Here is a 115,343-nt window from a genome sequence, read left to right as displayed (position 1 = left end):
CGCGCGGGCAGTGGCGGGAGCTCTGGTTCACCCACCGGCCGGCGCTGGGCCCGGTCCCCGACGAGCCGGTTCTCGCCGACCTCGAGGCCGCGATCGCCCTGGGCTGGGCGGAGGGCGGCGAGATGACGTTCGGCTTCAACGACGACAACCTGGCGGACGGGGCGCGGACGATGCGGGCCTACGGCATCACCCAGGCGGGGCTCCGCGCGAGGACGGCCGCCTACCCCGCTTCCCGGCTGGGTGAGGGCTGAACGGGGGAGACCCGCCGCGCCTGGAGGACTGGATCACGGGTGCGCTGCGCTTGCCGCCGCAGCGGGTTCCGCAGGCCTGGCGCGAACAGCGGGCACAGCCCCCACGGAGATCTGCGCGCGGGGGCAACGGGCCCGCCATCCCTACCGTCGCCGGCAGGGGGCGGCTACCTTCCGGCCATGCGCTCAGCCCGCCCCTCGATGCCGCCATGTCGCCTTTCCGCGGACCCGTGCGGCAGCCCCCCTACCCGGCCGTTCCGGGAGGGAGCCTGGGCCAGGGGGGCCCGCTCCTCCGATCTATGGCACGGGCTGCGCGGGAGCACGGGGGTGTCCTGCTCCCGGTCTTACTCCCGGTCTGGCCGGCCTTCCTGCCCGCCGCCGGGGTTCCCCGCATGACCGCGCCCGCCGAGACGGACTTCGACGACTGGATCATCGCCACGCACCGTGAGGCGGGCGACTTCACCGTGCTCTTCGTGCTGATGCGGATCACGGACACCACGGTGGAACCCCTGCGGTCGGCCTGGCTGCACGTGGTGGGCGACGAGACGCGCTGGCCGGAGATGGCCGGGCTCCTCTCCGGCGCGGGGGTGGCCTGGGACGCGGCCGTGTTCTTCCGCGCCGGACGGGAAGGGCTGGTGCCGGATGCGGAGGCCAGGGCGCGGCTGCAGTCGCTGACCCGCAAGCTGCACGAGGACCGTTCCCTGATCCGGGAGGGCGAGTTCTTCAACGCGGAAGGGTTGCGGCTCCGGCTCGAGGAGGCGAAGCCGCACTGATCCTCCAGGCAGGCCCTCTAGGCCGGGCGGGGCACGGCCTGCCGCGCTAGCAGCTTCCAGCCGCCGGCCTGCCTCTGGAAGACCAGCAGCACCCCGATCCGCACCGTGCCGGGCCGGCCGCCATCGGCCGTTTCGGCGGAGAGGATGTGGCGCACCAGGGCGACGTCGCCGGAGGTGGCGACGGTCTGCTCCGTCAGGGCGATGCTGCGGAACACGCTCCGCCCCTCCACGATGGCGGCGACGAACTGCTCCTTGTTCTCCACGCGGCCGGAGGAGTGGCCGTAGCTCAGGCCTTCGGCGGCGACGGCCTCCAGCCTGGCGCGGTCGGCGGAGAGCATGGCCTGGCGCAGCGCCTCCACGGCCTCGGCGACGCCGGCCGCATCGCTCGTCTGGGCTGCCGCCGGGGCCAGGGGCGCGGTGGCCAGCAGGGCGGCGCCGATCGCGGCGCCGAATCCGATCCTGCGGCGGGACTGGGACATGGGCGTATTCCTCCTGTGCTCTCCGGCACGGCCGAAGGCTAGGAGGAAGTCGCGCGCCCCGCTACCGCCCGGGCGTCAGCAGGCGGCGCGCGGGCGCAGCGGCGCGCCGATCGGGTCCAGCCCGCGGGCGGTCGGCGGCTGCCAGGTGGCGGAATCGCGCGAGGCGCCCGCGGGGTTGTTGCCGATGTAGGAACCGCCCGTGCCGCCGCTCCAGCCCGTGGAGCCGGCGCTGCCCGGGGCGGTGCCGTCGCGCGCCGCCGGGGCCGGGCCCGTGGCCTCCTCGGCCTTGCCGCCCGCGTTGCACTCCGCCCCGGCCGTGCTCTGGCTGGAGGGGGGCTGGCCCGGCCGGGTCGCAGCGTTCGCGGCCGCATTCGCGACCGAGTTGGGAGCCGCGTTCGGCGCGTTCTGGGCGCCGGCGGGGGCCGCCAGGGCCAGCCCGGCCAGCACCGCGATCATTCCTGCCCCGAACCGCATCATGCCGCTCCCGTCCTTCATGCCAGCAGCAACGCGCGAGGGCGCGTCAGGTCACCACCACGCGCGGTAGGCCGGCCTCGGCGGTGCCGATCCGGCGGGCCAGGGGATAGCCCGCGGCCCCGATGCGGGCCAGCACGGCATCGGCCGCCTCCGGCGCGCAGGCGACGAGAAGGCCGCCGGAGGTCTGGGGGTCGGTCAGCAGCGCGCGGCGCCAGTCAGGCAGTCCGTCCGGCAGCTCCACCTCGGCGCCGTAGCTGTCCCAGTTGCGGTGGGAGGCGCCGGTGACGTGCCCGGCCTGCGCCAGTTCCGAGGCGCGGGAGAGCAGGGGGACGGAATCCGCCCCGATCCGCAGCGCCACGCCCGATCCCCGCGCCATCTCCAGCCCGTGGCCGAGCACGCCGAAGCCCGTCACGTCCGTGATGCCGTGCACCGCCGGGTCTTCCGCCAGCTCCGCCCCCACGCGGTTCAGCAGGGTGGTGGAGGCGATCATCTCGTCGTAGGCGCCGTCGGGCAGCACGCCCTTCTTGATCGCGGCGGAGTAGATGCCGACGCCGATGCCCTTGGTGAGGATCAGCGCGTCCCCCGCCCGCGCGCCCGTGTTCCGGCGCACCTTGGAGGGGTGGATGATGCCGATGACGGCGAGGCCGTAGACGGGCTCCGGGCAGTCGATGGAGTGCCCGCCGGCGACGGGGATGCCCGCCTCCGCGCAGACGGAGGCGCCGCCCGCCAAAATTTCCCGCACCACGGCCGGGTCCAGCTTGTTCACGGGGATGCCGAGGATGGCCAGCGCCATCACCGGCTTGCCGCCCATGGCGTAGACGTCGGAGATGGCGTTGGTGGCGGCGATGCGGCCGAAATCCCGCGCGTCGTCCACCATCGGCATGAAGAAGTCCGTGGTGGCGACGATCGCGATCTCGTCGTTCACCTGCCACACCGCCGCGTCGTCGGAGCTTTCCGTCCCGACGAGGAGCTGACTGAACGGCGTGGCCATGGCCTGGCCGGACAAAAGGTTCTGCAGCACCGAGGGCGCGAGCTTGCAGCCGCAGCCGCCCCCGTGCGCGAGTTCCGTGAGGCGGATTTGCGGGGCGGCGTCCATGGCGTCCTCCAGTCCTGGCATGACGAAAGGGGTTCTACGCCGCCGGGCGGGTCTCCTCCAAATTCTCCGCCCGAGCCTTCTTCCCGCGCCGCTTCGAGAGGCGGTCCAGCAGCTCCGTCGCGGCCGCCAGTTGCCCGGCGGCATCCTTGCTCTCGCGCGGCAGCACGATCCGGTCTCCCCGGCGTTCCAGCGGCGCATCGGCCGCGGGCGGCTCGCCGCGGAAGGCGGCGGCGGCGGCGCTGGGGCCCACCTTCAGCTCCGCGATCCCCAGGCGGCGGCAGCGCAGGCGCAGCCCGGCCAGGGCGAGGAGGTTGGCCAGAGCCTCCGGCGGCGCGCCGAAGCGGTCCTCCACCTCTTCGGCGAAGTCGCCCAGGGCCACGGCGTCGCCGCGGCGGAGGATGGAGGCCAGCCGGGCGTGCAGCTCCACCCGCACCGCCTCCTCCTCCACGTGCTCGCGCGGGATGGCGGCGTGGACGCCGATTGAGAGCTGGGGCGTCCAGTCGTCCGCCACCGTCTCCCCGCGTGCCTCCCGGAGGGCGCGGTCCAGCAGGTGCTGGTAGAGATCCAGCCCGATGAGCTTCACGTGGCCCGCCTGCTCCTCGCCCAGCAGGTCGCCGGCGCCGCGCAGGTCCATGTCACGCGCGCTGATGGCGAAGCCAGCGCCCACGCGGTCATGTGCCTCCAGCGCCTTCAGCCGCTTGAGGGTGAGGGGAGAGGGCGGGTCGGCGGCATCGGTCATCAGCACGATGCTGCCCCGCACCCGCCCGCGTCCGACGCGGCCGCGCAACTGGTGAAGCTGGGCGATGCCGAAGCGGTCCGCGCGGTGGACCAGCATCGTGTTGGCGCGCGGCACGTCCAGCCCCGTCTCCACGATGTTGGTGGAGAGCAGCACGTCGCCGTCCCCCTCCGCGAAGCGCACCAGGGCGGTGTCCACCTCCTCCGCCGGCAGCTCGCCATGGGCCTCGATGATGGAGAGTTCGGGCAGCAGCTCCTCCACGCGCTTCCGCATCTCCGGCAGGTCCTCGATGCGGGAGAGCACGACGAAGCTCTGCCCGCCCCGCCGCTTCTCCCGCATTAGCGCCTGGCGCAGCACGGCGTCGTCCATCGGCACGTGCACGGTGTGGATGGGCTGGCGCCGGCCCGGGGGCGTTGCGATGACGGAGAGCTCCTGCAGCCCCACCAGCGCGGATTGCAGGGTGCGCGGGATGGGGGTGGCCGTCATGGAGAGCAGGTGCGTGCTCGCGCCCAGTTCCCGGGCGGCGGCCTTCTGCTTGGCGCCGAAGCGCTGCTCCTCGTCGATGACGAGAAGGCCGAGATCGGCGAACTCCACGCCCTTCGCCGTCAGCGCCTGCGTGCCGATCACGATATGGACGCTGCCGTCCTTCAGCGCGGCCTTCACCGCCTTCGCCTCGGCGGGCTTGGAAAGGCGGGAGAGCTGCTCGATGCGGATGGTCTTCCCGTTCACCTTCATGCCCGCGAAGCGGCGGCGGAAGGTGGTGAGGTGCTGGCGCACCAGCACGGTGGTGGGCGCCATCACCGCCACCTGCTTCCCGGCCAAGGCCGCCACGGCCGCGGCGCGCAGCGCCACCTCCGTCTTGCCGAAGCCGACATCGCCGCAGACCAGCCGGTCCATCGGATGGCCGGAGGCGAGGTCTGCCAGCACGGCGTCGATCCCCTCCTCCTGATCGGGCGTCAGCGCGTAGGGGAAGCGCGCGGCGAAGCGGGCATAGGCGCCGCCGCGCGGGCGCAGCGCGGGGGCTGTGCGGGCGGCGCGCTCCCGCGTCATCGCTTCCAGCGCGCGGGCCGTGGCGGCGACCTGCTCCTCCACCTGCGCCCGGCGCTTCGGCCAGGATTCGCCGCCGAGATGGTCCAGCGAGACGCCCTCCGCCTCCGCGCCGTAGCGCCAGAGGCGGTCCATCTCGTCCAGGGGCACGAGCTGCTTCGTGCCGCCGAAGTACTCCAGCACCAGCGTGTCCAGCGCGGCCCCGCCCGCCTCCACCGTCTCCACCCCGCGCAGGGCGCCCAGCCCGTGCTCCAGGTGGATCACGGCGTCGCCGGGCTGCAGGGCCGTGCCCATCAGGCCGAGCGCCGCCTGCCTCTCCGCCTCGCTCTTGCGGGCGGCGGCGGGGCGCACGTCGCCGGGGGCGACGACGGCGATGCCCTCCGCCTCGAAGCCGGCCTCCAGCATCCCGTCCAGCGTGCCGAAGCGGCCGGGCGGCGTGGCGCGCAGGGCGGCCCAATCGGGGAAGCGGTCCGGTTCCCAGCCCAGGCGATCGCGGACCAGGCGGGACAGGGCCCGGCCGCGGCGGCTCTCGCGCCCGGCCAGGGCCACGCGGCCGCCCCCGGCCACGCGCTCCTCCAGGAAGGAGAGGAAGGCCTCCTCCGGCTCCTCCCCCTCGACGAAGCGGGGCGTGCTGCCCTCCGGCTCCTCGGGGGGCGCCTCCAGTGCCATCAGCTCACGACCATCCATCGCCTCCGTCCAGGCGGCGTCGTCGAGGTAGAGGCGGGCGGGGTCGGAGGGGCTGCGCGCGCCCTCCTCCAGCGGCGCGAGGGTGATGCGGGCGCGGTGCGCGTCCGTCACCTCCTCCCAGCGCCCGGGACGCAGCTCCTCCACCTCGGGGTCGAGGGAGACGGGGGCGCCGGGCAGCAGGGCGAAGGGGGTAACGAGGTCGGGGACGATCTCCGCCAGGGCGTGCTCCAGCCCGGGCGCGTGCCGCTCCTCGGAGCCCTCGGGCCAGACCACCTCCGAGGCGGGCCCGAGGGTGACGGATTCAACCGTGTCATCCAGGCTGCGCTGCGTCAGCGGGTCGTAGTGGCGGATGGAGGCGATCCGCCCTTCCTCGTGCTCGACGCGGCAGGGAAGGGCCTCGCCACCGGGCGGATAGATGTCCAGCACGCTGCCGTGCAGCGCCGCCTCGCCGGGCTCGTCCACCCGCTCGTCCAGAACGTAGCCCAGGCGCTCCAGCGCGGCTTCCAGCGCGGGGATGTCCAGCGGCTCGCCCCGTCGCAGGATGAGCGCGTCGAGGCTTTCCGGCGTGGGGAGGCGCTGGGTGATCGCCTCGATGCCCGCGATCAGCAGCACGGGGCGGTCCCCCCGCTCCGCCATGGCGCGCAGCACCGCCATGCGCCCGCCCATGGACTGGCGGGAGGGCGAGGCGCGGTCATAGGGAAGGCAGTCCCAGCCCGGCAGGTGCAGCACGGCCAGGGCGGGCGCCAGCGCCGCGGCGGCGCGGGCCAGGCGGGCGGCGCGGGCCTCGCTGCGGGCCACGTGGATCATCGCGCCCGCGCCCTCGGCGCGCTCCACCAGCCCGGCGGCCAGAAGGCCCTCCGGTTCCGCCGCCAGCGCTGCCATGCGTGCTCCCCCTGGTCGTCCTTTAATGGGGAGCAGAACGCCGGAGGAGCACGAAGGGTATCAGGCCTAATCCCACACCCGGCGCGCATCGGCCGCCGCCCCGCGGCCCCAAGGGATTCCGTGGAACGAGCCAGGGAGGGGCGGCGAAAAACCGTGCCCCGGAGAGCCTTCCCCCCGAGGGGCGCTAATCCGAGCGGACGCCGTATTTCTGCGCCAGCTCTGCGAGCCGCACGCCCGTTTCCCGCAGATCGCGCTCGTACTCCTGCGCCGAGGCGATGCGGGGCACCAGGCCGAGGCTGCGCATGCGCTGCACTGTCCCGGGATCGCGCACGATGTCCTGCACCGCCGCGGTGAGTTGAGACCGCAAGCCGCCCGGCATCCCCTTCCAGCCGAAGGCGCCGGAAACGGGATCCAGCTGCAACTCCGGAAGCCCCGCCTCCTTCGCCGTCGGCACGTCCGGCCATGCGGGAGAGCGAACCGAAGGGGTCACCGCGAGGAGGCGCAGCTTACCTTCTTGTACCAGCGGGGCCAGGGTAATGAGGGGCTGGACAGCCAGGTCGACCCGCCCGGCCGCCGTGTCGAGGGCGGCCGCTCCCGTCGTGCGGTAGTTGATGAACACCGCGTCCAGTTTGTTGACCTGCAGGTAGGCGTTGGTCAGCAGGTTGGTGCCGCCCGGCGCCGAACACCAGGTGTAGGTGCCGGGCCGCGCCCGCATGCGCTCGAACACCTCGGGCAGCGTCGCCGCCGGGAAGTCCGGCCTCACGGCGTAGGCGAGGAAGTCTGTCGCCACCGGCGCAACCGTCACGAGGTCCGACCAGGGATCGTAAGGGAGGCGGGGGATGAGCACGGGCGTGGTCGTGACCGTGCCGGCATTGGTGAAGAACAGCGCCGTCCCCGGTGCCGCCTGAACAAAGGCCTGGGCTGCGATGCTCCCCTCCGCGCCCGGGCGCGTATCCACCGGGAAAGGTACCTGGTAGCGCCGTGACAGGCCCTCGCTCAGCAGCCGCACCATGACGTCGGTCGAGCCGCCCGGGCTGGCGGGCGTGATGAAGCGGATCGGTCCCGCGGGCCATGGGGACTGGGCGCCGGCCTGACGCGGCAGTAGCAGCGCCGGCGCTCCCAGAACAAGGCGCCGCGAGAGAACGCCCAGGCCAGTTCCGGTCTTCGACATCGCTGATCCGTTCTCCATCTGAGCGGCCCCAATCCGAACACGCCATCGCCGCGACAGGCCGCGCATAGCCCGGAACCGTGGGCGTGTGCCGCGGCCGCGTCCGGAGGCGGCACCGTCCTCCCGCTGCATCTGGCGTGCCGAGGGGCCGACCGAGTGAAATTCGCCGCGTTCTCCCCCGTTAGTCGAGGGAGACGAGCTCCGCCCCGTCCTCGACCAGCTCTCCAGGGGTGCAGAGGATTGCGGAGACGGTGCCCTCGGCGGGCGCGGTGATGCGCATCTGCACCTTCATCGCCTCCATCACCAGCAGCACCGCCCCGCGCGCGACGGCCTGGCCCTCGGAGACGAGCACCTCCAGCACGCGGCCGGGCATGGGGGCGAGGATGCGGCCGGCGGCGGGGCCTTCCCCGCCCGCGGGGGCCAGGGGGTCGATCACGCGCAGCGCGTGGGCGGCGCCGGGCAGGAAGAGCGTCAGCCGGTCCTCGATCCGCAGCACGCGGGCGGAGAGGGCGCGGCCGTCCACCCGCAGGGTGAGGCGGCCATCCTGGCCCCTGGTGGCTGAGACCTCCGCCGGGCCGTCCGGCAGGTCCAGGCGGAAGCCGTCCTCCCGCAGGTGGGCGCGAATGAGGTGGGTCGCCTCGCCGTCGCCGAGGGTGAAGTCCTGGTAGCCGTCGCCGTTCAGGCGCCAGGCGGTGGCGGCGCCCCAGGGCGAGTGGGGATCGGCCGCGTCGGCCGGCACGGCGGCGGCGCGGTCCAGCAGCAGGTGGGCGACGGCCGCGGCCAGCGCGGCGCGGGGGGCCGGGCCCGCGGGGGCGAGAAGGGTATCGGCGTGGCGGGCGATGAAGCCCGTGTCCAGCGCGCCCTCCCGGAAGTCCGGCTGGGCGAGGATGGCGCGCAGCAGGCCGAGATTGGTGGCCGGCCCCGCCAGTTCCGTCGCCGCCAGCGCGCGGGCGAGGCGGGCCACCGCCGCCGCCCGGTCCGGGCCGTGGGCGATGATCTTGGCGATCATGGGGTCGTAGTGGATCGTCACGGCATCGCCCTCGCGGATGCCGGTATCGATGCGGATGCCCTCGCCATCGGGGAAGCGCAGGTGATCCACCCGGCCGATGGAGGGCGCGAAGTCGCGCGCCGGGTCCTCGGCGTAGAGCCGCACCTCCATTGCGTGGCCGTGGATGCGCAGCTCCTCCTGGCGTAGCGGCAGGGGCTGGCCAGCGGCGACCCGCAGCTGCCACTCGACCAGATCCAGCCCGGTGATCGCCTCCGTCACGGGGTGTTCCACCTGCAGGCGGGTGTTCATCTCCATGAAGGCGAAGGTCTCGCCTTCGGCAATGAACTCCACCGTGCCCGCGCCGACATAGCCGATGGCGCGGGCGGCATCGCAGGCGGCGCGGCCCATGGCCTCGCGCCGGGCCGGATCCATGCCGGGGGCGGGGGCCTCCTCCACCACCTTCTGGTGGCGGCGCTGGATGGAGCAGTCGCGCTCGAACAGCGAGACGGTGTTGCCCCCGGTGTCCGCGAAGACCTGGATCTCGATGTGCCGGGGGCGGGTGAGGTAGCGCTCCAGCAGCACGTGGTCGTCGCCGAAGGCCGCGCGCGCCTCGCCCTTGGCCAGCGACAGCGCCTCCTCCAGCCCGGCGGCGGTCTCCACCACCTTCATCCCCTTGCCGCCGCCGCCCGCGCTGGCCTTGATGAGCAGCGGGTAGCCGATGCGGTCGGCCTCGGCCCGCAGCGTGGCCGGGGACTGGTCATCGCCGTGGTAGCCGGGCACCAGCGGCACGCCCGCGCGCTCCATCAGCGCCTTGGCGGCGGATTTGGAGCCCATGGCGCGGATGGCCGAGGGCGGCGGGCCGATGAAGGCGATGCCGGCCGCGGCGCAGGCCTCCGCGAACTCCGCGTTCTCCGAGAGGAAGCCGTAGCCGGGGTGGATCGCCTCTGCGCCCGTGGCGCGCGCGGCGTCGATGATGGCGTCGATCCGCAGGTAGCTCTCCCGCGCCGGGGCGGGGCCGATCAGGCGCGCCTCGTCGGCCATGGCGACGTGCAGGGCGCCCGCATCGGCCTCCGAGAAGACGGCGACGGTGCGGAGCCCGAGGCGCCGGGCGGTGCGGATGACGCGGCAGGCGATCTCGCCGCGGTTGGCGATGAGGATGGTGTCGAACATCATCGTCCCCTGGGCCATCACATCCGGAACAGGCCGAAGCCCGGCGCGCGGTCCGCCCAGCGCGGGACCGGGGCGTTCAGCGAGGCGGAGATGGCGAGCGCCAGCACCGTGCGCGTGTCCGCCGGGTCGATGATGCCGTCGTCCCAGAGGCGCGCGGTGGCGTAGTAGGGGTGGCCCTGCGTCTCGTACTGCTCCCGCAGCGGCGCCTTGAACCGCTCCTCCTCCTCGGCCGGCCAGGTGCCGCCTTTCGCCTCGATCCCGTCGCGCCGGATGGTGGAGAGGACGGAGGCCGCCTGCTCCCCGCCCATGACGGAGATGCGGGCGTTCGGCCACATGAAGAGGAAGCGCGGCGAGTAGGCGCGGCCGCACATGCCGTAGTTGCCCGCGCCGAAGCTGCCACCGATCACCACCGTGAACTTCGGCACGGTGGCGGTGGCGACCGCGGTGACGAGCTTGGCGCCGTCCTTGGCGATGCCGCCGCTCTCGTACTTGCGGCCGACCATGAAGCCCGTGATGTTCTGCAGGAAGACCAGCGGGATGCCGCGCTGGCAGCACAGCTCGATGAAGTGCGCGCCCTTCTGCGCGCTCTCCCCGAACAGCACGCCGTTGTTGGCGAGGATGCCCACGGGGTAGCCGTGGAGGCGCGCGAAGCCGGTGACGAGGGTGGGGCCGTAGAGCGGCTTGAACTCGTCGAACTCCGAGCCGTCCACCACCCGCGCGATCACCTCCCGCACGTCGTAGGGCTGGCGCAGGTCGGCGGGGATCAGGCCGTGGATGCCCTGCGGGTCGTGCAGGGGCGGGCGGGGCGGGGCGAGGTCGAGCGAGGCGGGCTTGCGGCTGTTCAGCCCGGCCACGATGCGGCGGGCGATGCCGAGCGCGTGCGCGTCGCTCTCCGCGATGTGGTCCGTCACGCCGGAGATGCGGGAATGGACCTCGGCGCCGCCGAGGTCCTCGGCGGAGACCACCTCGCCCGTCGCGGCCTTCACCAGGGGCGGGCCTGCGAGGAAGATGGTGCCCTGGTTGCGCACGATCACGCTCTGGTCCGACATGGCCGGCACGTAGGCGCCGCCCGCGGTGCAACTGCCCATCACCACCGCGATCTGCGGGATGCCCTTGGCGGACATGTTCGCCTGGTTGAAGAAGATGCGGCCGAAATGGTCGCGATCGGGGAAGACCTCGTCCTGGTTCGGCAGGTTGGCGCCGCCGGAATCCACCAGGTAGAGGCAGGGCAGGCGGTTCGCCTCCGCGATCTCCTGCGCGCGCAGGTGCTTCTTGACGGTGAGCGGGAAGTAGGTGCCGCCTTTCACGGTGGCGTCGTTCGCCACGATCATGCACTCGCGGCCCTCCACCCGGCCGATGCCGGTGATCAGCCCGGCCGAGGGCACCTCGCCGCCGTAGAGGCCGTGGCCGGCGAGCTGCCCGACCTCGAGGAAGGGCGAGGCGGGGTCGAGCAGCGCCCGCACCCGGTCCCGCGGCAGGAGCTTCCCGCGCGCGAGATGCTTCTCCCGCGCCGCAACGCCGCCGCCCTCGCGCACCCGCTCGGCCTGCGCGCGCAGGTCGTCCACCAGAGCGCGCATGCGCGCGGCGTTCTCCGCGAAATCGGCCGAGCGCGGGTCAACGACGGTTTGCAGCACCGGCATCAGGCAGCCCCCATCAGGCGATCCTGGCGCGCCGGGCGCTCTGGACGTTCATGCTTCCCCCTCCTGCCCGATCCGGCGCGGCGAGCGGCCCATCCCTGGGCCGGAGGCGGAGCGCGGGTCCGGCAACCATTCCCTTGCGGGAGTCTTGTTCCGCTGTGCTGCCCGAAGCGCGGGGACCGCGCAAGCGGCGGACGTTTCCATGCGTCACCTTGCCGGCGGAACGATCACAGGCTCGTGATTGGCGCCCTTGGGAAGCACTCCATCTACTCCAGGGAACGGGACGGGACGCTTTTTATGTCTATGACGGGTGCTGGGCGCAGGTTGGGCGTCGCAGTGGTGGGACTCGGCGGCGCCGTCGCGACCACGGCGGTGGCGGGGATCGAGGTGATCCGGCGCGGTGCGAACCGCCTGGAGGGTCTGCCACTGGCGGATGTGTCCGTTCCCGGTCTCGTCGACTACCGCGACATGACCTTCGGCGGCTGGGACCTGGACGGGTCTGATCTGGCCGCCGCCGCGAGCCATCACCGCGTGCTGAACGACGCGCAGATCGCCGAGACGGGCGAGGCGCTCTCCGCCATCAAGCCCTGGCCCGCGGTCGGCAGCGGTGCCTTCTGCCGCGGCGTGGACGGCGCGAACAAGCACGAGGCCGCCGGCCACCGCGCCGCCATCAAGGCGATCTCCGACGACCTGCGCCGGTTCCGCGAGCGGAGCGAGGCGGACGGCATCGTGATGATCAACCTCGCCTCAACCGAGCGCACGCCGGGCGACGACGAGGCGCTGAACTCGCTGGACGCCTTCGAGCGCGCGCTGGACAGCAACGACCCCTCCATCGGCCCGGCGATGCTTTACGCCTACGCGGCCATCGAGAGCGGCGTGCCGTACGGAAACTTTACGCCCTCCCTCGCGGCGGACGCGCCGGCGCTAAAGCAGTTCGCGAAGCAGCGCAATGTTCCCATCGCGGGCAAGGACGGCAAGACCGGCCAGACCATGATGAAGACGGTGCTGGCCCCCGCGCTGCGGTCGCGCGCGCTGCACGTGGATGGCTGGTTCAGCACGAACATCCTCGGTAACCGCGACGGCGAGGCGCTGCGCGATCCCGGCAGCCTGGCCTCCAAGCTGGACACCAAGGGAAACGTGCTGGACAGCATCCTCGGCTACCACGTCGAGGACCATGTGGTGGACATCCGCTACTACCGGCCGCGCGGCGACGACAAGGAGGCCTGGGACAACATCGATGTCTCCGGCTTCCTCGGCCACAAGATGCAGATCAAGGTGAACTTCCTCTGCAAGGACAGCGTGCTCGCGGCGCCGCTGGCGCTGGAGATCGCCCGCGTGCTGGACCTGGCGCAGCAGCGCGGCGACGGCGGCGTGCAGGAGCAGCTCTCGATCTTCTTCAAGGCGCCGATGGTCGCCAACGGCCACGCGCCGGAGCACGCCTTCCACGCGCAGGAGACGATGCTGATGGACTGGCTGGGGGCGCCGCAGGGCTTCAACCAGTGAATGACGGGATCGCGCCGGGGGCGGAAACGCCGCCGGCGCGGCTCCTCGGACCGTTCCGCGAACTCGGTGAGCTGAAGCGCATCCGCTCCGCCGCGCATGAGGGCTCGATCGCTGAGCGCCTCTTCGCCTCCGCCTGGGGTGCGCTGGTGGCGGAGCAGGAGGTGGGGGCCGTGATGCGGGCCACCACCGCGGCCGCGCTGGCGGCCACGCGGCTGGGCGACATCGACCGCGGCGTGCTCTCCGCGATCGGAGTGGAGGGCGCCGAGGCGCAGGCCATCATCGACCGCGCGGTGGACGAGGCGGCCGAGGAACTGCCGACGGCCGCCCTGGCCGGGCTGCGCGGCGCGCCGGTTCTCGCGGCCGGCACGGCGCCGCCCTTCGTGGCGAGGCTGGCCCGGCAGCCCCGCGCGGGCGTGACCTGCCCGGGCAAGCCGCGCCTGCTGCTGGAGCCGCCGGAGAACCACGCGGAGCACTGCCTCGTCACGGCCGTGTACGGCGTGATCCTCTCGCCCCACTACGGCGCGCGGGCAGAGGAGGTGTTCCTGGCCTCCCTGGCGCACCATCTGCACAACGCGCTGATCCCGGATTCCGGCTTCGCGGGAGAGGTCCTGCTGGGCGAGCACCTGGAGCCCGCCTTCGCGCGCGCGACGGACATTGCACTGGCGGAGCTGCCGCCCAGCCTCGCCGAGACGGTGCGAGAGGCCCGCGCCATCCTGCCCGACGCGGAGACGCCGGAAGGCCGCAGCTTCCACGCCGCCGACACGCTGGACCGCGTGCTGCAGATCGAGCAGCACCTGCGCGCGGGCAAGGCGACGATGCACTACGTGCTGCACGACATGGAGCTGGTCCATGCCGGGCCCGTGCGGGGCTTCCAGGACCGGCTGCTGGCTGGGGTCGGGCTCCTCGCGTGACGCCGGACACGGCCCATTCGCTGCGCGACGCGGCGGGCCGGCGCTGGCCGGTGATCGACGGCATCGCCTTTGCCCGCGCCTCCCGCCCCGAACTCGCCGAGGAGGCGCTGGCGCGGCTTGATGCGGGTGACCGGGACGGTGCGCTGGTACTGTTGCTGGCCGATCAGGACGATTGGTGGCGCGGGCCGACGGCGGACGAGGCCGCGCTACGCGCGCTGGTGCAGGACCGTTCGCGGCTGAGCCTGCGCGAGGCGATGGCGCATCTCGCCTGGGGGCCGGTGGGCGACTACTTCGCGCATCGCTGGAGCGACCCGACCTTCTTGGCCGGCCTCGCGCTGATGGAAGCGCACTGGACGGCCCCGCGCACGGCCTTCGAACTCGCCTGCGGCATCGGGCAGTACCTGCGCGCCCTGTCGCAGCGCGGTGTGGCGGCCGCCGGGGCGGACGTGGTCTTCGCCAAGCTCTGGGTGGCGCGCCACTGGGTGGCGCCGGAGGCGGAGCTGGTTTGCCTGGACGCCTCCGTCTCGCCCTGGCCGCTGGCAGACGAGCGCCGCTTCGACCTCGTGGCCTGCCACGACGCCTTCTACTTCCTGGAACCCAAGGGACCGATCCTGAAGCGGCTGCGGCGCCTGGCGGGCGATGGCTGGCTGGCGGTCGGGCACATCCACAATCGCGAGTGGCCGAACCTCTCCGCCGGTTCGGCGGTGACGGCGGAGGAACTCGCCGCGCTTTTCCCCGACGGGACCGTTTACGACGACGCGGAGCTGACGCGCGCCGCCGTGGAGCGCCGCGCACCGCACGCGGCCCCGCCGGGCGCGCTGACCGGCGTGGAAGCCTTCTCGGTCGTCGCCGGCCCCGGCCTGGCGCCGGTGCGCCCGATCAGCGGTGCCCTCGCCCTGCCGCCGGACGGGGCGGCGCTGCGCCGGAACCCTCTCTACCGCGGCGATGCCATCGCCTGGCCGTCCGAGCGCTACGAGCGCGAGTACGGGCCGCGCGCCACCTACCCCGCCCGCCCGACAGCACCGGAGAACGCGATCTCCGGTGCGACCACGGCCGAGTGGGCGATGCGGCGGGAACTGCTCGACCTGCCGGAGCGCTGGTGATGCCGGAGGCGCCGCTTCCCGCCCGAAGCATCGGCTGGGGCATCGTCGGCTACGGCTGGGTGGCGCGGGACTACGCCGCGCCCGCCATCCTCGCCGCCGGCCATGCGGTGCGCGCGGTCTGCGATCCCACCCCGGCCGCGCGGGATGCAGCGCGGACCGCGCATCCCGCCGCCGCCCTGCATGAAGGCCTGGCCACGATGCTGGCCGAACCGGAGGTGGAAGCGATCTACGTCGCCACGCCGAACCACCTGCACCGCGCGGCGGTAGAGGCCATCGCCGCCGCCGGCAAGGCAGTGCTGTGCGAGAAGCCGATGGCCGCGACGCTGGAGGACGCCGAGGCGATGGTCGCGGCGGTCGAGGGCGCGGGCATCCTCTACGGCACCGCCTTCGACCAGCGCCACCATCCCGCGCACGGGGCGGTTCGCGCGGCGTTGCGGGGCGGCCTGATTGGCACGCCCACCGCCATCCGCATCGCCTACGCCTGCTGGCTGGGCGCGGACTGGACGGTGACGGGGGAGGGCGACAACTGGCGCGCCGATCCCGCCCGCGCCGGGGGCGGAGCGCTGATGGATCTGGCGCCACACGGGCTGGACCTGGCGGAGTACCTGCTGGGCGAGCCGATCGAGACCATCGCGGCGCTGACCCAGCGCCGCGTGCAATCCTACGCGGTGGACGACGGCGCGCTGCTGATCGGCCGCACCTCGGGCGGCGTGCTGGTGCAGCTGCACGTCGCCTACAACTGCCCGGACGCGCTGCCGCGCCGCCGGCTGGAGGTGCTGGGCAGCGCGGGCCAGATCCTGGCGGAGAACACGATGGGCCAGGATGCCGGGGGACGCGTGACGCACACGGACGCGGCGGGGCGCAGCGCGCCGTTGGAGGTGCCGGAGGCGGATGCCTCGCCCTTCGCGCGCCAGATGGCCGCCTTCGGCCGCGCGCTCTCCACCGGCGACCGCGCGGAATTCAGCGCGGCGCGCGACCTGCACACGATGCGCCTGCTGCACCGGGCCTATGCAGAGGATCCGGCATGCCGCTGACACCCTGGGCCTGCGCCAATTGCGGTTTTTGGCAGAAGCACTTCGAGCCGCGCGGCTGCCCGGTCTGCGAGGACACGCGCAACGACCTGCCGCATGACGGCTGGCAGTTCCTGCGAGAGGAGGAGGTTGCGGCGCGCCTCACCGGCTCCTGGAAACGCCTGGACCGCGACATGGTGGCCTTCAACACCAGCCCGGGCTTCGGGCTGAACGGTACGGGCTGGCTGCTGCTGCACGAGGACGGGAACACCGCCTTCGAGGCCGCGCCCTACTACACCCCGGACATGCTGGAGGAGATCCGCCGCCTGGGCGGCATCCGCTATCTCGCGGCCAGCCACTGCCACGGCTACGGCGCGCTGTGGCAGTTGCAGGACGTGTTCCAGCCGGAGGTGATGGCCATCCAGAAGGACGACCTGCGGATGACCAAGGCCTTCCGCGTCACCTGGCCCTACGACGAGGCGCTGGAGCTGCGGCCGGGCCAGGTGCTGATGCATGTGGGCGGGCACTACGAGGGCCAAGCGGTGCTGCACGACGCGGCGCGCAACACGCTGTTCTGCGGCGACGCCTTCAAGGTGGATCAGGGCGCGGATGGCGAGAACCTCGCCGTCTCCACCCACAAGGCCTTCCACAAGGATATCCCGCTCTCCCCGGGCGAGGTGCGGAAGTACCGCGACGTGATCGGGGCGGTGGAGTTCGACACGGTCTGCACGCCCTTCGAGCACGCGCGCGGCATCACGCGCGAGATCGCGCTGGCCGTGCTGGACGACCAGCTGCGCGGGCCGCCCGGCGTGCGCCATATCCCAATGGAAGAACTCCGCCGGCGTGCGGGGGAGAGGACTGCATGAGCGACGAGCTGCGCCGGGTCGCGGACGCCTTCCGCGCGACCATGCCGAAAGGCGCGAACATCACGATCTTCCGCATCGACCACCTGGACCGCACCGGCATCCCCGTGGTGCAGGCCAACCTGATCCTGGACAACGAGCCGGCCACCACGGGCTACGGCTACGGCTTCACCGAGGTGGAGGCGGAGGTCGGCGCGTTGGGCGAGCTCTGCGAGGAGGTGCACTGCGGCGCGGCGATCAAGGCGCTGCCGCGCGTGACCGGCAGCTACGCCGAGCTCTCCCGCACCCGCGCCGTGGCCGATCCGCTCACCCTCTGCCTGCCCGCCGGCTGCGACTACACGCCGGAGACGGAGCTGGCCTGGGTGGAGGCGCAGCGCTGGCCTTCGGGCGAGACGGTGCTGGTGCCGCGCGAGTGGGTGGCCGCCTACCCCTACCAGCTCGGCGAGGCGCCGCGGCTGATCACGCCCATCACCAACGGCCTGGGCGCGGGCTTCGACATGGAGCACGCCATCGCCCACGGCATCATGGAGGCGCTGCAGCGCGACGGGAACGTCGTCTCCTACCGCGCGCTGGACCAGGGCGCTGTGGTGGAGATGGACACGGTGCCGGACGCGCCGGTGCAGGGGCTGCTGGACCACCTGAAGTCGCTCGGTATCGACGTCATGGTGAAGCTGGCGGCCACCGATTTCGGCATGGCGAACCTCTACGTGGTGGGCGACGACCGCGGGCAGCCGGTCGCGCCCATCCAGATCACCTCCTGCGGCGAGGCGGTGAGCCCGGATCGCGAGCGGACGCTGCGCAAGGCATTGCTGGAGTTCTGCGGCTCCCGCGCCCGCAAGGCGGCCACCCACGGCCCCATCCCCCTGCTGCGCCAGGCCCTGCCCGCCGACTACGTGGAGCGGCAGATCGGCGTGGCGGTGTACGAGGAGGAGGAGAACCGCGCCCTGGAGGCGATGGTGGAGTGGATGGACAAGGACGCCTCCGTTCTGCGCGCGCGGTTGGCAAACAGCGTCCTTTCCGCCCGCAGCCACCGCCCCTTCTCCTCCCTGCCCACCGTGCCGGCCTCGGCGGTGGCGAACTCGAAGGACCGGCTGGCGCTGCTGACCGATCGCCTCGCGGCGGAGGGGCTGGAGGCGCTGGTCGTCGATCTCTCCCCGCCCGACCACGCGATCCGCGTGGCGAAGGTGATCGTGCCGGGGCTCGAGAGCGAGACGATGAGCTATCACCGCATCGGTTGGCGCGGCGTGCGCCGGCTGCGGGACCGGCAGGACCCGCTGGTCCTCGACGCGCCGCGCGAGGGCGCGAAGCGCGTGCTGCTGCGGCCTGAGGACGAGGCGCGCGCCGGTGGGCCCGCCTGGTTCAACGCGACCCTGGCGGATGAGATCGTCGGCACGCTCTACCCGTTGTATCGGGAGAGCGGGACCTTCTCCGCCCAGCTCGCCCTCGCGGCGCGGCGGGGAGAGGCGGTGCCGGCATGACGCTCCGCTTCGCCTACAACACCAATGGCGCAGCCAACCATCGCCTGGCGGATGCCATCGCGATCATCGCCGATGCCGGCTACGACGGCGTGGCGCTGACGCTGGACCACCACCACCTCGACCCGATGGAGGAGGGGTGGGAGCGGCGCGCGGAGGCGCTGGCGCGCGACCTCTCCGCCCGAAAGCTCGGCTGCGTGATCGAGACGGGGGCGCGCTACCTGCTGGACCCGCGCGCGAAGCATGAGCCGACGCTGCTGACGCCTTCGCAGGAGGGCCGGGACCGCCGCGTGGCCTTCCTGAACCGCGCGACCGATATCGGCGCCATCCTGGGGGCTGAGGCGGTCTCCTTCTGGGCCGGCGTGCCGCGCCCGGGCGTGGAGCGGGAGCAGGCGAAGGCTTGGCTGCGCGAGGGCGTGGCGCGGATGCTGGAGCACGCCCAATCCCGCGGCGTGACGGCGGCGCTGGAGCCGGAGCCGGGGATGTTGGTGGAGACGGTGGATGACTGGTCCGCCCTGGACCTTCCCGGCCTGACGCTGGCGCTGGACCTCGGCCACTTGCTGGTGACGGGGGAGCGCGATCCGGCGGCCGCCGTGCGGGAGTTCGCCCCGCATATCGGCACCGTGGCGATCGAGGACATGGCGCGCGGCGTCCATATCCACCTGCCCTTCGGGGAAGGCGACATGGACATCCCGGCCTGCCTGGATGCGCTGGATGGGATCGGGTTCCGGCGCCTCGTCTGCGTGGAGCTCTCCCGCGAGAGCCACCGGGCGGACACGATGATCCCGCAATCCCTGGGGTGGCTGCGGAACGCCCGTGGCGCGAGGGCCGCGTGAGGGTCCTCTTCCTCTCCCGCCGATTCTTTCCGGCGATATCGGGAATGAGCGTCTACGCCGTGAACCTGCTGCGCGAGCTCGTCGCGGCGGGGCACGACGTGACGATGGTCAGCCAGTACCGCGGCGATCCCGCGGGCACGAAGGTCTATGGCGGCGGCCCGCCGCCGGAGGTGCCGGGCGTGCGCGTGATCGGCCGCCGCTCCCTCGGCGAGGAGGCCTTCGCCGAACCCGGCGGCGCGGATTTCGAGCGCGACGTGGACGACATGGTTCAGACGATCCTGGCCGAGCACGCGCGAGAGCCCTTCGACGTGCTGCACGCGCAGTACGGCTATCCCAATGGCTGGTCCGTGCTGCTGGCGGCGCAGAAGATCGGCGTGCCCACCGTGGTCTCCATCCAAGGCGGCGACGGGCACTGGGTCGGCTCCTGCTGCGAAACGCACCGGCAGGCGATGCTGCGCGTGCTGAACCACGCCGACCGGCTGCTGATCGGCTGCGACAGCTTCGCGCAGGAGGTGGTGGAGCGCCTGGGCGTCTCGCGCGACCGCTTCACCATCGTGCCCGGCGCGGTGGAGGTGGAGCGCTTCCATCCCGCCCCGGGCTACGTGCCGGGGGTGGCCGCCGATCCCGTACGCCTGTTCTATCACGGCCGCGTGGATCGCCGGAAAGGCGCGCTCGACTTCCTGGACGCGCTGGCAATGCTGCGCGAGCAGGGCGTGCCCTTCGCCGCAACGATCAGCGGCATCGGCCCCGATCTCGACGCCTGCGTGGCGCGGGACGCGGAGCTGGGGCTGGGCACGCGCTTCTCCGGCTACGCCGATTACGATGCAGCCCCGGCGCTGTACCGGGAGGCGGACGTCTTCGTCTCTCCCACCTATGCCGAGGGCTTTTCCAACACCGTGCTGGAGGCGATGGCGAGCGGGCTCGCCAGCGTTTCCTGCGATGCGGTCGGCGTGCGGGACTGCCTGCGGCATGAGGAGAACGGCCTCCTCTCCCAGCCCGGCGACGTGCCGGCCCTGGCGGAGAACCTGCGGCGCATCATCACGGACGCGCCCCTCCGCGCGCGCCTGGCGGGGAATGCGCTGGAGGAGTGCCGCCGCACCTATTCCTGGGATGCCGTCGGCCGGCAGATCATGGGGATCTACGAGGAGGTGCGGGGCACCGCGCCCGACACCGCCTTCGATCCCGTCCTGCCAGTGGCCGAGTGCCGCTTCCGCGCGGCGCCGCACCTGCTCTGATGCCTCTCGCCCTCGCCCTCTCCCCGCACCTGGACGACGCGGCCTTCTCGGCCGGCGGCGTTCTGGCGCGGATGGCGGGGGAGGGGTGGGATGTGGTGGTGGCCACGATCTTCACTGCCACGGTGGCGAACCCGCAAGGCTTCGCCCTGGCCTGCCAAACCGACAAGGGCCTGCCGCCCGAGGCCGACTACATGGCGATCCGCCGGGCGGAGGACCTAGACGCTTGCGCCGCGCTCGGCGCCCGCGCCGTCCACCTGCCGCTCTCCGAGGCGCCGCACCGCGGCTATCACGCCGCCGCCGAGCTCTTCGCCGCCCCGCGCTCCGACGACATGGCGCATCTCCAGGCCCATGACGCCATCGCGCCCCTGCTGCGGGAGATGAGGCCGGACCTGATCCTCGCGCCCCAGGCGATCGGCGGGCATGTGGACCACGTGCTGACCGTGCGCGCGATCCAGCTGCTCGACCCGCGCGCGCCGATCCTGTGGTGGCGGGACTTTCCCTACATCACCCGCGCCGACACGCCGCGCCGTCCGTTCGAGGCGATGATGGCCGGCTTCCCCGAGACCGACCTGCCCACCGATCCCGCCGCCAAGCACGCGGCCTGCGCGGCCTACGCCACCCAGCTCGGCTACCAGTTCGGCGGCCCGGACGGGCTGGCCCGCGCCCTGGCCGCGACGGATGGCCGGGAGCGCGCGCGCCTCCAGGGTGAGGCGCCGGTGCTGGTGAGGGCCGCGTGATGGCTGCCGGGCGGCGCGGCCCCCATGCGGGCGCCCTCTCCAATCCTGTGGAACTCGCCGCGCGCCATGCCCTGCTGCGCGATGCCCCGCACACCGCCCCCATCCGCGCCCTGGCCGAGCGCATCCGCGAGGCCACCGGCCGCCCCGTGCCGGAGCCCGACCCGCTGGACGGCGGCGCGGAGGCGCGGCTTCTCCTCCTGCTCGAGACCCCCGGCCCGCGCCTCTCGCACGAGAACGCCATCGTCTCCCGCGACAAGTCCGGCGGTACCGGCGCGAACCTGCGCCGCTTCCTGGATGCCGCACGGATCGACCGGCAGGACATGCTGATCTGGAACGCCGTGCCCTGGATCATCCACGAGCCGGGCGCCCTGAACCGTGCCCCCCGCGCGGCGGAGCTGCGCGCCGGGCTGGAATGGGTGCCGCCGCTGCTGGAGACGATGCCGAGGCTGCGCGTCGCGGTCCTGGCCGGGCGCTTCGCGGCGGCCGCCGAGCCCGTGCTGCGCGCCGCCCGCCCGGACCTGCCCGTGCTGACCATGCCGCATCCCAGCCCCACCTATGTCTGCACCAGCCCCGCCGTGCCCGCGCGCATCGCGGAGACGCTGGAGGCCGCGGCGGCGCTGCTGGGCGGGGGGCGCGCATGACGGCCGTGCTCGTCACCGGCGGGGCCGGCTATATCGGCAGCCAGGCCGTCCTCGCGCTGCAGGATTCCGGCTACGCCCCGGTGGTGCTGGACGACCTCTCCACCGGGTTGCGGGACGCGGTGCCGCCCGGCGTGCCCCTGGTGGTGGGGAGCGTGGCGGATGCCGATCTCGTCGCCCGCACCCTGCGCGCGCACCGGGCGGAGGCGGTGATGCATTTCGCCGCCTCCCTGGTGGTGCCGGAGAGCGTGGCGCAGCCCCTGGCCTACTGGCGCAACAACCTCGCCGGCACGCTGGGCCTGCTGGAGGGCTGCGTGGAGGCCGGGGTGCGGCGCCTCGTCTTCTCCTCCACCGCCGCGGTGTACGGCATCCCCGACGCGCTGCCGGTGCAGGAGGACGCGCCCTGCCGCCCTATCAACCCCTACGGCGCGAGCAAGCTGGCGGCGGAGCGGCTGGTCGCGGACGCGGCGGCGGCGCACGGCATCGCCTACGTCGCGCTGCGCTACTTCAACGTGGCGGGGGCCGATCCCGCCGGGCGCACGGGCCGCCGCCGCCCCGGCGCCACGCACCTGATCGCGGTGGCCTGCGACGCGGCCCTGGGCCGGCGCGAGGCCGTGACGGTGTTCGGGAACGACTACGACACGCCCGATGGCACGGGGGTGCGGGACTACGTCCACGTCGCCGATCTCGCCACCGCGCATGTCGCGGCGCTGCGGTACCTGGTGGATGGCGGGGAGAGCCTGACGCTGAACTGCGGCTATGGCCGCGGCCACTCCGTGCTGGCCGTGCTGCGCGCGGTGGAGCGCGCGGCCGGGCGCCCCGTGCCGCACCGCATCGCCCCGCGCCGCCCCGGCGACCCGCCGGCCGTGGTCGCGGTGGCAGAGGGGGTGCGCCGGATCCTGGGCTGGCGCCCCCTGCACGACAGCCTGGACCGGATCGTCGCCGACGCCCTGGCCTGGGAAGGGCGCCCCGCCGCCCCGCGCCAGCGCGCGGCGCGCGCCCACGCGTGAGAATGGAGCCTTGAGCGCGCGGCACGAGGCCGCCCGGCACGCCGCCCGGCGACGGCGCCGCATGGTCTTCGCCGGCCTCGCGGTCGGCATCGCCGCGGTCCTGCTCTCGCTCGGGATCGGCGTGCTGGCCCCGGGTGGATGGTCGGTGTGGGAGGTGCTGCTCCTCGCCTGCCTCGTCGCGAACCTGCCCTGGATCGCCCTGGCCGCGGCTACCGGCACGGTCGGCCTGATCGTCCGGCTGGGCGGCGGGGCGGCACCGGAGCCCGAGGGGCCGGTCACGCTTCGCACCGTCATCGCCGTCTGCGTGCGCGACGAGGCGATGGAGGAGGTCCTGCCGCCCCTCACGCGGCTGATGGACGGGCTGGCGCCATGGGGTGACCGCTTTGCCCTCGCATTCCTCTCCGACACCACGGACCCTGCCCATGCCGCGGCGGAGGAGGCGGCGGTGGCGTCCTTCGCCGCCGGCCGGCCGGAGGGCGCCGTGCTCTACCGCCGCCGTGCGGAGAACACGGGCTACAAGGCCGGCAACGTGATGGACTTCCTGGACCACCACGCCGAGGGCTTCGACCTGATGGTGCTGCTGGACGCGGATTCCGAGATGTCGCCGGATTCCGTCCTGCGCCTGGTGCGCGCGATGCAGGCGGAGCCGCGGCTGGGCCTGCTGCAATCCCCCATCGCCGGCCGCCCGGCCGCCGCCCCCTTCGGCCGTCTGTTCAACGCCGGCCACCGCGCGGGCGGGCAGACCTGGACGCTCGGCCAGGGCTGGTGGCAGGGCGACGAGGGGCCGTTCTGGGGCCACAACGCCGCCATCCGCATCCGGCCCTTCCGCACCCATTGCCGCCTCGGGCCGCTGCCGGACGGGTCCCACATCCTCTCCCACGATCATGTGGAGGCGGCGCGGCTGCACGCGGCGGGCTGGGGCGTGCGCGTGCTGCCGGACATCAGGGACGGGGCAGGAGGATCGCTGGAATCCGCCCCGCCGCACCTCCTCGCCTTCCTCGTGCGGGACCAGCGCTGGGCGGCGGGGAACCTGCAGTACCGGCACCTGCTGCGGGACCGCTCGCTGAGCCGGGTGGGGCGGTTCCAGATGTTCCAGGCGATCCTGCACTACCTCCTCGCCCCGCTCTGGTTCGCCATGCTGCCGCTCGCCGCGCTGAACGCGGCCTTCGACGCGGGGGGGACGCCGCGCGGGCCGCTGGTGGCGCTGCTCCTCCTCGGCTACGCGGCGCTGCACACGCCGCGGCTGGCCGGGCACGTCGCGGCGCTGCTGCGCGCGGCGCCCGGGGGGCGCCTGGCCTATCTCCGCCTCGCGGTGTCGGAGAGCCTCTTCCTCCTGCTCTTCGACCCGATCATCGCCTTCCACAACACGGCCGTCGTCCTCTCCCACGCCCTCGGCCTCTCGCGGGCGGGCTGGCCGGCACAGAGCCGGGCGGAGCGGCGCATTCCCTGGCGGGAAGCCGCCGCCTTCCTCTGGCCGCACACCCTGACGGGGCTGGTGATCCTCGGGCTGCTGCTCGCATCGGGTTCCCCCTTCGCCGTGCTGGTCGGGCTTCCCGTCGTGGCCGGGCTGGTGCTGTCCATTCCCTTCTGCGTGCTGACTGCCAGGCCGGATGAGGGCTGAAGCAGGCCCCGGTTCGCCGACCGGTTCGCCGACCGGGCCGCTGATCGCCGCGCCGGGCTGGCGCTACGCCCTCATCGCCGCGCTCTACGCGCATCAGGGGCTGGTGGCGGGCTTCGCGCTGACGGCGGTGCCCAACCACTTCGCCTCCCTGGGTGCCACCACCGGGGAGATCGGCGCCCATGTCGCCACGGTCGGGCTGCCCTGGATCCTGCAGCCCCTCTGGGGGCCGGTGGTGGACCGCTATGGCGGCTCTGCCATGGGCCGGCGGCGCTTCTGGGTGCTGGCAGCGCTCACCGCCTCGCTCCTGGCGCTGTCGCGGCTGCTGCTGGTGGAGGAGGCAGGGGCGGCGGCGCTGCCCGCCATCAGCGCCGTCTTCCTGCTGCAGGGCGCCCTCGCCGCGCTGAACGACACGGCGACGGACGGCATGATCATCGACAACGTGCCGCCGGAAAGGCTGGGCACGGCCAATGCCGTGACCCGCACGGGGTTCGTGACCGGCGGGGCCGCCGGGGCGGCGCTCTTCGCCTGGATGCTGCCCGCGCACGGGCTGCACGCCTCGGCCCTCGTGCTGCTCGGCTTCGGCGGGCTGGTGCTCGCCCTCCAGTTCCTCGTGAGGGAGGGCGCGGGCGATGCACGGCTCTCCCTGCGCCGCGATCCCGCGCGGGCGGCGGCGGGGGAGGGGTTCGGAACCCTTTTGCGCCGCCTCCTCGCCAGCCTGCGGGGCGGCGCCACGCCGCTGCTGCTGGCCTTCTGCTTCGCCACCGACTTCGCCGCCGCGATCTTCCGCCTGCCGCTGGGCGTGGAGCTGATCCAGGCCCGGGGATGGGAGGCGGAGGCGCTCTCGCGCTTCCAGGCCGGGATGGGACTCGTCACCGGCACGGTCGGGGCGCTGGCCATCGGCTGGTGGACGGACCGGGCAGGGCCGAAGCGGGCGCTGGCGGCGCTGCTCGGCCTCTGCGGCGGCGCCCATCTCCTCGCGGGCGCGCTGCTGCTGGTACCGGAGCCGCGCTGGGCGGCCCTGGCCGGGCCGCTCGCCCTCGGCCTCTCCACCGTGCTGCCGGCCCTGCTCTTCGTCGCCCTCGCCCCCGCCGTGATGCGGGCCAGCCTCGGCCCTGCCGCCGCCACGCGCTTCGCCCTGTTCATGGCGGCGCTGAACATGGGGGATGTGGCGGGATCGGCGGTCGCGGGGGATGCCGTGGCCTGGATCGGCCTGCCGCCGGTCGGCCTGGCCGCCGGGTCGCTCTTCGTCCTCCTCGCCCTCTTCTCGGCCACCGGCGGGCTGCGGCGCCTTGGGGTGAGCTGAACCTTTCGCGCCCCCGCCCGATGGCCCCCTCCGAATCGTATTCCTGTTTTGTTCTTGTTTGGCTTAAGCTCCTCTTCATGAGCCACCTTCACGACACCACCGCCCCGTCCCTCGACATGGACGTGCTGGCCGCGCGCTCGGCCGGCCAGCGCTACCATGCCCTGGTGGAACGCGGGGTTTCCAAGGTGCAGGCCTGGGACGAGGCCGTCGCCGTCTTCGTGGGCCACCACCCGCACTGGCCGTCGCCGATGGCCGAGCGGGAGGCGGCACGGACCGTCGGCGCCCTGATCCTCAACCGGCTGGCCTGCGACCGGGCGGTGCCCGCGCTGCCGGCCGGCAGGATCCCGCTCGACCTGCTCATCGACCTGAACACGCCCGAGACGCCGGAGAGCATGCGGGCCGCGGGGCGGGCCGCCGGGCGCAGCATGGGGATGCCCAAGGGACTGACTACGGGCCTTTCCGGTGGCCAGGGCAGGGGCGGCACCGCCCTGTTCCAGCGGACGGGGATGACGGTCTGGCCCGCCCGCCCGGCCCGCCTTCCCCTGCGGCTCCGTCGCGGCGCCGTCGAGCGCGCGCACCCGGTCGCGCCGGCCTTCTCCGGCCCATTGCAGGCCGGGCAGTAGGCTGGGCTTGGCCCCTATCCCCCGTGCCTTCTTCGCCCGCCCTGCCGCCGAGGTGGCGCGGGACCTGATCGGCGTCACGCTGCTGGTGGATGGCGCCGGCGGGCCCGTTGTCGAGACGGAGGCCTACGACCACGAGGACCCGGCATCGCACAGCTATGCCGGGAGGACGGCGCGCAACGCCGCGATGTTCGAGCCGCCCGGCCACGCCTACGTCTACCGGTCCTACGGCCTGCACTGGTGCCTCAACCTCGTCTGCGGCACGGAGCCGCGCGGCAGCGCGGTCCTCATCCGGGCGTTGGAGCCGGCCGCCGGCATCGAGGCGATGGAACGGCGGCGGGGCATGGCGGCGCCGCGGCTGCTGTGCAGCGGCCCGGGCCGCCTGTGCCAGGCCCTCGGCGTGACGGGCGCCCTGGACGGCCTTCCGCTGGACGCCCCGCCCTTCTCGGTCCTCGCCCGGGGCGAGAGTGTCCCCGTCGTGAGCGGCCCGCGCATCGGGATCACGCGGGGCGTGGAGACGCCGTGGCGCTTCGGCCTGCGCGGCTCCGCCTTCCTCAGCCGGCGCTTTCCCGGTTCCCCGTAACGGGGGATGGCGCTGACCCGGTCCTGGCAGGTCCCGGCCGATCCTGTGCCGCATCCCGTCCGAGGGGGCCGGCTCCGGCGGGAGCAGCCCCGCGCGGTCGGTTGACGGGCCGGGGCGGCAGGGGCGTCTAGATCGGGCTGCGTACGCGCATCAGGCCCTGGTGCGGCGCCACCAGGCGCGGGATGCCGGCGCTCGACATGATCCAGGGGCGGCCGTCATTTCCGAAGGGGCTTGCATCCCGGAGGCGCTGCACGATCGCGTCCAGGTCGACGGAGAAGAACTTGGACCGGGTGGCGGAGAAGCCGATATCCACCCCGAAGGAGAGCCCGGGGATGTCCATCACCACGATCGCCTTCTCCTTCATGCTGCTGAGGTTCTTGTAGCTCTCGTAGACGGAGCCTCCGAGGTTAATCAGGTCGGAAGCCTTCCCGCCGGCCTCGACCGCGATCTTGATCAGCTTCCCCAGCCCCTTCGTGTTGGCGACCGCGAAGTTGAAGGCCGCCTCGTCGGTCGGGCCGGAGACGTGGCCGTGCATCGCCCCGACATTCGGGAAGCCGGTGGCGAGGATGCCGACGAGCCCGCAGCTGATGGCGCCGGATGTGGGAACCGCTGCGAGCGCGCCCGACAGGCCTTCCAGGACCTTCACCACCCCGCTGCCGGCGCCGTTGGCCTTCGCCCAGGCGATCACCTGCGGCAGGCTCAGCGGCAGCGCCCCGCTGCGCTGGGTAACCCCGAACAACCCGCCCGAGGCCATGACGGAGCCGAGGTCCGCAGCGGTGCCGAGGCGCCGCATCAGGCCGATGACGAAGTCGGCGCCGTGCGGGACGTGGACGCCGAAATGCGCCATCACGTTGCTGACCACCGGCATCAGGATCGGGTCCACGAGGGAGATCTTCACCCCGCCGGAGTAGAAAAGTGGCGGGTCGAAGCGGATGTCCATCCAGTCCTTCTGCGTCGGCAGCACGCCCGGGGGCGGGACCTGCCCACCGTCCGGCCCGGGGGTGGGGGTAGGGGCGGGCGGCCCGGCGAGGAGCCGGGCGTCCATGGCCCGCAGCGTCTTCTGCCCGACCTTTCCGTCCCACTCCTCCGAGGTGGTCGGGAAGGCCTTCACCTGGAAGGAGGTGACGGCGTTGACGGTGTGCTGACCGTACCAGCCGAGGCCGGAGGCGGGTTGCACCCAGTCCCCGCCAAGATCCTCGCCGAGCGCCTTCAGTGCCTCCTGCACGAGCTTCACCGCGCCGGTGTCGTTGGTGGAGCGCCCCATGGCGAGGCTCGGCCGCGCCTTCATCTCGATCTGCCGCAGGACGGCATTGCCGCCCAGCCCTGCCGATTGAAGGGCCATGCCTCGCTCTCCCGCTGGACGATGGAGGCTAGGGCCGGAATGTTGCGGTGCCAAAAGCACATTCCCGTGCCGCGTCCCCGGCAGGGTGGCCTCAGCGGGGCAGGGCGTGGCGCATCGCGGCGCGAAGGCGCTCGGCGGCGCCCTGGGCCATCCCGAGGTCGCGTGCCGGGTCGAAGAAGCGCGGGTCGGGCGTGAAGATGAGGTAGGCCATCGCCTCGTTCGCCATCAGCCACTCCAGCGAGGTGTCGTAGCCCTCCGCGCCCAGGAAGCGGCGGAAGGCGTCGCGCTCGGCCTCGGTAAGGGTCTCGCGCCAGACGCGGGTCACCCGGGCGGCGAAGGCGGGATCGGTGAAGAACAGCCCGTGCCCGGCCTCGTGCTCCAGCACCGCGCGGCGGGCCGAGGCATCGAGGCCGCCGCCCTCGGCGGGCAGGGTGATGACCGCCCGCGGCACGTCCCGCGCCCCCGCGCCGAGGGCGGGCATCCGCGCCTCCAGCCACCGCTCCTCCGGGTTCAGCGCGATGCCGGTGGCCCGGGCGACGGAGAAGAAGCGCTCCATGTCGGCCAGCGCGTAGTCGTGGCCGTAGTAGTAAGTCTCCGGGGTCTGGCCCTCCGCCGCGATCGCGGCGGCGAGGGCCGCGTCGTCCAGCACGCGGTCGCGCGGGGCGCGGGCCTTCTCCACGAAGGCGGCGATGCGGTTCATCATGCGCCCTTGGCGCCCCAGGTTGGGGAAGGCGATGAGGAAGACGGCCGGCAGGTCCGCCAGGCGCACGATGGTGGTCTCGGCGGGCTGCCAGCGGAGCAGCGCCTCGCGCTCCATGGCCGGGAAGGCCGGCGCAAGGCCGGGCGGCGGCGCGGGGGCGTGGAGCGCCTCCGGTGCCTGGGTGCTTGGCGCCACTGGCGCCTGGGTGCTTGGCGCCCCTGGCGCCTGAAGGCTTGGCGCCCCTGGCGCCTGGGCACTGGGCGTCCCTGGTGCGGGGGCGGGGGCCGGGAAGGATCCGGCCACCGGTGCCGCAGGCCGCTCCGCCCAGCGCGCGCCGACCCAGCCGAGGCCGGCCATGCCAATCGCCAGCGCGGCGATGCCGGGCGCCAGCCATCCCGGCCGCCGCCGGGCTGGCAGGGCCGCCGCCGCGCCCGGGGGCGGGCTCATGCGGATGGTGTCGTCGTCCCGGCTCTCCGGCACGGCGAAGGGCCCGGCGCCCCCGGCCGGCCGCTCAGCTGCCGATGTTCAGCACCTGGACGCGCCGGTTGCGCTGCTCCGCCCGGTTGTCCCCGGTGCTGACGAGGGGCTGGCTCTCGCCCAGGCCCGCCGCCTCCAGCCTTGTGGCCGGCACGTTGTAGCGCTGGGTCAGGAAGTCCCGCACCGCCTCCGCCCGGCGCTGGGAGAGAACCCGGTTCGGCTCGTCCGGACCGACCGTGTCCGTGTGCCCCTCGATCCGGAAGCGGTAGGGCGCCAGCTCCGGCGAGGAGAGCGCCTGGCCGAGCGGCGCCAACGCCCGCTCGGCGGCCGGGGTGAGGGTGGCGGAGTTCGTCGGGAACTGCACGGTGATGGACACGGCGGGGGTCCCGGCCGGGGCCGTCGTGGCGGCCGGGGCCTCGGCGGGGCGGAGCGGGGGGCGCGCGACCGTCGCGGCGGGCGGGCGCGGCGGCGAGCCCGCCTGGGCGGGGGCGGATGGCGGGGCGGACGGCGTGGCGGGGGCCGTCGGCTCGGCGCCGGGCGCCCGGAGGCCGCGATCCCCGCCGGTTCCCGGGCGAAGCCGCTCGATCATCTGCATGGCGGACTGCGCCGCGGCGGGCACCGGGCCGGCCGCGCCGATCAGGGCGGCGCCGAGCGACAGGATGAGGCGGTGGGAAGGCAACATGCGTCTCTCCTCGATCGGCCGGGCCGGGGGTCGGGAGCCTACACCGGATGCCAGACCGTTCCGCAACGGTTTGTCCCTTCCGCGCCCGGGGCGCAACGTCCCGGAACCGGGGCAACCGGCGCCAGCGCCGCAACCGGATGCCCAGGGCTGGCCTCCGGGGGCTGGCTCCTTGGGGCTGGCTGCTCAGAGACGGTCGCCCAGGCGCGGCTCATCAGGGTGCCGTATCCACGGGAACGGGGATCAGGGCGATGCGGCGCCCGGTCGCGCGGGCGATCTGCACCGCCGCGGCGAAGCCGCGCGCGTAGGCGGCCTGGTCCTCGACGGCCGGGGCTCCCGGCGCGAAGAGCCGATCCTCCGACGCGACGACGAAGAGCAGGTCGGTGCCGTAGGGCTCGTCGATCCTCCAGCCCGGGAAGCCCGGGCGCGGATCGCCGATCCGTATCCGGGCGCCCGGGGCGACGGCCGCGCCCGGCTCCACCCGCAGGACCGCTCCGTCCGAGGTCGCGTAGGCGACGTGGAGGTTCGTGGCCCAGCCGGGCAGGGTGACGGCGAAGCGCAGCAGCTCGCCCTTCCGGAGCGGCCGCGCGCCGTCCAGCGCCACCTCCGGCCCCTCGCCGGGCGCGGCGAGGGCGGGGCGCAGGGCGCTGAGGAGAGGGCAGTAGGGAGCGTCGAAGGTGCCGAGATCCAGCCGCGCGGCGCCGGAGGGAAGGTTCCGGCGGGCGATCTCCTGCCGCACGGCCTCGGCCTCCGCGCGGGGCAGCACGCCGCCCAGGCGGAAGCCGTTCTCCTCGACACGCGCGGAGAGCAGGCCGCAGGGGGCCGCCGCCACGGCTGCCGCCGAGACGGCCCTCCAGTCCGGACGCGGGGCCGGAACTAGGGAGGCCTGGGCGGTGGGCGGCGCGGCCTGCTGTGCCGGAGGGGCTTCGGGGCCGGGCTGAACCCCCGGCTGGACTTGGGCCGGGCGCGCCGGCTCCGGCGCCGGCGTCGTGGGAGTGGGCCGTGCCGGGGGCAGTTCGGGAGCGGACTGGACCGAGGAGGGGCCAGGGGGCTGGGTCTGCGTCTGGGCCGGCGGCGCGGGCGGAACCGGGGGCGTGCTGGGCTGCGCTGCCGGCGGCGATGCTGCGGGCGGTGCTGGGGCGGGCTGCTGCGCCGCCGGGGCCTGCGGCGTCCCTACGGGCTCGCCGGAAGGGGCGGCTGCCGGCGGAACCTGCCCTGGTAGGGTGGGCGCCGCCCCCGCCTGCGGCTGGGAGGGGGGCGGGGTGACGGGAGGTGCCTGGACGGCGGGCGGCTGGGCCGGAGGCGTCGGGGCTGATGGCGCGGGCGCCTGGCCCGCCGGCGGGGCCGCGGCCGTCACCGCGGGCGGAGGAGGCGATTCGCCCCGTGGGACCAGCAGGAAGGCCCCGGCACCGAGGGCGGCCAGCGCGCCCAGGCCGGCGACCGGCAGAACCCAGCCCGGCCGCCCGCCCCGGGCCGGGGCCGGCGGCGCGGAGGACGCGATGACGCGGGGCGGCGCGACCACGCGGGTGGCGTCCTCAGGCTCCTCCATGGCGGCCGGGGCGGCGGGGGCGGTGGCCGCGAGTTCGAGCGCGGTGGCGAAGGTGCGCGCGTCCGGCCAGCGGTCCTCCGCCCGCTTCGCGAGCGCCCGCATCACCACCGCGTCCATCGCCTGGGTCACGGAGGCGAGGGCGGAGGGAAGCGGCGGCTCGGTGTTCAGCACCTTGTGCATCACCGCCGAGGAGTTGCCGGAGAAGGGCTTCTCCCCCGTCAGCAGCTGGTAGAGCATTACCCCGGCCGCCCAGATGTCGGCGCGGGCGTCCAGCGCCTCCCCCCGCAGCTGCTCCGGCGCCATGTAGCTCAGCGTGCCCATCAGCGTGCCCACCTGCGTCATCGAGGAGTTCTCGATGCGTGCGATGCCGAAATCGGCGAGCTTGGCGTCGCCCTCCTCCGTCAGCATCACGTTGGCCGGCTTGATGTCGCGGTGGATCACCCCGCGGCCGTGCGCGTAGGCGAGGGCGGTCAGCACCTGGCCCATGATGCGCGCGGTCTCGCGCACCGGCAGGCGCTCCTCCCGGTCGATCAGGGCCTTCAGCGTGCCGCCCCGGACCATCTCCATGACGATCCAGGCCGTGCCCTCGTCCTCGCCGTAGTCGTAGACGCCGACGATGCCGGGGTGGGAGAGGCGGCCGGCGGCCTGGGCCTCGCGCTTGAAGCGGGCGGCGGCCTCCACGGCCTCCGCGTCGTCCGGCGCGGGCTTGCGGACAATCTTGATGGCCACGCGCCGCTCGATTGCCCGGTCGAACCCGTCCAGCACCACGCCCATGGCGCCGGCACCGAGCGTGCCGCGCAGCTCGTACTTCCCGTCGCCGGTCCAATCGCCGAAGCCAGGCGGCAAGGCCTGTGACACCGGGCGCCTCTCCCCCTGTCGTTCCGCCATGCTACAGGGCCGGGCGCGGGCCGCACCACCCACCCCCCGTGGGATTCATGCCCCGCGTCCCACCCCGCGCCTCAGGGCGGCGCGAAGAGGGAGGCGGGGTCGCCCGCCAGGACGAGGCTCCCCCGGTGCTCCAGCCGAATGGCCGGGTCGCACCACACCGTGCCGCCCAGGGCGCGCCAGCGGGCGCAGAACAGGTAGTCCTCGCTCAGGTAGCGGCCGGGGGAGGCTTCGGTGCCGGGCTCGATCGCCGTGTCGAACAGGGCGTGCGCGACGCCCTCCTCCGTCATGTGGCGCGTCTCCGGCAGGGCATCGGCCATGCGGGCCAGCACCTCGCGCCGGATGAGCAGGAAGCCGGTGCCGATCGTCGCCACCTCCACCGCGCCGGTCGCGGGTTCGTTCCGCACCGTGCCTTCCGGGCCGGGCGCGAAGCCGGCCGCCCACTCCTCCCGATCCAGGCGCTTGCTGCGGTAGAGGCCGCCGATCACCTCCCGCCCGTGCCCGAGCAGGCGCAGCACGGCGTCCGCCCCGAAGCCGATATCGGCGTCGATGAAAAGCAGGTGGGAGGCGGTGGAGCGGAGGAAGCGGGCGACGAGGGCGTTCCGCGCGCGGGGGATCAGGCTCTCGTTCTCCACCGTGGCACAGGCGAAGGGCAGGCCGAGGAGGAGCAGGGCGCGCTGCGTGTCCAGCAGCCCGCGCAGCGTGCCGGTCGTCAGCATCGCGCCGTAGCAGGGCAGGGCCACCATCAGCCCGGTGCAGCGGATCTCCGAGCGGAACACCGGTGCCCCGGGCAGCACCCAGGGCGGGGCCGGGCGGTGCTCCAGGAACAGGGGTGCCGGTCCCTCCTCCGGCATCCTCTCCGACATGCCGCCGGGCGCGCCCTAGCCCGCCGTGCCGGGCGCGGCGGCTGAGCGCAGCGGGGCGGCAGGCGGCGTGCCCGTTCCAGCCCCTGGCCCCGGCCCGATGAGCGCGAAGGGTGCCCAGAGGCCGGGATGCGAGCCGCCGGGCGTGCGCATGAGGTCAACCTGCGCCTTGCGCAGCGCCTCGGCCGGCCCGGCGCCCCCGCGAATGTTCTGCAGGGTGAAGGCGGCCACGCGCGCCGCGGCCGCGTCGTTGACGTACCAGTGCGTCACCATCAGCCCGCGCGCGCCGGAGTAGAAGAAGGCGCGGGCGAGGGTGGACAGGCTCTCCCCCGCCGCCGCCCCGCCGCCGGAGTTGCAGGCGGAGAGCACGACGAGGTCCGCGTCCAGGTCGAGGTCCAGCACAACGCCGGAGGTGAGCAGCGCCTGGGTGGCGTCCGGCCCGTTCGGCGCGGCGGAGGCGACGATGGCCGGCTCCGTCAGGCAGGCGAGGTCGGAGGGCAGCACGCCGTGGGTGGCGAAGTGCAGCACGCGGTAGTCGCGCAGCCGCACCCCGCGCACGGCGGCCGCCGTGAACTCGCCGCCCAGGCGCCGGTCGCGGGCGGAGGCGCCCGAGACCTCGGCGGCGGCGGCGAGCTCCAGCGCTGTGGCGGGGAGGCGGGCGAGGGAGGCGAGGCCGCGCCCGCATTCCGGCGCGGCGGGGAAAGAGCGCGCGGCGAAGGAGACCGGCACCGGCCGCGGGTCGCCGAAGCCGAACCAGGGGCGGGGCGCGCCCGAGCGCCCGGCGCGGCGGAGCGAGACGAGGCTGGCCGGCGCCGGCACGTGGGAGACGGGCATCCTCTCCAGCAGGAAGGCCGCGCCCGCCTCCGAATCCGCGCGGGGCGGTGGGGCGGTGACGAGGAGGCCGTAGGGGATGGAGAGCAGCGAACCCTCCGGCGCTGCGACGAGGGCGGTCGCGCGCTCCAGCACCGGCGCCGCGCCGCCGAGGACAGCGGCGTAGAGGGCGTGGGCATCCCCCGCCGCGAAAGGCTTGTTCCCGTTGCCCGCCTCCACGCTCGCCCGGATGCGGGCGACGAGGGCGTTCACCGTCCGGGTCTCCGCCCCCACCCGCGTCGCGGTGATGGTCCCGTCCGCCAGCACGAAGGTCCAGCCCCGGCGCGTCTCGGGCAGGGTGGTCGCCACCAGGGCCTCGCCGGGGGCGAGCGCCGCGAGGACCTCCCGCGCGGAGGCGACGGACTGGACGAGCTGGGCGTAGCCCGGCGCCGCGGCCTGGGCGGCGCCGTCGGCCTCGGCCGCCGCCGCTTCGGCCTCCTCGATCCGGGTGTTCAGCGCGGCGAGGTCGGTGCGGCCGGCCTCCACCGCGGCGTCGCGCTCGCGGTAGCTCACCGTCAGGGCGCGGTCCGCGGCCTCGCGCCGGCGCAGCGCCTCGGCCACGGCGGGGTTGCGGGCGCCGGCTGTCAGCCGGGCGGCGGCGGTGGCGATCTGGGTGGCGGTGACGCCGCCCTGCGCGACCTGCGCGGCCTCGAAGGCCTCGCCCAGCGCCTCCTGCGTGCCGGGGGCGGCCAGGGCGTCGATGCAGGGGGCGATGCGCTCGCTCGTCGTTCCCTCCCGCAGGGTGCGCAGGATCAGGACGGCCTCGCGGCAGAAGCCGGCGGCGGCGCCCGTGGAGCTGCCTCGGGAGTCTGCGCCGGTGGCGTTGGCGGCGCGCAGCAGCAGCGTGTCCGCCAGCGGGCGGGAACGGGGCACGCCGCGCGCGAAGCGCCGGGAGGCGCGGCCGAAGCTGGCATCCGCCCCCGCGCTGTCGCCGCCCGCCGCCTCCACCGCCCCGCCGGTGCGGGCCAGGCGGGCCTGGATCACGTCCTCCCCCACCGGCCGGCCCGCGGCGGCGGCGAGGCGGTTGGCGTCCTCCGAGGCGCGCTCGGCCTCCGCGTTGCGGCCGGCGGCGCGCAGCACGGAGGCGGCGTTGCGCCGCGTCTCCACCATGCCGATGACGGCCCGCGCCGCCACGGGATCGACGACGAGGGAGGAGGCGGCCCCCAAACCGGCGTTGGACAGGGCACCGGACCGCGCCTCCGCCGGCGCGGCGCGCGCATAGGCGTCGTAGCCCTGCGACAGCAGCGCCAGGGCGGATTCCGCGCGGCCGCGATTGGCCTCGTGCAGCCCGCGGTAATGGGCGAGCAGCGCGCCGGCCAGCGGGTCCGAGGCGCGGGCGGCGAGGGGGGCGGCGCGGGTGAGCAGCGCCTCTGCCTCCGGGAAGCGGCCCTGGTTGGAGAGCTGGACGGCGAGCAGCACCATCGGCTGGAAGCGGTCCGGCGAGTCCGGGCCCAGCGCGCGCTCCTGCAGGGACAGGGCGGCGCGGTAGGCGGTCTCGGCCGCCACGAAGCGCTCGGCCTGGTTGGCGTCGCGGCCGACGGACATCAGCCCCTCGTAGCGGCCGATGTCGCTGCTGGAGAAGGCCTCCCTCGCCAGCCGGGCGGCCACGGCGTCCAGCGCGGTGGAGGAGGAGGGCGCGGCATCGGCCCCGACCCGGCCGCTGAGAACGCCGAGCGCCCGCTCCGCCGCCACGTAGCCGGGCAGCACGCCCTCCGCCACCCAGGACCGGCCACCGGAGGAGGCGGCGAGCACGAAGCCCGGCCAGCCACCCGCGCGGCGGCGGCAGTCCGCCAGGGCCGCGGGCACGTCGCCGAGGACGGTGGTGCCGCGCGGCGCGGCGCAGTCCAGCCGCCCGGCGATGCCGGCGCGGGCCGCCTCGGCCGCTTGGAGCGGCGGGGCGGCGGGCACCTCGCGCAGCCGGGCGCTGGGGCTGCTCCACTCGCCGCACCAGACGTCCGCGCCGCCGCCCGAGGGGACCATCCTGCACTCCTCCCCCGCTGCGTTGCGGCCGAGTGAGACGGCGGCAGCGCCGGCCGGGGAGGCGGCGACATAGGCCGAAGGCGGCGGCGCGGTGCAGGCTCCGAGGGCCAGGGCAGGGGCCAGCAGCGCCGGCAGGAGGGCGCCGAGAGGCGGGCGGACGGGGGCGGGCCGCATGGTCAGTAATCCTCGCGCCGGATGTTGGGGGGCGCGAGGCTGCCCTCCTCGGAGGGGTCTCGGCCGATGCGGACCGTAATGTTCGGCACCGGCGGCCGCAGGCGCGTGAGCGCCGGCAGGTTCTCCAGCGGATCGACGCCGCGGAGCACCTGCAGCGGGCTGTCCACCAGGGTCGAGCCGACCGGGAGCTCCGTGACCGGGCCGGCGGGCGGCGGGCTCGGCGGGGGTGTCTCGCCGCCATCCGGAGGCGGGGGAGGCGGAGGCGGAGGAGGGGGAGGAGGGGGCGGTGGTGGAGGAGGCGGTGGCGGCGGAGGGGGCGGTGGCGGAGGCGGCGGCGACGCGCAGGCCGCGGCGCCGATGGCGCAGCCGTTGAAGAGGAAGTCGTTCGCCGCCGGCAGCGGTTCCTCCAGCAGGGTGCCGCCCGCCGTGGCGCGCCGGCCGGAGGCCGCGGCGGCCCCGCCCGCGATGCCGGCGATCGTGCCCGTCAGGCTAGCCCTGGCACCGCCCGCGACGGTGAGCCCGCCCGCGTCGATCGCCCCTTCCGTGGTGCCGCCCGCGCCGAGGAGGAGGCTGACGGCGGCGCCGCGCGCGTCCAGCCCGCCGAAGGTGATGCGCGGTCCGGCGAGGCTGAGGGTCGGCGCGTCGGCCCGGCCCGCCAGGCTCGCCAGCGTGCCGGCCGTGACGCGGATCTCGCCCGCGGCCTGGAGCAGCCCGGCGAGGGCGAAGCTGTTCGCCTCGATGGAGAGGTCGCCGGTGCGGGCAATGGCGGAGTTGCCGTTCACCCTGATGGTGCCTGAGGGGCTGAAAAGGCGCGTGCTGGCGCCGGAGACGGTGCCGTTCACCGTGAGGTCGCCGGCCTGCGCGATCTCCAGCGCGCCGCCGGCCCGGACGAGGTTGCCGGCAGGAACCGTCAGCAGCGCGCCCGAATTGGCGAGCCGCAGGTCGCCGCCGGTCTCCGAGGCGGTGAGCACGGTGACGGTGTTCGCCCCGAGCAAGGTGGCCGCGCCGGATGTCTGGAGGGAGAGGCTGCCGCCGCCGATGCGGCCGGCGCCGCTCTCGGTGATCGCGCCGCCCGCTGTGAGGCGGATCGCGGGCGACTGCACGGCGCCGGTGATGGCGAGGCCGCCGCCCGTGCCGAGGGTGAGGGCCGTGCCGGCGCTGAAATCGCCAAGGACGGGCAGGGCGTTGCCAGCACTGGCGAGGGTCGCCGTGCCGCCCGCGCTTCCCGAAAGGTTGGCCGCCGAGAGGGTGGTACCGGCATCCTGCGCGATGTCGCCGAGGCTCCTCAGGATCAGCGCGTTGGAGGCGGCGAGGCTTCCGGCGAAGCGGATGTTCGTCGCGGTCGTCACGGGATCGCCGCGCAGGCTCGCGGCGCCGAGGCGGAGCGTGTCCGCCGTGATGCGCGAGATGCTGGTGGGATTCAGGGTCAGAACGCCGGCCTGCGCCGCCGTGCCCCCGAGGACGAAGTCCCGGGCATCCCGCGGCGCGGCCTCCACCAGCGGCGCGGTCACGGTGCCGCCGGGGATGGGCACGGACCCCGTGGTGGTAGGCGCCGGGACGGCGAGGCCGTTGGCGAGGAAGCTGATGGATTCTGTCGCCGACAGGTCGCTCCGCACGGTGACCGTGCCGCCGGTGCGCAGGCCGATCCGCGCTGCCGTGACGTCGCCGGTGGTGACGAGGTCCGTGCTGCCATTGTCCAGCAGGAGGCTGCCGGCGACGCTGCTGGCGCCGAGGTTCGCCAGCACGTTGGGTGTCGCGCTGCCGTCGAGGAGCGCATCGCCCCCGGAGGTGACGAGAAGGGTGCCCGCGCTGATCCGCCCGCCCGTCTGCCCGATCCCGCCGGTGCCCGCGCCGAGCCGGACCGCGCTCGACGCCGCCGTGCCGCTCAGCGTGCCGGCCAGGCTCAGGGAGGACGCGCTCGCGGTGTCGGTCGTGCCGGATTCCGGATCGTAGCCGGCGAGGACCGAGATGGCGTTGGCCAGGGTCACGGAACTGCCCTGCTCCAGCACGACGTTGCCGCCGGCGCGCAGCGCCACGCTGCCGGCCGGAGAGCCGGAACTGCTGGCGACCGCGCCGCTGGCCATGGTGAGGTTGCCGGTCGTCGTCACCTGGACCGTGCCGGAGGGGGAAATCAGCGAGCCCGCGATGAGCGTGTTGCCGGTCCCGTTGATCTCAATCCCGCCCCCGGCCTGGATGAGGCCGCCGGCCGGCACGGTGAGCAGAGGGGCCGTGTTGTTCAAGATCAGGCCGCCGAGGATGTCGGAGGAGCCCAGGGCGGCCACTCGGTTATCCCCGCGCAGGTCGGCCGATCCCTCCCCCGCGAAGAGGCGGAGGGTGCCGGCGGTGATCCGGCCCGGTCCCGTCTCAGTGATTCCGCCGCCGAGCGAGCGGAGGAAGACCTCGCCCGTGGCGGAGAGGGTGCCGTCGATCGTCGTGTCGCCGGAGGAGGTCAGGCCGATGCTGCCCGCGGTGACCGTGCCGGAGGTGGTGAGCTGATCGCTCGTGCTGAGGAGAAGGGCGCCGGCCACGCTGCTCGTCCCGAGGCCGGCGACCTGGTTCGACGAGCCCGCGGCGTTGATCCGCGCATCGCCGCCGGAGGTGACGGAGAGGCTCTCCGTGATCACCTGCCCGCCGCCCTGCACGATGCCGTTGGTGCCCGCGCCGAGCAACAGAGCACCTTCCAGGGCGGGGTTCCCGAGCGTGCCGTTCAGCGTCAGGGAGGTCGCGCTCGCCACGTTCGTGGTGCCGGTCCCGAAATCGTAGCCCGCGAGAACGGTGATGGTCGCCACCGAGCTGCCGGCGGTCACGCTGCTATCCGCCTGCAGGTCAATATTGCCACCCGCGAGCAGCCGCACGCCGGAGTCGGCGGCGACCGTGCCTGCGACCTCCATCCCTCCCGTCGCCGTCAGCCCGACGGGATCGAAGCCGTCGATCCGGCCCTCCACCCGCAGGTTGCCAGTCTGGTTGATCTCGGCGCCGCCGCCCGCGAAGACCTGCGCGCCCGTGGGCACGGTGAGCAGGGAACTGGTGTTGTTCAGCCGCAGCGTGCCGTCGACATCCGAGGTGAGGAGCGAGGTGACGGCGTTGGCGCCGCGAAGGTCCACCGAGCCGGTGGCCTGGAGGGCGAGGCTGCCGCCGATGATGTAGTTCGCGGCGCCCTGGGTCATGTTGACCGCCGTCAGCGCGACCTCGGGCGACTGGAGGAAGCCGATGGCGAGGTCGCCCGAGGTTCTCAGCGCGAAGCCGGTGCGGGCCAGGTTGCCGAACAGCACGGGGATGCTGTTGCCCGGGTTCGTCAGGGTCAGCCGCCCGTCGACGAGGCTGGCGAGGGATCCGATGGTCAGGTTCGCCGCCGCTTCCTGGGTCACGTTGCCGGTGCCGCTCAGGGACAGCCCGCCGGGGAAGCTGAAGGCGGTGTCGAAGCGGATGTCCTGGGCCGTGGTGGTGGAGGCCCCGTCGAACGTGGCCTGGCCGATGCCCAGGAGGCTGGCGGAGAGGCTCGCCAGCAGGTCAGGGGAGAGGGAGAGCGGCTCCGGCCCCGCGGCGGTGCCGACGGCGACGCTCGAGGCGATGCGCGGCGCGATCTCGATCAGCGGCGCGGCGATGCTCGCCGGGGTGCCGGAGTAGGCCTGCAGGCTCAGCCCGTCCACCTGGAAGGAGATGCGGTCCGTCGCGGAGAGGGAGGCGCTCGGGTACATCGACACGTTGCCGGCCCGGATCTCCACGAAGCTGCCGCCCGCCAGGAGCCGGTCCGTCGCGGCGCCGATCACGAGGTCCGAGGCCCCGTTGTCGAGACTGAGGCTGCCGGCCAGCTCCACCAGCGCGGCCGCCTGGTTCGGCGTTCCGGCGGCGGCGCCGTTCAGCGCGGCGGTCCCGCCGGTGCGCACGCTGAGCCCGCCGGCGACGAGGCGCCCGCCGGTCTGGGTGATGCCGCCCGTGCCGGCGCCGAGCCCGACCACGCCGGGCTGCGACGCGTTGCCGAGGGTGCCCGCCAGGGTGATCGAGCTGGCGCCGGTGAGGTCGCTCGTGGCCGACTCCGGGTCGTAGCCCGCAAGGACGAGGACCTGGCCGGACCCGAAGCCGTTCGACTGCACGAGGCTGCCGGCGGCGAGCCGCACGCTCCCGCCCGCTCTCAGCGCGACGCCCTGCTGCCCCGTGACGGAGCCGGTGACGTCGATGTCGCCATCGGCGCTGAGGATGGAGGCGGCGTTGGTGGTGGAGACCGGGCCGACCACCCGGAGGCTGCCCGTGGTGCGGAGGTTGACCGAGAAGCCGGAGGCTTCGGCCAGGGTCCCGATCCGGTTGGTGGCGCCGAGGATATTCACGCTGCCGGCGGCGACGGCCCGGAGGGTCGGCGCGGCGATGGAGCCCGAGACCTGGGTGATGGACCCGTTGTACTCCCGCAGCGAGAGGGTGCCGCCGGCCGTCACGTCGCCCGCGATGTCGAGACTGCTCCCGAAGCGGCTCCCGCTGAACAGGGAGAGGTTGCCGGCGACGGAGGAGGGGCCGAGTTCGCTGATCTGAAGGTTGGGCTCGCCGGCACTTGCGCTCTCCAGCAGCGCGTCGCCGCCCGAGCGGAGGGTGAGGGCGATCGCGCGCAGGCTGCCGCCGGTCTGGCGGATGCCGTCCGTTCCTGCGGCTAAGTCCGCGTCCGCCTCGATCTCCCCGTCCCTTCCCGGTCGGCCGCTTCCCATGAAGCCGGAGAGGGTGATCCCGCTCGTCGCCGCGGTGTTGGTGGCGCCCGCCGCGAAGTCGTAGGCGGCGTAGAGGTTGATCCCCGGCGTGACGACGGAGGTGTTGCTGCTCACCGTGATGCTGCCCGCCGCCCGGAGGAGCAGCCCCGGGCCGGTGGACTGGATGGAGCCATTGACCACCGCGTCGCCCGCCACGTCGAGCCGGAGCTCGCTGCCCGTGGCGAAGAGATCGCCCTGGATGGTGAGCGCGCGGTCGTTGCGGAGCACGATCCCGCCGTTCCGCGCGTTCAGCAGGCCGAGGTTGGTGAGGCTGTTGTCGCCCTCCATCACGAACTCGCGGAAGGCGCCGAGCCGCGCGCTCTCGGCCGACTCGGCCAGCGTCCCGCCCACGAAGCGGCCGGCCCCGGCCTGCCGCACCACTCCTACCGGCGCGCCGCTGCTGAAGCTTGGCACGCTCAGGGTGATGGCGTTGCCTGCCGGGACCTGGACGAGGCTGTTCACGAGGATCGTCGGCGCGCCGAGCGTCAGGGAGCCGCCGCGGAGGATGAGCGGCTCGCTCACCGTCAGGGTCTGGGACGGATCGACGGCCGGGTTCACCACCAGCAGGGAGAGGCCCCCGGCCGGCTTGTCCACCGCCGCGCCCACGGTCAGGCTGTTCGTCGCCTCGAGCCGGAGGAGGCCGGCCACGCCGTTCACGGCGCCCGCGGTGATGAAGGCGTCGCCGGTGGGCGGCTCGGCCGCGGAGAGGACGCCGTCCGCGTAGGTGGCCGGGCTGACATTGGCCCTGGGGTCGCCGTTCGCGACGATGGTGAGGTTCGTGGGGTCGATCAGGAAAGTGCCGGCAGTTCCGCCCAGCCCGGCGTTGACGTTCACCGTGCCGGCGAGGTCGAGCCCGCGGCGGCCGGAGACCTCCACGAAGCCGCCATCGCCGCCCGCCGGCCCGCCGCGCGCCGAGATCTCGCCGCCATGCGCGGTGTAGTCGGCGGAGTTCACGATCACCGTGCCGCCGTCGCCGCGCCCCGTCGCGTCCGCCCGCACCGTCGCGCCCGCGGCCACGCCGGTTCGCCGGGACAGCCGCGTGGCGGCGCTGCCGCGCCCGTTCGTGCCCACCTGCACCGTGCCGCCGCTCGCGCGGCCGGAGGCGTCCACCCGCGCGCCGGGCGCGACCCAAGTTCGGTCGCCCGCCACCTGCACCGTGCCGCCCCGGGTGTTCTCCGCGGTGCCCGTCGCGGTCACCGCGCCCTCGATCCGCACCGCCCCGCCCGTACCGGCGATCACCACGCGGCCGGCGCGGCCCGTGGCGGCGTCGGTATCGGCCGAGATCGTGCCGCCCGCGCGGACGAGGTCCTGCACGATCCCGTCCACCGCCTGGGCGGTGAGGACGACGGTGCCGCCGGTGGCGGTGATGGTGCCGGTGTTGCTCACCAGCGCCTGCCCGTTCGCGGGGCGCTGGCGCACGGGAGAGGTGACCTCCAGCGACATCAGCCCGTCGCCGTGCAGGTCCACCGTGGCGGTCTCGGCGCCGCCGAGCGCGACCCGCCCCATGCGGGCGGTGATCGCGCCGCGGTTCGCCACCTGCGGCGCGACGAGGGCGGCGAGCCCAGCCTCCCGCACGGTGATGCTGCCGTTGTTCTCGATGCGCGCGTCCGGCCGGCCGGGCCCATCGAAGTTCAGCCGCCCGCCGCGCATCAGCGCCTGGTTGGTGATGTTGGCGGTGGAGACGACGAGGCCGGCCGCGTCCACCTGCGCGCCCTGGTGGAACACCACGCCGGACTGGTTGACGATCGCCACCTGCCCGTTCGCCGTGATGCGCCCCGCGATCTGCGAGGGATCGGGCCCGGTGACGCGGTTGAGCGTGAGGGAGGAGGAGGAGGGCTGCCGGAACTGGACCGTGTGGTCCCGCCCGATGTCGAAGGAGCGCCAGTCCACCGCCGCGCGGTCCGTGGACTGCACGATGCTGGTGCGCGCCGCGTCCTGCGCGATGGTCGCGCCCCCCGCCACCACCTGCCCGCCCTGCGGCCTGGCGTTCGGGGCCTGGGCCAGCGCCGCGACGGGAAGGACGAGCGCCGTGCCGCAGAGCAGCGCCGTGCGGAAGGCCGATGATCCGTTCATGCGCCCGTTCCCCTTACCCTGCCCGTCAGAACCGGGCGAGGAAGCGCCAGAACAGCGCGTCCTCCTTCTGCGCCGGCACGGACGAACCGCCAGGGCGGCGCGTCAGCCGGTGCACGCCCTCGATCCCCGCCTCGAACCGCTCATTGATCACGGTCCGCAGGCCGATGCCCACGGATTCGAGCCGGCGGTCCGGATCGGAGGAGAGGTTCTCGAAGGTCCTGCCATAGTCGTAAAAAGCGTAGGCGGTAGGGCCGAAGCGCAGCGCCTGGCCGAACAGCTCCGTCTCCAGGGCCGTCGAGACCTGCAACTCGGCCGAGACGGCGATGGCGCGGTCGCCCGTCACCTCGCCCGTGTAGAAGCCGCGGCCGAGCCGGTTGCCGCCAAGGTAGAACTTCTCGGAGGGCGGGAGCACGTCGTTCGTCCACTGGCCGGCCACGGTGCCGAGGAAGGAGACCGTGGCCTGCGTGCCGATCGGGAAGAGGGCCTGGGTGCGCGTGAGCTCGGCGCCGATCTTCGTGAAGTCGGCCCGCGCCCCGGCGCGCGAGGCGTCCGGCCCCTCGCCGGACCGCGCGCCGAGCCCGTCGATGCCCTGGGAGAGGCGGAGCGCGAAGAAGTTGCTCGCCGGCCGGGTGTCACCGGCCAGCAGGTCGAAGACCGCCCAGTCCCCGCCGAGGCGGGCCACGCGCAGCGAATCCCGGCTGAAGCGGGTTCTGCGCCCGTTCGCGTCGTCGATGTCGATGTCGCTCTCGATCACGTCGAAGGCGCCGACGATGTTCAGCGACTGCGAGCGGCTGCGGATCAGCGGGTAGGTGACGGCGAGGCCGCCCACCGTGGATTCGCCGCGGTAGCCGAGCGCGTTCAGCGCCCCGTTCGGCGTGGCGCGGCCGCGCCCGGCATAGAGGCGCACCCGCAGGCCGGAGCCGCCGACGAAGGCCTCCGACGCGACCTGCCCGAAGAGCTGCGTGTCGCCGTCCGCGTAGAACAGGGCGAGCTCCGTGCGCTCCCCGAACTCCGTGAAGCTGTTGAGCTGCGCGGCGGCGAGGAACTGCGCCGGCCCGGTGAGGCGGGAGCCGCGGTTGTCCCCCGTGATAAAGCCCGTGACCGCGCGGCGGGAGACCTGCGCGACGAGGGAGAGGGCGCCGGGCTCCGTCCCCGCCGGGCGCAGCACGGTGCGGATGAGGACGCCCGGCATGTCCTGCGCAAGGAGGAGCTGCCGCTCCAGCGTCGCGATGTCGATCGGCCGCGGCCCGATGAGGCGATTGAGGAAGCGCAGCACCTGGGTGCCGGCGGGGCCGATGTCGCCGTCCAGCTGCACCTCCGTCACGTGGCCTTCCGTGACGCGGAAGCGCAGCACGCCGTCGGCGCCCACCACCGCGTCGGCCGTGACGAAGGGGTAGCCGGCCTCGCGGTAGAGCGAGACGATGGCGGCGCGCGCCGCTTCCAGCGAGGCGACGGGCACCGAGGGACCGGTGAGCGGCCCGGCGGCGGCGGCCAGCCTCTCGGTCGGGAAGACGGTCGCGCCCTCGAAGACAACGCCGCGGATGGGAACGCTTCCGGCATCCGCGGGGACGGCGGCCGGTGCGATGGGCGCGCGGCCCGTATCCGGCCCGACCGCGGGCGGCACGACGGGCGCGATCTGCGGGATCGGCGTGCCGCCAGGCGGGATGACGAGGCTTTCGGGCGATTGCGCGGCCAGCGGTGCCGGGAGGAGGCCCGCGAGCGCCGCCAGGACTGCGCGCGAGAGCCGCCCCCGCACCATCCCAAGCCGCTGCCACATGTCACGGCCTCTTGCGCTACGTGTCAGGAAGATTTCACGGTGCGAGAGAGGGCGCCCATGAAACTGTTCCATGAGCGGATTCATAACGAAGCGCCCGCTGCCGTGGCAAGGAGGCCGCCATGCGCGCCCGGCCAAGCGACATTGGAATCCCGCACTCCTCAATTCTCACAGCTTGGTGAGTGCGATGCCGGTGTTCCCGCTGGAAGAACGTTGGCGCGGGGGGGCGGGCGCCAACCCCCGCCCGGCCCCTGGAACTGAGCGGGCGACACGGCGGCCGAGGCAGGGGTGGTTCAGGGCGCGGCGGCCGGCTGGTCGTAGCGCCGGAAGCCGTAGTTGTTGATCACCCATTTCAGGATGTAGCCGTACTTCGGGTCGGTGGCGTAGACGCCGGTGAGGGAGTCGGCGAAGGCCTCCGGGTCGTGCGTGAAGCGCATGGAGGCCGTGTAGTAGGAACTCGTCGCCAGCAGCCTGCCGTGGTGGTCGAAGGCCTCCGCGAGGTTCTCGAAGCGGCGGAACTTCGCGCGGATGAACTGGTCCGCGCCGTTCACCACCTCGCGCGTGGCGCTCTCCACCGCGGGCTGCGAACCGACCGCCTTGATGCCGAAGGGGTTGTTGCTGTCCGGTGGCATGGAGGCGCCCCAGGCGCTCTCCACCGCCCATTGCGCGAGGGTGATGGAGACCGGGACCCGCCAGCGGGCCTGGGACGCCGTGGCGGCCTGCAGCACGTCGGGCGGCACGATGCCGACATGGCCGTAGCGCACGGTGGGCGGCGGCGGCGCGTTCACCAGCGGGCGCGCGGCGAGGGAGTAGTAGGTGGGGCTGCCCGGCGCGACCTGTCCGGTCGGCGGGTTCATGTTCATCACCACGGCCTGGTAGGCCTCGATAGCCAGCACGAGGCCGGGATCCGCCTCCCCGGTGACGGGGACGGGCGTGTGCGGCTTCGGCAGCCGCTCGTTCAGCAGCGACTGGATGACGAAGACGTCGGCCGGATTGTTGATGGCCCCCTGGCCGACGGACATCATGATGGGCGGCGCCACCCGGCCCATCTCGTCGGTGCTGAGCACGGTGGGGGAGGGGATCTGGTCCATCGCCATCTCTCGTTAAGGTTCCCCAGGCAGGTTCCCCGGGCGCCGCGCCGCCGGCGGAGGATAGGGCGGGCGCCCCGACTTCGCTACCGAAACGGTCCTGCCGGCGATCGCGCGGGGCCGCACTAGCCTTGCCCGATGCCGCGGCCTTATTGTCGCGCCGGAAGGACCCGGGGGAGGGCGGAATGAGCGATCGCGGATCGGCGCTGCCCCGCGGGCGTGCCCCGGCCGGGCGGGGGCGCGTGCGGCCTTGAGCCTGACCCTTTCCGTCATCCGCTGCCCCGACAGCGTCGCGCCGGAACGGCGCGAGGTGACGGGCGGCGAGCTCAGCATCGGCCGCGGCCCGGACAATGACTGGGTGCTGGCCGACCCCGAGCGCCACCTCTCCAAGCGGCACTGCCGCATCGCCTTCCGCTCCGGCGCCTGGCACCTGACCGACACCAGCTCTAACGGCACCTTCGTGAACCACGCGCCGGCCCCGATCGGGCCGGGCGGCGACCGGATGCTGCGGGACGGCGACCGGATCACCCTCGGCACCTTCGAGATCGAGGTGCGGATCGCCGAGCCGGCCTACGATCCCGCGCCAGCCCCCACCTATGACCCGGCCCCCACCTACGACAGCCCTATCTACGACAGGAAGGGCGGCGGCGGGCTCACGCCGGACATGCTCGACCCCTTCGGGGAGGCCGCACCGCCGCCGCGTCCCTTCGGGGATCGCTACGAGTCCCCGCCGGGCCTCCCCGGTTGCTCGATCGGCGGGCCTAGCCTGCTGCTGCCGGATGATTTCGACCCGCTGGCGCCGGCGGAGGAGCCCTTCCACGGGCCGACCCAGCCGGACCACGCCCCGGCGCTGAACGCCGCCTTCCGCCCCGCGCCCGACCCCTTCGGCGACGCCCCGGCCAGCCCGCCACCGGGGGGTGGGGGCGGCAACCTGATCCCGGACGACTGGGACCTGGACCTGCCGGCCGGCCCTTCCCCGGAGCGGGGGGGCGGGCCATCGGCGCCCCCGCTCAACAGGCCCGAGCCCTCCGGACCCGAGGCCTACCGGCCGGTGCAGGCCCCATTTCCGGCCCCGGTCTCCGCGCCCGCCGTGGCCCCGCCGATGCCGCCCCCGCCGGTATCGTCCCAGCCGGTGTCGCAGGGAGGCCCGCCGCCGCAGGTCGCGCCGCCGGTTCCGCCGCCGGCCGCCCCGCGCCCGCCCGCGGCGGAGCTTCCCGTGGCCACCCCGGACCCGGCCCTGCTCCTCGCCTTCCTGCGGGGCACAGGCCTCGGCGAGCAGCCCGTGCCGGATCCCGCAGCCACGCTGGAGGCGGCCGGGGCGGCCCTGCGCGCGGCGGTGAGCGGGCTGCGCCAGGCGCTGATCGCCCGCGCCTCCATCAAGGGCGAGTTCCGGATCGAGCAGACGATGATCCGCACCACCGGCAACAACCCGCTGAAGTTCTCGGCAGGCGACGACGACGCGCTCCTCGCCATGCTCGGCATCGGGCGGCGCGACGCGATGCGGCCGGACGCCGCGATGGCGGACGCGCTGCGCGACATGCGGCTGCACGAGCTGGCGACGGTGACGGCGATGCAGGCCGCGGTGCGCGCGCTGCTGGCGCGCTTCGACCCCGCCGCGCTGGAGCGCGGGGCGGAGAAGGGCGGCTTCTCCGTCATCCCCGGCGGGCGCAAGGCCCGCGCCTGGGAGGCCTTCGAGGCCCTGCACGCCGAGGTGAGCGGCGCGCTGGCCGACAACTTCGATAGCGTCTTCGGCAAGAGCTTCGCCAAGGCCTACGAGCAGGCCATGGAAGAGCTCTCGTCCCGCAGGGAGATCCCATGATCCACCGCCGGCCCTTGCTGGTCCTTCCCGCGCTGCTGCTGGCGCGCTGCGGTGCGCCGCCGCCCCCGCCGCCGCCTGTCCTCAACCTCACCGTCCGGGGCGGGACGGACCAGAACCCGGACGGGACGGGGAGGGCGGTGCCGGTCTCCGTGCGCCTGTTCTTCCTCGGCGGCACGGGCAAGTTCGAGGCGGCGGACGTCTTCGCGCTGACCGAGCGCGAGGCCGCGACGCTGGGCGCGGACTCGGTGGGGTCGGAGACGGTGATCATCCGCCCCGGTGAGACCGTCTCGATCGAGCGGGAGATGAAGCCGGCGGCGAAGTTCCTCGGCGCCGTCGTGCTCTTCCGCGCGATCGACGGGGCGAGGTGGCGGGTTTCCCAGCCCATCGCGCCCAGCGGGCCGACGCGTCTCCTCCTCACCACCTCCGGCACCACCGTCACCCTGGCGCCTGCCCCCACATCGACATGAGTTTCGCAGCATGAGCTGGACCAACCGCGTCGTCTGGCACGAGGGGATGTTCCTCCGTTCCCAGCATTTCCAGCAGCAGGACCGCTGGCTGGAGACGCTGGTGCGCGAGCGCACGGCGGCGCTGCGGCCGCATGGCTGGGGCATGACGGAAATGGTCGTGAACCGCGACCTGCTCGCCACCGGGCAGTTCGCGCTCGTCTCCGGCCGCGGCGTGTTCGAGGACGGCACGCCCTTCTCCACCCCCGGCGACACCGACCAGCCCGTGCCGCTGGACCTGGCGGAGAGCGTGCGGAACGCCGTTGTCTACCTCGCCCTGCCGATCCGCCAGAACGGCGCGGTGGAGGTCGTCTCCGACGCGGTGCTGGAGGCGCGGCTGCTGCAGCGCCCATTCGAGGCCTACGACACCCATTCCGGCTCCCCCCAGCCCGCCGAGCTGCAGGTTGGGCGGCTGCGGATGCGCTACATGCTGGAGACGGAGAACCGCGCGGGTTACCACTGCATCGGCCTGGCGCGCGTGCTGGAGGTGGGATCGGACCGGCGCGTGACGTTGGACGAGCGCTGGATCGCGCCGGCGCTGCTCTGCTCCGCCGCGCCGCCGCTGATGGGGCTGCTGAGCGAGCTGGCGGGGATGCTGAACCAGCGCGGCGAGGCGCTGGCGGCGCGGCTGACCCAGCCCGGCGGGCGCGGTGTGGCGGACGTGTCGGACTTCCTGCTGCTGCAATCCGTGAACCGCGCGCAGAAGCTCATCGGCCACTGGGCGGATGCGGGCGCGGTGCATCCGGCGGACCTCTACGCGGCGCTGGTGCAGATCGCCGGCGACCTCGCGACCTTCACCGACGCGCGGCGGCGCCCTTCCAACTACCCGCCCTACCGCCACGCGGACCTGCAGCGCAGCTTCGAGCCCGTGGTCGCGGACCTGCGCCGCTCGCTCTCCTCCGTCATCGAGCAGAACGCCGTGCCCATCCCGCTGGAGGACCGGCGGCACAACGTGCGCGTGGGACCGCTCAAGGACCGCGGGATCCTGCGCGGCTCCAACTTCGTCCTCGTCGTGCAGGCGGACGTGCCGGCGGAGACGCTGCGGCGCCTCTTCCCGCCGCAGGTGAAGATCGGGGCGGTGGAGCAGATCCGGGAACTGGTGAACGTGGCCCTGCCCGGCATCGCCGTGCGCCCGCTGCCGGTGGCGCCGCGCCAGCTGCCCTTCTACGCGGGCGCCACCTATTTCGAGCTCGACGGCAACTCGCCCCACTGGCAGCAGATGCAGTCCTCCGGCGGCTTCGGCATCCACGTCTCCGGCGATTTTCCCAATCTCAACCTCGAGCTCTGGGCCATCCGGGGCTAGTCCGGATCACGGGAGGCAGGGATGAGCGACAATCCGTTCTCGGAGCCCGACGACAGCGATCGGACGATCATCCGTCCGGCACCGGGTGGCCGCCGCCCCGCCGCGCCGCCGCAGCAGTCGGCACCGGCGGGTGCCGCGCCCCTCTCCCCGCCGGTGCCGCCGCCCATGGTCGCGGAGGGCACCACGGACCTTGCCGTCGGGGTCAATCCGCTCGTGGCGGTCGCCTCGCCGCTGCTGCAGCTCGTCACGCGGCTGCGGAACACCGCCCGCCCGCCCGCGGCCGGCGACCTGCGGGAGCGGGCGGTGGCGCAGGTGCGCGCCTTCGAGAAGACGGCGCAGGGGGCCGGCATCCCGCTGGAGCAGCTGCGGCCCGCGCACTACGCGCTCTGCGCCACGCTGGACGACGTGGTGCTCGCCACCCCCTGGGGCGGCAGCGGCGGCTGGGCGGAGCGCTCCATCGTGTCCACCTTCCACCAGGAGGTGCGGAGCGGCGAGCGCTTCTTCGACCTGCTGAAGCAGATGAACGACAATCCCGGCCGCTTCCTGCCGGTGATCGAGCTGATGTACCTCTGCATGTCGCTCGGCTTCATCGGCAAGTACCGGCGCGCGCCGCACGTGCCGGCCGGGATCGAGCCGGTGCGGGAGGAGACCTACGCGATCATCGCGAAGCACCGGGCGGCCGCCTCGGCCGAGCTGGCGCCGCACACCGCCGGGGTCTCCGCGCCCTACCGCGCCGCGCGGATGCGGGTGCCGCTCTGGGTCGCGGGCGCGGCGGCGCTCGCCGCGCTGGGCGGGCTGTTCATCTGGACCTCCGGCGGGCTGAACGCGGCGTCGGACGACCTCTACGCCCGGATGCTGGCCGCGCCGCCCGCGACGATGCCCGCCATCTCCCGCGCCGCCATCGTGCAGCCGCCGCCCCCGCCGCCGCCCTCCAACCAGCCCACCGCGCTGGACCGGCTGAAGACCTTCCTGGCGCCCGAGATCGCGGAGGGGCTGGTGACGGTCACCGGCACCGCGGCCACGCCGGTGATCCGGATCAGGAACCGCGGCATGTTCCCCTCCGGCAGCGCCACTGTGCAGGCGAACTTCCGGCCCGTGCTGGTGCGCATCGGCGAAGCGCTGAAGACGGAGCCGGGGCCGGCGCAGGTGATCGGCTACACCGACAACCAGCCGATCCGCACCGTGGCCTTCCCCTCCAACTTCCAGCTCTCCACCGCCCGCGCCCGCACCGCGGCGGCCATCGTGGGGGAGGCGGCGGGCGATCCCGGGCGGCTGGCCGTCGAGGGGCGGGCGGATGCCGATCCGATCGCGCCGAACACCACGGCGGAGGGGCGGGAGCAGAACAGGCGGATCGAGATCGTGCTGCAGCGGACCGGAGGCTGAGGCCATGGCCTTCCTGAGTCGCTTCCCCTGGCGCTGGGTGTTGAGCTTCGTCGGCGTCGCGCTCCTCGCCATCCTCGTCTGGCTCTTCGGCCCGCTGCTGTCCTGGCTGGAGGACCCGATCCCGCGCGCCGCCATCATCCTGGCGATGCTGCTGGTCTGGGCGGTCACGAATCTCCTGATCACCCGGCGGCGCCGGCGGCGGGACACGGAACTGGCCGTGGGGATCGCCGCGCCCGTCGCGAGCGCGCGCGGGCAGGAGCGGGCGGAGGAGGTGGCGGCGCTCGGCGAGCGCCTCTCGGAGGCCATGGCGCTGCTGAGGAAGGCCCGGGGCACGCGCGGCTACCTCTACGAGCAGCCCTGGTACGCCATCATCGGCCCGCCGGGCGCGGGCAAGACGACCGCCCTGCTGAACGCCGGGCTGAAGTTCCCGCTGGCGGCGGAGATGGGGCAGGGCGCCGTGGCCGGCGTCGGCGGCACCCGCATGTGCGACTGGTGGTTCACGGAGGAGGCGGTGCTGATCGACACTGCCGGCCGCTACACCACCCAGGATTCCAACGCGGAGGTGGACCGCGCGGGGTGGGAGGGCTTCCTGGCCCTGCTGCGCCGCACCCGGCCGCGCCAGCCGCTGAACGGGGTAATCGTCGCGATCTCCCTCAGCGACATCGCGGCCGCCCCGGCGGAGGAGCGGATCGCCCATGCCCGCGCCATCCGCCGGCGTATCAAGGAGTTGGAGGAGAAGCTCGCCGTCCGCCTGCCGGTCTATGCCCTGCTGACGAAGGCGGACCTGCTGGCGGGCTTCACCGAGTTCTTCGACGACCTGGACCGCGAGCGGCGGGAGCAGGTCTGGGGTGCCACCTTCACCTATGGCGACGGCTCCAGGGGTTCCCGCAAGCCCGCGGGCACCGGCCCGGCCGAGGGGTTTGCCGCAGAGCTGCGGCTGCTGGTGGAGCGGCTGAACGACCGCCTCCTCGCGCGGCTGCAGGCGGAGCGCAGCCCGGAGCGCCGCGCGCTGATCGCGGGCTTCCCCGCCCAGGTGGCCTCGCTGGAGCAGCCGGTGATGGGCTTCCTGACGGAGGCCTTCGGCGGTTCCCGCATGGATCCCGCGCCGATGCTGCGCGGCGTCTATCTCACCTCCGGCACGCAGGAGGGGACGCCGATCGACCGGCTGGCGGGCACCATCGCCCGCTCCTTCGGCATCGACCAGCAGCGCGCCGCGAGCCTGCGGCCGGAGCGCGGCCGCAGCTACTTCCTGCACCGGCTCCTCACCGGCGTGATCTTCGGCGAGGCGATGCTGGGGAGCGAGCCGCCGCAGGTCCGGCGCCGCCGCTTCCTCGTCCGCGCGGCCTCCTTCGCCTCCCTGCTGCTCGTCGCGGTGCTGGCCGGCGCCTGGATGATGGCGGGCCGCGCCGAAGGGCAGGCGGAGCTGGACGCCACCGCGAAGGCGCTGGCGGAGTACGAGGCCGGGGCCACGCGGCTGCCGCTCGACCCCGTCGCGGATGCCGACCTGCCGCGTCTGCTGACGCTGCTCGACAGCGCGCGCAAGCTCTCCCGGCCCGATGGGATGCCGGAGGGCGGGATCGCCACCTTCGGCCTCTCGCAGCGCGCCAAGCTCGAATCCGGGGCGGAGGTGGTGTACCGCCACGCGCTGAACCACGCCCTGCTGCCGCGCATGATCTGGCGGCTGGAAGCGCAGATGCGCGGCAACCTGACGCGGCCGGATTTCCTCTATGAGGCCTCCCGCGTCTACCTCATGCTCGGCAACCAGGGGCCGCTGGACCGCGCCCTGGTGCGGGAATGGATGGCGGTGGACTGGCGTAACACCTATCCCGGCGCCTTCAACGCCCCCGTCCTGGCGAGCCTGCGGGAGCACCTGGATCGGCTGCTGGAGGGCCCGCTGCCGCAGGTGGCCCTGGACGGGGAGCTGGTGGCGCAGGCGCGGGCGACCTTCAGCCGAGTGCCGCTGGCGGCGCGCGTCTACTCCCGTATCAAGCCCTCGGCCGCCGCCCAGGCGCTGCCGCCCTGGCGGCCCTCCGAGGCGCTGGGCGCGGCGGGGCAGAGCGTCTTCGTGCGCCCTTCCGGCCAGCCACTGAATGCCGGCGTGCCGGGCTTCTTTACCCTCGCCGGCTTCCACCGCGTGCTGCTGCCCGCGCTGACGGGCGCGGTGCGGGAGGTGGCCTCGGAGAGCTGGGTCCTCGGCACCAACGCGGAGGTGAACCTCGCCGGGCCGCAGCTGCAGCAGCTGGAAGGGGCGGTGGTCGCCCTCTACGTCGCCGATTACGCGGCGGCCTGGGACGCGATGCTGCAGGACCTGGACGTGGTGCCGCTCCGCAGCCTCACCCAGGCCTCGCAGGACCTCTACATCCTCTCCTCGCCGCAATCGCCGATGAAGGCCCTGCTGGAATCGATCGCCCGGCAGGTCACCCTTTCCGAGCCGCCGCCCCCGGCGCCCGGCGTGGCGGGCGCGGTGGCGGATCTGGCCAATCGCGCCCAGGGCGCGGCGAACGCGGCGGCGGGGGAGGCGTCGCGCGTGACGGCCGTGCTCGGCGGCGCGCAGCCCGGCGCGGCCCCGGCCCTGCCGCCCGGCACGGAGATCGACCGGCGCTACCAGGCCCTGCGCGACCTCGTCGCGGGCGGGGCGGGGGCGCCGATCGGCCAATTGCTGAAGCTTCTGAACGACCTGCAGCAGCAGCTGGCGAAGCTGGCGGCGGCGCCGATCGGCAACGCCGCGCCCGCCACCCCGCCGGGGCCGGACCCGACGCTGGCGCTGCGGGCGGAGGCGCAGCGGCAGCCGCAGCCGATCGCGCGCTGGCTCCTCGCCATGGCCGGCAGCGGCAACGTGCTGCGCGGCGGCGGCGCCCGGCAGCAGGTGGCGGCCGCCTATAACGGCGCGGGCGGCCCGGCGGCGCTCTGCCCCGTGGCGGTGAACGGGCGCTTCCCCTTCGCGCCGGGCAGCAGCCAGGAGACGCCGCTGGACGATTTCGGCAAGCTCTTCGCGCCGGGCGGGCTGATCGACGGCTTCTTCAACACGCAGCTCAAGCCCTATGTGGACACCTCCGGCACGGTGTGGCGGCCGCAGGCGGCGAACGGCGTGCCGGCGCCCGTCTCCCAGGCCGATGTCGCGCAGTTTCAGCGCGCGGCGGCCATCCGGGACCTGTTCTTCTCCGGCGGCGCGGCGGCGCCGGCCGTGCGCTTCGACATCACGCCCTCGCAGCTCGACGCGGAGGCGCGGCAGGTCTCGCTCGACTTCGACGGCACGGCCGTGACCTACAGCCACGGCCCGCCGCGGACAACGCAGATCACCTGGCCCGGCCCGACGCGGATGCAGAACGTCCGCCTCGTCTTCGAGCCGCCGCCGGCGGGCGGGACCGGCGTCCTGTCGGATAACGGCCCCTGGGCGATGTTCCGCATGTTCAACCGGGGCACGCTGCGCCCGGCGGGATCGCCGGAGCGCTTCACCCTGACCTATCGGCTGGGCGACCGACAGGCGGTGTTCGAGATCCGCGCCGGTTCCGTGAACAACCCCTTCGCGCCGGGGCTGCTGCAGGAATTCCGGTGCCCGCGGGTGGAGTAGCCGCCCCGCCCGCGCAGGGCAGCGGGGTGCGGGCCGGGGTCTTCGGCAAGTTGCCGGTCCGGGGCGACTTCGTGCGCCTCGGCCTGCCGCGCGACTTCGTCGATCCCTGGGACGCGTGGTGGGGGCGCGGCCTTCTCTCCGTGCGGGAAATCGCCGGGGAGGACTGGGTGGCGGCGTGGCTGGAGGCGCCGGTCTGGCACTTCGTGCTGCCGCCGGGGCTGATGGGGCGGGACGGCGTGGCGGGCGTGTGGATGCCGAGCGTGGACCGCGCCGGGCGCTATTTCCCGCTGACGGTCGCCGCCGCCGCCCCCTACGACTGGGCGGAGCGGCCCGGCGAACTGCACGGCTTCCTGGCCGGGGCGGAGCGCGCCGGGCTGGAGGCGCTGGAGAGGGATCTGGACCCGGAGGCGGTGCTCGGCCTGGCCGCGGCGGCGCTGGACGGTTTCGCGGAGGCGCGGGCGGTGGTGGAGCCCGGCCTCGCCGCCTGGTGGACCGAGGGCGCGCCGCGCGTCTCGCCGCGCGCGGAGCGCGGCCGGCGGCTGCCGGAGGGGCGCGGCTTCGCGGGGCTGATCGACGACGGCTGGGGGGTGGATCCGCGATGACGGCGACCGTCGACGACACGTGGCGCCCGACCCGCCCCGCCTTCCGATCCCGCGCCGTGACGCATGCGGGCGCGGTGCGCCGGCACAACGAGGACGCCTTCGTGGACCGCCCCGACCTCGGCCTCTGGGCCGTGGCGGATGGCGCGGGCGGGCACGAGTCCGGCGAGGTGGCATCGGCCGCCGTGGCCGGGGCGCTGGACAGCATCCCGCAGGGACTTCCCCCCGGCCAGGTCCTTCAGGAGGTGCGGACCCGGCTGGCGGCGACCCATGTCTCGCTGATGGAGAGGAGCGGCCGGCGCGGCCCGAACGTGCTGATGGCAACGACGGTGGTGGTGCTGCTGGCGCAGCAGGGGCACTTCGCCTGCCTCTGGGCCGGGGATTCGCGCGCCTACCTGCTGCGCGACGGCGTGCTCACCCAGGTCAGCCGCGACCACAGCGTGGTGGAGGATCTGCTGGAGGCCGGCGCCATCACCGCCGACCAGGCGGCGCGCCACCCGCAGGCCAACGTGATCACGCGCGCGGTGGGGGCCGCGCCCGAGGTGCTCGACCTCGACAAGCGCGCCGGTTCCCTGCACCGGGGCGACCGCTTCCTGCTGTGCAGCGACGGCCTGTGCAAGGCGCTGGACGATGCCCGCATCGCCGAGCTTCTCGCCGGTGATCCGGAGGACGGGGCGGACCGGCTGATCGCGGCGGCGCTGCTGGCGAGGGCGAGCGACAACGTCACGGCCGTCACGGTGCAGGTCCTGCCGGCCGCGGGCTGAGGCAGGATCGTCAGCACGGCCTCGAAATCAATGGCGTTGTCGCGTTCGGCTGGTATGATCGCCGGCGTCATGACAACGAACTCAGCCGTCGAGCACGGCCACCGCGCAGCGCAGCCTGCGGCCCCGATCCGCACGGCGGCCTGGCGGGACAGCCTCGCGCGCCGCGCGGCCGCCACCGCGGCCTATCCGCTGATCTGGGCGATCAACCGCCCCTCGGCGTCCTGGCTCGCCCGCGCCATCTACGATTTCGCCCTGCGCTGCAACGGCGTTGCCATCAACTTCAAGGGCAGGCACGGCCTGAACAAGGCGGAGGAGCGCTTCCTGGACAGCGTCGCGCCGCGGCTGCAGGGCGGCGTGCTGCTCGATGTCGGCGCGAATTACGGATCCTACGCCGAGTACCTCTCGCGCATCGCGCCGACGGCCCGCATCCACGCCTTCGAGCCGCACCCCAGCACGTTCCGGCGCCTCTCGCAGCACCTCTCCGGCCGCAACGTCACCCTCGTGCAGGAGGCCCTGTCCGACCGGGACGGCGAGCTGGAGCTGTTCGACTTCGCGGACGGAGACGGCTCCACCCAGGCGAGCCTCAGCCATGAGGCGGTGGACATGTTCGCGGACCGGGTCGTGCGGCACGCGATCCGCAGCACCACCCTCGACGCGTATCTCGAGAGGGAGGGGATCGAGCGGGTCGACTTCCTGAAGATCGACACGGAGGGCTTCGACCTGAACGTGCTGAAGGGGGCGGAGCGCGCGATCCGGGAACGGCGCATCGGGATGATTCAGTTCGAGTTCATCCCCGCCAACATCGCGACCCACGTAACCATGCGCGACTTCTTCGCCGCCCTGCCGGGCTACGGGATCCATCGCCTCTGCCTCAACGGCGAGCTGCTGCCGCTCTTTCCCTACGACGTGAAGCGCTGCGAGATCTACGTGACGCAGAACCTCATCGCCCTGCCCACCTGATCCACGCGCTTCAGGGCAATGCTTCAGGGCGGGGGCAGGCGTTCCGGGCCGAGGCCGAAGCGGTCCCGGTAGTCGCGCACGAGGTCACGGTCGGAGACCGGCGCTCCCTCCCGCAGCCGCCCGAAGAACCAGCAGCCGCCGGCGGCGTCGGCCCCGTGCCGCAGGGGCCGGTCCAGGCGCCGCAGAAGGGGGGTGAGGAGCAGCCCCATCATTCGCGCCGCCATCCTCCATCCCCTTCGCCCGGAGGCGGATTGCAGCGCCGCGCCGATCGTCCAGGCCGCCACGCTGCCCACCCCCATGGCCACCCCGGCCGCCACCTCGTCGAAGTGGCGGAACAGCCGCCGGTGGCCGATCGGCGTGAACCGCGTGAAGTCGTAGGCGCCCATGTGAACGGGCTGCAGGAAGGGCGTCACGGCGTAGACATGCCCGCCCGAATCCAGCACGCGCCCAAATTCCCGCGCGCAGAGCCAGGGATCGGCCACGTGCTCCAGCACGGCGACGGCGATGACGAGGTCGAAGCTCCCGTCGGGGAAGGGGAGGTGGTGCGCGTCCGCCACCGCGTCCACGGCGGGGCCGAAGGCGACGTCCGTGCTCAGCACGCGATCCTCCGGCGCGCCGAGCCGCAGCCCGCCCGAGCCGACGACGAGGACGCGCGGCCGCGGCCGCAGCGCGGCGACGTAGGCGATGGCCTCCGCCGCGTCCGGGTGCCGGATGCTCGTCTCCGCGTCGCCCAGCCGCCGCGCGGCCCGGTGATACAGGCGCCGCAGCCCGCCCGAACGGTCGGCGTCGCGCCCGTAGCTCGGCCCCTCGTAGCCCGCGCCGCCGCCGTAATCCGCGATGGCGAAGACGGAGCGCTCGTCGTCGATCAGCACGGGCACGCCGTCGATGACGGGGTAGAGGGTGCCGCACCGGCAGCAGCGCAGGGCCGCGCCCTCCGCCTCCAGCGGCCCGCGGTCCTTCGGGCAGGCCAGCCGGAAGCCCTGCAGGGTCGCGGGGGAGGCCGTCACCTCGTCGATCATGGCGTGATGGTCCGCCCGATCAGCGCGGCATGGGCCTGGAACATGGCTTCCTCGTCGTAGTCGCGCTCCGCCTTCTCTCTGTTCGCGCGGCCGATCCGTCGCCGGAGCGCGGCGTCGCGCAGCAGGGGCCGCAGCGCATCGGCCAGGGCCTCGTCGGTGCGCGCCGCCAGGTGCGGGGCATTCTGTGCGGAGAGCATCAGGCGCACGTCACCGACCTCCGTCGTCGCCACGGGCAGCCCGGTCGCCATCGCCTCCAGCACGGAGAAGGGCATCTGCTCCGTGTCGGAGGAGAGGCAGACGATGTCCATCGCCCGGTAGGCCGCGGCCGGGTCCGCGACATGGCCGGCAAAACGCACCACGCCGGAAAGGCCGAGCCCCCCGGCGAGAGCCTCCAGCCCCGCCCTCTCGGGCCCGTCGCCAATCAGGACGATTCGGAACGCCACGCCCTCCCGCAGCAGCAGCGCCGCGGCGCGCAGCAGCCGCGCGATGTTCTTCTCCGGGCGCAGGGCCGCCACGGCGCCGATCAGCGGCCCGTCCCCCGGCACCTCGATCTCGAGCCTCGGCCCGTCGGGCCGGAACCGCCTGAGGTCGATTCCGTTGGGGATGTGGCTGAGCCGTTCCGGCGGAAGCTTCCACACCTGCTGCGCCGCCCGCAGCAGCGTCGCGGAGGGCAGCATGACGTTGCTCTGCCGCAGGGCGAGGCGGCGGGCCATGATGCGGCGCCCGAACTGCGCGGCGCTCTCCTCCGGCCCGAAGCCGTCCTCCGTGTGGAGGTGCGGCAGGCCGGCGGTCAGGCGGTTGGCGATGGCCCACTCGATGCTGCCCCAGTTGCTCGTGATGAGCAGGGCCGGCCGCAGGCGGCGCAGCAGCCCGGCCATGCGCGCCAGGCGCTGCACCGGGCTGGGCGCGCCCTCCCAGGGCGGCCCGGCAGAGGCGAGGCGGACCGCTTCCCCGATCCGCTGCGCGCAGTCCACCCGCCCGTCCATGGCAACGACCACGTGCCGCCAGCGCGGGCCGAAGCGGTTCGCCAGCGCGGCGAAGCGCACCTGCGCGCCGCCGACCGCGAAGCTGGGAAAGACGTGCAGCAGCAGCGGCGCGTGGGCGCCTTCCCCGTTCCCGGGCGCGACCTCGTCGAGGATCGATGCCGCGGTGGATGTCATGCGGTGGCCTCCGGTACGGCGCGGCCGGCGCGCCGGGCGACGCGGCGATCCGCCTCCGCGGCCGCGAGGAGGGCGACGCGGCGCGCATGCCCCTTCCAGGTCAGGTCGCGCCGCAGGATCTCGGCCCGCGCCGCCTCGCCGAGCGCGCGCCGCAGCGCGGGATCGCCCGCCAGCCGCATCGCGGCGCGCCAGAGCCCGTCCGGATCGGCGGGATCGAAGAGCAGGGCGGTGCGGCCGTGCTCCAGCAGCTCCCGGATGTTCGGCTGGTCGGGCGCGACGATCGGCCGGCCCGCCGCCATGTACTCCAGCACCTTCAGCGGGCAGGCATAGTCCACGGCCGCCGGCTGGAGCGCGATGTCGAAGCCGGAGACCACCTCCGGCACCCTCTCCCGCGCGACGAGGCCGGTGAAGTGCACGCGGTCCGCCACGCCGCACTCCGCCGCCAGCCGTTCCAGCCCCTCCCGTGCCGGACCCTCGCCGGCGACGTGCAGCACCGTCCCCGGCCCGGCGGCCGCCAGGGCGCGCACCACGGAGGCGAGGCCGTGCCATTCCCGCAGGAAGCCGATGAAGCCCAGCACGATCTTACCGCCGGCAGCCCGCTCGGCCGGTGGCGGGAAGTCCTCGGGCGCGATGCCGTTGGGCACGACGGTGACGCGCGCCGCCGGCACCCCCGCCCGCGCGAGCCGTGCCTCGAGCACGGCCGTGACCGGCAGCACCCGGTCCGCGCGGCGCCAGACCAGCCGCTCCAGGAAGGTGGCGACGGGGCGCAGGGCGAGCCCGCCGAAGCGCGCCCGCTCCTCGGCCAGTGGCGCGTTCACCTCCAGCAGCAGCGGCAGCCCGCGCCGCGCCGCAACGAAGGTCCCGGCGAGGTGGAAGAGGTTGGCGCGCTCGTAGATCGCCTCCGGCCGGAAGGCGGCGGCGGCGCGGTCCAGCCGGATCGCTGCCGGGACCGCGTAGGCCAGCTCCGCCAATTCCCCGATCCAGGCCGGCAGGCGGCGGCGGATGAAGGACAGCGCCGGGCTGTCCCCGCCGAGGTCATCGCGCTCGAAGCCGGCGGGGCCGACCACCCGCACCTCGTGCCCGTCCGCGCGCAGGGCCGCGACCATGGCCTCCAGGTGCACGGCCTGCCCGTCGCGCGAGCGGATCCGGTGGCTGTAGAGAATCCTCATGCGTCCTCCCCCCGCGCTTCCCCCGCCGCGGGCGCCGGCCGCCAGGCCCCCTGCCAGGCCATCACCCGCCGCCGCCCCCGCCCGGCGAGCTGGCGGGCCAGTTCCAGCACCCCGGCGGGGTGCCAGGGGTCCGTGACCACCAGCCCGACCCGCTGCCGGCGCTCCGCGACCCAGAGCCGCTTGTAGGGATCGTCGCCGCGGCCGAAATCGAGGCCGTCGACACCCTCCTCGATCAGGCCGCGGATCATCAGCGCGGTGAGGGCGGTGCCCGGCGAGGCCGCCCGTTCCGCCTCGTCGTGCGACAGCTTCAGGAGGAAGGCGCGGCCTTCCGTGACGATCCAGTACTGCGCGGCCAGGGGCCGGCCGTCGCTCGCCCGGTGCAGCACGCCCAGCCGCAGCGCGCCGAGCGTCGCGGCGGCCCGCATCAGCGCCGCGTCGAAGCCGGGCGCGGGCTCCGGCGGCTTCCAGCTCCGGTCCCGCACGGCGTGGTAGTCGGCGATCGCGGCCTCCAGCGCGGCGCCCGGCGCGGTCACGAGGGTGAAGCGCGATTCCCGGGCGCTGCGGGCCAGCTTGCGCCCGATGGTGGTGCGAAGGGCGGGCGGGCGGCCGGCCAGGTAGGCCGTCCAACCGCCGCCCGGCTCCAGGGGGCCCCACCAGTTGCCGAAGTGCCGGTAGTGGTCGAGGGCGAAGCCGCCGGCGCGCAGCCCGTCCGCGATGCCCGCCATCGCGGGGGAGGCATCGTCCAGCGCCTCCAGCCGGGTTGGCGGGCGGCCGCGGAGCAGCCCGGCCAGCGCGCGCCCGGCCTCCCGCAGCGCGTCCTCTCCGGTGCCCGGCTCGGGCAGCGGGTCCCAGCGCAGGGTGTAGGGCGTGGCCAGGGTGCGCAGGCGCCCCCCCTCGGCCATGAGGGGCAGCAGAGCCGCCCCGCAGAGGGCCAGCACCGGCGCGGCGCCCGGCGGCACGGCGTGGGCGAGCACGGTGTCGTACCAGCCCCGGCCCGCGAAGAAATCGCCCCCTGGCGGCGCCAGGTGGCGGTCGCACCAGCCGGGAAGGCGCGGCTCCTCGAGCCGTACCAGCCGGGCCTCGGCCCGCTCGCTAAGCGCTGTCGCGGATGGCATAGACCAGCCTCCCCGCCCATTCCCGCAGGGCGAACCAGCTCTCGACCAGCCGATCCACGCGGGGCAGCCAGTGCGGCAGGTCGAAGCGGGGCGCGGCGGCCAGGTCGGGCGCCTCCGGCACCGTCTCCAGCCCGGCCCGTCCGAAGGCCTCCAGCGCCCGCGGGAGGTGCCATGCGTGGCTGACCACGAAGGCCGCGCCGATCCCCTCGGCGCGCAGCATGGCCGCGCTGAACACGGCGTTGTCCCGCGTGTCGCCCGCCCGGGGCTCCACCCAGCGCGCGGGGGTTCCGAAGTCATCCGCCAGGCTGCGCGCCATCAGGGTGGCCAGGGCAGGGTCCCCGGGCGAGAGCACGCCCCCGGTGACGAGCAGCGGCAGGCCCGTGCGGCGCTGCAGGGCGGCCCCGGCGCGCAGGCGCTCCAGCGTCAGCGGCCCGACCTCCGCGCCGTGGCGGGTGTGCGTCACCTCGGCCCCGAGGACGATGATGGCCGCCGGCGCCGCCCGCAGGGCCGGGGCCGGCGCGGCAATCTCCCGCTCCAGCGAGGCCATGAGCAGGGCGGAGACGGCCGGGGTGGCGAGCAGCAGGAGCAGCGAGGCGGCGAGGGCGGTGCCGAGCCCCGCCATCCGCGAACCGCGCCAGGCCAGCAGCCCGCCCGCCACGCAGGCGATGGCGAGACCCAGGGGCGGCAGGCCGAGCGACGTGAGGACCTGCCGCAGCGGGATGGCGCCCTCCATCACGACGCCGCCGCCAGGGCCGGGGCGGCGGGCGTTTCCGCGCCGTACCGCACTTCCCGCCAGGTCGCGTTGCGGCCGCCCACCTCCTCCCGGAAGAAGGCGTAGTACTCGTCCAGCCAGGCCAGGAAGCGGTCCCGCTGCGCCGCCGTGCGGACATAGGGAGTGTTCCCCGGCTCCAGCGAGGGGGAGTGGTAGGTCAGGACGAAGACGCGGTGGCCCGCCGCCAGCATGGCGCGCGTCAGGCGCTTCGCCTCCTCAACCGTCATGCCCTCCGGGCTCAGCCGGATGCGCTCCAGCAGCCCCAGACGGGCTGCGGCGCCGGCCAGGCGCAGCCGGTCCGCCCCGGGCCGGAACAGGAGAGGCGCCAGCCGTCCGCCATGGGGCGCGAGCCGGCCCACCAGGGCGGCGGAGACCGGGATCTCCATTAGCGTCCTCTCCCGGTCCACCCAGTAGGGGGCGGGCGGGCTGGCCCAGGCGGCGGGATCGTGGCGCGCCGCCGCCGTCGGCCAGCAGGGGGAGACGCTGCTGTCGGCGGCGTAGCCGAGCTGCTTCAGCACGTCCGCCGTGCGCGGCCCCACCCCGAAGCGCCCGGTGCGGTAGATCCGGGGCGCGATGCCGAAGGCGTCCTCCAGCGCGCGCGTCAGGCGGCGGGCCTTCTCCAGCTCCACGGTCGCGGGCAGGTTGCCGGCGAAGCTGTTGGCCTCGCCCACCGCCTCCGTGAAGGGGGGCGTGACCCAGGGGTGGAGCTGCGCGCCGAGGTCGCAGAGCCCGTCCCGCAGCAGCTCCCGCAGCGGCGCGCGCCCGGAATCCTGGTCCGCCACCGGGTAGTCCGCGAGGTAGACGGGCACCACCCCATGGCGGGAGAAGACGCGGTGCGCGAGGTGCTGGCTCCGCATGGAGGTGACGTCCCGCGCCTCGCGCGAGAAGGGGCGGGACCAGTCGAAGGCCTCCTCCGCGTCCACCATCGTCACCAGCACCGGGGCGTCACCTCGGCCGGCCCCGGCCCCGGCCCCAGTCCCGGCCCCGGCCGCGCCCGCGGGCGCGTGGAAGCGGCTGTCCGTGATCGAGGCGGTGCAGCCGAGCCCGCTCTCCGGCACCTCCGGCGACGGCACCGCATCCGCGAGGCCGTAGATGCCAAGGTAGCGCGCGGCCACCCCCCGCATCCCGAACTGCCGCGCGCAGAGCGCCTTGCCCGCCGCGCCTAGCCGGCGCCGCAGCGCCGCGTCCCCGGCCAGGCGCAGCACGGCGTCCAGGTAGCCCGCCCGGTCCTCGAACAGGAAGCCGGTCTCGCCCTCCAGCACGAAGCTCTCGTTCACCCCGGGCAGCCGGCGCGCGACCACGGGCAGCCCGTGCGCCATCGCCTCCGGCACCACCGTGCCGAACCCCTCTAGCCGGGACGCGAAGACGAGGAGGTCCGCCGCCTCGAACCAGGGGTGCGGGTCCAGCCTCTCCCCCGCGAGCACCACGGCCCCGCCGATCCCGGACGCGGCAACGGCCCGCTCCAGCCCGCGCACGTAGTCCGGCTCCAGCGGCGGCCCGACGAGGACGAGACGCGCCCCGGGGTGCCGCACCAGCACCGCCGGCATCGCCTCGATGAGGAAAAGGGGGTCCTTGCGGGCGCAGAGCCCGCCGACGAAGAGCAGCACGGGATCGTCCGGCCCGGCGCCGATGGAGCGGCGCATGCGCTCCCTTGTTCCGGGCGCGGCCAGCGGCACGGTGACGCCGCAGGGGACGAGGTGGCAGCGCTCCGGCGCGGCCGCGACGGCGCGGTTCTGCCCGTGCAGGCGGGGGCTGATGCCGACATAGGCGTGGAACAGCCGGAACCCCGCTGTCGCCAGCCGCCGCAGCCCGGGCCGGTAGTGGCCGATGAGCACGGGCAGGCTGTCGTCCAGCGTCGCCGAGAGCACCAGCCGCCGCCCGGCCAGCCGGGTGAGGAGGTAGGTGAGGAAGTACCAGTCCGCATGGGTGCGGAAGTGCACGGCGTCGTAGCGGTGCAGGTTCCGCAGGAACCACAGGGCGAGCCGGGCGTGGTGCAGCGCCGTCCGCGCCGGCCGGGCGTTGAGGTAGACCACCCGCCGCAGCGTGGAGCAGAATGCGGCCGCATCCGGCGCCGCGGGGCGCGGCGTGTGGGTGACGAGGAGGTCGTGCTCCGTCGCCCCCGACAGCTCCTGCATCACGGCGCTGCAGCGCTCCAGGAACACGCCCTCGCCGGTGAAGGCGGGGCGGTAGTATTTCAGCACGTGCAGGACGCGGCGCGGCGGCCCCCTCATTGCCCCTCTCCCCGCGTTGTGCGGCCGGGGCCTGCCGGGGCAGGATCGCGCCCGTGCAGATCACCGCCCATCCCGTGCGAGACCTTGCCCAGCTGGGAGAGGAGTGGCGCGCGCTGGAACCGGGGGTGGCCGGGCTCTCCTTCTTCGGGTCCTGGAGCTGGGTGGGCTGCCTGGCGGAGGAGCGTTACGACGACCCCGTGCTGCTGCGGGCGAGGGCGGGCGGGCGGGACCTCGCGCTGGCCCTGTTCAACCGCCGCCGCGGCCGCCTCCACCTCGCGGAGAGCGGCGACGAGGCGCTGGACGCGCCCTTCATCGAGCACAACGCGCCGCTGGTCGCGGCAGGAGCCCCGGAGGGGACCGGGGCCGCCCTGCTGGCCGCCGCGTGGCGCGTTCGCGGCGTGCGGCGCCTCGTCCTCGGCGGCACGGCGCCCGGGCTCGACGGCGCCGCCGGCGGGATCGCGCTGCGCCGGCATCAGCGCCCCGCGCCGCTGCTGGACCTCGCCGCCGTCAGGGCGAGCGGCGGCGACTACCTCGCCACCCGCAGCGCCAACACGCGCCAGCAGCTGCGCCGCTCCGCCAGGGCCCTCGAGAAGCGCGGCCCGCTGCGCCTGGACCGCGCGGCGGATGCCGGAGAGGCTCTGCAATGGTTCGAGCGGCTCCGCGCCCTGCACGGGGAGACCTGGAAGGCCCGCGGCCTGCCCGGCGCCTTCGCCACGCCCTTCCTGCTGCGCTTCCACCGCGCCCTGATCGCCGCCGCCGCCGAGCGCGGCGAGCTGGACATGCTGCGCGTGACGGCGGGCGGGGCGGAGGTGGGCTATCTCTACAACTTCCGCCTGGGCGGGCGCGTCTCCGCCTACCAGAGCGGGCTGGTGGCAGGTGAGGCTGGGTCGCCGGAGAAGCCCGGCCTCACCTGCCACGCCATGGCGGTGGAGCGCGCGCTGGAAGCGGGCGACGCCGTCTACGACTTCCTGGCGGGGGACGCGCAGTACAAGCGCAGCCTGGCCAACGGCGCCGGCGCGCTCGTCTGGTCCGAGCGCGTCCCGGTGCTGTCGCCGCTGGGGATCGCGGCCCGCCTGCGGCGGGTGCTGAGGGGCTGAGCGCGCGCTCATGCGGCCTCCGTGTCCAGGATGAGGCGCGGCGTGAGGTCGCCCCAGGGCGGGGCGCTGCGCATCCGCCGCAGGGCCAGGGCCGCGAAGGGGTCGCGCCAGGGGCGCGGCTCCCGCTCCGCCGGGGCGCGCGCGATCCATTCCAGGACGTGCCGGTCGGCATCCCCGGGCATGGCGCGGAAGCCGCCCTCCCGCCCATCCGCGGGGTAGAGGGCGTCCTTCAGCGCGGTCCATTGCAGGCGCCCGCGGCCCTGCTGCACCAGGCGGTGCAGGTGGCGCCGCGCGTCCCGCCAGCGCAGCGGGTTCAGCCGCGGCGCCCGCCAGGTGGCGCGCTCCTCCACCACCAGCCGCTCGGTCCGCCAGCCGCCGCGCGCCGTGTCCAGGTCGTGCAGCACGAGGGAGCCGATGAGCCCGTCGCCGCGGTAGAGGCCTAGTGGGAGTCTCACCCCCGCCGCCGCGATCCGGTCCAGGAAGCCTCCGCGCAGGGCGAAGAGCGAGCCGTGCAGCCCCGGCTCCGCCCGCATCCGGCGGCGCAGGGCGGCGGCGCTGCGTCCCGTGCTCGGCACGGCCGCCGCGGCCCGGGCCGCCGGGTGCGCCAGCAGCCCGGCCGCCAGGCGGGTGAGCGCGTCCGGCTCCACCGCCGCGTAGGCGTCCACGAAGAAGCCCGTCTCCGCCCGCGGCCGCAGGGCGTGGATATAGTGGTTCAGGGCGTTCGCCTTGTCCGCCTGCGGGATGAGGAAGACCCGGCCGCGCAGCCCGGCCCCTCGCAGCGCCGCGGCGGCCCGCACAGCGGAATCGTCGGTGGTGCCGTTCAGCAGCACCGTCACGTGCAGGTCCCGGCCCGACCCGGCCGCCGCCAGGGCGCGGAGGCAGCCGGCGATGAAGGGCGCCTCATTCCGGCCGAACACGGCGGCCGACCATTCCGCCCGTCCGGATCTCGCCTCCGCGGGCAGGGGGCCGTCCAGCGGCATGGGCATGTCCATCTCAGCCCTCCCGCGCCAGCGGGGCGCGGCCGCGAAGGGGGGGGAGGCGCCCGGCGACGCGGCGGGCCAGGGCGGCCATGTCCGCCTCCGCCCCTGCCGGACGCCCCGCCGCGAGCCAGCACAGGGCGAGCGCCGCGACGAAGCTCGCAGCGCCGAGAGGGACCCCGGCGGCGAGGAGCGACGCCGCCGCACCCGCCGTGCCCGGGGGAGGGGCCCAGCCGAGCCCGCCCCACCACAGCACGGCGACCATGGCCGCCGTCGCGGCGGCGGGCCGGCCCAGCCGCGCCAGGAAGCGCGCGGGCGGGATCCGGAGCGCGCGCAGGGCGAGGCCGACGAGCATCAGGTGCTCCGCCACCACCGCGAGGCCGACCGCCAGCCCGGCCCCGGCGAGGCCGTGGGAGCGCGTCAGCAGGACGAGCAGGACCACGCGCACCGCCGCCGCCGTGACGGTGACGCCGAGCAGGGCCCGCAGGGACGCCCGCGCGTTCAGCAGCGCCGCGCTCACGCCCCCGAACAGCGTCAGCGTGCTGGCGACGCCGAGGATCTGGACCACCGGCACCGCCTCCATCCAGGCCGGCCCGAAGGCGAGCGCCACCACCGGCCCCGCGACGAGGGAGATGCCGAAGCCCGCCGGGATCGTCAGCAGCGCCGTCAGCGCCACGATGCGGAGATAGGCGTCCTCCAGCAGCACCGGGTCGCCCTGCCGCAGGGCCGCGGCGAAGCCGGGCATGCAGGCGCGGCAGATCGGGTCCACCATCTCCGTGGTCGGCAGCACCGCCACCTCCGCCCCCGCGGCGTAGATGCCGAGCCGCGCGGGGCCGAGGACGCGACCGATGACGAGGCTGTCCGCCCGGTCCCGCACCACCGTCGCCAGGCTGTTCGCCCAGCTCCAGCCGGAGACGCCCGCCAGCTCCCGCCAGGCCGTCAGCGAGAGGCGGGGGCGGTAGGGGTGCAGCAGGTGGCTCGCCACCACGAGGCCGAGCCGGTTGACGAGGATGCCCAGCACCAGCGCCCAGTGGCTGGCCAGCAGCCACGCCCCGAGGACCGTCACGGCGATGCCGACCACGCGCGGCAGGAACTGGAGCTGGAACTCCTTCTCGAAGCTCAGCTGCCGGCGGAAATCCGCGACGCCGACATTCGTCAGCCCGCTCGCCGCGGCCGAGGCGGAGAGGGCGAGCAGGACCGGCGCCAGCCGCGGGTCGCCGAAGAAATCCGCCGCGGGCCACGCCCCCACGGCGATGAGGACCGAGAGAAGAAAGGAGCGCAGCAGGTTCAGCGTGAAGGCCGTGTCGTAGAGCGCCGGCCGCGGATCGTGCGAGCGCACGATCTGGTCCTCCACCCCGATGGAGACGCAGACGTCCAGCGCCAGGGCGAAGGCCGTGGCGAGGGCGACGAGGCCGAAATCGCCGGGCGGCAGCAGGCGCACGAGGATCAGCGTGCTCAGCAGGCCCAGCACCCGCGTCATCATGCGCCAGGCCATCACCCAGCCCGCGCCGCGCGCGGTGGCCGCGAGGATGCCGCCGCGGGCAGGGGGCACGCCGCCCCTCACCGCGCCGCCACCGCCGCGTCCGGCAGGGCGCGCGCGCCCTCCACGCCGCCCGCGAGGAAGCCTTCCAGCACCAGGAGCTGCCAGAGGGCCTGGGCGTGGTCGAGGCGGCCATCGGCGTGCTGGTCCACCAGCCGCGCCAGCGCCGCGCGGTCGAACAGCCCGCTGTCGAGCATGGCGGGGCCGAGCAGCCGCGCGCGCAGTTCGGGCGCCCGCGCGCGCAGGGCGGCCCCCATCGGGGCGGCGAAGCCCTGCTTGCGCCGCCCCGCCACCTCGCCGGGCAGCAGGCCGGCCACCGCCTCCCGCAGCACGCGCTTGCCGGTCCCGCCGCGCAGCTTCAGCGGGGCGGGCAGGGCCATGCCCCACTCCACCAGCGTGTGGTCCAGCAGCGGCGGCCGCACCTCCAGTGAGACCGCCATGCTCGTGCGGTCCACCTTCGTCAGGATGTCGCCGGGCAGGTAGGTGTGCAGGTCCGCGTACTGCGCCTGCAGCAGCGGCTCGTCCGGGTCGCACTCCTCCATCAGCGCGCCGAAGCGCGCCGCCGGGTCGTGCCCCTCCACCGCGCCCCGCATCGCCGGGGAGAGGAGGGCGCGCCGCCGCTCATGCGCGATGCGGCAGACCGTGTTGTAGTAGCCGAGCGCGCTGTCGAGGCTGATCTCCGTCAGCGTGTGCTTCGCGCGCAGCCAGCGCGGCGCCCGGTCCAGCTTGGGGTAGGCGCGGGCGAGGGAGCCGATCAGCGGGCGCCGGATGCGCGAGGGGACGTGGCGCCGCACGGCCTCGGCCAGGGCGTGCCAGCGGTAGCGGCGGTAGCCCGCGAAAACCTCGTCCCCGCCATCGCCCGAGAGCGCCACGGTGACGTGGCCGCGCGCCAGCCGGCACACCGCGAGGGTCGGGACGGAGGAGGCGTCGCCGAAGGGCTCGCCGAACAGGGCGGCCTGCCCGCGCGCGTCCTCCAGCAGGTCGCCCGAGGCGGCCCGGGCGCGGTGCGTGCCGCCGAGCAGGTGGGCGAGGGCGGCGGCGGGGGGCCTTTCGTCCTCCGTGCCCTCGAAGCCGATGGTGAAGCTGTCCAGCGGCCGGCCGGCCCGCGCCGAGGCGGCGGCCACCGCGCTGGAATCGAGGCCGCCCGACAGGAAGCAGCCCAGCGGCACGTCCGACATCAGCCGCATCCGCACCGCGTCCCGCAGCCGCGCCGCCAGTTCCTCCGCCGGCGCGCCTTGCGGCGCGCTGACGGTGCGCGGCGGCTGCCAGTAGCGCCGCGGCGCCGGAAGCCGCGCCTCGCCCCGCCCGAGCCGGAGGAGGTGGCCCGCGGGCAGCCGCCGGATGCCGGCATAGACCGTGTGCGGGTCCGGCACGTAGCCGAGCGCGAGGAAGTCGTCGACCGCCGCCGGGTCCAGCCGGCACGAGAGGGAGGGCAGCGCCAGCAGCCCCGCGATCTCGGAGGCGAAGGCGACGCCCCCGTCCGGCAGCGCCGCGTAGTGCAGCGGCTTCTCGCCCAGCCGGTCGCGCGCGAGGAAGAGATGCCCGGCATCCCGGTCCCACAGCGCGAAGGCGAACATGCCGTTCAGGCGGTCGAGGCAGCCCGCGCCCCATTGCCGCCAGCCGTGCAGGATCGCCTCCGTGTCCGAGCGGGTGAGGAAGCGGTGGCCCAGCCCCTCCAGCTCCTGGCGGAGCGCGGCGTGGTTGTAGATCTCGCCGTTGAAGGAGATCACGAGGGCGCCGTCGGGCGTCGCCATGGGCTGCGCGCCGCCGGCCAGGTCCACGATCGCCAGGCGCCGGTGGCCGAGCGCGACGCCAGGCTCGGCGTGGAAGCCCTCGCCGTCCGGCCCGCGGTGCCGGACCGCCTCCGCCATGCGCCGCACCGGCGCGAGATCGGGCGTTCCCTGGCCCGGTTGGAAGATCCCGACGATGCCACACATGCTGGGCGGTTCCCTGTTCAGGACGATCCTATTCAGGACGACCTGGAGTTTTCCGGCGTGCTATGGACGGGCCTTGCACCAAGGCCATGGCGGAGAGACATCGCTCATCACGGCCCCGATCGACCGAGGAGGCATCGCGTGAACCCAGGCCGCACCGACCCCGACCACGCGAATGCCGGCCGGGAATCCGTCGGCGCCGGGCCCGCCCCGACGAGGCGGATGACCTGGCCCGCGGCCGCGCTGCTGATCGCCGCGCTCTCGGTGCTGGGCTGGGGTCTCATAGCGCTTGCCATAGGGGTGTTCTGGCGCTGAGGCCTGGCCGGGCCGGGCGCGCCAGCCCGGGCCTTCCCTCCCGCATCCAGGCCAGGGTCGACTCCAGGCCGTCCCGGATCGGCACGGTCGAGCCCAGGCCCAGCCGCTCGCGCGCGAGGAGCGGCGAGCCGATGGAGTGGCGCACCTCCCCCGCCCTCGGGGGCTGGTGGGTGACCTCGGCCGTGACGTCGAGGAGGTCCGCCACGAGGGAGGCCAGTTGCAGCACCGAGGTCCCGCGCCCGGTGCAGATGTTGTAGACCGGCGCGGCCGTGTCGGTGCGGTTCATCGCCGCGAGGAGGGCGCGCACCACGTCCTCGACGAAGATGAAGTCCCGGGTCTGCTGGCCATCCCCGAAGACGGTGAGGGGCTCCCTCCGCAGCAGGCGGTCGCAGAAGATGGAGATCACGCCCGAATAGGGCGAGGCCGGGTCCTGCCGCGGGCCGAAGACGTTGAAGAAGCGCAGCCCGGCGGTGGGGATGCCGTGGACATGGCCCGCCACGCGCGCGTGCTGCTCGCATCCCAGCTTGTCGGCGCCGTAGGCCGAGAGGGGCTGGACGGCCGAGCCCTCGTGCAGCGGCAGGTTCCCGTTGCTGCCGTAGACGGCGGCGGAGGAGGCGTAGACCACGGGGATGCGGCGCCCGCGCGCGGCCTCGAGCAGCGCGACCGTGGCGGAGAGGTTGGTGCGGTGGGCGCCGAGCCAGTCCTTCTCGCCGCGCTGGACGGAGGCGATCGCGGCGAGGTGGAAGCAGCCGTCGACGCCGGCCAGCGCCTCGCGCAGCGCCATGGGCTGGCAGACGTCGCCCAGCAGGAACTTGCTGCCGGGCGCAAGATTAGCCTCGGAGCCGCTCGAAAGATCGTCCAGCACCCGCACGCCGTGCCCGCCGGCGCGGAGCGCGGCGCAGAGATGGGAGCCGATGAACCCGCAGCCGCCGGTCACGAGGAACGTCGCCATCGCCGTGAAAGCCCTCCCGCAAGACAACGTGGTGAAAGCTAACCGGACAGCGGCCCCGAGATAAGTAGTATTATGAGCTTTACATAATTTACATTTTACACGACCGGGTTTTACATAATTTTCATCCTGGTCAATCCGAAAAACCAAACATCCCGTGCGATTTCCTTGAAGAAACAGGAAAGCCGGCGGAAGTTGTTTCTGGAAAATAATCAAGGTGCGGGACCAGTCCTTGGACCTCGGTGTCATCTGTCCGGTCTTCGACAGCGATCCGGCGCTTCTGCGCTCGGCGGTCGGGTCCGTGCTGTCGGCCGGCGGGGGGCGCGGCGTGGCGGAGCTGATCCTCGTCGACGACGCGTCGTCGGAGCGCGCCACGCTGGACGCGCTGGAGTCGCTGCGCTCCGAGCCGCGGGTCCGCATCCTTCGGCAGGCGCGCAACACCGGCCCGGCCTCCGCACGCAACCGCGGGATCAGCGAGGTCAGGGCGAAGTGGATCGGCTTCCTCGACGCGGACGACCTCTGGCTGCCAGGCCGGGTGGAAGCCGCCGCAGCCCTGGTCAAGGCGGCCGACCCGGAGGCTGCCGGCCCGGAGTGGATCGGCGGCCGCCACGTCACGCTGCACGGCGACGGCCGGCTGCGGGCGGAGCCGGGCATCCACGCGGCAATGGCGGGAGTGGGCCACGCCGGCATCCCCGCCCGCGCCTATCACGGCCCCGGCCTCACGCGGCAGTTGATCGCGAACTTCTGGATGCACCTCGGCGCGGTGCTCGTGAAACGAGATCTCGCTCTGCGTATCGGCGGTTTCGCGGACGGGCTCCGCTACTACGAGGACTTCCTGTTCCTCGCCAGGCTCTCGGCCCTCGCGCCGCTGCACGTGCTGGACGCCGATGTCTACGCGTGGCGCCGCACGGGCACGGGCGCCACGGCCTCGCCGGCGCGCCTCTCGCCGGATTCGCTTCGCATGCACCGCCTGGCGCTTGCGGACCCGCTGCTGCACGGCGTCCGGCGGGAGCTGCGCTGGGCGCGCTACAGCGCCCGCAAGGGCCTCGCCCTCAACAACCTCCTCGCCGGGCACCGCCTCCGCGCCCTGCTCCTCGCCGTCGACACCTACTGCCTGGATCCGCGGGAGGTCGGCGACCTTCTCGCCTTCCTGCGACTCCTGGCGTGGGGCGACGGCGGGCCCGCCGGGCGCCTCCGCTACTCCCGCACCGAAATCTTCCCCTCCCAGGAAACACGATGAACGCGATCGCGCGGCCGCAGGCCCAGCCCATGATGCTCCACGCCGCCTGCGCCGGGCTGCGGCTCTACTTCCGGCACGTCCCGCTGCGCGCGGGCAAGGAGTGGCTGTGGAACAGGATCGTCCACCGCCACATCCTCTGGCGCTCCTTCCGGATCCAGGCGCGCACGCGGTTCGGCGCGCGGCTGGAGGGCGCCTTCCCCGACGTGGTGCACGGCTACGTCTACTTCTTCGGCGTCTGGGAACCCTCCGTCACCGCGCTCCTCCGCGCCGCGCTGCGGCCGGGCGACGTGGTGATCGACATCGGGGCGAATGTCGGGCTGCACACGCTGCTCGCGGCCAAGCTCATCGGCCCTGGCGGGCGCGTGCACGCGGTGGAGGCCTCGCCCGGGATCTTCCGGCAACTGGAGCGGAACCTGGCCGCGAACGGCGTGACCAACGTGCGCGCCTACAACGTGGCGGCCACAGCCGTGGCCGGCCCCGTGCCGGTCTTCCTGCACGACGACACAAATCTCGGCGGCACGACGATCGTGGCGGAGGAGGCGGCCCGCAACGGCGCGCGGCACGAGGCGGTGGTGGAAGGACGCCCCCTGGCGCAGATCGTGCCGGCCGACGAGATCGCCGCGGCGCGCCTGATCAAGATCGACGTGGAGGGCGCGGAGTGGATGGTGCTGCAGGGCATGAGGGAGGTCCTGCCGCGCCTGCGCGCCGACGCCGAGGTGCTGGTGGAGGTGAGGCCCGCGGCGCTGGAGGAGACCGGCGGGTCGCTGGAGGCGCTGCTCGCCCTGTTCGCGGAGGCCGGGTTCCGGCCCTTCGAGGTGGCGAACGACTACCGCCCGGGCTTCTACATCCGCCCCCCCTCCGCGCGCCTCATCCCCCTGACCCGCACGGATTTCGACATGGCCGACCTCGTCTTCCGGCGCCCCGGCGGGGGGGGCTGATCCCATGCCGCCCGATCCCGTGCCGCAGGAGGCCGCGCCCCGCATCAGCGTCGTCGTCCCGACCTACAACCGGGCGGCGCTGCTGGCCGAGACGCTGGACGCCATCATCGGCCAGAGCCTGCGCCCGCACGAGATCATCGTGGTGGATGACGGCTCGACCGACGGCACCGCGGCGATGCTGGCGGAGCGCTACCGCGGCCTCGTCACGGCCTGCCGCATCCCGAACTCCGGCGACCTCGCGGCGCGCAACGCCGGGCTGCGGATCGCGACCGGCGACCTCGTCGCCTTCTGCGACAGCGACGACCTCTGGTCCCCCGGGTTCCTGCGGGCCATGGCGGCGCTCTGGGCCGCCGAGCCGCGTACCCGCGCCGCCTTCACGGACTTCACGGTCCTGCAGGACGGGTGCGACCTCGCGCCCCGGAAGTTCGACACGGCCCCGCCGGGCTATTGGGGCGGCCTCCGCCACGTCAGCCCGGACGGCAGCGCGGTGTTCGACACGCCCATCGTGGACCGGCTGATCCGCTTCCAGCCCTTCTTCCCCTCCTGCATGGTGGCAGACCGGCTTTTCCTGCTGGATGTCGGCGGCTGGGACGTCTCGGTGGGCCGCGTGGTCGGCACGGATTTCGCGACCGCCCTGCTGCTGGCGGAGCACACGCCCTTCGGCGTGGTGCCGCGCCCGCTCGTGCGGATCCGCAAGCACGCCGGCAACTACTCCGCCGATGTGCAGGCGATGAACCTCGGCGACGCGGCGATCCTGGAGCACGTGCTGCGGCGCCGCCCCTCCCTCGGCCCGCACGCCGCCAGCATCCGCGAGAGCGCCGCGCGCCGGCGGGCGGACGCGCTGCACATCGCCTTCGGCCGGCACGACCACGCGGCGGTGCGGCGGATCTACGCGCAGCTTCCCCGGCCGCACCGGGCCTGGCGGGCCAGGCTGAAGCTCGGGGTTTCCGTCCTGCCGGAGCCGCTTCGGCGGCTCGTCGGCGCCACGTTCCTCGCCCTCGGGTCCTGGGGCGCGGACAGGAAGCGGAGCTCAGGCCCGCGCGCCCTGCCAGGCGGGTGAGGGGGCCGGCGCGAACAGCTCCGGGAAGCCCTGCCGCAGGATGGCCCGGTAGGCCAGGGCCTGCGCCTCCGGCCCGCGCCCCTCGCGCAGGCGGTGCAGCGCGGCGGTCTGGGCCTCGTAGCGGGCGCGGTCCGGCCCGCCCGTCACCAGCTCCTCCAGCACCGCCTGCATCCCCGCCAGGTCGTCGCAAAGGTGGCCGATGTCGCCGCCCTCGGCGAACAGCGCCTGCGTGATCGGAACCCGCGCGGCGATCACCGGCTTGCACCACGCCACCGCGTCCATCAGCCCGCCACTGGGCGAGAGGCTGTAGTAGCCGGGCTGCAGCGGCAGGAACACGTAGTGCAGCCCGGCCATCCGCGCCGCAAAGGTCTCGCGCGGGATATGCCCGGCCTCCACGGGGTGGGCGATGTCGGCGAAGCGCTCGGCCGGGGTGCTGCCGGGGCGGCCGCCCACGATGTGGAACTCGATCCGCGCGCCGTGGCGCGCCCGGAACAGCCGCGCCGTCTCCAGGTAGGCGTCGATCCCCTTGGAGGCCGTGGCCATCCCCACGATTCCCACGCGGATCGGCCCTTCCGGCAAGGGCGGGGGCGCGGCGCGGCCCGCCGCTTCCCGCACGTCCACGGGGTGCGGCAGCACGTCCGTCCGGGCCCGGCTGCCGGGGATGGCGGCCTCCAGCGCGTCGCGGATCACCGTCTCGAAGACCAGCAGCCGGAGCCGCCGCGACGGCCGCGCGAGCATCGCGTGCAGGTCCAGCCGGCGGAGCAGCGGGTGGCGGGACCGCCAACCCACCACCTCGTTCAGGTTGCCGTGCAGCCCCACCTGCACCGAGACGGGGCGCCGCGCGGTGCGCGCCGCGATCAGCGCGGCCAGGATCGCGGTCGGCGTGGTGGAGGCGAGGACGAGGAGGTGCGGCTCCCCCCGGGGGGCGGATTCGCGCGCGGCGGCCCGCAGCGCGGCCTGGATCGTCCGCAGCTCCCGCCAGAAGCGGCGGGCGGAGACGATGTGCGTCTTCCAGCGGTGCAGCGGCGAGAGCGCGATGGGCGTGAAGCGCAGGTTCGGCAGGCCCCGCATCGCCGGGGCGGCGCGCACCGCCTGCAGGTGGTCCGCCTCCGCGTGGAAGCGCACGCCGGTCCCGGGAAAAGCGAGCGCCATCGCCTCCAGCAGCCCGCGGTTGATCGGCACATGGGCGGTGCCGCTGTTCGTCATGTCGAAGACGAGGATCATCGCGCTCCCCTTTCCCGCCCGCTCAGGACGCGCAGCGGGCGCCGCCGCGCCCGCGCGGGACGATGTGGAAGGCCGGGTCGCGCGCGAAATCCTGCGCCCGGGTGAAGGGCGCCCCCGCGCCCGCCAGCCAGGTGTAGGCCTGCGCCGCCGCAGCCGAGCCGAGCGTCTCGGAGACGGCCGCGAGGGAGGCCAGGGCGAGCTGGGCGTAGTCGCCCTCGCTCCGGCCCCATCCCGTGCCGTTGGAGAGGCCCCTGGCCCGCGTCGCCTCCCCCATCGCCGCCCAGCTTCCCAGGGGCTGCCCGCCGGGGGAGAGATGCGCGATGAGGTAGGCCGCGCCGTCGTTCCGCCCGAAGCCGCGATCCGCCGCCCCGAAGCGGCCGACGAGGAAGTTCGCCATCCACGTCAGCACCGCGCGCGCCGCCTCGTCGCCCCGGCGCGCGGCGATGGCGGCGGTGGAGGCGAAGTAGTCCTGCTGCCAGGGCGGCAGCACGCCGGCCGCGCCGTACTCGCCGGGGATCCAGCCATGCGCCTCGCCCTGGGCCGCCGTCCAGGCCGGGATCTGGGCGCGGATCCAGGCCCAGTTCCCGGCGGCGGCGGCGCGCAGCCAGGGGCGGTTGGAGTCGTCGTCCGGGCTGATCCAGGCCGCGTTCTCCAGCTGGCGCAGGGACCAGGCGCCGCCGCGCACCTGGTTGCCGCGCACCACGTTCACGCCCTCGCCGGGCCCTGCGGCGCCCGGCGCCCCGCGCGCCGAGGGCGAGGGCCATTGCGAGACGACGCACCAGGAGGCCTGGGCCTGCAGGTTGTCCAGCAGGGCGCGCCGCCCGGTCAGCAGGCAGGGCACGAAGTTCAGGTCCGGCTGGTGCGCGCAATCGGCCCGCCAGCCCGTATCCCCCGCCACGGGCTGCATCAGCCCGCCCGGCGCGGGGCCGCCCCGCCCGTCGCTCCACAGCCGGGGCCAGCGGCGCGTGTCGATCCAGCCGCCGCCCCCGGTGCTGCCCCCGGTGCCGCCGGAGGGGTCCCAGTAGTGCCAGGGAATAGAGCCCGCCGCCTCGGCCTGCCCCTGGCAGTAGGCGGCCGCGCGGGGATCGCCGGTGATGAGCCAGACGGCCTGCGGCATGGTGGCGGGGCCGATATCCGCGCGCCCACCGGTCTGCCCCATGTCCTGCGTGATCCCCCGGGCGGAGAGGGGTGCCGCCCAGGCGGGCGCGGCCATCGCCGCGCCCAGCCGCGCCAGCAGCGCCTCCTCCACCCCGGTCGCGAGGTCGTAGCGCGCAACGGCCGCCGCATCGGCCAGGTAGGCGGCGTCGTGCCGCACCAGGGGCGGCGTGCCGGAGCGCACCGAACCCAGCAGCCGCCCCCAGCCCGTGTACTGGGCCTGCTTCGGGATCGTCGTCTCCAGCGCCGTGCGCCCGTCCAGGAGGAGCTGGACGGCGTAGGCGGCCTCGCCGCCGTTCGGGCGCATCGCCACGTCGTTGCGGAACCAGGCTTCCACCCAGAGCGAGCCGTCCGCCCGCAGCGCCACGTCCGCGACGAGCCGGAGGGAGGCGACGCCCCCCGCCGAGGCCGGGGGCACGGCGGCCGAGACCCGCGTCGCCACGGCCAGCGGGCCGGCCTGCCAGGGCGCCTCTCCCAGCGCGGCGCGGAACGCAGCCAGCAGGTCCATCCGCCACTCCGCCTCGCCGGAGCCGCGCAGCGTGACGAGGGCCTGCCGCCCGGACAGCGCCGCCGGCACGTCCAGCGCCGGCCCCGGCGCCTCCCCCGCGGAGAGCACCACCCCCTGCCGGCCGCCGCGCGGCAGGGCGGGGCAGGAGAGGGCGATCACCGCCCACCGGGCGGAGCCGTCGGGGTGGCGGGTCTTCACGTCGATCTGCGCCGGCAGGGTTCGCCCGTCCGGCAGCCTGGCGCGCAGCCCGGCGCGGCCCGGCACGTCGCCCGGCCGGAAGGCCTGGCCGAAGACGGCGACGCTGCCGACGCCCCCGCCCATCCCCTCAAGCACCAGCCCGACGATGTCGCCGGGTGCGGAAGGGCAGGGCGGCGCCGCGGCGCGCACCTGCGCCAGCGCCCCGCCGGGGAGGGCGAGGGCCGCGGTGGCGGCGAGGAGGTCCCGGCGGCGCATCACGCCCCCGCCCTCGCGGCCAGGACGCGCCGGAACACCGCCATCTGGCCGGCGCTCGTCTCCTCCCAGCCGAAGCCCTCGGCATAGGCGCGGGTGGCGGCCCGTTCCGGTGGACTGGCCAGCAGGCGACGCACCCCGGCCGCCACGGCCTCCGGCGTCGTCCTCTCCATCACCAGCCCCGCGGCGGGGCTCCGCACCGCCTCGCGGCTGCCCCAGGCCGGGCTGGCCACGACGGGCGTGCCGCAGGCCATGGATTCCAGCAGCACGTTCGCCCAGCCCTCCCGGCTGGAGGCGAGCACCATCGCGTCCGCGGCGCCGTACCATCCGGGCAGGCTCGCATGGGGCTGGGCACCGACGAGCCGCACCCGGTCCTCCACCCCCAGCCGCCGGGCGAGGGCGACCAGCGCCCCGCGCTCCGGCCCCTCGCCGAGGATCAGCAGGCGGTGCCCCGGCAGCATCGGCAGGGCCGCGATGACGTGGTGGTGTCCCTTGCGCTCGATGAGGTGGCCGACCGAGACCAGCACGGGCCCTTCGCCCAGCCCGAGCGCCGCGCGCGCGGCCGGGCGCGAGACGGGGGGCACGAAGGTGTTCAGGTCCACGCCGTTGCGCAGCACCGTCACCTTCTCCGGCGGCGCACCCAGCGCCAGCAGCCCGTCCCGCAGCCCCGCGCTCACCGCGATCAGCGCGTCCGCGCCGCGGATGGCCCGCAGGATCGCCTGGCGGGGCAGGCGGTAGCCCGGCAGCTGGCTGACATCGGAGCCGCGCGCCGTGATGACCACGGGCTTGCCGAGTTCCTGCCCGAGCCAGACCGCCGCCACGCCATCGGGGTAAAGGTAGTGGGCGTCCAGCAGGTCGAAGTCGAAGCCGCTCTCCATCATGCGCGCCAGCGCCGACCGGGCCGCGAGGTAGAGGCTGGTGGGCGCCGTCAGCATCCCCAGCCCGGGCGGGGCGAGGAAGCGGGGATGATGCACCCGCAACCCGTGCCGCTCCGCCTCCGCCGGGCCTTTCCGCCCGCGGAAGGGGAACCACGGCACCGGCGCCAGCACCGTGCTCCGCGCCTCACCGCCCCCGACGAGGTGGAGCAGCCGGTTCTCGACGAAGACGCCATGATTGGGACGCCCGGGGCTTGGGTAGAGGGTGCTGAAGGTCAGCAACCGGAGCGGGCTTTCGGCGCGGGGCGCCGGGCGTGCGGGAAGGGTGGAAATGTCCTGCGCGGCGCTCACGGCCGTCCTCTCCCGATGGGGCGGGGGCCGGCGGCTCCCCGCGCATGTCGAAGGGTGACCAGGCCGGGTTCGCCGGATCCCGCACCGCCCACCAGGCGAGCCAGGCGACGCCCACGAGCATCGCCAGGAAGTAGAGGCCGTCCATGCGCGCGCTCCTCCATTGGCCGGGTCATGCGCGGACCCCGCCCGCAAGGCCCGGCAGGGCGGGCCGCGCGGGGCCGCCCCGCCAACCACCTCGCCAGCCACCGGCCACGCCGCGCCGCGCCGCCGCGCGCGCGGCCCCGTTCCCCGCCAGCGGATCCCCGGCCAGCGCCTTCAGCGCCAGCGCGTGCGCGGCGCCCACCACCACCAGCAGCGTCCAGTAGAAGTCCCAGTAGGAGAGCGAGAGGAAGGTGCCGCTGACGAGGTAGGCGACGATCGAGACCTGCGCCATGCGCCCGAGATCGCCCGCCCAGGCCAGATCCGGCCGGCCCCGCGCCATGCGGCCGAGCCGCAGGGCAAGGATCAGGCCCGATAGCGTGAGGCTCAGCCAGACGAGGAAGGTGGGGAAGCCGTTCTCGCCCAGCAGCTCGAACCAGATGCTGTGCACGGCGCGCGCCGGCCCGCCCGGCGCCACCGTGTCCACCGCCGAGCGCGTGTAGGGGCCGGTGAAGCCCGCCCCCGTCAGCGGCCGGCTGAGCGCGAGGCGGAAGGAGATGTCCCAGAGCACCAGCCGCTCGGAGGCCGAGCCGTCCTCCTGGTAGGTGGAGATGGTGTTCATCCGCTCCGTCCAGGCGGCCGGCATGAAGGCGATGGCCCCGGCCACGCAGGCCGCCAGCACGACGCCGGAGACCAGCTTGCCCTTGGTGCGCAGCCACATCACGAAGGCGGCGGCCAGCAGCCCCAGCAGCGCGCCGCGCGAGTAGCTGGCGACGACGGCGAGCAGCGTCAGCGCCATCGCGGCGGCCAGCCCCAGCCGCACGATCCGGTGCGCCGAGTGCATCCGCAGCCAGTTCATCAGCGGCAGCGTCACCAGCATCGCCGCGGCGAGGTGGTTGTTGTCCGTGATCATTGTCTGCGGCGGGCCCCAGACCCGGTAGTTGCCGCCGTTGACGATCGAGAAAATGCCGCCGCGCACGCCGTAGTAGCCGAGCGAGATCACCATCACCCAGACCAGCGCCTGCACCCGCCGCCGGTCCGTCAGCATGGAGGCGGTGACGAGAAGCACCAGCAGCACCTTCATCGTGTGCTCCCACTTCGCCCAGACCGCGCCGGGCTCGCCGATCGCCGCGGCGGAGGTGAGGGTGAAGCACGCCATGAGCGCCAGCAGCGGGACCGTGATGGCGTTCCACACCGGCCGCCGCAGCTCCCCCGCCGCCACGCAGCCGATCAGCGTGGCCGCGAAGACCGACATCGCCCATGGCAGCTCGGAGGCCGGTCCCCAGACCAGCCGGTGCGGGTTCATGAAGGAGATCCAGGACCACAGCAGGATCCCGGCGAAGGGCCGCGCCACCGCCAGCGCCAGCAGCGCCGCCAGCACCGCGACGAAGAGGAGGTCGCGCATCCCCGCCCCTCAGCGACGCGCGCGCAGGTCGACGAGGAGGCGCTCGGCCTCCGCCTTCTCGGGGAAGACGGGCGCGCCCTCCATCGCCGCGGCGAGCACCGTCAGCGCCTCCTCCCGCCCGCCCGTCGCGCGGAGGGCGTAGGCCAGGCGGTAGGCGGAGGCGGGGTCGGGGCGCTCCGCCGACCGCGCCGTGGCGGATAGCCGGAGCAGCGGCACCGCGCGCTCCGCCTGCCCGCCGCGCGCCATGATCCAGCCCAGCGTGTCCGCCGTGTCGGGGTTGGGCGTTAGAAAGTAGGCGCGCTCCGCCAGGGAAAGCGCCCGGGAGCGGGTGGCGGCGTCCCCGCCCCGCTGCCCCAGCAGCCAGGCGAGGTTGTTGAGGGACACGGGGTTCCCGGGATGCCGCGCCACGATCCTCTCCAGCCGCCGCTCCGCCTCCTCGTTGCGCCCGGCTTCGATGTCGAACTGCGAGAGGACGAGGCCGACGCCGTCGTCGTCCGGGTTGGCGGCCAGCCAGGACCGCAACGCCGCGTCCGCGGCTGGCGCGTCGCCCGCCGCGCGCAGCGCCGTCGCCTGCCGCAGCACCATCACCCCCATGGGAGCCTGCCCCATGGCCGCCGCGTAGGCCGCCGCCGCCTCCCTCGGCCTCCCCGCGGCGGACAGCACGTCGCCGCGCAACGCCAGGCTTGCCGGCCGTGCCTCCGGCTGCGCCGCGAGGCGGTCGGCCAGGGCCAGCGCCGCGTCCAGGCCCCGTGCCTGCAGCACCAGCCCGGCGAGCGTCTGCTGCAGCGTCGCATCGGCCGGGCGCGCCCGCAGCCCCTGCTCGATCAGCGTCTCCGCCCCGCGCGCGTCGCCGGAGCGGACGAGCAGAGCCGCCAACTGCCGGCGCGCCGCCGCGGAGTTCGGGTCCTGGGCCAGGGCCAGGCGGCTCTGCGCCTCCGCCTCGGCCCACTGTTCCGCCGCCGCATGGGCCTCGGAACGGGCCAGGGGAACCGTGACGGCCGCCCCGCCCTGCAGCGGCGGCGCGGCCAGCACCCGCGCCGCCCCGGCGGCGTCGCCCGCGCGCATCATCACGTTGGCCATGGCCAGTGCCAGCGGCTGCACGCCGGGCGCGGCCTCCTGCACCGCGGCCAGCACGGCCCGCGCCTGCGCGGCGCGCGGCGATCCCGGCATCGCCGAGGCGGCGAGCTGGCCGATCGCTTCCACATTGGCCGGATCCGCCCGCAGCACCTCCCCGAGCAGCCGCTCGGACTCCTCCGGGCGGTTCTCGATCCGCGCCACGCGCGCCAGCCCGATCCGGGCGGCGGTGGAGGCGGGGTGGTCGCGCAGCACGCCGGCGAAGACCGCCCGGGCGGGCTGCAGCTGGAACCGCGCGAGGTGGAGGGTGCCCTGCAGCACCGCCGCGACCTCGCCGCGCCGGGTGGCCGGGTCCAGGCGGTCCAGCTCCGCCTCCGCGGCCTGCAGGTCGCCGCGCTGCAGGGCCGTGAGGGCGAGGATCTCCCGCAGGCCGCGCCGGTTCGGGTCGCGCTGCAGCGCGCCCTCCGCCGCCGCCGCCGTGCCCTCCCGGTCCCCTGCGGCCATGCGGGCCGCGGCGAGGCGGCCGAGCACGCCGGCATCGTCGGGCGCCAGCTCCGCGGCACGGGCCAGGGCGGCCACCGCCTCGCGCCGGCGGCCCGCGCGGCTGTGGAGCCGCCCGAGCAGGTCCAGCGCTTCCGCATCCGCCGTGCCGCGCTCCGCCAGGCGGGCGAGGATCGCCGCCGCCTCCTCGTGCCGGTTCGCGTCGATCTCGAAGGCGGCGACGAGCCGTGCGCCGCGCGGGTCCTCCGGCTGCCGCGCGTGGTGGCGGCGCGCGGCGTCCTCGGCCTGCGCCGTCTGGTTCAGCCCGCGCTTGGCGAAGGCCAGCAGCAGGAACCCGTCCGGGAAGTTGCCGAGGATGGAGCCGATGGGCTGCAGCGCCGCGTCCACACCGGCCCAATCCCCCGCGCGGGCCAGCAGCATGGCCCGCAGGTAGAGGCCGGGCGGGCTGCCCGGCATGGTGGCGAGGACGGCGTCCACGTCCGCCTTCGCAGGGGCCGGCTCGTTGAGCTGCAGCAGCACCTCGGCCCGCCGCAGCCGCGCCCCCGCATTGCCCGGGGCGGCCGAGACCGCCCGCGTGAAGCTCTCCAGCGCGGGCCTCAGCTCCTGCCGCGCCAGCTGCAGCGACCCCTTGCGGAGCCATCCCTCCGCGGAGGCGGGATCGCGCGCCAGCACGCGGTCCACGGCCGCCTCCGCCGCGGCGCGGTCGTCGGCGGCCATCGCGAGGGCGGCGGCGGAGAGCTGCACCTCCTCCGCCTCCGGCGCCAGGCGCAGCGCCGCCTCGCCCGCCTCGCGCGCGGCCTCCGCCTGCCCGGTCGCGAGCAGCGCGAGGACGCGGCCCGCCAGGACCTGCGCCGCCACGCCTGAAGCCGCCGCCGCCGGGCCGGGTGCGGGGAAGTCGCGGAGCAGCTCGTCGAAGCGCCCCGTCACGACATAGGCGCGGATCAGCAGCGCGGTGCCGCGCGCGGGGTCGTAGCCGCGCTCCATGGCGGCCCGCGCCTCGCGCTCCGCCACCTCGCCGTCGCCCAGCTCCAGGCTGGCCAGGGCGAGCGAGACCCGGGTGGATGCTGATCCCGGATCGTCCCGCACCGCGTTGCGCCACTCCAGCTGGGCCGCCCGCAGGTCGCCGCGCGCCGCGGCCTCCCGCGCCCGCTCCGGCGCCGCCGCGCCGGCGGGGGAGGCGGCGACGGCACCGAGCAGGACGGCCCCGGCGAGGAGCGCGCCTCCTCTCAGGGCCAGGGATGCGGCGCGGGCTGTGGAGGAGGGTGAGATGGAGCGGTGCATGGCGGAACCTCGGCTCACTTCTCGTTGTCGGTGGACGAGGCGGACGGCTCGACGTAGTTGCGGCCGCCGCTCAGCCCGTGCGTCTCGAGCAGCGCGTAGATCGTGGGGCGGCTGACGCCGAGCAGGCGCGCCGTCATCGTCAGGCTGCCGCCGCTGCGCGCCAGCGCGCGCTCCAGCGCGGATCGCTCGGCGCGCAGCCGCGCGGCGCGGATGTCGAGATCCGCCTCCGGCGCCGGCTCCGGCTCGCTCAGCTCCAGGTCGGCGGCCGTCACCAGCTGCCCGTCCGCCATCAGGGCGCCGCGGCGCACGCGGTTGGACAGCTCCCGCACGTTCCCGGGCCAGGTATGGGACTGTATGGCCTGCGTCGCCGTGGGATCGAAGCCCCGGATGCGGCGGGAGAAGTCCCGCGCGTAGCGGGCCAGGAACCAGCGCGCGAGGAGCAGGGGATCGTCCCCGCGCTCCCGCAGCGGCGGCACGCGGATGGTGAGGGAGTTCAGCCGGTAGAGGAGGTCGGCGCGGAAGCGCCCCGTCTCGGTCTGCTCCTCCAGCGGCTGGTTCGTCGCGGACACCACGCGCACATCCACCCGGATCGGTGTGCGCCCGCCCACCCGCTCGATCACCTGGTCCTGCAGGAAGCGCAGCAGCTTCGCCTGGAGGGAGGCGGGCAGGTCGCCCACCTCGTCCAGGAACAGAGTGCCGTTGTTCGCCGCCTCGATCCGGCCGGTGACCTGCCGCACGGCGCCGGTGAAGGCGCCCCGCTCATGCCCGAACAGCTCGCTTTCCAGCAGCGCCTCCGGAATGGCGGCGCAGTTGATCGCCACGAACTTGCCCTTCGCGCGCGGCCCCATCTCGTGCAGGGCGCGGGCCAGGGCCTCCTTGCCGGTGCCGCTCTCGCCGAGCAACAGCACGGGGACGGAGACCTGGGCCAGGCGCTCCACCGTGCCGCAGATCTTCAGCATCGTCTCGTCGGCCGTGATGATGTCGCGCACCGGGCTCGCGCGCGGCATGGAGGCGAGGCGGAGGTTTTCCTCCTCCAGTTCCCGCAGGCGCAGCGCCCGGTCCACCACGGTGCGCAGCACCGCCAGGTCCACCGGCTTTTCGCAGAAATCATAGGCGCCGAGGGCGATGGCGCGCAGCATGTTCTCGCGCTGCCCCTGGCCGCTGCACACCACCACCGGCATGCCCGGCGCCAGGCGGCGAAGGACTTCCAGCGTGGCGAACCCCTCCGTCACGCCCTCCGGGTCCGGCGGCAGGCCGAGGTCGAGCAGCGTGGCGGAGGGCTGCTCCTTCTCCACCAGCGCCTTTGCCTGCGCCCGGTCCCCCGCGATCACCACGCGGCAGTCGGGGAAGGCCCAGCGGAACTGGGCCGCCAGGGCGACGTCGTCCTCGACGATCAGCAGCTTCGGCTTGCTCATGGGCACAGCTCCGCGCCCGCGCCCGCCAGTTCCCGCTTCGCCGCGGCCGTCACCGCAGCCGCCTGGGGCGCCGTGGCCGCCAGGGGCAGGCTCATGCGCATGGTCGTGCCGACCCCCGGCATACTCCGGGCCACGAGGTCGCCCCCGGCCCGCCGCAGCAGCTCCCGCGCCTGCCACGCGCCGATGCCGTTCCCGTCGGGCTTCGAAGAGGCGAGCGGGCGGAACAGCACATCGCGCAGGAATGCCGCCGACATCCCCGTGCCCCGGTCAACGATATCCACCAGAATTATCTCCCCCTCACGCCGCAACCGGACGGCCACCTCCCTCCCCGGGGGAGATGCCTCCACGGCGTTGTCCAGCAGGTGGGTCACGGCGGCATCGAAGGCCTCCGCCGACATGGCCACCTGCACCTCCTCCATGTCGTCCGCCTCCAGCAGGACCGGCCCGGGCCGGGCGGCCAGCAGGCGCCGCAGCCGATCCACCGGCCGGATGAGCGCGGCGGAGGGCGCGCGGCCCTCATCCGGGGCGCGCAGCCGCGCGATCAGCGCGCCGATCCGCGCGGCGGAGGACCGGACCGTGAGCAGCATGTCGCGCTGGAACTCCGGGTCCGCGATGTTGGCCTCCGCATTGGCGAGCAGCAGGTTCAGCTGCGTCGCCACCGTCTTCACGTCGTGCGCCACGAAGGCGAAGCGGCCGGCATAGGCCTGGATCCGCTCCGCATCCGCGGCGCGCTGGGCGGCGCGCCGCTCCGCCAGGAACATCGCGACCTCGCGCCCGAGGGCGCGCAGCAGGTCGAAGGTCTCGCCATCCGGCACGAAGGGGGCCCGCGGCGGCGAGAGCAGCACGACCCCGAGCAGCCCCTCGCGGTGATGGGTCAGCGGCACGGCGAGCCAGATCGGGCCGTAGAGGGAGCGCAACTCCTGGAACTCTCCCGCGCCTGGCCGGGCCACCCAGGCGCCGTCCCGCAGCGCCAGGGCGAGGGCGTGGCCGGCCGGCAGCGCGAGCGGCGCGGAGGGACCGTTCCACGACCCGGCCCAGCACAGCGCCGGCGCGCCGGACGGCGGCTCGCCGGGGTCGCGCAGCAGCAGGACGCCCGCGGGGCTGTCGGCCGGGTCCGCCACCGCCCGGATCGCCCGGATCTCGGCCGAGGCCTCCGCGTCCGGCGCGGAGAGGGTGGCGACGCAGCGCAGCCATTCCCGCCGGTAGTCGTAGCGGTCGCGGAAGAAGTGGTCCACGACGAGGCGCCGCAGCCGGGAACGGACGGAGCGCGCGCTGACCGCCACCGCGAGCGTCATTACCGCGCCGGCGAGGAGCCCCACCTGCGCCGCGCGCGCCCAGGGGCCGCCGAGCCTGTGCAGCGCCTCCCCCACGATGCCGGCGCCCAGCAGGAAGGTGCCGGCGGTCAGCAGGGTGGCGCCGTGGAACACCAGCTGCCGCGACACGGGCGGCTCGTGCGAGGTCCTGCGGTCCCGCACCGCGGCGATGGCGAGGAGCGGCACCGCCAGCACCGTCAGCACGGCGCGGGAGTCGATCAGCACGTCCGAGAAGGCGCCGGACAGCGCCGCGTCCGCGTAGAGCACGAGATCGAAGGCGGCCAGCCCGCCGAGCGCGATGCAGGGCAGCACCACGTGCCACCGCGCCTCCTCCGGCGCATTGCGGTAGAGGTTCTCCGCCACCAGCACGACGAGGAGGGCCAGCGCCGGGCGGGCGAGGGTGAGGGCGGTGCCGTAGCCCTGCGGCGAGGCCGCCCCGGGCAGGAGCGACGCCAGGGCAAGGGCCGTGACGCCGAGGCCGAGCGCCCCGAGGCCGCGCAGGAGCGCCGCGCCGCCGGGTGCCGCCAGGCGCCGGCAGAGCAGCAGCAGCACCGCGAGCCATGTCGCGCCCCGCGCCACCTCCGCGAGGCCCGCGATGCCGTTGAGCGGGTTCTCCGGCATCGCCGCGACCGCCGCCGCCCAGAGCGCGGCCACCGCGCCCGCCACCGCCGGCGGCCGCGCCGCAGCGCCGCGCCCGACGAGGAGGACGAGCACCGTCCAGGCGGCGCTGATGGCGGCGCAGCCCGCGTAGAGCGTGACGGAGGCGGTGCCGCTCATGCCGCGCCTCCGGCCCCGATCCCGGCCGCGATCCTCGCGCCTGTCTTGGCTCGTAGGGCGCTCAACGCGCGCCCTCCTGGAACAGCACGACGCGCACGGTGGAGACGAGGATGATGAGGTCGAGGAAGAGGCTGCGCCGGTTCACGTAGTAGAGGTCGTAGGCGAGCTTCATCCGCGCGTCCTCGACCGAGGCGCCGTAGGGGTAGTTCACCTGCGCCCATCCCGTGATGCCGGGCTTCACCAGGGCGCGGTCGTCGTAGTGGGGGATCACGCGGCCGAGCTGCTCGACGAAGCCCGGGCGCTCCGGCCGCGGCCCCACGATCGCCATGTCGCCGCGCAGCACGTTGAGGAGCTGCGGCAACTCGTCGATCCGGGTGAGGCGCATGAACCGGCCGAGCCGCGTGACGCGCGGGTCGTTGCGCGTGGCCCAGCGCGGCGCGCCGCCGACCTCGGCATCCACGACCATGCTGCGGAACTTGTAGAGCGTGAAGTGCTGCCCGCGCAGCCCGACCCGGACCTGCCGGTAGAAAATGGGTCCCGGGCTGTCCAGCCGCACGAGCGCCGCCGCCGTCAGCCAGACTGGGAGCGTGGCGAGGAGGATGGCCGTTGCGGCGACAATGTCGAGGACGCGGTGCAGGAAGGCCCCGAAGCGGGAGGACTGGGCGCCGCGCGCCGTGTGCAGCCAGTTCGCCGGCAGGCGCTCGGGCACCACGCGGTTCAGCCGGCACTCGTCCAGCTCGTCCGGCGTGAGCACCCGCAGGCCGGCCTCGCGGAATCGCTCGCGCGTCGCCTCGGTCAGGGATGCGGGCTCCGCGACCACAGCCCAGATCCGCTGCGCCCTCAGCCACTCGGTGGTGAGGGCGCCGTCGGAGACCGATTCGATGGGCATGAAGACCGGGACGAGGAAGTCGCGCACGGCCTCCGCCTCCCGCCCTCCGGTCAGGTTGGCCGGCGCGTCGCGGAGGATGAGCAGGCGCCGCGTGAGCAGGCCGCAGCGCGACGCGGTGCTGCAGCCCAGGCGGGCCACGGCGACGCCGAGCACGCAGCCCAGCAGCACCGCCCCCACCATGTTCCAGGAGAAAGGATCCCGCGCGGGGGTGAGGAGCTGGAGCCCCAGCCAGGTGAGGATGAGCAGCAGGAGGGTGGCGACGAAGCCGCCCGCGACGAGCCGCCGGGAGCGCGAGAGCACCTCCGGCCTGTAAAGCCCGCTGGCACCCACCACGATGCCGCAGCAGAGCGCCACCGCCACCGCCACGAGCCCGGCATCCCGGGCGTTGAAGGCCGCATCCGGGGCCACACCGAAGACGGCGAACGCATAAACGGCCAGGAATACAGCGCCGGTTTCCGCGAGATACAGAACCAGCAGATCCGAACGGACGTCATGCCCGAACAGGCTCGTCATCAGGCCGCTCCCGGATTGGGGGTTTCCGGAGGCAGGATTTACCATCGGTGACCACAGGCAGGAAGATTTTATAACATCCATCTACTTTGATCGGTGATCGACAAACCATTAAAAACACTGGATTTATTTCATGAAATTCAGCAATTCGGCAGAGAAATTTACAATTCCGGGCAGGTTTTCGTTCTGATCAATTTCGATGTTGTAAAAAACTTATTGAAGGCGGGTTGGGCGATGATAACGTCCTTACAGCCGGGACCGGGACGTAATCCGCCCCGGAAACCGGATCCGTGCCGCACCGCAGCGGAACGACAGCAGGAGCCCCCATGCCCCGCATCGGATATTCCCCTTTCCTGCTGATGGCCGGAATGGGCCTGGCCGGGCTGGGCCTGGCCGGCTGTGCCGGGGGGGCGGGCGCCCCGCGCGACCTCGCCCCCGCCTCGTCGGAACCCGCGCCCGAGTACGTGCTCGGCCCGGGGGACACGCTCTCGATCTTCGTCTACCGCTCGCCGGAGCTGAGCGCGCCCGATCTGCCGATCCGGCCGGACGGCCGCCTCTCCCTGCCGCTGATCCCGGACATCGAGGCGGCGGGGCGGACGCCCTCGGAACTGGGCAAGCAGATCGAGGAGAGGCTGAAGACCTACGTCCGCGAGCCGACGGTGACGGTGATGGTCCGCTCCTTCCTGGGCCCGTCCGACCGCCAGATCCGCGTGATCGGGGAGGCCGCGCAGCCCATGGCGATGCCCTACCGCGAGGGCATGACCGTGCTCGACGTCATGATCGGCGCGCGGGGGCTGACCCGCTACGCGGCCGGCAACCGCGCCGAGATCATCCGGCGCGAGCCCGGCGGCCGCCCCAGGGCCATCCCCGTCCGTCTCTCGGACCTGCTGCGGGACGGCGACGTCTCCCAGGACGCGGCGATGCGACCGGGCGACACGCTCGTCATCCCGCAGGGCTGGTTCTGAGCCGTGCAGGCCACAGCCTTCCTCCGCCGCCACGCCAGCGCCGGCTGGCGGCACCGATGGGTCGCCATGGGCGTCGCCTGGCTCGTCTGCCTCGGCGGCTGGGCCGGGATCCACACCCTGCCCAGCCAGTATGAATCCAGCGCGCGGCTCTACGCCGACGCCGACGCCATCCTCGGCATGCTGCTGCGCGGAATCGCGATCGACGGCACGCCGGCCGGGCAGGTGGAGGTGCTGCAGCGCACGCTGCTGAGCCGCCCGAACCTGGAGAAGGTGATCGTCCGCACGGGCCTCGACGCGCGGGCGCCCGACACCGCCTCCCGCGACGCGCTGATCCAGCGGCTGGCGAAGGACATCCGCATCACCACGCAGACCCGCAACCTCTTCACCATCGACTACCGCGACAGCAACGCCCGCGCGGCGCGCGACGTGGTGCAGACCACGCTGAACCTCTTCATGGAGGCCGCGACGACGACCGACCGGCAGCAGATGGAGAGCGCGCGGACCTTCGTGGCGCAGCAGATCGCCTCCTACGAGCTGCAGCTCCGCCAGGCCGAGCGGCGCAAGGCCGAGTTCCAGGCGCGCTACATCGACCTGCTGCCGTCCGACGCCAATGGCGGCGTCTCCCGGCTGGAGGCGGCGCGGGCCCGGCTGCAGCAGGTGCAGGGCGAGCTGCAGGACGCCCGCACGCGGCGCGACCTAACGCAGCAGCAGATCGACGCCACGCCCGCCCAGCTCGTCACGGAGACGGGCGGCGGCGGGGGAGGGGGCGGCGACGGGCGCGTGGCGGAGGCCGAGCGCAACCTGCGCGAGCTTCGCCTGCGCTACACCGACCAGCACCCGGACGTTCTGTCGGCGCGGCGCGCCATCGCGGACCTGCGCGCGAACGGCGGTGGCGGCGGCGCGCCGCGCGCGGCGGCCGCCCCGCAGCGCGTCGCCCGCTCCAACCCGCTCATGGAGCAGCTCCGCGTGCGGCTGGTGGACGTGCACGCGCAGATCGCCTCGCTCGAGCGGCAGGAGAAGGCCGGCCGAGCGGAGGTGGAGCGGCTGGACGCGGTGGCCCGCAGCGAGCCGGAGGTGCAGGCGCAGTACCTGAACCTCGACCGCGACTACACCGTGCTGCGCAAGAACTACGAGGAACTGCTGGCGCGGCGCGAATCGATCCAGATCGCCGGCGCCGCCCGCACGAACTCCGACCGCGTGCGGCTGGAGGTGGTGGATCCGCCCACCCTGCCGGCCGCGCCCGTGGCGCCCAACCGCCTGCTCCTCGCGGCCGGGGTGCTGGTGGCCGGGCTGGGGGCGGGGCTGCTGGTGGCCGTGGGCCTCACCCGGCTGGACCGCACCTTCTACACGGTCCACGACCTGCGCGGCCTCGGCCTGCCCGTCCTCGGCGCGCTCTCCGCCCCTGCGGCGCCGCGCCGCCTTCTTCCCGCCTTCGCCTTCGCCGGGGTCTTCGCCCTGCTGCTGGCGGGCTTCGGCGCAATCCTCGGCGGCGTGCCGGGTCAGGTCATGAGGATGCTGGCATGAGCCCCGCTGTCACCGCGCGCACCCACCTGATCGAGCGCGCAGCGGAGCTGCTCGGCGAGCCCGGCGGGCCGCAGGACTGGCGCCCCGTGCGCCCCGAGGCCGCCCCGGCACCCGCGCCCGCGGCGCCGGCCTCCGCGCAGGATGCCCCCGTCCAGGCTCCTGACCAGGTCGTTGGAAAGGCGCTTGGAAAGGCTCCTGCGAAGGATGGCTCAACGACCGGCACCGCCGCGCCGCCGGCCCCGATCGGGCTGGAGGCGCTCCGGGCGGCCGGCCTCGTCGTCGGCGGGGACGGCCCGGCGCGCAGCCGCGTGGTCGAGGAGATCGCGGTCGTCCAGCACCAGATGCTGCGGACCGTGCAGGAGGGGCCGCGCGCCGGCACCTCCCAGGGCCGCATCGTGGTGGTGACCAGCGCGCTGCCCGGCGAGGGCAAGACCTTCGCCGCGCTGAACCTTGCCGCCGCGGCGGCCGGGGGCGCGGCCGGCGTGGTGCTGGTGGACGTGGACGGGCGCGAGGGCGGGTGCGGCGGCGCGCTCGGCGTCGCCGGGCGGCCCGGCCTGCGCCAGCTCGCCTCCGATCCTTCGCTCCGCCCGAACGGCCTGCCACTGCGCACGGCGATCCCGCGCCTGACCTTCCTTCCCTACGGGGGCTCCGTTGAGGGCGACGCGGCGGGGGGGCGGCGGGATCCGCCCCCGGGCGCCGCGATGGCCTCCGCCATCCTCCGCCTGGCCGCCGCCCTGCCGCAGCACGTCATCGTGCTGGACACGCCGCCCAGCCTCTCGACGAGCGAGGCGAGCACCCTCGCCTCCATCGCGGGCCAGGTGGTGCTGGTGGTGGACGCGGAGCGGACGCAGCGCAACGAGGTGGAGGCCGCGCTGGACATGCTGGAGGCCTGCCCGGTGCTGCAGCTCCTGCTGAATCGCGCCCGCTTCTCCGCCAACGACACCTTCGGCGCCCACGGCGACTACGGTGCGCCCGATGCCGGGTGAGGCGGTCGGGTTTGAGGCGGAGGGGCGACTCCCCGCCCGTCGCCGGCACGCCGCCGGCGCCCTCCTCGCCCTTGGCGTCCCGCTCTTCGCCTCTCCGGCGCTGGCCGAGCCTTCCCTGAGCGCCCTGGAGCTGCGCCCCGCGGCGCCGTCGCAGTCGCCGTCGTTGTCATCAGGCACGGGGGTGCCGGATGCTGGCGCCGGCCTCGTCTCCTCCGGCCCCTTCGTCCTGCCACCGGCGGCGGATACCGGCCGGGTCCGCCTGGACGCGCCGGACTTTCCCTACGGCGCCGTCGCGCCCCCGCCCGGCGAGCCCGGGCGCGGCTGGGCCGTCACGCCCAGCCTCGGCGTGCAGTTCCTCTACACCGACAACCTCGACCAGAGCCGCAGGGACAAGCGGGACGACTTCGTCACCAGCATCATCCCCGGCCTTCTCCTCTCCGTGGACACGGACCGGATCCGCGGCCTCATCAACTACGCGCCGAGCATCCAGTTCCACACCGCGGAGGGCGAGCGGAACCGCGTGGACCAGCGCTTCAACGGGCAGGCGCTGATCACGGTGGTGCCGGACCAGGTCTTCCTGGACCTGCGCGGATCGGGCGCGACCCAGGCCGCGAGCGGCGGCTACGCCGGGCAGGGCAACGCCGTGGTGGGGCGCAACAACCGGGTCCAGACGAACACCGTCCAGGTCTCTCCCTACTTCGTGCAGCGCTTCGGCGGGCTGGGGACCGTGCAGGTCGGCTACGCCTTCCAGGCGGTGCAGCAGGACCTCGGCGGCAGCGGCTTCGGCGGCGGTTCCTCCGGCGGCGCCTTTACGCCGGGCGGCCAGCGCTACTTCGCCGACCAGGACTTCACCGCGCACGAGTTCTACGCGGTGGGCCGCACGGGCGAGAACTTCGGCCGGCTGGCCTTCGAGACCCGCCTGGCCTCCACCAGCTACGACGGCACGGGCGTGTTGGACGGCGCCTACAAGCGGATCGCCTCCGTGCAGGCGCGCTACGCCATCACCCACTCCATCCTCGCGCTCGTGGAAGGTGGATACGAGGGGCAGCGCTACGGAGGCGTCCCCGGCATCCACATCAGCGAGCCGGTCTGGGCCTTCGGCGGGCGCGTGAACTTCTCGCCCGAGAGCTGGATCACCGTGAAGTACGGCCGGCGCGACGGCTTCAACTCCGCAACGGTGGACGCGGTGATCGGGCTCGGCGTCCGCACGCAGCTCTTCGCCAACTACTCGGAGCGGCTGACGACGGGCGCGCAGCGCGCGGTGGACCTCCTCTCCACCACCACGCTGGACGAGTACGGCAACCCCGTGGATTCGGCGACCGGCGCCCCCACCGCGCAGCCCTTCTCGGACTCCCTCCTCGGCGTGCAGAGCAGCCTGTTCCGCATCCGCCGCGCCGCCCTCTCCGTCAGCCAGTCCTGGCCGCGGGACCGGATCACGCTCACCGTCTCGCACGAGGAGCGCCAGCCCGTCTCGGTGCAGGCCGGGACCACCGCCTTCTCCCAGCGCGGCACCTCCGCCAGCCTCTCCTGGTCGCACGAGCTGACGCCCGCGACCACCGCCATCGGCAACGTCCAGTACGGCCGGTTCACCTCCCCGGGCGCCGGCAACGGCGACGTGGTCAGCGCCAGCGTCACGCTGGCGACCCAGCTGCGGCCCGGCCTCAGCGCCTTCGCGCAGTACGCGATCACGAGCCGCGGCGACGAGGACGCCTCCGGGCGGGCGCTGCAGAACGTTGTGCTCGTCGGCCTGCGCCAAACCTTCTGAGGGGCCCTTCCGAGGGACACGCAATGCACATCAACCGCTACGGCTTCCGCGAACAGCCTTTCCAGATGACGCCGGACGCGCGGCTCTTCTTCGCCAGCTCCGTTCACAGCCGCGCCTACGCCCACCTCACCTACGGGCTGGCGCAGCGGGAGGGCTTCGTCGTCGTCACCGGGGAGGTCGGCGCGGGCAAGACCACCCTCGTCGAGCGGCTCTGCGCCACGCTGGACCCGGAGGGCTTCGCCGTCGCGCGCATCGCCACCACCCAGGTCTCGGGCGACGACGTGGTGCGGCTCGTCGCCGACGCCTTCGGCGCGCCGTCCGACGGCAGCAAGGCGCGGGTGCTGCTCGGGATCGCCGCCACCCTGCGTGACGCGACCAGGCGCCACCTGCTGATCGTGGACGAGGCGCAGGGCCTGCCGCTGCAGGCGCTGGAGGAGCTGCGGATGCTCTCCAACGTCACGGATGGCGGCCACCCCCTGCAGACGGTGCTGCTGGGCCAGCCGCAGCTGCGCCGCATGCTCGCCAGCCCCGACCTCGACCAGCTCCGCCAGCGCGTCCTCGCCTCCTACCACCTCGGCGGCCTCTCTCGGGAGGAGACGCACGCCTATGTGGAGCACCGCTTGCGCGCGGTCGGCTGGGATGGCTGCCCGAGCTGGGAGGAGCCGGCGCTGGACCTGGTGCACCGCTACAGCGGCGGCATCCCCCGCCGGATCAACCGCCTCTGCTCCCGCGTGCTTCTCGCCGGCGCGCTGGAGGGAACGGACGAGCTGACCGGCCCGATGGTGGAGGCGACGGCGCTGGAGCTGGAGGACGACCTCAGCGGCGGCGCGCCGGAGCACGGCGGCCACGATGGCGCCTCCGGCAGCGCCGACAGGCTGGACCGCCTGGCCGACCGGATCGAGACGCTGGAGCGCCTGATGGCTCGGCGCGAGCGGATCTTCGACCGGATGTCCGAGCTGTTCGTCGATGGCGGCCGGGCGCGCCGGTGATGCTCTCTCTCACCAACGCCATGAGCGTGGACGTGGAGGACTGGTTCCAGGTCCAGGCCTTCGCCGGGGTGATCCCGCGGAGCGAGTGGGACGCGCTGGCGCCCCGCGTCGTCGACAGCACGGACCGCGTGCTGGACCGCTTCGCCCGCGCCGGAGTGCGCGCGACCTTCTTCACCCTGGGATGGGTGGCGGAGCGCCAGCCCGCGCTGATCCGCCGCATCGTCGCCGCCGGGCACGAGCTGGCGAGCCACGGCTTCGGCCATGAGCGGGTGTACGAGATCGGCGCGGAGGCCTTTCGCGCCGACATCCGCCGCGCCCGTCAGGTGCTGGAGGACGCGGGGGGCACGGCCGTGACCGGCTATCGCGCGCCCACTTTCTCCATCGGCCCCGCCAGCACGCCCTGGGCGCACCGCATCCTGGCGGAGGAGGGGCACCGCTACAGCTCCTCCGTGTTCCCCGTGCGCCACGACCTCTACGGCGCGCCGGACGCGCCGCGCGGGCCGCACCGGCCCTTTCCGGACGGCGTGGTGGAACTGCCGATGACCACCCTGCGCGCCCTGGGCCGCAACCTGCCCTGCGCAGGCGGCGGCTGGTTCCGCTTGCTGCCATATCCTGTGTTCCGCGCCGGGCTGCGGCGGGTGAACGCGGCGGAGCGGCGCCCGGGCATCTTCTACTTCCACCCCTGGGAGGTGGATCCGGGCCAGCCCCGGGTCCTCAGCGCCCCGCCGCTCTCGCGTTTCCGCCACTACAGCCGGCTCTCCTCCATGGCGCCGCGGGTGGACCGGCTGCTGCGGGACTTCGCCTGGGACCGGATCGATCGCGTCCACGCCGCCGAAATCGGCACGGCTTAGGGAGGGCATCATGGCCGTTCGCATCCGCCCGCTCGAGGACGCCGCCAGCGGCGCCTGGGACCGCTTCGTCCAGGCCACGCCGGACGCCACCTTCTTCCACCTCGCCGCCTGGCGGCGCGTGATCGCGGAGGCCTTCGGCCACGCCACGCACTACGCCTATGCCGAGCAGGACGGCGCCGTGGTCGGCGTGCTGCCGCTGGCGCGCATCCGCACGCGTCTCTTCGGCGACGCGCTCGTCTCCACGCCCTTCTGCGTCTATGGCGGCCCCGTCTCCTCCACGCCGGAGGCCGCGGCGGCGCTGGAGGATCACGCGCACGACCTGATGCGCCGCACCGGCGTGCCCTGCCTGGAGTTCCGCCGCCTCGGCGCGCCCGACCTCGGCTGGCAGGAGCGGCCGCCGCTCTACTACACCTTCCGCAAGCCCATCACGGGTGACGCGGAGGCCGACATGAAGGCCATCCCGCGCAAGCAGCGCGCCGTGGTGCGCAAGGGGCTGGGGAATGGCCTGGCCACGGTGGTGAACGGCGACACGAACATGCTGCACCGCGTTTACGCCGAGAGCGTGCGGAACCTCGGCAGCCCCGTCTTCTCCCGCCACTACTTCCGGCTGCTCGGCACTGCCTTCCCCGGCATGTCGGACGTGCTGACGGTGCTGCACGAGGACCGCCCCGTGGCCTCCGTGCTGAGCTTCCACTTCCGCGACGAGGTGCTGCCCTACTACGGCGGCGGCACGCGCGCCGCGCGCGCCCTGGCCGCCAACGACGTGATGTACTGGGAGGTGATGCGGCGCGCGGGGGCAGAGCGCGGCGCGCGCGTCTTTGACTTCGGCCGCAGCAAGTCCGGCACGGGCGCCTTCGACTTCAAGAAGAACTGGGGCTTCGCGCCGCAGCCGCTGCACTACTGCTACCGGCTGCGGGAGGGCGCGCGCCTGCCGGACAACAACCCGACCAACCCGCGCTACAGGCTGATGATTGCCGCCTGGCGCCGCCTGCCCCTGCCGGTGGCGAACCTGCTGGGGCCGCCCATCGTGCGGGGGCTGGGATGACCGCGATGCGCCCGCGCCTCCTCTTCCTCTGCCACCGCATCCCCTACCCGCCGGACAAGGGCGACAAGATCCGCGCCTGGCACATGCTGGAGCACCTGTCGCGAAGCTGGACCGTGGATCTCGGCTGCCTCGTGGACGATCCGGCCGACCTGAAGCACCTGCCGGCGCTGCGCGGGGTGTGCGACAGGGTGGAGTGCCACCCGACCGGCGGGCGCGCCGCCGCCGCGGCCCGCGCGCTGACGCGGGTGCGCCCGGGGCTGCCGCTCACCCTCGGCTGGTTCCACGCGCCGGCCCTGCACGCCTGGGTGGAGGCTGGGCTCGCGGCCCGGCGCTACGAGGCGGCCTTCGTCTACTCCTCCTCCATGGCGCCCTACGTCATGGGCCCCGGCCTTCCGCCGCTGCGGCGCGTGCTGGACCTGGTGGACGTCGATTCCGCCAAGTGGGCCGCCTACGCGGAGGGCGCCGCGCCGCCGATGCGCCAGGTCTGGGCGCGCGAGGCCCGCACCCTCCTCAGCTTCGAGCGCCGCGCGGCGGCCGTCTTCGACCGCACGCTCCTCGTCTCGCGCGAGGAGCGGGACCACTTCGCCGCCCTCGCGCCCGAGAGCGCGGGGCGGCTGGACTGGGTGGATAACGGCGTGGACCTGTCGCGCTTCGACCCCGCGCTGCCCTACGCCAACCCCTATCGCGACGCGGCGCCGCCGATCGTCTTCACCGGCACCATGGACTACCGCCCGAACGTGGAGGCGGTGTGCTGGTTCGCGGCGGAGGTGATGCCGCTGCTGCGCGCCGCCCCAGGCCCTGCGGCAGGCTCCGCACCGGAGTTCCACGTCGTCGGCGCCAATCCCGCCCCGGCGGTGCGCGCGCTGGCCGCGCTGCCGGGCGTGCACGTCACGGGCGCGGTGCCGGACACCCGCCCCTACATCGCCCACGCCGCCGCGGCGGTCGCGCCGCTGCGCATCGCGCGCGGCATCCAGAACAAGGTGCTGGAGGCCATGGCCCTGGCCCGCCCCGTCATCGCCTCTCCCCAGGCCTTCGAGGGCGTGCGCGCCGCTGCCGGCCGGGACATCCTCGTCGCCGATGGTGCTTCCGCCACGGCGGCCGCCATCGCCGTCGCCCTGGGCGGCCAGATCCCTGGCATGGGCGCTGCCGCCCGCGCCGCGGTCGCCCGTGGGCACGATTGGTCGGCCACCCTGCGGCGGCTGGACGCGCTGCTGTCGCCGCAGCCGCCCTCCTACGAAATGCAGGCCGCCGAATGAGCACGACCCGCACGGCGCCGCCCGGCGCGCTGGCCGGCGCCCTCCCGCAGGGGTGGGGGCCGGCCCTTCTCGTGCTTCTGGCCTCCTTCGCCGCGCTCGGCGTCCTCTTCGCGACGGAGGCGGCGACGGCGGTCGAGACCTGGGACCGCTCCACCGCCTACAACCACTGCTGGCTCGTCCTCCCCATCGCTGCCTGGCTCGCCTGGCAGCGCCGCGCCCGCCTCGCCGGCCTGGTCCCGGAGCCGACGGCCCTCTTCGCGATCCCCGCCCTCGGCGCCGCCCTGGCCTGGCTGGCGGCGGAGCGGCTGGGGATCATGGAGGGGCGCCAGCTCGCCGCCCTCGCCCTGGCGGTGCTGGCGGCGCTCTCCGTGCTGGGATGGCGCATCGGGCTGGCGATGGCGGCCCCGCTCGCCTACCTCGTCTTCCTCGTGCCCTTCGGCGCCTTCGCCGTGCCCGCCCTGCAGCGGGTGACGGCCTGGATGATCGTGGCGGGGCTGCAGCTCCTCGGCATCACGCACTACGCCGACGACCTGATCATCGAGATCCCCTCCGGCACCTTCCTCGTCGCCGAGGCCTGCGCCGGGCTGCGCTTCGCCATCGCGTCCCTCGCCTTCGGCGCGCTCTATGCTCTGGTGATGTTCCGCAGCCCTGGCCGGCGGCTCCTCGTGCTCGTCCTGGCGATCGTCGTGCCGATCCTGGCGAACGGGCTCCGGGCGCTCGGCATCGTGGTGCTCGGCCATCACCTCGGCAGCGCGGAGGCGGCGGCGGCGGACCACCTGATCTACGGCTGGGTGTTCTTCAGCGCCGTCCTCCTCGCGCTCGTGCTCCTGGGCCTGCCCTTCCGGCAGGACACGGCGCGGCCGGAGCCGGCCCCGCAACGGATCCGGACGGGCGAGACCGCCGGCCCCCCGCGCGCCGCCATCCTCCTCGGCGTGGCCGCCCTGCAGCTGGCCGTCGCCGGTGCGGCGCCGGCCCTCGTGGCCGGGCTGGGGCCGGAGGAGGGGGGGCGGCCGGTCGCGGTGCCCGCAGCGCTGACCGCGCCCGAGGGCTGCTCCGGGCTGCCCTCGGGCGAGCTGGCCTGCCAGGGCCTCGTCCTCTCCGCCCGGCTCCTGGTCTTCTCGCCCCGCGTCACCTGGTCGGCCGTCACGGCCGAGGGCAACCGGGTGGCCGGCGAGGACGACGAGGCGCTGACCTTCTCCGTCCGGGCCGGTGACGCGACCTGGCGCGGGCGGCAGTCGCCGGACGGCACACGCCTGGTGGCCGTGGCCGCCTGGCTTCACGGCGTGCCCGCGGGCGGCGGCTTCCGCAGCCGGGCGGAGCAGGGCTGGAACAGCCTGGGCGGCGGGAGCAGGCCGGTGCTGGCGGTGGTCACGGTGCGGGACCAGGGTCGAGGCCCGAGGGACACGGCGTCGCGCCTGCGCGATCGCACACTGCTCCGGCAGGTGCTGGAAGGGCAGGGCGGCGGCCTTGCGGCACGGGCGGCGGAACTCTCCCGCGAGCCCTGAGCGTCCGTCCCGGATTGATGCCTGGTCGGTGGCGGAACTTGTGGCCGGGCCCTGGCGCGCCTGGAAGGGCTGAGTCCGGCAGCTTAGAGCTTAGAGCTTAGAGCTTAGAGCTTAGAGCTTAGAGCCTTGAGGCCTAGCGGGGTCCTCCGTCTCCGCACGGCGTCCAGCGCCGCCGATCGGAATTGGATCGGCAAGCCGGGCGACGCTGCGGAGGCGGGGAAAACCCGTCGTGGCGCCCCGCAGGAATGCCGGTGCAGGCACCGGGGGCGCAGGACGGGAACGCTCAGTCCGTCTGGCTGGACCCGTCGTGGCGGCCGTACTGCGCGGCCATCATCCTGGCCACCGCGACCAGGGCGCTGCGGTGCCTCGGATCGGTGATCGTGCTGAAAGCCTGGATCAGCTCCACGATGTCATCGCCGGAGCCGGCCTGGAAGGCGGGCGGAGGCGGGGCGGGAACGGCCCGGGTGGACCCGGCGGCGATCAGCACGTCCGGCCGGATGTCCAGCGCGTTGGCGATGGCGATCAGCCGGCTGGCCGCGATCCGGGTGGTTCCCGTCTCGTAGCGGTGAAGCTGGGCCCCGGTGACGCCCACCATCCGCGCCAGCTCCTTCTGGGTCCGCCCCTGCGCCCGGCGAAGCTCGCGGATTTCGCGCCCCACGGCCGAATCCGACGATGTCGGGGAGCGCTGGTTCCCGCTCGACAGGTCGCGATGCCGCTGCATATCGAGGCTCTGGGACAGCTTGCCCGCACGGTCCTCCTGCTCCGCGATCCTGGCAATGATCGCGGCACCAGACGGCGTCGGCAGCTCTACGACGTTGCGCGACGATGTTTCGGTCGTGTGGATCGGACTTGTGTCCATCGTTGAACCCTCCTCTTCACGTGCTACTCAGACTCGCCGTCACTTCGGCGCATTGCGGACTTGCAGGAAACAACCGCAGAGACCGTTGGCAAAGAAACTTTGTACCCCGGTTTGCGAATTCACGTCGGCCTTCACCTCAGGTTCGGGAACGTAACGGGACCGCTTTGTGGCCTGAGGGGTTGAAGTTAATGGATATTCATACTGCTCACGCACTTTCACTATGGGGCAAGTAGATCAGCGCCGATCAGGGGGGGCAGGGGACTCTAGGTCGGCAGCATTTCTCTTCTGAGATTTCCTTTAAAATTGAGAAAACACGTCAGGATATGGAAATACGCACCGGCAGTTTCTCTCCGAGAAGCGCCTGCAACCGACCTGTCATTCACGGAGATGTGAGATTGCGCTTGCGAAAAATCCTCTGCTTTTATTAACCTGTAAGACAAAGGCGCGCGCTCGTCTTACCCGGGACCAAGAAATGACAGGCGGAACCGCCTCTGCTTTCGCTCGGTGCCAACCCCGGCGGCATACCCGCCGCAGGCCGCGTTCCCCGTGAACAACAGTCAGGGGCGTCATGCCGCAGAGGTGAGGCTAGGCGTCGGGGGAAACACGAGAGACGAGCGGCAGAGCGCTCCGCCTCTCCGTTGGCTGACGGGGGTTCCCCTGCGCAAACAGCCCGGCAAAGCAAGCGCGGCGGGGCCTGCGGCGCGTGCCGAGAGGGGCGGGCGCGTCCCCGGCGAAGAGCTCGCGCCGATATCGGGTCCGCTTCCCGGGAAGATCGGGGGCGCCGCCCTAGAAGTCGGAAACCCCCCAGGGGCTAACCGGTTTCAGACCCGAGATTTTTCCTGTGTTTGAAACGATTCCAACGCATGATGATGCCGAGTACCGAGGAAACACCTGTGCACGCCGATCTCCGTCCACTGGCCGGCTCCTCTGCCGGCCCGCAAGTCCCGGCCTGCGCGCTGTCGGGGTGCGCCGTTCCGGATGTTTAAGATGCCGCAGGACGAGGGGCGCGACGACTCGCCCGAGACCCCTGGCCGGGGTGTGATCAACGTTCGAATCGAGGTCCTGACTCCCCAGCAGGCGGGCGATCTCCTGGCCAGGCGCCGCGCGGGCGCCCGGCTGAACGCCTCGGCGATCGACATGTACCGGCTCGCGATGCTCGACGGCCGCTGGATCTTCAACGGCGCCACCATCATCGTCTCCCGGTCCGGCGTGCTGCTGGATGGCGTCCAGCGAATCGCGGCCTGTGTCTCGGCCGGCGTCCCGCTCACGACCGTGCTCGCCCGCGGGGTCGACGAGGAGGTGCTCCCCACCATCGACCAGCGCCGCCGGCGCCAGTTTGCTGCCGTTCTGGCCGCGCACGGGGTGCCGAATGCCCGCGCGCAGGCGGCCCTGACCGAGCGGCTGATCCGCTACGACGAGGGCACGCTCCTCGCCGGGCCGGAGGCGACGCCGGACTGGGGCCGCATGGAGAGCGCGCTGCGCGCCAATCCCGGGATCGAGGCGGCGGTGGCGGCGAGCCTCGCCACGGCCCACTCGCCGCTGCCCGAGCCTGTCCGCTCTGCCATCCTCTACATGGGGCGGGAGGTGGACTGGTCCCTGACCATGCGGCTGCTCGAGGCCCTGCGCCAGCCCGATCGCTTCGATTCCAGCGAGCCCGGGGTTGTCCTCCGGGCCGAGATCGACCGCCTGCAGGGAGACCCGGCCGCCCGGCCGGACCGCGTGAGGCTGCTGGCGCTCTCGATCAAGGCGCTGAACGCCCTGCTGCGGCACGAGAGACCGCGCCGGATCGTGTGGCACGGCGACTCCGGCCCGGCGCCGGAGGAGTTCCCGCGCCTCCAGGGCTATCCCGGCCTGGCCCCGGCCGGCGCCGGGCCTTCGCTGGCCCGCCCCGCCGAGGCCTCTCCCGTTCCGGAAGGGGTCACCCTGGGCGTCGAGGTCATCACGCCCGGCGAGGCCGCCCGCGACCTCCGGGCGGGCGGCCCGGGCTCCACCCCCTCGCGCAACAGCGTCGACGCCATCACCCGCGACATCGCGACCGGCCGGTGGAAGCTGAACGCCCAGCCCATCTGCTTCTCGGGCACCGGGCGGCTGCTGGACGGGCACCACCGGCTTATGGCCGTGGTCGCCGCGAACACCCCGATTCCCGTCCTCGTCGTGCGCGGCCTGTCCGACGTGGCGGCCGGCACCTACGACCGCCACACCCCGCGCAGCTCCGCGGTGCGCCACCCTCTCGGCTCCTTCGGGGATGCGGCCCTCGCCGCCGCCATGGCCAATCTCCTCTGGCGCCGCGAGCACCGGAACCCGACCGTGCGGGCGAAGAAGGCGACGCCCGCGGAGGTCCAGCAGATCCTGGAGGAGCACCCGCGGCTTCTCGCCTTGCGCGGCTTCGGCCGGCGCATGATCGATTTCGGCCGGGCTTCCGTCATGGGCTACGCCGCCTACGTCATCGAGCGGGAACACCCGGCGAAGGCCGCCTTCTTCCTCCGGGCAATCGAGACCGGCGCGAACCTGGCGGAGGGCCATCCCGTCCTCGCGCTGCGCGACCAGATGCAGCGGCTGCGCCGCGAGCAGGCCACCCAGGACGAGCAGTTCGAGGCCTTCATGGAGGGCTGGCAGCGCTTCAAGGCCTATCAGCCGGAGGATGCCGCCCCTGAGCAGCCCCTCGCCGCGCTGCGGCCCGAGCGGCCGGCCCAGCGCGGCGGCCCCGCGGTGGCGGGGGCTTTCCCGAGGCCGGCCGATCTCCCGGCCTCCGTGCCCGGCCCGCCGCGGGCCGCCCCCGCGAACGCGCCGCCCGATCCCGGCCGCGCCCTGCGCCAGCAATCCCTGCTGGCCAGCTTCAGCCGCTTCGCCCTGCGCAGCGGGCAGCTCCCGGCCGTCCTGCAGGAGGCCGCGCGCCTCGCCGCCGAGGGGAGCGGAGCTCCTCTCTCTCGCATCCTGCGCTACGAGGCACGGACCGGCACGCTGCTGCTGATCGAGAGCGCGGGCTGGAAGGCCGAGGGCGGAGCGCAGGTCCACATCCCGCTCGATTCGCGCTTCCCGGCCGGCCAGGCCTTCATCGGGGGGCGCTCCGTCCTCCATCCCCGTCCGGGCGGCGAGGGGCGCGCGGCCCTGCCTTCCTTCTTGCTGGACCAGGGCGTGCGGCGAGGCGTGGACGTGGTGATCCCCGGCAGGGTCTCGCCTTTCGGCGTGCTGGGCGTCGACGACACGTCAACCGGGTACTTCACGGCGGGGGACATCGCCTTCCTCGAGGCGCTGGCGGGGGTTCTCGGGCTCTCGATCGAGGCGGCTCGCGAGGTCCCCAGGCGGTAGGGCCGGGCGCCGCCAGCCCCGGCCCTCCTCGGCTCCGATCGGATAGGGCCGGGCATGACGAAGCCGGGCATGACGAAGCCGGGCATGACAAAGCCGGGCACGATGAAGCCGGGCGCCCGGGAGGTTGGTCCCGCGCGCCCGGCCTTTCACCCCGGAACCGAGGAAGCGCTACCCCAGCCAGATGTCGTCGGAGTGCGGGAACTCCGGCACACCCGGCTGCACCGGGCTATCGACATGGGCGGCAGCGGCGACATCGGCCATTTCGCTCGTGTCGAAGTGGAAGACCGCGTCCCCCTTCTGCTTGAGCGCGGCCTGCTCCCCGAGGTCCACGCCGTTCACCACCACCGAGTCCACGTAGAGGTTGCGATCCGTCGCCGCCGTGCCGCCCCAGCCGTCGTTGCGGAAACGGACCGTCAGCACGTGCCCGCCGGCGGAGAGATCGGCGTCGATCTCGACCGTCTCGCTCGCCCCGGCGCCGTGCTCCGCCGTCGCTTCCCGGCCCGTGATCACCTTCCTGCCGTCGAGCAGCACGTCGTAACGCGCATGGCCGCGCCAGGTGTCCCCGGAGATGCCGATCCGGATGCTGTCCAGCGGGTCGGCGCTGTCAGGGGGCGGAGCCGTCCCGCCATCCCCGCCAGGGTTCTGGCCGGGGGCTCCGCCCAGGCCATGGCCGGAGACCTCGAAGGTCAGTTGGCCGTTCTGGTTCAGCGCACCGCTCTGCCCGGTCGAGACGCCGCCGAGCCGGATGTCCTCGACGTGCAGGTTGCGATCCGTGTCGGCCGAGCCGCCCCAGAGGTCGTTGGAGAAGTCCACCAGGACCGTGTGCGCGCGCGCCGCATCCACGGTGCCGAGCGCGATCGCGATCCCGCCCGAGGCGTGGGGCGCGGAGACCTCGCCGCTGAACACCAAATCCCCGTCCAGGACGACCCTCGCGAAGGGGTTCCCCTTCCAGCTCTCCCCGCCCAGGACGATCGAGAGAGGAAGCTCCCCTGTCGCCTCTTCGGGCGGGGGCGGGGGCAGGGGCGCGGGATCGGCAGGCGGTGCCGGATCGGCAGGCGGCGCCGGATTGGCGGGATCTGCCGGATCAGCGGGAGGCACCGGCTCCGTGGGGGCCGGACCAGCAGGTGGCGCCGGCTCCGTGGGTGCCGGTTCCGTGGGTGCCGGTTCCGTGGGTGCCGGTTCCGTGGGTGCTGGGTCGGCAGGCGTGGCCGGATCCGCCGGCTGCGGCACCACGGGCGGGATCGTCGTCTCGTCGCTCCCCGGCGCCTCCAGCGAGTAGGTGGGGTCGCGCCGGAAGTCGGTGGCGCCCGTGAAGGGCGGGTTGTCCGCCACCAGTGCCCGGTAAGCCTTCGCCGCCTCCGCGGATCCCAGCACGTCCGCCAGGCCGGCCAGGGTGGCGAGGGCGAGCTGCGGGTAGTCGCCCTGGCTCTGCGTCCAGCCGTCGCCGTTGGACCAGTTGTTGGCCGCCGTGCGCGCGCCGATCTCCGCCCAGGTCTTGTAGGGCGTGCCCGTCACCGGATCGCCGATGGCGATGAGGTAGGCGGCGCCGTCATGCTCGGGGAAGCCCTGCGCCTCGTGGGTGAAGCGCCCGATCAGGAAGTTGGAGGCCCACTCCAGGTAGGTCCGCGCGTCGGCGTTGCCCTGCCGGGCCGCGGCGATCGCGGTGGAGGCGAAGTAGTCCTGCTGCCACGGCGGCAGGGCGCCCTCGGCGCCGTAGACACCGGGCAGGTAGCCATGGGCCTCGCCCTGCTCGGCGGTCCAGGCAGGGATCTGCTCGACGATCCAGGACCAGTTCGCCTTCGACACCTCGGTGAAGTAGGCCTTCGCCTCGCTCCCGTCGGGGCTCGCCAGGGCCGCCTTGTCGATCTGGCGCAGCGCCCAGGCCGCGCCGCGGACCTGGTTCTCCTGCACCACCAGCCCCTCGCCGTTCTCGCGCACCAGCGGCCACTGGCCGGCGATGTTCCAGGCTGCCTGGGCCTGGAGGTTGTCGAGCATCCAGCGCTCGCCCGTCAGTAGGTAGGGCACGTAGGACAGGTCGGGCTGGTGCGCGGGATCCAGCGTCCAGCCGGTCTCCGCGTCGCCCGGCTGGGTCAGGGTGCCGGAGGTCGGGTCGCCCGGCCGCCCGGTGCCGCCGCGCGAATCCGTCCAGAGGTTGGGATAGTCCCTGACGCTGAGCCAGCCCTTGTTGGCGGCGTCCCACAGGTTCCAGGGCACGGCCGCCGCCGCCTCGGCCTGCTCCATGGCGAAGCTCGCCGCGCGCATGTCCTGCGAGATGAGCCAGGCGGTGTTGCCCGCCGTGGTGAAGCCGATGTCGCCGCGGCCGCCAGTGCCCGGCATGTACTGGGTCACGCCGGCCGTCGCGAGAGGGGCGTCGACCTCCGGCGCCTGGGCGGCGGCGGCGTAGGCGTCGAGCAGCGCGGAATCCACGCCGTTGGCGAGGTTGTACTCGGCGACCGCGCCCGTCTCGCCGAGGTGCCCGATGTCGTGGCGGATGTTGAGCCAGCCCTCCGACGGATCGCCGAGGCCCTGGCCGCCATCGGTGCCGTTGGAGGAGAAGCTGCGGTGCCAGTTCTGGTACTGGCCCTGGTTCACCTGCTCCTGCGCGACGGTCCGGCCGTCCATCGTCACGCTCACGCCGTAGGATACGCGCCCGCCGGCGGCGCCCATGGCGCCGTCATTGTTGAACCCCGCATCGACGGAGAAGCCGCCGCCCTGATACGCCGTCACGTCGAAGACCAGGCGTTGGGACCCCTCCAGCGGGATCTCCACCCGGGCCTGGGTCGCCAGCGGGCCGCTCTGCCAGAAGGAGGCGCTGCCATCGGCCAGCGCGGTGCGCAGCGCGGCCAGCACGTCGATGCTCTGCGCCGCGCCGCCGGAGGGCGTGAGCGCCACGGAGAAGCTGTGGCCCGCCAGCGCGGAGGACAGGTCGATCGGCGCCCCGGCCCCGCCGGCGGAGCTGGTGTGGAGCACGGCCTCGGCACTCGCCCCGGCCTGCAGCTCGGGGCGGAGGGCCGAGAGCACGGCCATCTTCACCGAGCCGTCCTCGTAGGTCGTCTTGACGTCGAGCTGAACCGCGGACCTCGAGCCGTTCATCGTCGCGAACAGCCCCGTGCCGGCCGGCACTTCGCCTTTGGCGAAGACCTGTCCGAAGGTGGCGACGCCGGCCTTCAGCCTGTCCTGTCCGGCATTCTCGTAAGAAACACTGACGAGCTTCATCAGTATTTTCTCCTCATTCTGTAAAGAACCTGCCCGGCGTCAGAAAATTCGACAGCGAACCAGATTTGAGGTCCACCTGCGTCAAGATTTTTTACACTGTCTACTACCGCAGGTTGATTTGAGTTACTATGATGCTCGTCTATTTTCATCAAGATCATTTTTCGTGAAAATTCCTTGCAAGACCGTCATCAGTTTTCCCTGCCATACGTTATGAAGTCGGAAGGTCTTTACGGGTGCCCGGAGCATTTTCGGTGGCGCCAGTGCCCCGAAGCGCGCCGCGGTACTGGTGCGATGGTGGCGGTGGAAGCAGCCTGCGCTCCGTGCGCGCGGCGTTCGCGGGTCAGGCCGGGGCGCAGGGACTTGGACCGTGGCGGAGGGCGGCTGCCAGGCTGCGGCGCGCCCGGAAGGCTGTCGCCCCGGTGAAGGCACCAGGTCGGGGCCGGACGGCGCGGGCGCGGGGACCACGCCCGGCTTCCTCGCATTACGGAGCGGCACTGGGACGGGACGCCACGGGAGAGGCCAGGGAAGGCTGCCCCCGGCCCTTCCTCACCCGCCGTTCAGGCCGTGTCGCCGGGGCGGTTGCGGCGCACGGGATCGGGGCCGGGCAGCCCGGCGGGGCGGTGCGCTGGTGAGGCGCGCCCCTCCGCCGTGACGGGCAGGACCGGTGGGCCGTCGGAGAGCGCGGAGGGACGGATGCGGGCCGGGACCTCGCGGGAGGCCGCCTGGGTGCCCCCGGCCCCGGGCATGGCGATTGCGGCGCCGACGAGCGGCGCCATCCTGAGCGAGTGCATGACGAACATCCCCCTTGGCTCCTGCGAGCCGGGGAGGGAACGGCAAGCCCTGTGCCAGGGAGACGATCCCTTTCGGATCAGGTGTTTGGAACGCCCCCGCGGTCCCCTCACGCAGGGGGCGTAAGGCATCGCGACAGCCGGGGCGGCGCGGCCGCGGGTCAGGCCGGGACGACGCCCAGCGCGCGGAGGAGGGGCACGCGCTGCTGCAGGGCCAGGGCGATGATGGCGGGCACCTCCTGGCGGCCGGCCTCGTCCAGCCCCTGGGAGAGTGCCTCCGCCCAGGCCCCCGCCGCGTCCTCGCGCTCCCCGGCCAGCATGCGGGCCACGATGAAGTGGAGGAGCTTCGGCGCGGGCAGCCCGGCGCCGGTGAAGGAGCAGGCGAGGCCGCTGGCGCCGCGCGGCCCCAGCAGGCTCCGCACCCGGCCCCCGAGATAGCGGTTCAGCCGGTCGGCGGAGGGGGCCTGGGGCGCGCCGGCGGCGGTGACCTGCGCCTGATTCGTGCCGACGAGCACGGCCACCAGCTCCGCGGCGTTGCTGACGCCGGGGTGCCGGGCCATCAGGGCGCCCACCGTGGTCGGGCCCTGCAGTGCCTCGGCCATCAGGGCCTTCAGCCCGCCGCCGATCTCCGCCGTGCCGGCCGGCACGGCGAGGTTCGTGTCGAGCTCGGCGGGAGAGACGATGGGAACGAGGGTCATGGCCGCGAGGCGCTCGTCCCGCTCCCCGGCGCGGAGGCGGCGCGCGCCGCGGACGTAGACGTCGTGCCGGAACTGGCGGTGCAGGCAGGTGTCCATCACCAGCTCGCGCATCGGGGAGTCCTCGAAGCGCTCGTAGAGGGCCCTCTGCTCCTCGCTCAGCATGAGGGAGGGGAAGCTCTCCAGCGGGGCGGCGGTGGCCACCCAGTCCAGCTTGGCGCCGGCCATGGCGGCGGCCACGTCGGCGTGGAAGGCGGGCGCCCAGTGGGCGTTCATGTACTCGTGGGTCAGGTACTCCGGCGCCAGCTCCTGCGTGGCGGTGAGGAGGTGCTGCACCAGCGGGCTGGTCTGCAGGTAGTGCGCCCCCGCCGCGTTCAGCGCCCGCGCCAGGTCCAGCCCCGCCGCGACCCCCGCCTCGCTGCGCAGGGCGGCGCGCCGCCCACCCTCCCGCACCAGCCGCTGCATGCCGATCGCGCCCTGCCAGGCGGGAAGGGCGTTGTAGCTGAGGTGGACCACGCCGCCCGGCCGCACCTTCTCGGCCAGCAGGCGCACGATGCCCGCGCGCACCTCCGGCCCTACCCAGGTCCAGACGCCGTGCATGCTGGTGAAGTCGGCCTCCGGGATGGCGCGCGCCGCCTCGTTCCCCGCCAGAGTCGAGAGGTCGGCCTCGATGAAGTCGATGTTCCCGATCCCGGCCGCGGCGGCCACGGCGCGGGCGCCCGCGATGTGGGCGGGGTTGTAGTCCACCGCCGTCACCTTCCAGGCCGGGTTGGCGGCGGCGAGGACCAGCGCGCCGATGCCCTGGCCGCAGCCGAGCTCGAGGTAGCGCAGCGGCTCCCCCGGGCCGGGAAGCTCCGCCGCGATCCCGCGCAGCGTGCAGGCCAGCACGAGCTGGGACGGGGATTGCTGGGAGTAGTAGCCCTCGATGTACTCGAGGTCGGTCACGTAGCCGCCGCCCCAGTCGTTGCCCGCCGTCACGCCCTGTTCCCCTCGATGTCCGTCATGCCGCCGTTGCCGGCTGGGCCTCCACGATCTCCGCCTCGAAGACCGCATCGGCCGCGTGGTCCCGCCGCCTCTCGCCCTTGCCCGTGGGCAGCCAGGTGTTCCACCCCAGCCGCGGCCCCCCGCCTGATACTCCGCCTGATTCCTGGCCCGCATCCCCGCCAGGGGCGAGGGGCGGCACGGAATCGCGGTCCAGGATGAGGTTCACGGCGAAGCCGACCTCGAACCCCACGAAGGCCCGCACGAGGGCGACGAGGCGGCGCAGCTCCGGCCCGTCCGGCAGGAGCCGCTCGAAGCTCGCCCGGTCCAGCGGGCCGATCTGCAGCACGATGCGCGCCTGCTGGTCCCAGGCCCGGACGCCGATGGCCGCGTCGTCTCCCAGCCGGTGAAAGGCGCCGGGGGCGAGGCCGACAGGAAGGCGGCTGCGCTGGTCCGGCGGCACGGCGAGCCAGGCACCGGCGAACTGCCGGACGAGGACCGGGCGTTCCAGCCAGTCCGAGACCATCGCCTCCAGCCGCTCGGCGGAGCGGGGGCGGGCGGAGAAGAAGCCGGCGTAGTGCTGCAGCGGCGCGCTGCCCGTCGGCAGGCGCTCCGCGAAGCCGGGGATGCCGTATCCCGTGAGCGCGAGCAGGGCGCCGCCTACCGGGCCGCCATCGCCCGCGGCGGGTCCCGTTTCCTCCGCCCCGGGGGCGAGCAGGTGCACGTCCGCCGCGCGCTGCGGCCGGTACTTGGCCCCGGCGGCGGCGAAGCGCGCGACCATCCGGTGCGCCAGCACGTCCAGGAAGTCGCCGAGGGAGCGGGAGCGGTTGCGCTGCGCGGCCATCACGGCGTCGGAGTAGTGGCGCGGCAGGACGCCGCTCGGCCCCGTCAGCCCGATCAGCCCCACGGCGACGCGCGGTGCGCCCGGCCGGCGCGGGTCCTCCACCCCCGTTACCTCGCTGCCGGGATAGGCGGCGCCGCTGAGGCCGACGAAGCGCGCGGCCTCCGCCGGGTCGGGCTGGCGGCGGGCGAAGCCGAGCACGCGCACCGCAGCGTCGAAGGTGAAGCGGCGGGGATCGGCGAGGAGCCGGGCCAGCGCGCTCCGCCCGCGGGTGCGGGGGGAGGGGGGGATCACAGCAGCACCTGCCGGCCCGCGCGCGCCGGCCAGGCCGCGGCGGTACCGGGGCGGCCGCGCAGCACGGCGCGGGTGCGGACGAAGGAGTTCACCGTGGCGTGCAGCGCCAGGAACCGCTCCAGCACGGAGGCGAGAAGGAAGAGACCGCCCGTAGACCAGAGCTGGTCGTCCCAGGTCAGGGTCACGTCCAGCCCGCGGCAGAAGCCGCCCGCCCGCGCGCCGGGCACGCGGGCCGTGCCGGGGGCGGAGGTGACGTCCAGCAGGGCGCGGATGGAGGCGCGCGTCTCCGCCGTGTCGCGCCCGTCATAGAGGCGCAGCACCTCCGCCAGGGCCTTCGCCGCCTCCGCGCCGCCGACGACGCTGAGATGGCCGAGAGAGAGGTGGGAGATGAGCCGCCAGGCCCCGCGCTCCCGCAGCGGCATCCGCATGGTGCTGGTGGGGGCAGTGAGGCAGGTGAGGCCGGTCACGACCGCCAGCCCCTCCACCAGCCGCAGCGCGGGGCGGCCGCCGCCGAAGGGCAGGGCGGCCGGCAGGTCCCGGTTGCAGCAGAGGGCATCGACGGAGAGCACGACGTCGCCCTCCCGCTCCGCGTCGAAGGCGGGGTCGTGGGGCAGGAGGAAGACCTCGCTGCCGCGCACCCGCCCCGGCGCGGGCCGGCGCGCGGTGCCGTAGGTGCCGCCCGGCTCCCCCTCGGCCTCCCCACCCGGCGCCTCCTCCCGCGTCAGCCGGTAGAAGGGCTCCCAGCGCCGGAAGCCGCCGCCGGGAAGGCCTTCCCGCACCCGCTCCACCGACCAGACCTCCAGCGCGGAGGGGCGGCGGGCGTCGGGGACGATGCGGTACTCGATCGTGGTGCTGTCCAGCGCGATCGGCTCGCAGCGCTGGGGAAAGAGGTTCACCATCGGCGTGCAGCCGAGCGCGAGGCTGCCCGCATCCACCGTCCGCTCCAGCTCCGCCGGCAGCCGGTCCAGGTAGACGAAGACCTCCATCCGGTTCCCCGCCGAGAGCAGCGTCTTCGCGTCCAGGCGCAGGATGTCGATGAAGAGGAACTTCTCCCGCGCGGCGAAGTACTCGCTCAGCAGCCGGAACCCGGAGAAGGAGCGCGCGGGCCAGGGCAGCAGCGCCTCCTCGGGCGCGAAGCCCACGGCCTGCAGGACGGTGGGCGGTAGGATGACGGGGTTCGGGTCCGCCGGCCCGTCCGCGACGGCCACCGAGATCCCGTGCGCGAGGATCAGCTCCATCAGCCCCGCCCCGTTCTCCCCGCGCAGGAAGAAGCGCAGCCTGTCCACCCCGAGCTGCGAGAAGGTCATGGCGGGGTTGGCGCAGCGCAGGCTGATCCGCAGCACGCCGGCGGCCTGCGCCGCGGTCGGGTTCGGCGGGGCGGGGAGCGGCATGCCGGAGAGGCGCACCGCGTCGATCTCCACCGGCCAGAGCGTGACGGGATAGGCCGTGCGGAAGGCGCAGGTCTCGCCGCGCACCGGCTCCGTCTCGATCGCGAGGCCCGCGGGCAGCCGGGCCGGTCCGGTCAGCTCCGGGTCGGCCGCGAGGCGGATGATGGCGGCCGATGGCATGGGCGCGAGGTAGTGGGGGTAGAGGACCGAGAGCAGCGCGTCCGTCAGCTCCGGGAACTCGTCGTCCAGCCGGTGCTGCACGCGGGCGCCGAGGAAGGCCACGCCCTCCAGCAGCCGGGCCACGTGGGGGTCGTCCACCGCGTCCCGGCTCAGGCGCAGCCGGCCGGCGATCTTGGGATAGGTCTCCGCGAACTCCGCCGCCAGCCGGCGCAGCGCGTCCAGCTCCCGGTTGTAGTAGGGCAGAAGCGCGTCCGACACGGAGATCAGCCCTCGGGCGCGAAGACGGTAAAATCCGTCGTGTTGGCGTCGAGCAGGGTGCGGAAGGAGATCGGCTCCGGCGCCGGCTCCGCGTGCAGCAGGGCGTCGACGCGCAGCCGCAGCGTCGCCGAGAGCTCCTCGGCCGGCCCGTCCAGCGTCACGGTCACGCTGGCGAAGCGCGGCTCGAAGCGGCGGATGCAGGTCTCCACCTCGCGCCGCAGCGCCTCCCGCTTCCGGGGGTCGTTGAAGGCCCCGCCGGCGAAATCCGGCAGCCCCCACCCGATCGGGGACTGGTCGAGATGGGTCAGGGCCGGGTCCCAGCTGCGCCAGCGGCGGCGCGTGTTCAGCAGCGCCTCCAGGTCGGACCGCACGCTGGCGCGCAGCACCGCCAGCGCCGCGGCGGCGCTCATCGGCGGGTCGGCCGGCCGGTCCGGCTCGGCATCCGTCAGCCGGTCGAGGAGCGGGAGCTGCGCCCGGCCCCTCTCCCCGCGCCAGGTGCCGTCCAGCGTGTCGGTGTCGCGCGCGCCGCTCATTCCCGCCCGTCGAAGACGAGGGTTTCCAGCTCCATCAGGGTCGCGGCCTCCTCCCCCAGCAGCAGGGTCACGGCGCCCACCCCGCGCACGGGGGCGGCCTCGCCGGCCTGCTGCCAGTCCGTCGCGCGCCCGAGCCGCAGCTCGTCCGTCAGCGCGGGGTCGGCCGCGTCGAAGGGGTAGATCGCCGGCATGTACACGTCGCCGTCCGGGCCGTCCGCGACCTGCATGCTGGCCCGGCGCCAGTAGAGGTCCCGCGGGCGCTTGGGCGGGTGGAACTCGACCGAGAGGACGCGCTCCGCCGGGATCCAGAAGTACTTGCCGGTGGTGGTGATGACCTCGAAGCTCGCGGCGAGGATGTCGTCCGCATCCCGCAGGTCGTCGAAGCGCTGGCCCGCAGCGGTCCCGGCGGGGTGCGGCCGCGCAGCCTCCGCCTCCGCGGCCAGCCGTCCCGCTTCCTCGGCGGCGCCCGCGCGCAAGGCGGTGAGGGCCGCGAGGGCGGATCGCTGGGCCGAGGTGGGATCGGCGATGAACTCCGGCACCCGGCCGTCGCGGAACACCTGGCGCCGGGCCTGCTCGCCGCGGATGAGCTGGCGGAACTCCGCGATGACCATGCCGAGCATCGGATCGAGGTCGCCGGTGGCGTCCATCATCACGTCCGCCCGCTCCAGGTTGCCGGCGAAGAGCAGCAGCTCCGCCAGCAGGACCCGGGCGCCGACATTCGTGGTGGACTTGCGCACCGCGGCGTTCGCGGCGGCGATGGCGTCGGAGAGGCGTCCGGCGCGGAACAGGCTTCCCGCGTCCTGGCCCCCCGCGTCCTGCCCCTTGGCGTCGGGTCCCGTGCTCGACGACATGGCTCACTTCCCCTTGCGGCATTCCGGCGGCGCGCGCCGGGCGCACTGTCTCACCCTTCGGCCTGTTGCGCCACCGCAGCTACCGCCCGTCCTCACCGGCCACCAGAAGCGGTGAGCTCGGTGACGAGGCTGAAGGAGGTGGCGACGTCGTCCAGCTGGTAGTGCGGCTGCAGGCGGACGACGCAGCTGAAGACCCCGGGCTGGCCCGCGCGCTCGCGCACCTGCACCTCCCCCGCGACCAGCGGGTAGCGCGCGCGGGATTCCCCGGTGCTGGCCAGGTTGGTGTTCACGTAGCCCTGCAGCCAAATCGAGAGCCGGCGCTCGATCGCGTCGGCGGTCTGGAAGGAGCCGACCATGTCGCGGCCCATCACCTTCAGGTAGTGGGCGAAGCGGGAGGCGCAGAGGATCGAGTTCACCTGGGAGGAGAGGCGCGCGCTCGCATCCGCGGCCGCCGCGTTGCCGCCGGCGTGGGTGGCGGGCATCTGCAGGCTGCGCACGGCGCCGAAGACCATCTCCGCGCAGTAGGGCAGGGCGGAGACGGGCATCAGCCCGGCCTCCACCAGGGCGCGCTCCTGCCGGTCGCCCAGCCGCAGCTCCAGCCCCGTGCGGGACCAGGCCAGGGGCGGGCCGCTGGCGAAGGGTTCCGGCGCCACATCCGTCACGAGGCCGCCACCGACGCGATCCGTCTCCACCCCCCGGATATCGGCCGGCCAGGCGAAGCTGGCATAGGCGCGGAGCGCGCTGGCGGCGAAGGCGTAGGCGGCGCTCATCCAGCAGCGGCCGGACGCGTCGGGCGCGAACTCGCGGTAGCGGAAGCCGTCCGTGCGCGCGGGGTCGTCGGCCCAGGGGTGGCGGGCCAGCAGGCGGGGCATGGCGACGGCGAGGAAGCGCATGTCCGGCCGCGTGGAGAGGCCCCGCCACCGGGCGTGCATCGGGCCCTTCAGCGGGGCCGTGACGTCCTGCACGGAGTCGAGCTGCGCGAAGCTGTCCACCTCCAGCACGGAGGGGTGGAGGGAAAGCACCATCGGGCAGAAGGCGGCGGCGGCGATGGAGGAGAGGCGCAGCATCGCGCCCACGTCGTCCGTCGGCGCCGCGGGGGAGGGGCGGTGGCGCAGCGGGTGGTCGATCACCATGAGCCCGAAGGGCTCGCCGCCGGCGATGCCGAACTCCTCCTCGTAGATCCATCGGAAGAGGCGGCTCTGGTCGAACTCCAGCGCGCGCTCCAGGTCGCGGCAGATCTCGGACCAGGCGATGCTGAGGACCCGGACCTTCACGCGCCGGCCCGGCTCCACACCGCGGACGAGCCAGGCGAGGCCGCGCCAGCGCCCCTCCAGCGCCTGCAGGCGCTCCGCGTGGAGAATGGCGTCCAGCTGCTCGCCCAGCAGCGCGTCGATGGCCGCGATGTCCCTGTCCAGCGCGGCGCGGATCGCGTCGGTGCCGCCCGCGACGAGGCGGTCCGCCGCCTCGCCGAACCAGGCCCTCAGCCGGTCGCCCGGGGTTCCGCCGCCCTGCGTGAAATCCCCGAGGCGGGCAGCCGCCGCCGCGTGCCCCGCGCCGAAGAAACTCCCGGAGAGGACGGCGTCGCGGAGCGGCACCGCCTCGGGCTCGGTCTCCCCGCCGGCGAGGGCGGGGGCCGGGCTGTCCTCGGCCACGGTCCTGGAACGGCGTGCGCCGTCAGGAGGCCTGCGGGATGCGAGCAACCATCCGCATGCTCGTCGTCAGCTCCTCCATCTGCAGCCAGGGCTGCAGGTAGGCGACGGCGTTGTAGGATCCGGGCTTGCCCGGGATCTCCTTCACCTCGACCTTCGCCTGGCGCAGCGGGAAGCGGGCCTTCATCTCCTGGCCCGCATTCTCGTTGGTGTTGACGTAGTTCTGGATCCAGCGGTTCAGCCAGCCCTCGACGTTGCTCGCCTCCATGAAGGAACCGATCTTGTCGCGCGCCATCACCTTCAGGTAGTGC

Annotated in this window: 85 protein-coding genes (2 of these 85 cut by a window edge); 40 read left to right on the top strand and 45 right to left on the bottom strand. The window is 74.3% G+C overall.

Annotation, left to right across the window (positions count from 1 at the left end; all coding sequences use genetic code 11):
* Positions 1–251, top strand: the 3' portion of a protein-coding gene (locus VQH23_RS02140) for a hypothetical protein (RefSeq protein WP_338663970.1). The gene continues 61 nt to the left of window position 1, outside the view; the window shows 251 of its 312 coding nt (coding positions 62–312); the start codon falls outside the window, past its left edge; its stop codon occupies positions 249–251.
* Positions 252–640: 389 nt separating this feature from the next.
* Complete coding sequence (locus tag VQH23_RS02135; RefSeq protein ID WP_338663969.1) at positions 641–1,021, top strand: hypothetical protein; 381 nt, start codon at positions 641–643, stop codon at positions 1,019–1,021.
* Positions 1,022–1,038: 17 nt separating this feature from the next.
* On the opposite strand, the gene VQH23_RS02130 is transcribed toward VQH23_RS02135, so the two are convergent.
* The 7 genes from VQH23_RS02130 to VQH23_RS02100 all read right to left on the bottom strand — a co-directional run bounded on the left by VQH23_RS02130 (position 1,039) and on the right by VQH23_RS02100 (position 11,388).
* Entirely contained in the window at positions 1,039–1,500 is a 462-nt protein-coding gene (locus VQH23_RS02130) for a nuclear transport factor 2 family protein (protein ID WP_338663968.1), read from the bottom strand.
* A 75-nt stretch (positions 1,501–1,575) separates the two neighbouring features.
* A complete protein-coding gene (locus VQH23_RS02125; protein WP_338663967.1) occupies positions 1,576–1,995 on the bottom strand; it encodes a hypothetical protein in 420 nt (139 codons plus the stop codon).
* A 25-nt stretch (positions 1,996–2,020) separates the two neighbouring features.
* A complete protein-coding gene (gene selD / locus VQH23_RS02120) occupies positions 2,021–3,091 on the bottom strand; it encodes a selenide, water dikinase SelD (protein ID WP_338663966.1) in 1,071 nt (356 codons plus the stop codon).
* Positions 3,092–3,104: 13 nt separating this feature from the next.
* Positions 3,105–6,422 (bottom strand): DEAD/DEAH box helicase, encoded by a 3,318-nt coding sequence (locus VQH23_RS02115; protein WP_338663965.1) that lies wholly within the window; start codon positions 6,420–6,422, stop codon positions 3,105–3,107.
* A 184-nt stretch (positions 6,423–6,606) separates the two neighbouring features.
* Positions 6,607–7,593 carry a tripartite tricarboxylate transporter substrate binding protein gene (locus tag VQH23_RS02110; protein WP_338663964.1) on the bottom strand — a complete coding sequence of 329 codons (987 nt, stop codon included), beginning with the start codon at positions 7,591–7,593 and terminating at the stop codon, positions 6,607–6,609.
* 178 nt (positions 7,594–7,771) lie between these two features.
* On the bottom strand, positions 7,772–9,748 hold the full coding sequence (locus VQH23_RS02105; RefSeq protein ID WP_338666035.1) for an acetyl/propionyl/methylcrotonyl-CoA carboxylase subunit alpha: 1,977 nt from the start codon (positions 9,746–9,748) through the stop codon (positions 7,772–7,774).
* Between the two features lie 17 nt (positions 9,749–9,765).
* Complete coding sequence (locus tag VQH23_RS02100; protein ID WP_338663963.1) at positions 9,766–11,388, bottom strand: carboxyl transferase domain-containing protein; 1,623 nt, start codon at positions 11,386–11,388, stop codon at positions 9,766–9,768.
* Between the two features lie 336 nt (positions 11,389–11,724).
* On the opposite strand from VQH23_RS02100, the gene VQH23_RS02095 reads away from it, so the two are divergent.
* The 15 genes from VQH23_RS02095 to VQH23_RS02025 all read left to right on the top strand — a co-directional run bounded on the left by VQH23_RS02095 (position 11,725) and on the right by VQH23_RS02025 (position 26,833).
* Positions 11,725–12,888 (top strand): inositol-3-phosphate synthase, encoded by a 1,164-nt coding sequence (locus tag VQH23_RS02095; protein WP_338663962.1) that lies wholly within the window; start codon positions 11,725–11,727, stop codon positions 12,886–12,888.
* The gene (locus VQH23_RS02090) at positions 12,885–13,799 is read left to right on the top strand and encodes an HD domain-containing protein (RefSeq protein ID WP_338663961.1); all 915 of its coding nucleotides are present in this window, start codon (positions 12,885–12,887) and stop codon (positions 13,797–13,799) included. Before VQH23_RS02095 ends, VQH23_RS02090 begins: the two co-directional genes overlap by 4 nt.
* Positions 13,796–14,902 (top strand): methyltransferase domain-containing protein, encoded by a 1,107-nt coding sequence (locus VQH23_RS02085; protein ID WP_338663960.1) that lies wholly within the window; start codon positions 13,796–13,798, stop codon positions 14,900–14,902. The genes VQH23_RS02090 and VQH23_RS02085 overlap by 4 nt, the downstream gene beginning before the upstream one ends.
* Entirely contained in the window at positions 14,902–15,936 is a 1,035-nt protein-coding gene (locus VQH23_RS02080; RefSeq protein ID WP_338663959.1) for a Gfo/Idh/MocA family oxidoreductase, read from the top strand. The genes VQH23_RS02085 and VQH23_RS02080 overlap by 1 nt, the downstream gene beginning before the upstream one ends.
* Positions 15,927–16,778 (top strand): MBL fold metallo-hydrolase, encoded by an 852-nt coding sequence (locus VQH23_RS02075; protein WP_338663958.1) that lies wholly within the window; start codon positions 15,927–15,929, stop codon positions 16,776–16,778. The genes VQH23_RS02080 and VQH23_RS02075 overlap by 10 nt, the downstream gene beginning before the upstream one ends.
* Positions 16,775–18,253, top strand: a complete 1,479-nt coding sequence (locus VQH23_RS02070; RefSeq protein ID WP_338663957.1) for a YcaO-like family protein — start codon at positions 16,775–16,777, stop codon at positions 18,251–18,253. Before VQH23_RS02075 ends, VQH23_RS02070 begins: the two co-directional genes overlap by 4 nt.
* On the top strand, positions 18,250–19,086 hold the full coding sequence (locus VQH23_RS02065; RefSeq protein ID WP_338663956.1) for a sugar phosphate isomerase/epimerase family protein: 837 nt from the start codon (positions 18,250–18,252) through the stop codon (positions 19,084–19,086). The genes VQH23_RS02070 and VQH23_RS02065 overlap by 4 nt, the downstream gene beginning before the upstream one ends.
* Before the next feature lie 44 nt (positions 19,087–19,130).
* Positions 19,131–20,321 carry a glycosyltransferase family 4 protein gene (locus tag VQH23_RS02060; RefSeq protein WP_338663955.1) on the top strand — a complete coding sequence of 397 codons (1,191 nt, stop codon included), beginning with the start codon at positions 19,131–19,133 and terminating at the stop codon, positions 20,319–20,321.
* Positions 20,321–21,058 carry a PIG-L family deacetylase gene (locus VQH23_RS02055; protein ID WP_338663954.1) on the top strand — a complete coding sequence of 246 codons (738 nt, stop codon included), beginning with the start codon at positions 20,321–20,323 and terminating at the stop codon, positions 21,056–21,058. The genes VQH23_RS02060 and VQH23_RS02055 overlap by 1 nt, the downstream gene beginning before the upstream one ends.
* Entirely contained in the window at positions 21,058–21,699 is a 642-nt protein-coding gene (locus VQH23_RS02050; protein ID WP_338663953.1) for a uracil-DNA glycosylase, read from the top strand. The genes VQH23_RS02055 and VQH23_RS02050 overlap by 1 nt, the downstream gene beginning before the upstream one ends.
* Positions 21,696–22,706 (top strand): UDP-glucose 4-epimerase GalE, encoded by a 1,011-nt coding sequence (gene galE, locus VQH23_RS02045; RefSeq protein ID WP_338663952.1) that lies wholly within the window; start codon positions 21,696–21,698, stop codon positions 22,704–22,706. Before VQH23_RS02050 ends, galE begins: the two co-directional genes overlap by 4 nt.
* Before the next feature lie 10 nt (positions 22,707–22,716).
* Positions 22,717–24,327, top strand: coding sequence for a glucans biosynthesis glucosyltransferase MdoH (gene mdoH, locus VQH23_RS02040; protein ID WP_338663951.1), 1,611 nt, complete (start codon positions 22,717–22,719; stop codon positions 24,325–24,327).
* Positions 24,317–25,630 carry an MFS transporter gene (locus VQH23_RS02035; protein ID WP_338663950.1) on the top strand — a complete coding sequence of 438 codons (1,314 nt, stop codon included), beginning with the start codon at positions 24,317–24,319 and terminating at the stop codon, positions 25,628–25,630. The genes mdoH and VQH23_RS02035 overlap by 11 nt, the downstream gene beginning before the upstream one ends.
* Positions 25,631–25,707: 77 nt before the next feature.
* Positions 25,708–26,253: a hypothetical protein gene (locus tag VQH23_RS02030; protein ID WP_338663949.1), complete on the top strand. Its 546-nt coding sequence runs from the start codon at positions 25,708–25,710 to the stop codon at positions 26,251–26,253.
* 7 nt (positions 26,254–26,260) lie between these two features.
* A complete protein-coding gene (locus VQH23_RS02025; protein ID WP_338663947.1) occupies positions 26,261–26,833 on the top strand; it encodes a DNA-3-methyladenine glycosylase in 573 nt (190 codons plus the stop codon).
* Between the two features lie 127 nt (positions 26,834–26,960).
* On the opposite strand, the gene VQH23_RS02020 is transcribed toward VQH23_RS02025, so the two are convergent.
* From VQH23_RS02020 to VQH23_RS01980, 9 genes are all read right to left on the bottom strand, one after another.
* Positions 26,961–28,175 (bottom strand): peptidoglycan-binding domain-containing protein, encoded by a 1,215-nt coding sequence (locus tag VQH23_RS02020; RefSeq protein ID WP_338663946.1) that lies wholly within the window; start codon positions 28,173–28,175, stop codon positions 26,961–26,963.
* Between the two features lie 91 nt (positions 28,176–28,266).
* The gene (locus tag VQH23_RS02015; RefSeq protein WP_338663945.1) at positions 28,267–29,322 is read right to left on the bottom strand and encodes a hypothetical protein; all 1,056 of its coding nucleotides are present in this window, start codon (positions 29,320–29,322) and stop codon (positions 28,267–28,269) included.
* Positions 29,323–29,386: 64 nt separating this feature from the next.
* Positions 29,387–30,034, bottom strand: coding sequence for an OmpA family protein (locus tag VQH23_RS02010; protein WP_338663944.1), 648 nt, complete (start codon positions 30,032–30,034; stop codon positions 29,387–29,389).
* Positions 30,035–30,245: 211 nt separating this feature from the next.
* Positions 30,246–32,438, bottom strand: coding sequence for a protein kinase domain-containing protein (locus tag VQH23_RS02005; protein WP_338663943.1), 2,193 nt, complete (start codon positions 32,436–32,438; stop codon positions 30,246–30,248).
* A gap of 101 nt (positions 32,439–32,539) precedes the next feature.
* Complete coding sequence (locus VQH23_RS02000) at positions 32,540–33,319, bottom strand: hypothetical protein (protein ID WP_338663942.1); 780 nt, start codon at positions 33,317–33,319, stop codon at positions 32,540–32,542.
* Positions 33,320–33,346: 27 nt separating this feature from the next.
* On the bottom strand, positions 33,347–36,352 hold the full coding sequence (locus VQH23_RS01995; RefSeq protein ID WP_338663941.1) for a CHAT domain-containing tetratricopeptide repeat protein: 3,006 nt from the start codon (positions 36,350–36,352) through the stop codon (positions 33,347–33,349).
* Positions 36,353–36,354: 2 nt separating this feature from the next.
* On the bottom strand, positions 36,355–43,158 hold the full coding sequence (locus tag VQH23_RS01990) for a filamentous hemagglutinin N-terminal domain-containing protein (protein WP_338663940.1): 6,804 nt from the start codon (positions 43,156–43,158) through the stop codon (positions 36,355–36,357).
* 25 nt (positions 43,159–43,183) lie between these two features.
* Positions 43,184–44,935 (bottom strand): ShlB/FhaC/HecB family hemolysin secretion/activation protein, encoded by a 1,752-nt coding sequence (locus tag VQH23_RS01985; RefSeq protein ID WP_338663939.1) that lies wholly within the window; start codon positions 44,933–44,935, stop codon positions 43,184–43,186.
* A 290-nt stretch (positions 44,936–45,225) separates the two neighbouring features.
* Positions 45,226–46,023: a glucosaminidase domain-containing protein gene (locus tag VQH23_RS01980; RefSeq protein WP_338663938.1), complete on the bottom strand. Its 798-nt coding sequence runs from the start codon at positions 46,021–46,023 to the stop codon at positions 45,226–45,228.
* 247 nt (positions 46,024–46,270) lie between these two features.
* On the opposite strand from VQH23_RS01980, the gene tagH reads away from it, so the two are divergent.
* The 8 genes from tagH (at position 46,271) to VQH23_RS01940 (ending at position 56,922) form a co-directional block, all read left to right on the top strand.
* A complete protein-coding gene (gene tagH / locus VQH23_RS01975) occupies positions 46,271–47,839 on the top strand; it encodes a type VI secretion system-associated FHA domain protein TagH (protein WP_338663937.1) in 1,569 nt (522 codons plus the stop codon).
* The gene (tssJ, locus tag VQH23_RS01970; RefSeq protein WP_338663936.1) at positions 47,836–48,306 is read left to right on the top strand and encodes a type VI secretion system lipoprotein TssJ; all 471 of its coding nucleotides are present in this window, start codon (positions 47,836–47,838) and stop codon (positions 48,304–48,306) included. Before tagH ends, tssJ begins: the two co-directional genes overlap by 4 nt.
* A gap of 10 nt (positions 48,307–48,316) precedes the next feature.
* A complete protein-coding gene (gene tssK / locus VQH23_RS01965; RefSeq protein WP_338663935.1) occupies positions 48,317–49,645 on the top strand; it encodes a type VI secretion system baseplate subunit TssK in 1,329 nt (442 codons plus the stop codon).
* A gap of 21 nt (positions 49,646–49,666) precedes the next feature.
* Positions 49,667–51,028 (top strand): type VI secretion system protein TssL, long form, encoded by a 1,362-nt coding sequence (gene tssL, locus VQH23_RS01960; RefSeq protein ID WP_338663934.1) that lies wholly within the window; start codon positions 49,667–49,669, stop codon positions 51,026–51,028.
* A 4-nt stretch (positions 51,029–51,032) separates the two neighbouring features.
* On the top strand, positions 51,033–54,599 hold the full coding sequence (gene tssM, locus VQH23_RS01955; protein ID WP_338663933.1) for a type VI secretion system membrane subunit TssM: 3,567 nt from the start codon (positions 51,033–51,035) through the stop codon (positions 54,597–54,599).
* A complete protein-coding gene (gene tagF, locus VQH23_RS01950; protein WP_338663932.1) occupies positions 54,581–55,201 on the top strand; it encodes a type VI secretion system-associated protein TagF in 621 nt (206 codons plus the stop codon). The genes tssM and tagF overlap by 19 nt, the downstream gene beginning before the upstream one ends.
* Positions 55,198–55,962, top strand: a complete 765-nt coding sequence (locus VQH23_RS01945; RefSeq protein WP_338663931.1) for a protein phosphatase 2C domain-containing protein — start codon at positions 55,198–55,200, stop codon at positions 55,960–55,962. The genes tagF and VQH23_RS01945 overlap by 4 nt, the downstream gene beginning before the upstream one ends.
* Before the next feature lie 69 nt (positions 55,963–56,031).
* A complete protein-coding gene (locus tag VQH23_RS01940) occupies positions 56,032–56,922 on the top strand; it encodes an FkbM family methyltransferase (protein ID WP_338663930.1) in 891 nt (296 codons plus the stop codon).
* A 23-nt stretch (positions 56,923–56,945) separates the two neighbouring features.
* On the opposite strand, the gene VQH23_RS01935 is transcribed toward VQH23_RS01940, so the two are convergent.
* The 6 genes from VQH23_RS01935 to VQH23_RS01910 are packed head-to-tail and all read right to left on the bottom strand — an operon-like array spanning position 56,946 to position 64,388.
* Positions 56,946–57,941 carry a methyltransferase domain-containing protein gene (locus tag VQH23_RS01935; protein ID WP_338663929.1) on the bottom strand — a complete coding sequence of 332 codons (996 nt, stop codon included), beginning with the start codon at positions 57,939–57,941 and terminating at the stop codon, positions 56,946–56,948.
* Positions 57,938–59,101: a glycosyltransferase gene (locus tag VQH23_RS01930; RefSeq protein WP_338663928.1), complete on the bottom strand. Its 1,164-nt coding sequence runs from the start codon at positions 59,099–59,101 to the stop codon at positions 57,938–57,940. The genes VQH23_RS01935 and VQH23_RS01930 overlap by 4 nt, the downstream gene beginning before the upstream one ends.
* The gene (locus VQH23_RS01925) at positions 59,098–60,270 is read right to left on the bottom strand and encodes a glycosyltransferase family 4 protein (RefSeq protein ID WP_338663927.1); all 1,173 of its coding nucleotides are present in this window, start codon (positions 60,268–60,270) and stop codon (positions 59,098–59,100) included. Before VQH23_RS01925 ends, VQH23_RS01930 begins: the two co-directional genes overlap by 4 nt.
* Positions 60,267–61,385 carry a GNAT family N-acetyltransferase gene (locus VQH23_RS01920; protein ID WP_338663926.1) on the bottom strand — a complete coding sequence of 373 codons (1,119 nt, stop codon included), beginning with the start codon at positions 61,383–61,385 and terminating at the stop codon, positions 60,267–60,269. Before VQH23_RS01920 ends, VQH23_RS01925 begins: the two co-directional genes overlap by 4 nt.
* A complete protein-coding gene (locus tag VQH23_RS01915) occupies positions 61,363–62,118 on the bottom strand; it encodes a YdcF family protein (protein WP_338663925.1) in 756 nt (251 codons plus the stop codon). Before VQH23_RS01915 ends, VQH23_RS01920 begins: the two co-directional genes overlap by 23 nt.
* The gene (locus VQH23_RS01910) at positions 62,118–64,388 is read right to left on the bottom strand and encodes a glycosyltransferase (RefSeq protein ID WP_338663924.1); all 2,271 of its coding nucleotides are present in this window, start codon (positions 64,386–64,388) and stop codon (positions 62,118–62,120) included. Before VQH23_RS01910 ends, VQH23_RS01915 begins: the two co-directional genes overlap by 1 nt.
* A gap of 53 nt (positions 64,389–64,441) precedes the next feature.
* On the opposite strand from VQH23_RS01910, the gene VQH23_RS01905 reads away from it, so the two are divergent.
* Positions 64,442–65,485, top strand: a complete 1,044-nt coding sequence (locus tag VQH23_RS01905) for a GNAT family N-acetyltransferase (RefSeq protein WP_338663923.1) — start codon at positions 64,442–64,444, stop codon at positions 65,483–65,485.
* Between the two features lie 8 nt (positions 65,486–65,493).
* On the opposite strand, the gene VQH23_RS01900 is transcribed toward VQH23_RS01905, so the two are convergent.
* The 3 genes from VQH23_RS01900 to asnB are packed head-to-tail and all read right to left on the bottom strand — an operon-like array spanning position 65,494 to position 69,939.
* A complete protein-coding gene (locus VQH23_RS01900; RefSeq protein ID WP_338663922.1) occupies positions 65,494–66,477 on the bottom strand; it encodes a glycosyltransferase family A protein in 984 nt (327 codons plus the stop codon).
* 1 nt (position 66,478) lies between these two features.
* Complete coding sequence (locus VQH23_RS01895; RefSeq protein WP_338663921.1) at positions 66,479–68,014, bottom strand: oligosaccharide flippase family protein; 1,536 nt, start codon at positions 68,012–68,014, stop codon at positions 66,479–66,481.
* Positions 68,015–68,022: 8 nt separating this feature from the next.
* Positions 68,023–69,939, bottom strand: coding sequence for an asparagine synthase (glutamine-hydrolyzing) (asnB, locus tag VQH23_RS01890; protein ID WP_338663920.1), 1,917 nt, complete (start codon positions 69,937–69,939; stop codon positions 68,023–68,025).
* Between the two features lie 138 nt (positions 69,940–70,077).
* On the opposite strand from asnB, the gene VQH23_RS01885 reads away from it, so the two are divergent.
* Entirely contained in the window at positions 70,078–70,251 is a 174-nt protein-coding gene (locus VQH23_RS01885) for a hypothetical protein (protein WP_338663919.1), read from the top strand.
* Here the strand turns inward: VQH23_RS01885 and VQH23_RS01880 are convergent.
* The gene (locus VQH23_RS01880; RefSeq protein ID WP_338663918.1) at positions 70,217–71,203 is read right to left on the bottom strand and encodes an NAD-dependent epimerase/dehydratase family protein; all 987 of its coding nucleotides are present in this window, start codon (positions 71,201–71,203) and stop codon (positions 70,217–70,219) included. The two genes, VQH23_RS01885 and VQH23_RS01880, sit on opposite strands and share 35 nt — an antisense overlap.
* 229 nt (positions 71,204–71,432) lie before the next feature.
* Here VQH23_RS01880 and VQH23_RS01875 point away from each other — a divergent pair, with 229 nt between their 5' ends.
* The 3 genes from VQH23_RS01875 to VQH23_RS01865 are packed head-to-tail and all read left to right on the top strand — an operon-like array spanning position 71,433 to position 74,438.
* Positions 71,433–72,440, top strand: coding sequence for a glycosyltransferase family 2 protein (locus VQH23_RS01875; RefSeq protein WP_338663917.1), 1,008 nt, complete (start codon positions 71,433–71,435; stop codon positions 72,438–72,440).
* The gene (locus tag VQH23_RS01870) at positions 72,437–73,378 is read left to right on the top strand and encodes an FkbM family methyltransferase (RefSeq protein WP_338663916.1); all 942 of its coding nucleotides are present in this window, start codon (positions 72,437–72,439) and stop codon (positions 73,376–73,378) included. Before VQH23_RS01875 ends, VQH23_RS01870 begins: the two co-directional genes overlap by 4 nt.
* A gap of 4 nt (positions 73,379–73,382) precedes the next feature.
* On the top strand, positions 73,383–74,438 hold the full coding sequence (locus VQH23_RS01865) for a glycosyltransferase family A protein (protein WP_338663915.1): 1,056 nt from the start codon (positions 73,383–73,385) through the stop codon (positions 74,436–74,438).
* Here the strand turns inward: VQH23_RS01865 and VQH23_RS01860 are convergent.
* The 8 genes from VQH23_RS01860 to VQH23_RS01825 form a co-directional block, all read right to left on the bottom strand.
* The gene (locus VQH23_RS01860; protein ID WP_338663914.1) at positions 74,409–75,662 is read right to left on the bottom strand and encodes a glycosyltransferase; all 1,254 of its coding nucleotides are present in this window, start codon (positions 75,660–75,662) and stop codon (positions 74,409–74,411) included. The genes VQH23_RS01865 and VQH23_RS01860 overlap by 30 nt on opposite strands.
* A 22-nt stretch (positions 75,663–75,684) precedes the next feature.
* Positions 75,685–77,778, bottom strand: a complete 2,094-nt coding sequence (locus tag VQH23_RS01855) for a hypothetical protein (RefSeq protein ID WP_338663913.1) — start codon at positions 77,776–77,778, stop codon at positions 75,685–75,687.
* Positions 77,778–79,001 (bottom strand): glycosyltransferase family 4 protein, encoded by a 1,224-nt coding sequence (locus VQH23_RS01850; protein ID WP_338663912.1) that lies wholly within the window; start codon positions 78,999–79,001, stop codon positions 77,778–77,780. Before VQH23_RS01850 ends, VQH23_RS01855 begins: the two co-directional genes overlap by 1 nt.
* Positions 79,002–79,170: 169 nt before the next feature.
* Entirely contained in the window at positions 79,171–80,544 is a 1,374-nt protein-coding gene (locus VQH23_RS01845) for a putative O-glycosylation ligase, exosortase A system-associated (protein WP_338663911.1), read from the bottom strand.
* 9 nt (positions 80,545–80,553) lie between these two features.
* Entirely contained in the window at positions 80,554–83,400 is a 2,847-nt protein-coding gene (gene prsT / locus VQH23_RS01840) for an XrtA/PEP-CTERM system TPR-repeat protein PrsT (RefSeq protein WP_338663910.1), read from the bottom strand.
* A 14-nt stretch (positions 83,401–83,414) separates the two neighbouring features.
* A complete protein-coding gene (prsR, locus tag VQH23_RS01835) occupies positions 83,415–84,815 on the bottom strand; it encodes a PEP-CTERM-box response regulator transcription factor (protein WP_338663909.1) in 1,401 nt (466 codons plus the stop codon).
* Positions 84,812–86,905, bottom strand: a complete 2,094-nt coding sequence (gene prsK / locus VQH23_RS01830) for an XrtA/PEP-CTERM system histidine kinase PrsK (RefSeq protein WP_338663908.1) — start codon at positions 86,903–86,905, stop codon at positions 84,812–84,814. Before prsK ends, prsR begins: the two co-directional genes overlap by 4 nt.
* A 61-nt stretch (positions 86,906–86,966) precedes the next feature.
* Positions 86,967–88,307, bottom strand: a complete 1,341-nt coding sequence (locus VQH23_RS01825) for a sugar transferase (RefSeq protein WP_338663907.1) — start codon at positions 88,305–88,307, stop codon at positions 86,967–86,969.
* Positions 88,308–88,630: 323 nt separating this feature from the next.
* On the opposite strand from VQH23_RS01825, the gene VQH23_RS01820 reads away from it, so the two are divergent.
* From VQH23_RS01820 to xrtA, 9 genes are read left to right on the top strand one after another with little or no spacing between them, the layout of a single operon-like run.
* Positions 88,631–89,269, top strand: a complete 639-nt coding sequence (locus tag VQH23_RS01820) for an XrtA/PEP-CTERM system exopolysaccharide export protein (protein ID WP_338663906.1) — start codon at positions 88,631–88,633, stop codon at positions 89,267–89,269.
* Positions 89,270–89,272: 3 nt separating this feature from the next.
* Positions 89,273–90,793 carry an XrtA system polysaccharide chain length determinant gene (locus tag VQH23_RS01815; RefSeq protein WP_338663905.1) on the top strand — a complete coding sequence of 507 codons (1,521 nt, stop codon included), beginning with the start codon at positions 89,273–89,275 and terminating at the stop codon, positions 90,791–90,793.
* On the top strand, positions 90,790–91,779 hold the full coding sequence (locus tag VQH23_RS01810) for a hypothetical protein (RefSeq protein WP_338663904.1): 990 nt from the start codon (positions 90,790–90,792) through the stop codon (positions 91,777–91,779). The genes VQH23_RS01815 and VQH23_RS01810 overlap by 4 nt, the downstream gene beginning before the upstream one ends.
* The gene (locus tag VQH23_RS01805; RefSeq protein WP_338663903.1) at positions 91,769–93,544 is read left to right on the top strand and encodes a TIGR03016 family PEP-CTERM system-associated outer membrane protein; all 1,776 of its coding nucleotides are present in this window, start codon (positions 91,769–91,771) and stop codon (positions 93,542–93,544) included. The genes VQH23_RS01810 and VQH23_RS01805 overlap by 11 nt, the downstream gene beginning before the upstream one ends.
* A 23-nt stretch (positions 93,545–93,567) precedes the next feature.
* Positions 93,568–94,533: an AAA family ATPase gene (locus tag VQH23_RS01800; protein WP_338663902.1), complete on the top strand. Its 966-nt coding sequence runs from the start codon at positions 93,568–93,570 to the stop codon at positions 94,531–94,533.
* The gene (locus VQH23_RS01795; protein WP_338663901.1) at positions 94,533–95,384 is read left to right on the top strand and encodes an XrtA system polysaccharide deacetylase; all 852 of its coding nucleotides are present in this window, start codon (positions 94,533–94,535) and stop codon (positions 95,382–95,384) included. The genes VQH23_RS01800 and VQH23_RS01795 overlap by 1 nt, the downstream gene beginning before the upstream one ends.
* A 10-nt stretch (positions 95,385–95,394) precedes the next feature.
* Positions 95,395–96,429, top strand: coding sequence for a FemAB family XrtA/PEP-CTERM system-associated protein (locus VQH23_RS01790; RefSeq protein ID WP_338663900.1), 1,035 nt, complete (start codon positions 95,395–95,397; stop codon positions 96,427–96,429).
* A complete protein-coding gene (locus VQH23_RS01785) occupies positions 96,426–97,685 on the top strand; it encodes a TIGR03087 family PEP-CTERM/XrtA system glycosyltransferase (protein ID WP_338663899.1) in 1,260 nt (419 codons plus the stop codon). The genes VQH23_RS01790 and VQH23_RS01785 overlap by 4 nt, the downstream gene beginning before the upstream one ends.
* Positions 97,682–99,190 (top strand): exosortase A, encoded by a 1,509-nt coding sequence (gene xrtA, locus VQH23_RS01780; protein WP_338663898.1) that lies wholly within the window; start codon positions 97,682–97,684, stop codon positions 99,188–99,190. The genes VQH23_RS01785 and xrtA overlap by 4 nt, the downstream gene beginning before the upstream one ends.
* A 283-nt stretch (positions 99,191–99,473) precedes the next feature.
* Here the strand turns inward: xrtA and VQH23_RS01775 are convergent, their stop codons facing one another.
* Positions 99,474–100,049: a helix-turn-helix domain-containing protein gene (locus VQH23_RS01775; protein WP_338663897.1), complete on the bottom strand. Its 576-nt coding sequence runs from the start codon at positions 100,047–100,049 to the stop codon at positions 99,474–99,476.
* Between the two features lie 987 nt (positions 100,050–101,036).
* On the opposite strand from VQH23_RS01775, the gene VQH23_RS01770 reads away from it, so the two are divergent.
* Complete coding sequence (locus VQH23_RS01770; protein ID WP_338663896.1) at positions 101,037–103,358, top strand: GAF domain-containing protein; 2,322 nt, start codon at positions 101,037–101,039, stop codon at positions 103,356–103,358.
* Here the strand turns inward: VQH23_RS01770 and VQH23_RS26580 are convergent.
* From VQH23_RS26580 to tssC (VQH23_RS01725), 10 genes are all read right to left on the bottom strand, one after another.
* The gene (locus tag VQH23_RS26580; protein ID WP_408904270.1) at positions 103,257–103,508 is read right to left on the bottom strand and encodes a pentapeptide repeat-containing protein; all 252 of its coding nucleotides are present in this window, start codon (positions 103,506–103,508) and stop codon (positions 103,257–103,259) included. The two genes, VQH23_RS01770 and VQH23_RS26580, sit on opposite strands and share 102 nt — an antisense overlap.
* Before the next feature lie 18 nt (positions 103,509–103,526).
* Positions 103,527–106,574 carry a carbohydrate-binding domain-containing protein gene (locus VQH23_RS01765; RefSeq protein WP_338663895.1) on the bottom strand — a complete coding sequence of 1,016 codons (3,048 nt, stop codon included), beginning with the start codon at positions 106,572–106,574 and terminating at the stop codon, positions 103,527–103,529.
* A 557-nt stretch (positions 106,575–107,131) separates the two neighbouring features.
* Positions 107,132–107,374 carry a hypothetical protein gene (locus VQH23_RS01760; RefSeq protein WP_338663894.1) on the bottom strand — a complete coding sequence of 81 codons (243 nt, stop codon included), beginning with the start codon at positions 107,372–107,374 and terminating at the stop codon, positions 107,132–107,134.
* A gap of 149 nt (positions 107,375–107,523) precedes the next feature.
* Positions 107,524–109,035, bottom strand: coding sequence for a class I SAM-dependent methyltransferase (locus VQH23_RS01755; protein ID WP_338663893.1), 1,512 nt, complete (start codon positions 109,033–109,035; stop codon positions 107,524–107,526).
* A 22-nt stretch (positions 109,036–109,057) separates the two neighbouring features.
* Positions 109,058–110,173 carry a type VI secretion system baseplate subunit TssG gene (tssG, locus tag VQH23_RS01750; protein ID WP_338663892.1) on the bottom strand — a complete coding sequence of 372 codons (1,116 nt, stop codon included), beginning with the start codon at positions 110,171–110,173 and terminating at the stop codon, positions 109,058–109,060.
* Positions 110,170–111,999, bottom strand: a complete 1,830-nt coding sequence (gene tssF / locus VQH23_RS01745; protein ID WP_338663891.1) for a type VI secretion system baseplate subunit TssF — start codon at positions 111,997–111,999, stop codon at positions 110,170–110,172. Before tssF ends, tssG begins: the two co-directional genes overlap by 4 nt.
* A 5-nt stretch (positions 112,000–112,004) precedes the next feature.
* Entirely contained in the window at positions 112,005–112,532 is a 528-nt protein-coding gene (gene tssE / locus VQH23_RS01740) for a type VI secretion system baseplate subunit TssE (protein WP_338663890.1), read from the bottom strand.
* Positions 112,529–113,383: a type VI secretion system accessory protein TagJ gene (locus VQH23_RS01735; protein ID WP_338663889.1), complete on the bottom strand. Its 855-nt coding sequence runs from the start codon at positions 113,381–113,383 to the stop codon at positions 112,529–112,531. Before VQH23_RS01735 ends, tssE begins: the two co-directional genes overlap by 4 nt.
* A gap of 92 nt (positions 113,384–113,475) precedes the next feature.
* The gene (gene tssC, locus VQH23_RS01730) at positions 113,476–115,035 is read right to left on the bottom strand and encodes a type VI secretion system contractile sheath large subunit (protein WP_338663888.1); all 1,560 of its coding nucleotides are present in this window, start codon (positions 115,033–115,035) and stop codon (positions 113,476–113,478) included.
* Positions 115,036–115,057: 22 nt separating this feature from the next.
* Positions 115,058–115,343, bottom strand: the final stretch of a protein-coding gene (gene tssC / locus VQH23_RS01725) for a type VI secretion system contractile sheath large subunit (RefSeq protein ID WP_338663887.1). It continues 1,205 nt past the right edge of the window; the window shows 286 of its 1,491 coding nt (coding positions 1,206–1,491); its start codon lies beyond the right edge, outside the window — the gene reads right to left on this strand; the stop codon is at positions 115,058–115,060.

The sequence above is a fragment of the Pararoseomonas sp. SCSIO 73927 genome (assembly GCF_037040815.1).
GTDB lineage: Bacteria > Pseudomonadota > Alphaproteobacteria > Acetobacterales > Acetobacteraceae > Roseomonas.
Note: the sequence above shows the minus strand (reverse complement) of the source record. Positions and strands in the feature narration are given on the sequence as shown.

Bases quoted from the DNA above. Each gene is read 5' to 3' on its own strand.
- VQH23_RS02135 (WP_338663969.1), top strand. From the start codon at position 641: ATGACCGCGCCCGCCGAGACGGACTTCGACGACTGGATCATCGCCACG.
- VQH23_RS02130 (WP_338663968.1), bottom strand. From the start codon at position 1,500: ATGTCCCAGTCCCGCCGCAGGATCGGATTCGGCGCCGCGATCGGCGCC.
- VQH23_RS02125 (WP_338663967.1), bottom strand. From the start codon at position 1,995: ATGAAGGACGGGAGCGGCATGATGCGGTTCGGGGCAGGAATGATCGCG.
- selD (WP_338663966.1), bottom strand. From the start codon at position 3,091: ATGCCAGGACTGGAGGACGCCATGGACGCCGCCCCGCAAATCCGCCTC.
- VQH23_RS02115 (WP_338663965.1), bottom strand. From the start codon at position 6,422: ATGGCAGCGCTGGCGGCGGAACCGGAGGGCCTTCTGGCCGCCGGGCTG.
- VQH23_RS02110 (WP_338663964.1), bottom strand. From the start codon at position 7,593: ATGTCGAAGACCGGAACTGGCCTGGGCGTTCTCTCGCGGCGCCTTGTT.
- VQH23_RS02105 (WP_338666035.1), bottom strand. From the start codon at position 9,748: ATGTTCGACACCATCCTCATCGCCAACCGCGGCGAGATCGCCTGCCGC.
- VQH23_RS02100 (WP_338663963.1), bottom strand. From the start codon at position 11,388: ATGCCGGTGCTGCAAACCGTCGTTGACCCGCGCTCGGCCGATTTCGCG.
- VQH23_RS02080 (WP_338663959.1), top strand. From the start codon at position 14,902: ATGCCGGAGGCGCCGCTTCCCGCCCGAAGCATCGGCTGGGGCATCGTC.
- VQH23_RS02075 (WP_338663958.1), top strand. From the start codon at position 15,927: ATGCCGCTGACACCCTGGGCCTGCGCCAATTGCGGTTTTTGGCAGAAG.
- VQH23_RS02070 (WP_338663957.1), top strand. From the start codon at position 16,775: ATGAGCGACGAGCTGCGCCGGGTCGCGGACGCCTTCCGCGCGACCATG.
- VQH23_RS02065 (WP_338663956.1), top strand. From the start codon at position 18,250: ATGACGCTCCGCTTCGCCTACAACACCAATGGCGCAGCCAACCATCGC.
- VQH23_RS02060 (WP_338663955.1), top strand. From the start codon at position 19,131: ATGAGCGTCTACGCCGTGAACCTGCTGCGCGAGCTCGTCGCGGCGGGG.
- VQH23_RS02055 (WP_338663954.1), top strand. From the start codon at position 20,321: ATGCCTCTCGCCCTCGCCCTCTCCCCGCACCTGGACGACGCGGCCTTC.
- VQH23_RS02050 (WP_338663953.1), top strand. From the start codon at position 21,058: ATGGCTGCCGGGCGGCGCGGCCCCCATGCGGGCGCCCTCTCCAATCCT.
- galE (WP_338663952.1), top strand. From the start codon at position 21,696: ATGACGGCCGTGCTCGTCACCGGCGGGGCCGGCTATATCGGCAGCCAG.
- VQH23_RS02035 (WP_338663950.1), top strand. From the start codon at position 24,317: ATGAGGGCTGAAGCAGGCCCCGGTTCGCCGACCGGTTCGCCGACCGGG.
- VQH23_RS02030 (WP_338663949.1), top strand. From the start codon at position 25,708: ATGAGCCACCTTCACGACACCACCGCCCCGTCCCTCGACATGGACGTG.
- VQH23_RS02020 (WP_338663946.1), bottom strand. From the start codon at position 28,175: ATGGCCCTTCAATCGGCAGGGCTGGGCGGCAATGCCGTCCTGCGGCAG.
- VQH23_RS02015 (WP_338663945.1), bottom strand. From the start codon at position 29,322: ATGAGCCCGCCCCCGGGCGCGGCGGCGGCCCTGCCAGCCCGGCGGCGG.
- VQH23_RS02010 (WP_338663944.1), bottom strand. From the start codon at position 30,034: ATGTTGCCTTCCCACCGCCTCATCCTGTCGCTCGGCGCCGCCCTGATC.
- VQH23_RS02000 (WP_338663942.1), bottom strand. From the start codon at position 33,319: ATGCCGGAGGAGGGACCGGCACCCCTGTTCCTGGAGCACCGCCCGGCC.
- VQH23_RS01995 (WP_338663941.1), bottom strand. From the start codon at position 36,352: ATGCGGCCCGCCCCCGTCCGCCCGCCTCTCGGCGCCCTCCTGCCGGCG.
- VQH23_RS01990 (WP_338663940.1), bottom strand. From the start codon at position 43,158: ATGAACGGATCATCGGCCTTCCGCACGGCGCTGCTCTGCGGCACGGCG.
- VQH23_RS01985 (WP_338663939.1), bottom strand. From the start codon at position 44,935: ATGTGGCAGCGGCTTGGGATGGTGCGGGGGCGGCTCTCGCGCGCAGTC.
- VQH23_RS01980 (WP_338663938.1), bottom strand. From the start codon at position 46,023: ATGGACCAGATCCCCTCCCCCACCGTGCTCAGCACCGACGAGATGGGC.
- tssJ (WP_338663936.1), top strand. From the start codon at position 47,836: ATGATCCACCGCCGGCCCTTGCTGGTCCTTCCCGCGCTGCTGCTGGCG.
- tssK (WP_338663935.1), top strand. From the start codon at position 48,317: ATGAGCTGGACCAACCGCGTCGTCTGGCACGAGGGGATGTTCCTCCGT.
- tssL (WP_338663934.1), top strand. From the start codon at position 49,667: ATGAGCGACAATCCGTTCTCGGAGCCCGACGACAGCGATCGGACGATC.
- tssM (WP_338663933.1), top strand. From the start codon at position 51,033: ATGGCCTTCCTGAGTCGCTTCCCCTGGCGCTGGGTGTTGAGCTTCGTC.
- VQH23_RS01945 (WP_338663931.1), top strand. From the start codon at position 55,198: ATGACGGCGACCGTCGACGACACGTGGCGCCCGACCCGCCCCGCCTTC.
- VQH23_RS01940 (WP_338663930.1), top strand. From the start codon at position 56,032: ATGACAACGAACTCAGCCGTCGAGCACGGCCACCGCGCAGCGCAGCCT.
- VQH23_RS01935 (WP_338663929.1), bottom strand. From the start codon at position 57,941: ATGATCGACGAGGTGACGGCCTCCCCCGCGACCCTGCAGGGCTTCCGG.
- VQH23_RS01930 (WP_338663928.1), bottom strand. From the start codon at position 59,101: ATGACATCCACCGCGGCATCGATCCTCGACGAGGTCGCGCCCGGGAAC.
- VQH23_RS01925 (WP_338663927.1), bottom strand. From the start codon at position 60,270: ATGAGGATTCTCTACAGCCACCGGATCCGCTCGCGCGACGGGCAGGCC.
- VQH23_RS01920 (WP_338663926.1), bottom strand. From the start codon at position 61,385: ATGCCATCCGCGACAGCGCTTAGCGAGCGGGCCGAGGCCCGGCTGGTA.
- VQH23_RS01915 (WP_338663925.1), bottom strand. From the start codon at position 62,118: ATGGAGGGCGCCATCCCGCTGCGGCAGGTCCTCACGTCGCTCGGCCTG.
- VQH23_RS01910 (WP_338663924.1), bottom strand. From the start codon at position 64,388: ATGAGGGGGCCGCCGCGCCGCGTCCTGCACGTGCTGAAATACTACCGC.
- VQH23_RS01900 (WP_338663922.1), bottom strand. From the start codon at position 66,477: ATGGACATGCCCATGCCGCTGGACGGCCCCCTGCCCGCGGAGGCGAGA.
- asnB (WP_338663920.1), bottom strand. From the start codon at position 69,939: ATGTGTGGCATCGTCGGGATCTTCCAACCGGGCCAGGGAACGCCCGAT.
- VQH23_RS01880 (WP_338663918.1), bottom strand. From the start codon at position 71,203: ATGGCGACGTTCCTCGTGACCGGCGGCTGCGGGTTCATCGGCTCCCAT.
- VQH23_RS01870 (WP_338663916.1), top strand. From the start codon at position 72,437: ATGAACGCGATCGCGCGGCCGCAGGCCCAGCCCATGATGCTCCACGCC.
- VQH23_RS01865 (WP_338663915.1), top strand. From the start codon at position 73,383: ATGCCGCCCGATCCCGTGCCGCAGGAGGCCGCGCCCCGCATCAGCGTC.
- VQH23_RS01860 (WP_338663914.1), bottom strand. From the start codon at position 75,662: ATGATCCTCGTCTTCGACATGACGAACAGCGGCACCGCCCATGTGCCG.
- VQH23_RS01855 (WP_338663913.1), bottom strand. From the start codon at position 77,778: ATGCGCCGCCGGGACCTCCTCGCCGCCACCGCGGCCCTCGCCCTCCCC.
- VQH23_RS01845 (WP_338663911.1), bottom strand. From the start codon at position 80,544: ATGCGCGACCTCCTCTTCGTCGCGGTGCTGGCGGCGCTGCTGGCGCTG.
- prsT (WP_338663910.1), bottom strand. From the start codon at position 83,400: ATGCACCGCTCCATCTCACCCTCCTCCACAGCCCGCGCCGCATCCCTG.
- prsR (WP_338663909.1), bottom strand. From the start codon at position 84,815: ATGAGCAAGCCGAAGCTGCTGATCGTCGAGGACGACGTCGCCCTGGCG.
- prsK (WP_338663908.1), bottom strand. From the start codon at position 86,905: ATGAGCGGCACCGCCTCCGTCACGCTCTACGCGGGCTGCGCCGCCATC.
- VQH23_RS01825 (WP_338663907.1), bottom strand. From the start codon at position 88,307: ATGACGAGCCTGTTCGGGCATGACGTCCGTTCGGATCTGCTGGTTCTG.
- VQH23_RS01820 (WP_338663906.1), top strand. From the start codon at position 88,631: ATGCCCCGCATCGGATATTCCCCTTTCCTGCTGATGGCCGGAATGGGC.
- VQH23_RS01810 (WP_338663904.1), top strand. From the start codon at position 90,790: ATGAGCCCCGCTGTCACCGCGCGCACCCACCTGATCGAGCGCGCAGCG.
- VQH23_RS01805 (WP_338663903.1), top strand. From the start codon at position 91,769: ATGCCGGGTGAGGCGGTCGGGTTTGAGGCGGAGGGGCGACTCCCCGCC.
- VQH23_RS01800 (WP_338663902.1), top strand. From the start codon at position 93,568: ATGCACATCAACCGCTACGGCTTCCGCGAACAGCCTTTCCAGATGACG.
- VQH23_RS01795 (WP_338663901.1), top strand. From the start codon at position 94,533: ATGCTCTCTCTCACCAACGCCATGAGCGTGGACGTGGAGGACTGGTTC.
- VQH23_RS01790 (WP_338663900.1), top strand. From the start codon at position 95,395: ATGGCCGTTCGCATCCGCCCGCTCGAGGACGCCGCCAGCGGCGCCTGG.
- VQH23_RS01785 (WP_338663899.1), top strand. From the start codon at position 96,426: ATGACCGCGATGCGCCCGCGCCTCCTCTTCCTCTGCCACCGCATCCCC.
- xrtA (WP_338663898.1), top strand. From the start codon at position 97,682: ATGAGCACGACCCGCACGGCGCCGCCCGGCGCGCTGGCCGGCGCCCTC.
- VQH23_RS01775 (WP_338663897.1), bottom strand. From the start codon at position 100,049: ATGGACACAAGTCCGATCCACACGACCGAAACATCGTCGCGCAACGTC.
- VQH23_RS01770 (WP_338663896.1), top strand. From the start codon at position 101,037: ATGCCGCAGGACGAGGGGCGCGACGACTCGCCCGAGACCCCTGGCCGG.
- VQH23_RS01765 (WP_338663895.1), bottom strand. From the start codon at position 106,574: ATGAAGCTCGTCAGTGTTTCTTACGAGAATGCCGGACAGGACAGGCTG.
- VQH23_RS01760 (WP_338663894.1), bottom strand. From the start codon at position 107,374: ATGTTCGTCATGCACTCGCTCAGGATGGCGCCGCTCGTCGGCGCCGCA.
- tssE (WP_338663890.1), bottom strand. From the start codon at position 112,532: ATGAGCGGCGCGCGCGACACCGACACGCTGGACGGCACCTGGCGCGGG.
- VQH23_RS01735 (WP_338663889.1), bottom strand. From the start codon at position 113,383: ATGTCGTCGAGCACGGGACCCGACGCCAAGGGGCAGGACGCGGGGGGC.